A 115343-nucleotide genomic window follows, 5' to 3' on the forward strand; every position below is an offset into this window, starting at 1 on the left:
CAATGGACAACTTAAGCCGTTTCTACTTACAACTGGCTACCGATGCCAATAAGCTACAGGCCTTTAATCTTAGCGAGGATAACCGCCGAACCATGTTACAACAGGCTGGCGTTAAGGATATTGATAACATCCTTAACATGGATAAAGAAAGCCTGCGCCAGATGCTGGCTAAAAAGCTGATAGAGCAGACTGGTGACTGGCAGGGGCTGGATAAGACCTCTGACAACGACGACAACAAAAACAATATCGGCCGTATTGGCCGCGCTGTAACCCACTGAGGTCTGCGTGTGCCGGTTATTGTGCTTTCTGGTTTTGCTCGCATCGGTATTAATGCCCGCTGCAGGCGCTCAGAGTCCGGACAATAATCCGGCACCGGGCTCAGCCTCTCAGCAATCTGTAGGTGGAAACTGGTTTGCTGAGCGTACCGAACAATTGGCCCGTAACCAGCCCGAAGATGCCCTGACCCTGGCACAGCAGGCACTGGCGTTTTTTGCCGATAACCCCGACCCTCAGGCCCATGGCCGGGTACTGAATGCCTCGGCCTATGCGCTGTACTTTATGGGCCGTTATGGCGAGTCCATGCAGCATGCCCGTGACGCTGAGCTGCTGGCCGAACAACATCAATTATCTGAAGTCCGTGCCCGAGGGCTAATGTTACAGGGCAATGTATTACAGAGTATCGGCGAATACCCCCGCGCTATTACTAAGTACCAGCAGGCTGCAGGATATTACCGTGAGGCCGGTAATCAGCTGTATGAAGGCTATTGTTATAATAATATGGCCAATACTTATAAGAATGCAGGTCAGTTGCAAACCGCTCTGGAGTATTATCAGCAATATCGCCTGCTTTCAGCCGAACAAGACAATCTGGCCAGCGCAGAAAAAGGCACCGGAGAGGTGTTCCTCGAACTGGGTGATGTCGAGAAAGCCACCCGTTATTTTAAAAATGCACTGACCCTTTACCGCGAGGATCGGGATAACCTCGGAGTGGCAATGGCCAGTAATGCACTGGGAGAAGCGCTGCTTGCCAAAGAGGATATTACCGGGGCCATCGCTTTGTTTGACAGGGCTATTGAACTGTCGGTTCAGAATAACCTTCAGTACACTTTATTCAGTTCTCTTGTTCTGAAGTCTTCCGCCTTAAGCAGACAGGGCGAGATGGAGCAGGCTCTGGAATTGCTTTTACAGGCCCGTCAAACCGCACAGGATATGGGCAGCAAAGCAAACCTAAGCAAAGTCGAATACCACCTGGCTGATATCTACGAAAAAAATAACCAGTTACAACCTGCCATAAATGCGCTTAAATCGGCACAACAACTACAGCAAGAATATTTAAGTGCGCGCAGCGCCACCCAGCTCAGCGTGATGCAGGCGCTGTTTGACAGCGAAACCAAAGCCGCGCAGATAGAGCAACTGGAGCAGCAAAATCAGCTGTTACAGCTGGAGCAGAAGGTCAGCCATCAGAATACCCAGAATGCCCGGCTGATGGCGGCCATGTTATTTGGCGCTCTGGGGCTGATTACTCTGTGGGCGGTACATATTTTTCGTGAGCGGCAACGCTTAAGTCGTCTCGCTGAAGAGCTAAAACAAGCACGGCAGCAGGCCGAATCGGCGGCTCAGACCAAGGCCGCTTTTCTGGCCAATATGAGCCATGAGATCCGCACCCCCATTAATGCAGTAATGGGTCTGAGCCGACTGGCTCTGGATACTGGCTCTGTGCAGGAGAAAAAAGATCACCTGAATAAAATACTGGATGCTGGCAATACCCTGCTGAGACTGGTGGACGATATTCTCGATTTCTCCCGTATTGAAGCGGGAAAACTGCATATTGACCACATTGCTATGGAACCAAAAAGGGTCCTGCAGTCGGCGATAAATATGAATGCGGTGCAGGCCCACGATAAGGGCTTGTCCCTGATTAACGACATCGATACCGCCATGCCAGCGAGGATGATGGGGGATCCATGGCGAACCCAGCAGATACTGGTGAACCTGATCAGCAATGCAGTGAAATTTACCAGCCAGGGCCACATCACGGTTTCCGCTCGCAAAAGCAATCAATCAGGCGATTCCCGCCCTATGGTACTGTTCAGTGTTTCTGATACCGGCATTGGTATGAGTAAAGAGCAACAACAAAGACTGTTTCAGTCTTTTACTCAGGGCGATGATTCCATCACCCGACAATACGGCGGTACCGGACTGGGACTGGCAATCAGCAAACAACTCTGCGAATTAATGGGTGGAGAGATATGGGTTCACAGTGAAGTCGGCAAAGGCTCTACCTTCAGCTTTACTTTGCCCCTGAATCAGCCATTGGATGACTCCGCCACAGCTCCCCAGCCTGAGCGCGCTATTACACCGGCCCCCCCGGATTTTAGCGGCTATGCACTGTTACTGGTGGACGATAACAGTATCAACTGTGAAGTCGCCAAAGGCATGTTGAGTAAAACCGGTATTGTGGTGGACGTGGCCACCAACGGCTTACAGGCATTAGAAAAGCTGCAACAACAGCCCTATGATCTGATCCTGATGGATATCCAGATGCCAGGCTTAGATGGCCTCAGCGCTACACAGCGTATCCGCGGCGAATTAAAACTGGAAACCCCTGTTATCGCCATGACCGCCCATGCCATGGCATCAGACAAAAACAAGAGCCTGCAGGCAGGCATGGACGATCATCTGGCCAAGCCCATTGAGCCGGCTGAGCTGTATGCTGTGATGCAACGACACCTGCCAGCACAGACTTCCAACAGAGATAACCCTCTTCTTACTGAACATCCGAACCAGCAGGAGCTCACGGCATCAGGCACCGATGTGCAATCAGATGAGATGCTTCTGGCAATACTGGAAGATATAAAGGTACTGAATACCGAAAAAGCGTTGCAAAGACTGGCCGGCAATACGGCCTTATATATAAAACTTATCCGCTCTTTCTGTCGCGATCAGCGCCATACTTCCGCCAGAATAAAAAGGATGCTGGCAGGGGATGATCAGAAGGGACTGTTTCGTGCTATTCACTCACTGAAATCCAGTTTTGCCTATATTGGCGCTTTTGAACAATCCCAGTCATGTATGGTCCTCGAAGACAAGCTGCAGCAGCAACAACATTGTGGTGATAGCATTGCTACACTTTGCCGGCAACTGGATGCCTTACTTGAGGCGCTCGGACCTTTTTGCTCTGAAACGGGCAGCCAAAAGGGGCGATTAAAGCAGGCGGATCTGAGCAACGAGTTAGTGGCAATTATCCCCATGCTGGAACAATCGGATCTCAGCGCACAAGAGCGCTTAGCTGCGCTGCAAACAGATTTCGATGACAGCACATTAACGGAACAGTTTGATCAGTTGATGCGGTTCACCCATGAGGTGGAGTTCGAGAAGGCAGCCAGATTGGCACGCAGAATTCTGTCCCGATTACAGCCCGGTGAACAAACGGCCGATAACCAGGCTGACAACAACCATAACGATAAGCCCCAATGAGCGAGCGTCAGCAAATACTGATTATTGATGATGAGACAGATAATCTGCGGATCTTAAGTGATATTCTCAGAGAGCAGGCGGATATTATTCTGGCCAAAAGTGGTCAGCAGGGGATCCGTAAGGCAGCAGAGCTGAAACCGGACCTGATTCTGCTGGATGTGGTGATGCAGGGCATGGACGGCTTTGAAGTCATGACCACTCTGAAACATAACGCCGAAACCAGTGATATTCCGGTCATCTTTATTACCTCACTAGGTGAAACCCATCACGAAGAAAAAGGTTTCAGGCTCGGTGCCTGTGACTATATCCAGAAGCCATTTCATACCACTATTGTACTGGCGCGCACCAAATTACACCTTGAGTTGCGTCGTCAACGCACCATGCTGGAACAACTGGCTAATATTGATCCACTGACCGGTATCGCCAACCGCCGGCGCTACGAAGAAGTGCTGAAACGTGAATGGCGTGTCGCCATGCGTAAACAGAGCCCTGTTTCGCTGATCCTGGTGGATATCGATAATTTTAAGCACTACAACGATCATTTTGGCCACGCCGCTGGCGACAAAGTGTTGAAAAAAGTCGCCTGCGCCTTCAGAGACCGCTTACAACGGCCGAGGGATCTGGTGGCCCGTTTTGGTGGCGAGGAGTTTATTATTCTGTTACCGGATAATGATCGCCAGGGCTGTATAGAGGTGATGGAACGTTGCCGGCAGGCGATTGAACAGATGCCACTGGATGATCTTAATAATCCGGATATTCGTCATATTACCGTCAGCATTGGCGGCTACACCTGTCGTCCGGATACCGATAGCAAGCCCCAGGAAGCGATAAAAATGGCCGATGACATGTTGTATATGGCTAAGCATCAGGGAAAAAACCGCATCCTCTGGTTTTGTGATAGTGAAGGTATCAGTGAAAGCCCTCCGGCCACTTTATAGGCTCAACGTGTCTGGGGTAAAGGCGTGCTGGCCTTTGCCAGAATAATTTCAACGGCGCCGGTATCCAATAAGGTGGTGATGGCCTGGTTTAATGGTCCGAGCAATTCATGCCAGTTTCTGTGCAATTGAATATGCAATGTGGCTCTGTCGTGTACTGGGCCCTTTTCCACCGCACCGGGGTAACGAGCCAGCCAGTAATCCAGTGCTCTTTCATTCACAATCGCCACATCAGCTCTGCCAAGAGCGATAAAGTCCAGCACTGCCTGCTCATTTTTTAAATCGATGCGTTCGGAAAAGTTTTCTGAGCCAATATAGCCATAGCCTCTTACCAGAGCGACCCGCTTATCCCGTAAAACGGCTAAATCATCAATGCTGAATGTCTTTTTGGGAGGAAAGACAAACATATCCTGAGTATAAAAAAGCGGATAACTGAACAACTGCATCTGTTGTTGTTGCGGCTCCTTATACCATGCAGGATTCACGCAACAGGCCATGGCAATTTTGCCCTGCTCGAACATGCGTTGGTTTCGGCTTGCAGGCATCGGCACAAATCGATAGCGGATCCCGGCCTCCTCCAGCACTGCCTTAAACAAGTCTATGTAGATGCCGCGGTACTCACCTTTTTCTTTATACGCCAGAGGTGGTTTATCGTTGTCATAAATGGGCAAAATTAAAGGCTCATTGGTATCCGTTTGTGCCTGTAGTGCCATCACCGGCAACATCAATAATAATATCAGCCTGTTGAATGGAATCTTCATCCTTTTCCCTTTATTGCCCCTGTTCGAAATGCTTTGCTCAGAAATCCGGGCACCGGACAACTGAGGCAGAAAACCTGCCCAATTATCATACCAGCCGATGGCCAATAACAGCTACAAATTGTACTCATCGCACAGGCAGGAGTCCTGTCGTGCCTTGCATAGACTTATCGGCGTGAGCTATGAGAGCATACTCTTCTATAACATCAACCGCGGATAAGCATGCGACGTTTTCTGTTGATCAGTATTATGGCCGGTTTTTTCACTGCACCTCAGGCCAACGAACTTGAACGTATCACTGTTACGGCTCAACGCCAGAGTCTGAGTATGGCAGAAAACCCTCTGAGTATCGCCATGGTCGGGGCACAAGAGCTGGATCTGATGAATGCGGTACATATTAATCAGGCATTGGATCGTGTACAGGGAACCTGGATCAGCCGCGGTAATGGTCAGGAGCATCTGACCGCCATACGCTCGCCGGTACTCACCGGCGCCGGCGGCTGCGGCGCTTTTCTTATCGCTGAAGACGGTATTCCGACACGGGCCAGTGGCTTCTGCAATGCAAACCAGCTGTTTGAGATCAACTCCGAACAGGCAGGAAGCATTGAGGTCATAAGAGGGCCGGGCAGCAGCTGGTATGGCAGTAACGCTGTGCACGGCATTATCAACGTTATCTCGCCGATGCCTGCAGAAACTGACCATCAACTTAGCCTTGAGGCGGGCCCGGACAGCTTTCTGCGCGGTAAATTCCGGCTCAGTTCAGATAACCTGCTGGTGTATGGCAATGCCAGCCATGATGGCGGATATCAGCAGGATTCCGGCTATGAGCAGCAAAAACTCAACCTTGTTCATACCAGTCATTTACAAAGCTGGGACGTCATTACCCGCATGGCGCTCAGCAATCTGAACCAGAACACTGCAGGCTATGTGCAGGGCAAAAATGCCTATAAAGACGACAGCCTGCGGCGCACTAATCCGAATCCCGAAGCCTATCGCAATGCAAAATCAGCACGGCTGCACAGCCAGTTCAGCCAGCAGTGGGGGCAACACCGGCTGAGCCTGACGCCTTATTTCCGGTTTCAGGACATGGATTTTCTGCAACATTATCTGCCATGGCAGGCCATTGAAGAAAACAACCAGATTGGCGCCGGTGTGCAAACCTTGTACGCATGGGAGCAACAGGATTGGCGCTTCCAGGCCGGTCTGGATGCGGAGTGGACCCGGGGAGAACTGACCGAAACGCAGCCTGAGCCATTTTCGCCAGCTATTCCACAGGGCAAACATTATGACTATCAGGTACTGGCCCGCAATCTGTCACCTTTTATGAACCTGCGCTGGCAGGCGAGCACGAATCTGAGCCTGTCGGCCGGGCTTCGCTATGACTGGCAGCAATACGACTACCAGACCCGTTTGCCGGCCGGTTCTGCCTGCGCAGATGAAGTGAGTCTTTGCCGCTTTATTCGCCCGGCTAATAGCAAGGTCAGTTATCCTCACTGGTCACCCTCATTGGGTATGGTTTATCAGCTGTCACCTACGCAGCAGCTCTATTCTCAGGTCAGTCTGGGGTACCGGGCTCCCCAGGCCACTGAACTGTTCAGACTGCAACAGGGGCAGACACTGGCACAGCTGGATGCCGAGCAACTAAGCAGTATAGAACTGGGGTGGCGCGGAGATTATCAGAACTGGTTTTACGATCTGACTCTGTATCAGATGTACAAACGCAATTTTATTTTCCAGGATACCGAGAGGCGCAATGTCAGCAATGGTGAAACCCGCCACAAAGGCATAGAGCTGGCGCTGAGATACCAGTTTAACCCTCAATGGTCATGGCAGTTCAGCGGCAGCTGGGCCAGCCACCGCTACGCCAATAGCCTTTCTCTGACCAGTACAGATATTAAAGGTAATGACATCGACACTGCCCCAACTGTCATGCTTAACAGCCGCCTGCGCTGGCAACCTTCACAAAATACAGACCTGGAACTGGAATGGGTGAAGATGGGCCGTTATTATCTGGATCCACAAAACAGCGCTGAATATTCCGGTCATGATCTGGTGCATCTGCGCGCCAGTCAGCTCGTTGATGACTGGAAAATCAGTGCCAGTTTACTCAATATACTGGATACAGATTATGCAGAACGGGCGGATCTTGGCTTTGGCCAGTATCGCTACTTTGTCGGCCACCCCCGCTCCCTGTACATCACGTTAAGCCGTCAGTGGTGATAGTCAATTATTTAAGCGGGTTGGTCCAGTTGATCAAGACAAAGGCTGTTGCGCCCTGATGCCTTAGCCTGATACATGGCTTTGTCAGCGCGGCCCAGCCACTCAAAGCCTGTTTCATTGCCCTGATATTCTGCCACCCCTAATGAAATGGTAACGTTTTTGTGACTGATTTGTGCACCGGCAATTTCTTTGCGTAACTCTTCGGCCAGTTTGGCTGCTTCATTCAGTTTGGTATTGATGGCCATAATCACAAACTCTTCTCCACCAAACCTGAATACCTTGTCCGTGCGACGGATCCTTCGACGGATAATACTGGTCACTTCGATCAGGATCTTATCGCCTTCTTCATGACCATATTCATCGTTAAAAGCTTTAAAGTTATCCAGATCAAGCAGGATCAGGGACATCGACACTGGCACCCGGCGATACTGAGCCACCGCTTCAAGCAGGCACTCTTCCAGGGCCCGGCGGTTTCCGGCACCGGTCAGGGCGTCAGTGGTTGCCAGTTGAATCAGTTGTTGCTGCTGTTGGCGCATTCTCAGGGCAAATACAAAGGTGAAACCCACAGTGGCGCTGATGGTCAGATAAAAGCTGGCCAGGCGCACCAGATCTATCTCCGCGAAGACCATGGGAAATATCACCAGCAGTGTTACCACCACATAACCCAATGCCAGCCAGGGACGTAACAAAAAGAAAACCGCCAGAACGGCGGGATAAGCCCAGAAAACCTGTTCGCTGCCGCGCAACTCCACGGTGCCGAGCAGTGCCAGGGCAGACACCAATGCCAGCACATGGCTCATCAGGTTGGTCTTTCGTCTGACTCTGACGAAGAAAAAGATGGTCAGCATTGCCACCACGGCAAAGGCATCCAGCAGGGCGATAAGCCAGTCTCCCTGCAACAGACGCATTACCATAAAAGGGCTGATACTCAATGCCCCAAGCAGGCTGATGGTCATCACCACCCACTCCTCTGCCGTGCGAATCTGCTGCTGCATCAAATATTCCTTGTCATTAAAGTCCCCTGGTGGTTGCAGAGGATTTCACTACCAACTCAATAAAATCCATCGGCGGGCAAGGCCTGGACCAATAAAACCCCTGCCCTTTCTCGCATCCAAGGAGCCTGAGTTGTTCCGCTACCTCTTCTGTTTCCACCCCTTCTGCGACAATTTCAAGGTTAAGGCTGTGTGCCATCTGGATAATTGCCCGGACTATGGCTTCGTCCTGTTTACTTTGATTTATCTTACTGACAAAACTGCGGTCTACCTTGAGCATATTAACATCGAAACGTTGCAGATAACCGAGGTTGCAATAACCTGTACCAAAATCATCAATCGCCAATATCACACCCTGTTCTCTTAACCCCTGCAGGCACATCTGCAGACTGTGCTGAACATCCAGCAATAGAGATTCTGTCAGCTCCAGAACCAGAAATTCGCCCGATAAGCCAGTCTGACTTAAAACCTGTTTAACCTGCAGTTCAAAATCACCGCGGCGCAACTGAATGGCTGAAACATTAACAGAAACACTCAGGTTCTTGTAACCAAGCTCATGCCAACGTTTACATTGCGACACTGCTGATTCCAGCACCCAAAGCCCCAGCTCCACAATCAATCCGGCCCGCTCTGCCAACGGGATAAACTCAACCGGAGATATCCATCCCCGCTGCGGATGCTGCCAGCGCACGAGCGCTTCGGCACCCACTATGTTGCCTGTTTTAAGTTCCACTTTCGGTTGATAATGCAGACATAGCTGATCACCTGACAGGGCCTGCCGCAGATCCTGGGTCAACTGCAATACCTCCTGCTCTGACTGATTCATATCCTGATTGTAAAAGCAGTAATTATTGCGACCTTTATCCTTACAGCTATACATGGCTGCATCGGCCTTCTGGCATAGCTCATCAAAGCTCAGCCCATCGTTGGGCCCTAGGGCAATACCTATAGAGCCACTGACGACCAGCTCGTTGCCATTGATATAAAAGGGCCTGGAAATTCCCCGTAAAATACGCTGAGCCAGTTGGTGAATCTGAGTGTCATCCACAAAGTTCTGACTGAGAATGACAAACTCATCGCCACCAAAACGGCAGATGGTATCGGAGTCCCGGAGAACAGATTGAAGCCGCTGCGCCATTTTCTTTAAGAATTCATCGCCGATGGCGTGGCCCAGCGAATCATTGATGGCTTTGAAGTGATCAAGATCAAGGAAAATTAAGGCAAATTTACTGTTTTCCCGCTGAGCCAGTGCCATCGACTGTTCGAACAACTCCTTTGCTAATCTGCGATTCGGCAAATCGGTCAGGGGATCATGATTATACAGCCGGCTTATCTCATCTTTGGACTCCATCACCCGCAGATTCTCTCTTGAGAGCTTCTCTAACAGGTTGCGCAAATCTCTGGACAACAACCAAACGCTGAATGTAACCATCACCAGAATGGCACAGGTCAGAAAAGCGCTGCTAAGATCACGCGCCGGCACTTCATTGGTATAAAGCCCGGCTTCATTTATATAGCCCAGCAGCATCACTGTGCCCAACATATACAAAAGCAACAGCACCAGCAGCCCGTAGCTGGCGATCACCGCTGAGAAAATAAGGATTGCCGGAAACACCAGTAAGGCCTCGTCATTGAGTCCGCCATAGACCCACATAAAATAACTGGTGGTGATAGTTAGTGAGGTTAAAAACAGCGCTGCACCTACCTGCAGCCGCCCATATTTAGCAACGTAATAGCAAAGACCCAGAATCAACGCCAGCACGGTCAATATCAGCGCGGTTTGCCAGCTACCCAGCAGTAATCTCTGAATCACTACAATAAGCAAACAAAACTCACTGGCGATTAATATCTGCCGCAATTTATCCAGTTTGAACGCCAGAGCCTGATCAGCAGACAAGGGTTTCAACGGACGGGAAGCCATCTCAGAAGATTTCTCAGACAATAGGACAGCCTGGCTGACAACAGTCAGAAAAGTGTAGACCCACCACTTAATGCGGTCAAAGTTATCAATCCTATATTGCGGGTAAAGATGACTAACCGTTCTGGTTTGGCTTCAGCCTGACATCAGGCTAACAGACTGATACTGGTTTAGTTTGGCTTCAACGGAGTGTTGGGTAACTTCAGATTTTGCCGTGCGTTCAGCAGCTTGCTGTACTAACTCTTCCAGACGCTCCTGCAACAACTCCAGCTTTTCTGATTGCTCAGCAGTGGTATTATCAAGGGCCTGCAGGGCTTCAATTTCCTGCTGCATCTCCTCGATTTCCTTCTTGTCCAGCCCGACTCTGTTGGCCAGCAACTGCTCTCTGACCTGTTCTAAAAAGGGCTTATCACTCGCGGGGTTATTTTGCTCAGAGCGGTCTGTTTTTGCACTCTGATCGGCATTATTTTGCCGCTCCAGCTTACTCTGTTGTGATTCACTGAGGCTATTGTTCAACAACATTGAACCAAAGGCTGTGCGGGCGTCCTGATTACTGACTTGCATAGGATTCTCCTGTGTTTTCCACTCTCCTCTCAACTCCTCCCTGCTTTTTAATCCGAGCAATTCTTATACCAACAACATCTGACAATGCTTCTGGCCGGACCGTTCTGTTTCTGACTCACAGACCGACATCAGTCAGACAGACGCACTCTGCCTTCTGGCCAGCTCACCGCGCCTTTTATCGACTGAAACCGGCAACCAGTCATTCAGTTCTCTTTCAATCAGTCTCACCAGTGCACTGATATGTTCATTATCGGCGTTCAGGGCCGGGATATACTCATAACGCTGGCCTCCGGCCTCAAGAAAATAATCGCGGTTCTCGACACCGATCTCTTCGATGGTTTCCAGACAATCGGCGGAAAAGCCCGGACAAACCACCTGAACCGACTTCACACCCTCTGCGGGAAGGGCCTTTAAAGTGGCATCGGTATAAGGTTTCAGCCACTCTTCCCGACCAAAACGGGACTGAAAACTGGTCAGATATTGCTCCTGATTCAGGTCCAGTTTTTCGGCTATCAGACGGGATGTTTTAAAACACTGGCAATGATAAGGATCACCGTTGTGCAGATAGCGCTCAGGAATTCCATGATAGGAAAATACCAGTTTATCGGCCCGGCCATGAGCCTGCCAGTGAGCCTGGATCTTATTCGCCAGGGCCTGAATATAATTGTCATCATCACAATACTGTGTCACGAAGCGAAGCTGTGGCATCCAGCGTTTTTTCTGCAGATACTGACTCAACTTGTCGAAGGTAGAGGCCGTGGTAGAGGCACAGTACTGAGGATAGAGAGGCAGTACCACCAGTTTGCGCACGCCACCTTGCAGCATTTTTTCCACTGTCGTATCTATCGAGGGGTTGCCATAGCGCATGGCAAATTCCACCTGCACTGATTCACCCCATTTTTGTTGCAGGGCCGCACGAATACCATCGGCCTGATCACTGGTATGAAACAAAAGCGGCGAACCGCGCTCTGTCCAGACGGTTTTATAGGCTGCGGCAGAGCGTGCCGGGCGGATATTCAGGATCACCAGATTAAGAATAAACCACCACAGCAAACGGGGTACTTCCACGACCCTGGGATCCCACAGGAACTCCTTCAGGTAACGTTTCAGCGCCTTTTTGGTGGGCGCATCCGGGGTACCCAGATTGGTTACCAGAACCCCGACTTTATCGGCCTGAGCATGGCTGAATCCTTCACTATTGCGGTATTTCATTCACTCACCGTTTTTCAACTCAATTAAAATCACTATCCTTTACTCTGTGGTGGCAGGTGGTGTTGTTATGATTGTGAGCCCTCCTCGGCATGGACGCTGTGGCGGAGCGTCAATGGGTGAACTAAGACCAAAGCGCAGCTTCGCAGCTCAGTGAACGACATGTCATGGAAGACATGGCTGGACTCATAGCGAAGCAGGATAGCACAGCATATGAGGATTCACCGCGTGCTCACAATCATGGCAACAGCGCCTGACCAGGCACCAATCAGGGCGTATAATAGGTTTCTGCTCCCGGCCCTACCGGCATCCCTAACAGAAACACCCATACGTAGAAGAGTAGCGTCCAGCCGACAAAAAAGATCATCGAGTAGGGCAACATAGTCGCAACCAGCGTGCCAATCCCCAGATTTTTCTTGTACTGGCTGGCCACGGCCAGAATCAGACCGAAGTAACTCATCATCGGCGTAATCAGATTGGTAACCGAGTCACCAATACGGTATGCCGCCTGAATCACCTCAGGCGCAAAGCCAACCAGCATCAGCATTGGCACAAAAATCGGCGCCGTCACAGCCCACTGTGCCGAGGCACTGCCCAGTGACAGATTGACCATGGCGCACATCAGAATAAACAGCACGAACACTTCGGGGCCATCTAACCCCAGAGCCTGCAACATGGCCGCGCCTTTTACCGCCAATACGGTGCCAAGGTTAGTCCACTTAAAAAAGGCCACAAACTGGGCGGCAAAGAACACCAGCACAATATACATACCCAGGGTGCTCATGCCTTTTGACATGGCATTGATCACATCCTTGTCATTTTTCATCACCCCAACGGTCTTACCATAGACAAAACCGGGAATGGCAAAACTGATAAAGATAAAAGCCACAATACCCCGTAAAAAGGGTGAACCGGCCACCTCACCGGTCTCAGGGTGACGCAAAATCCCCCATTCTGGCACTATAGTCAGCGCCAGTAATCCGCATACCAGGGCAAAAGCCAGACCAGCGAGTTTCAGGCCCCGCTTTTCCTCAGGCCCAAGTGCTTCCATTTTCTGTTCCGCCAACTCGATAGTGGCCTCTTCAGGATCATATTTTCCCAGTCTCGGCTCGACAATTTTCTCGGTTACAAAGGCGCCTAACCCCGCAATCAAAAAGGTGCTGATGATCATAAAGTACCAGTTCACTTCCGGGCCGACGATATACTCCGGATCAATCATATGCGCCGCCGCTTCGGTAATACCGGATAACAGCGGATCCACCGTGCCCAGTAACAAATTAGCGCTGTAGCCACCGGACACCCCGGCAAAGGCAGCCGCCAGCCCCGCTAATGGGTGGCGACCCAGCGAATGGAAAATCATTGCCGCCAGCGGGATCAGCACCACATAGCCGAGTTCCGATGCGGTATTAGACAAAATCCCGGCAAACACCACCGTCACCGTCACCATCCGCTGCGAGGCATTCATCACCAATCCGCGCATGGCCGCCGATAACAGCCCCGAATGCTCGGCTATGGAGACACCTAACAGGGCCACCAGCACCGTACCTAAGGGGGCGAAGCCGGTAAAGTTGGTGACCAGACCGGTAACAATACGGGCCAGACCTTCGGCACTGAGTAACGACACCACATAGATCACACCGTCCGGGGCTCTACCGGCGGCGTCTTCGGGCCTGGGATCGATAACGCTGACATCAAAGTAACCCAGCACACCACTGAGCAGTACGATAAACGCAGCGAAACAGGCAAACAGGGTAATCGGATGGGGAAGCAGATTACCGGCCCACTCAACCGTGGCCAGAAAGCGATTAAACCAGCCACTGTTCGAGGCTTGTGAGACATTATTATCGGTATTCTCCGTCTGCACAATTTTGCTCCTTGAATGCATAACAATACACAAAACGCGATAGTTTACCCCATTCGCCACCAGAACGGCACTGCGGTCACATCAGGCTATATTGTGTAAATTCGTTAAAGACATGAATTTATTAGTAATGCATAGGATTGCAAAGACTGTTGTAGGCTGGCAATTGCCTGTATAAATAGCGCCTGTTTATCTCTACCAGAACCCACTGATTTAAAGCTGAAAACTAAGATAAAAACGTGACTGAATCCAAAGCACAACAAAAAGGGCTGTGGGGCTTAAGTAAGCCCTTACTGATGGAACAAGCCCTGCAATTCAGCGTTCCTCTTATCGACACCCTGTTTCTGAGTATCATCAGCGACAGTGCTGCCGGGGCAGCGGGTGCACTGACACCGGTGTTGTTTCTGTGCGGCAATCTATTGTGGGTGATTGTTTTTGCCGGTGCCAGCATTGCCAATCAGCGCCTCGGTGCCGGCATGCAGGAAAAAGCCGTGGCCACTATCTGGATCTTTTCTGGCTGGTCTTTATTACTAAGCGCTATTCTGGCATTGCTTTTGTTCTGGAGCATAGAGGGCATTATTGCGCTGATGGGGCTGGATGGCGAACTGGCCTATTTTACCGGGCAATATCTGCATGTGACCTTTGCCCTGATAATGATCTGGAGTGCCAAAGCTATCTGCCAGTCAATACTGAATATGTTTGGTTTGCCCGGCTGGAATCTGCTTGCCAACCTGATTTACTTTATTGCCAATATCCTCGGCAATACCATTGTTGTATTCCAGCTGTTCGGGCTGCCCGAATACGGTATTACCGGTGTCGCCTGGGCCAGTGTCATTGCCTCGTTAAGCGGTGTGCTTATCAGCATGTTGGCGATTGGCTACCATGTACCACTGCGCAGCAGCTGGTTGTCGCTGAAGCGGAACTTTCGTTCTGTAAGCCAGAACCTGATGCGTATCGGCGCGCCGGGTACCATCGAGCCCATCTCCTTCGATCTTAACCTGCTGGTGCTTAACAGCCTGGCCGCCAAGCTCGGTACTCTGGCCCTGACCGCGAAAATTTATATCTTTAATACCTTTATGTTGGGGGTAATCATCTCTGTGGCGCTGACCACGGCCACCCAGATCCTGGTTACACAAAAAGTGGGCGCCGGTAAGCTGGCTCAGGCTGACCAGCAACTCAGACGCAGTCTCAGGGCGGCATTATGGGGGACTGCTGTGGTGGCAGCCGTACTGACTGCCTTTCACCATCCCATTATCAGCCTGTACACTCAGGAGCAGCAACTGCTCGCCGGGGCAGGATGGTGGTTTCTGCTCACCGCCCTATCAGAACCGGGCCGCACCATCAATATTATGGTGGGCTTTAACCTCAGGGCCACAGGTGACGGCTGGTATATTTCCGTAGCCGGCCCGCTGTTTACCTGGCTGGTGGCCCTGCCCATGGCCTATGTGATGACCTTCTGGCTGGACTGGGGCTTAAGCGGATTGTTGCTTGGCGCCCTGCTGGATGAATGTGGTCGCGCCCTGTTGTTCTGGCGTCGCTGGCAGCAACAGCGCTGGCATCATTCCCATATTCAGGCCAGAGAGGCGGCGCGTTCAGAGCACCACCTGTAACGATGGATAAGGTTGTACAGTGTCAGACCATACACTAAGCTCAGACACTGTTGTTCGGACAGCTATTGCCAGAAATAAAATTGGTGATAGCATGCAGCCGCAAATCTGTTGTCTGTGCGTTGATGTTACACGCCTGGACAGAACAGACCAGATATCTTTGGAGGATTCAAGTCTATGTCACGCGTATTAATTATTGGTGCCGGTGGTGTCAGTTCCGTAACGGTAAAAAAGTGTGCTCGCTTACCCGAGCTTTTTGATGAGATCTATCTTGCCAGTCGCACCCTGTCAAAATGCGAGGCATTGCAGCAGGAAGTGGGAGCCGATCGCCTTAAAGGTGTATTTGCCGTAGACGCCGACGATGCCGGTCAGGTCATTGAGCTGATCAAAAAAGTCGAGCCGGATCTGGTCATCAATCTGGCCCTGCCGTATCAGGATCTGCCCATTATGGATGCCTGTCTGGCCACGGGTGTAGATTATCTGGATACGGCCAATTACGAGCCCAAAGATGTGGCCAAGTTTGAATATTCCTGGCAGTGGGCCTATCAGGATAAATTTAAAGATGCCGGTTTGATGGCACTGCTGGGCAGCGGTTTCGATCCCGGCGTCACCAATGTATTTACCGCCTATGCAGCCAAACACTATTTTGATGAAATCCACTACCTGGATATCGTCGATTGTAATGGCGGCGATCACGGCAAGGCCTTTGCCACCAACTTTAACCCGGAAATCAATATCCGCGAGATCACCCAGCGCGGACGTTACTGGGAAGATGGCCAGTGGAAAGAGACCGACCCCTTATCGGTACGTGAAGATCTGGATTACCAGAATATCGGTGTACGTGCTTCTTACCTGATGTTCCATGAAGAACTGGAATCACTGGTGAAAAACTTCCCCAGTCTGAAGCGGGCGCGCTTCTGGATGACCTTTGGTGAGGCTTACCTGACTCATTTGCGGGTACTGGAAGGTATCGGCATGACCAGCATTGAGCCGATAGATTTTCAGGGTCAGCAAATTGTGCCGCTGGAGTTCCTTAAGGCCGTATTGCCCAACCCCGGCTCACTGTCTGAGGGCTATCAGGGCATGACCTGTATCGGTACCTACATTACCGGTATCAAAGATGGCAAAGAGAAGACCATCTTCATCTACAACAACTGTGATCACGCCAAGTGCCACGAAGAAGTGGGTGCCCAGGCGGTATCCTACACCACAGGTGTACCGGCCATGATCGGCGCGGCAATGATGCTCAACGGCACCTGGAAAAAGCCCGGCGTCTACAATATGGAAGAGTTTGACCCGGATCCATTTATGGATATGCTCAATCAGCACGGCCTGCCCTGGCAGGTACTGGAATGTGAACAGAGCCCGTTTAAGAAATAATTATGGGAACCACAGAGCCACAGAGAACACGGAGGTTTTAAGGGTGAAATCCCCTAACTTCTCTGTGCCCTCTGTGGTGAACTTTCTTTTTCGTGCTTTTCGTGTGGTTCGTGGTAAAAAGCTTTCAACCACGAAAAACACTAAAATCACGAACAAATCACTATCTCTCACTGAGGCGCAGAGCTTGAGGGTTGTAGGGTCGAATTTATTCGACAAATATCCCAGAGCAGTCCAATAAATTGGACCCTACATGGTATTGCTCTTCTCTGTGGACTCCGTGTCTCTATGGTTAATGTGCTTTTTTCGTGTGCTTAGTGGTTAATTAATAAAGGATGGCAAGCTTGAACGATCCGATGATAAATCCTGATATTCCCTCTCCCTGCTATGTATTGGAAGAGGCGCGCCTGGAGGCCAACCTGCAACTGATGCAAAAGGTGCAGGAGCAGGCCGGTGTCAGCATTATTCTGGCCCTGAAAGGCTTTTCCATGTGGTCGGCCTTTCCATTGGTAGGGCAGTATCTGCAGGGCTGTACGGCCAGCTCAGTATGGGAAGCCAAGCTTGCCAAATTTGAGATGGGTAAAGAAGTGCATGCTTACTCACCGGCCTATAAACAGGCCGATATAGATGAGCTGGTCAGGCTGGTCAATCACATCTCTTTTAACAGTCTGACGCAATGGCAGCGCTACCGCGAACAGGTGAGCGAGGCCGGCATATCCATGGGGCTGCGGATTAACCCTGAACATCGCGAGGCCGACACTGAACTCTACGACCCCAGCGCACCGGGTTCACGCTTAGGCGTGCGCAGCAGTGAGCTGGAGGGCGTGGATTTAAGCGGCATCGAGGGTTTTCATGTGCATAATCTGTGTGAATGCGACTCTTTTGCCGCCGAGCGCACCCTGCAGGCGGTGGAAAAGCGCTTCGGTCAGTATCTGCACCAGCTTAAATGGCTGAACTTAGGCGGCGGCCATCTGATGACCCGAAAAGGTTACGATGTGGATCATCTGATCCGTACCCTGAAAACCTTCAGGGAAAAATACGATCTGGAGCTTATTCTGGAGCCTGGCTCGGCAGTGGCCTGGCAAACCGGTCCATTGGTGGCCGAGGTGGTGGATATTGTCAATAATGACGGCCCCATTGCCATTCTGGATATCTCTGCCACCGCCCATATGCCGGATGTGCTGGAGATGCCCTACCGCCCCGCTATACGCAACGCCGGGCTGGCCGGGGAAAAGGCCTTTGACTATAAACTCGGCGGCAACTCCTGTCTGGCCGGTGATGTGATTGATATCTACAGTTTCGATCACCAGCTGCAGGTGGGCGAGCGGGTTATTTTTGAAGATATGATCCACTACACCATGGTCAAAACCAGCTTCTTTAACGGCGTTGAGCACCCTTCTATCGGTATTCTGCACAAAGACGGTAAGTTCGAGCTGGTGCGTAAGTTTGAATATGAGGATTTTCGCAACAAGCTGTCCTGAGTCATTATCTCTTTATCAATGCCCTATCTACTATGGCCCGGGCATCGACAGAGGCTGGCAAAGTACCGTACTGATGGAAGCTTTGCTGGGACAGACGGGCCTGAATAAAGGCCTCGGCAATCCAGTCCTCACCATAGCAGAGCAGGGTTGCCGCCTGCCAGGTCAGGGCCAGTTGCTCCATCAACTGGCGGGCACGGCTTTGTAAATCAGTTTGGTCAGCGAAGTCTCTGAGCAGGTTATCCAGATACTGGTCAAACACAGAATGTTTTCCCCGAGCCTGTTCGAATTCCGCAAACAGGGCCTTTAAGGTATCGGGCTCCTTATTCAGCACCCGCACTAAATCCAGACACTGCACATTGCCCGAGCCCTCCCAGATGGAATTCACCGGTGCCTCGCGATATAGACGACTGCAGACATTTTCATTCACATAGCCCACGCCGCCGATACACTCCATGGCTTCAAAGCTGTGTTGCACTGCCCGTTTACAGATCCAGTACTTGCCAATCGAGGTGGCGCTGCGGATCAGCGCCGCCTGTCCGGTGTCCTGCTTATTATCCAGCGCATGGGCGATACGCATGGAAATAGCCAGTGCCGCTTCAGCTTCAAGGGCCAGATCCGCCAGTACATTTAACATCAATGGCTGCTGGTGCAAGGGCTTGCCAAACACCTCCCGTCCAGCGGTATGCCAGATGGCTTCTCTTGCCCCCTGGCCCATCAGGGCTGCTGAGCCAATCATGCAGTCATAGCGGGTCAGGGCCACCATCTCGATGATGGTACGCACACCCCGCCCCTCCTCGTTTAACAGCCAGCCATAAGCGCCACGAAATTCGATTTCTGAACTGGCGTTAGACTGATTACCCAGTTTGTTCTTAAGGCGCTGAATATGCAGCGGATTCTTGCTGCCATCCGGACGCCAGCGCGGCACTAAAAAACAGGACAACTTTTCGCCGGTTTTGGCCAGCACCAGAAAGGCGTCACACATTGGCGCACTGCAAAACCATTTGTGTCCGGTCAGGCTGTATAGCTGGCCCGGCCCGGCTTTGTCCACTGGTATTGCCGTTGTGGTATTGGCGCGTACATCGGAGCCGCCCTGTTTTTCGGTCATAGCCATGCCGATAGTGACCCCATTTTTCTCAAACCAGGGTTTGTTATCGCCGTCGTAAATACAGGATGTGATCAGCGGCAACCAGACTTCAGCCACATCCGCTTGTTGGGCGATGGCCGGTACACTGGCAAAAGTCATGGTCAGCGGGCAGCCTGAACCGGGATCGGCCTGATTATGCAGATAAGCCATGGCCGCGCGAACCACATGGGCACCGCCTTTGCTGTCTGCCCAGGGCAGGCTGGTATGCCCCGCTTCAATTGCATGGGACATAAGCCGATGATATGCGGGGTGATAGATCACCTGATCAATGCGATGACCGAACCTGTCATGGGAGTGAAATTCAGGTAACTGTTTGTTGGCGTCGAAGCCCGCTGCCAATAAGTCATGACCCACACGTTGTCCGAATTGAAGCAGCCGCTCTGTGCCCCAATCACCACCAAAACGCGTCACCCAGTATTGCAGCACAGTATCGCTGCCAAAAGCATTGAAGTTTTCCAGCGGTAATGGCTGATTAAACACCTGATGCGTGTCTGCCTGGTTGTGATTATCCTGGCTCATGCTGTTACTCCTGTGCCCTCTGCAAGCCTTGTTGCAGATCCAGTGCCAACGGCCCTTTGGGTCGCTCTATCATGCGATAAAGTTCCTGTTCATTGTCCATAACAATAATAGTCGGGGTGTAGAGCAAATTATATTGCTGTGCCAGTCCTGCCGGGTCTTTTTTATCCAGCCCCACGGCCACCAGTTGTAGTTGTCTGAGTCTGACACCCGAGGCATCGGCTAGTTTTAAAAATCGTGGTACTTCACGCTCACTGTCATGGCACCAGGTACCAAAAAGTATCAGTACCGATTTCCCCTTGAGGGCCTGCATAGCCTGCAGCTCTTTATTATCCGGCGAATAGACATTATGACTCCCAGTGAAGGTGCTAGCCTCCGCATCATCGTGGGTTAGCAAAATACCAGAGCCATCATTAGTTTGTTCAAGACTAAATCATTTGGAGGCTAGCATGAACAAACATAGCATGATTTTTATTGGTTTAGATACGCACAAAGACTTCCACGAAGTTGCGTATTGTGAGGATGGTTTTGGCGTGGAGCCGATGCATTACGGGCGGATCCCTCGAGTAAAGCCAGCCTCACCAAACTGCTTAAACAATTGCAGTCCAGGTACCCAAATGCCACTTTGCATGTGGTCTATGAGGCCGGTCCTTGTGGCTACTGGATTTACCGTCATATCACCAGCTTGGGTCATTGCTGTTATGTGGTGGCGCCATCACTTATCCCCAAAAAGCCCGGAGAGCGGGTCAAGACGGACCGCCGGGACGCGTTGAAGCTGGTGAAGCTGCTCAAGTCACAGGATCTTACCCCGATTTATGTTCCCGAGCCGGAAGATGAAGCCATACGGGATTTATCCAGAGCACGGGAGTGTGCCATGAAGGATTTAAAGGACGCCAAGTACCAGCTTAAAGCCCTGTTACTGCGCAACAATATTCACTATGCAGGCACGGCCAATTGGTCACTCAAGCATCTTCGCTGGCTGACCGAGCTGGTGTTACCTCACCCCGCCCAGCAGATTGCCTTGCAGGAATACATCCAGACCATTAATGAACGCATTGCCCGTCTGGAGCGTCTTGATAATGAATTGACTCACCATGTTCACCGCTGGCGCTACTATCCGGTAGTGAAGGCCATTCAGGCGATGCGAGGAGTAAGATTACTGGTCGCGGTAGGCGTGGTGGCAGAGCTGGGTGATCTGACCCGCTTTGCCCACCCCAGACAACTGATGGCGTATCTGGGACTGGTGCTCAGCGAACACTCATCGGGTGGTAAGCGCCATCTGGGTGCTATCACCAAATGCGGTAATAGCAGAGCCAGGCGATTACTGATTGAGGGCGCTCACAGCTACCGTTATCCGGCCAACATCGGCACAGATATGCAGCTTCGTCAGGAGGGGTTACCCAAAGCCATTGTGGATATCGCCTGGAAAGCCCAGTTACGGCTATGTCGTCGCTATCAGCGCATGAGCAAGAAAGGCAAACATTACAACCTGATAGTGACAGCAATTGCACGGGAGATGGCCGCCTATATCTGGGCAATTGCCAAACAAGTGGTCCTGACCCCGGTCAATCCTAAACTGAGACTCAGTCGGGTACCGGCATGACACACCCTGTTTTGAGCTATTGCACTGTGAAGAGGCCGCGGAAGTGGCGCAACCTACGACGGCGTTAGGATGGCAATAAGACAAGCGCTTATTGACCCACGAACATAGAGTGATGAGAAGGTGCCACGGCGGAAAAAGTAAGGTCAGCTCTGCTTATTCATCGAATAAGTAACCTACGGATACCAGCATGACAACCGACGACATTACTGCCTCATCCGGTGTGATAGCTCAATTTAATTGAGAGAAACAGAACAAACTACGGGCCGAGAGAATGCCAGGGAGGAGTTCGTTTAAACTTGACACTGGGAGTCATACCAACGCCGGTATTGCTGCTCAAAGGCGGGATACTGTGAGAATAATTGTTGCGGCTGAAGCTCGCCGGAAACAATCGATGGCGATGATTTTTGTGCTGATACACAGGCGCTCAGCAACGCTGAGACGAGCAATAGTGTGACAAGGTGGCGCATAATCTGGATGTCCCCGGATTTCAGAGTCCAGGGGACATTATGTTCTAACAACCCTCTGATACCAATCGGTATAAACAGTATCTGTCCATCAGGTAGATCTGATTTGTAATGAATAAGGGAGCCCGCGGCTCCCTTATTCATTCTGACCGGCGTTACTCAGGGCTGCTATTCTACGCTGGCGCGCATTACGCCGCCTTTATACAAACCCAGATAAAGTTGTTGCTGGTGCATGGTCATACTGTACACCCCCCCAAACAGGTCCTTGTCAGGGTGCTCAAAGCTCTGCCAGTTCTGTCCGCCGTCTTCACTGACTTCCAGAATCAGTGGCTGCGGCTCATCGAAATTCTTATTCCAGCCCGCCGTGTACAGTACGTCTTTGTCAGCAGGGTCCAATACTAAACCGAAGTAAAACCGGGATTCATCATTGGTATTCAGTGCCTGCCAGGTTTCGCCGTTGTCACTGGTTTTAATAATGCCTCCCTCGCCGGACACAAACAGGATATGGTGCAAATCCGGGTCAAAAACGATGCTTTTTACAGTACTGGGCACCGGCAATAATTCATCAATACCGGGAAATTCCTCAACAGCCATATTATCCGTGCGATAGTGCTTCAGCAGCGGATTCTCTATAGCACCCTGACCTCCATACCAGATATCAATACCGTTGCTGTTTACAGCCAGGGCCGACATACCTGTGGCAAAGGCATTCCAGCTGCCCGCCAGCAACTGCCAGTTACGGCCAAAATCCTCAGATACCGCCAATACGTTATAGCCCACAGCATAGAGCTTACCCTGATGATATTGCATCCTTCGGATCGGCTCCCGGCGATCGGCATTATCCTGTGTGCTGCCACCAAAATCGTGCTCCAGCACCTGCCAGCTCTGACCACTGTCCACCGTCTCAGCCAGATAATAGTCATCTCTGAATGCATAACTGACTAACAATTGTGTGTTACTGATCACAGCCAGATCCAGAATCTCCCACTCCTGATCTGTGAGCCGCTGCCACTGTTCATCTGGCTGAAGCTGGTAAAGCCCCTGATCGGTACCGGCAAACAGCCGCTCCTGTTCAGTGACAAGGCGGTGAATAATATGCCCATCCAGTCCTGCTGACGTAAATTCAGGTTCTGGCTCCGGCTCTGGTGCCGGGGTTTCTATTTCAGTACTGCTATTGCAGGCTACCAATAGCAGTACAGTGATAAATACTATAAAGGTTTTTTTTATCAACATAGTACACTCCGTTATTCTGTCTGCAGCGCAAGTGATTAATGATCAAAAGCATCAACTGAGAATATTGTTCTCAATCAGACTGATTTTCCTGCACGGATTTGTGTCGATTTGTTAACTTTTGTCCAGCGGCATTTTGTCTTCAATTTTCTTCAGCGCGACGGCATTGATACAGTAACGTAAACCTGTTGGTGGCGGACCGTCGGGGAATACATGACCAAGATGGGCATCACAGACATTACACAAAGCCTCAATGCGCTGCATTCCATGAGAATCATCCAGATGATAGGCCACAGCATTAACCCGTGCTGGCTGGGTAAACGACGGCCAGCCACTGCCACTGGCAAACTTCTCGCTGGCGTCAAACAACAGTGAGTCACAACAGATGCAGGCGTAACGCCCCGGCTCTATGGCTTCGCAGAGCCCGGAGCTGAAGGGCCGTTCTGTACCTTTGAGACGTGTCACCTGAAACTGCTGTTCACTGAGTTCCTGTCGCCACTGCTGCTCAGGCTTTTCAACCCGTCGCGGCGGTGCCGGGTTGCCTTTAGCGGCAAAAGCCATCACCGCTTTGAAGTCAAGCATAATCACCTCTCTTGTGTTATCTCAATAATCCATACGCACTGGTATTACAACAGTTTAGCCGTGCCAACCCCCGAACGTCTGAGAAAGTGATCCAGCAAGCGTTCTTTGTAACAGTCAACTGGCAGCATAACAAATAAGGATGGCACCGGGCTGATCCTGGCAAATTCCGGCTGCAATGTAGACAATGCCTCAAAGCCAGACTCGACATATAGCTCGCCCCAACTGTTAAGGCTGACTATCCGCACGCTTTTTACTTCAGATTTCGGTCTGCGACTGTCAAAATTGACCACCGCCATCACCTTCATCAGCCTGGCTGGCGCCAGCAAGGCCTCACGACTCAATGCTGAGACTCTTACCGAAGGAAATACCTGCTGGCAATGAGACACCAGCAAGCTCAAATCCTCTTCAGTCACGGGCTCAGTGTGATAATCGAGGTAAATCCGGGTTTTGTTATCCAGAATCCGGTTCCACACGCCCCATACCACCAGGTCAACGGGATTGTCACCGGATTTCAGCAACACCGTTTCCAGCGCTTGTGTATCACAATTAATCTGATTGCCGCTGTACAGCGACCATTCCCGCTCCCTGTTCGCCAGCGGTCGGGCCTTTATTGTCACTACCGCCCGATAAAGCTCATCATCAAAAGCGCTGCGCAAATACTCAATCTTGTTGGGCTTTTTACTGTAATAGGTGTCCAGCTTACGACCAATGACAGTCATATCCTTATCGCTGACCGATTGCTGCGCCAGGCTGATGGCCGATGAGATGCGCCGGTAACAAAGAATCAGAAAGCCATGGATCTGTCTGCTGAGCAGAGAAAACTCCCTGAAACTCCAGTGTTTGATATTGTCCAGCCGTGCGACTTTGTCCTGACTCCAGCCCCACTGCTGCACATAGCCAGCCATTATCCGGCGCTTGAAATTGTCTTGCGAGGCGGGAACCTTACGGCTGAGTTCGCAGCCGCATTTGATATACAGGCAGGTTTGTAACAACTCCACTATCTGCGGTTCATCCGCAGACTGATAATGTTCCACCAGTTCATCGAACATCAACCCATAGGGATCCACATGTTCAAGTTCCCCGGGCGCTCTCACCCCACTATGGACCTTTTTCTTGAGCAGATTACACAGCGGCTGTTTGTTATTGATGTTTTCAAGAAACACTTCCAGCTTGGCCATTTTCAACACTGACTTAAAGGGCGAGTCCATGGCCTTACTGATTTGCCAGATTGCTGCACCAAACAGTTCACCGGGATCCATTTTCTGCAGGTTACCCAGATCCATGAACAACCTGGGATCCGGGGGCTGACCCGGCTGCAGGGATTCCATCAGTTCCTGATATTGTCCGTCCGTTACTTTATCGGGCATCAGCCACCAAAAAGGCAATTTGCCGGCCACCACCACATTGGTGGTATAAAATTCCGCCTTGAGGAAAACCGCCTGGGCTGATCCTGAGCTCTCCCCGTCGGCTTCACCGAAATCGTTGTGACGCACTTTTTCAATATCCGAGAGGAAAAAATGCACCTCCAGACCTTGCTCTTCCGCCCATTGCTCTATTTTTTCCAGCTTTTGCTGCAATAATGCCCGTTGCTGTTCGGCAAAAGTCTTTGCTTTTACGCAAACCCAATAGTCAAAATCTGACCCCGAAGACTGAGCAATGGTGCCGATGCTGCCCATCAATACCAGAGATTCAATACAACGGCTTTGCGGCCAGACTGCCCGTATTTTTTCCGGACTGGCTTTAGCCTCACCAAACACCTCTGCCAGCGCTTCACTGACCTGCTTTCTTAAAGAATAATGATTCAGCCCGAAGGGCACATCCCCCTGCTCAATATAGCCGGGGAAATCGGGATGATTGATATGCAATAAAAAGGGAATAACATGAAAGAGTGGTCGTTTGTCAGCGGGCATCAGTTCAAGGGCCCGCTCATTTCTGGCCTTGTTATAGCGCAATACCCGCAACAGGCGTATTGCCAGATTTTGTTGAATCTTTATCTTTTGTGCGGTCATAACCTATCGTGTTGCATAACGGGTGCCTGCTATCGCTAAGAATGGCTGAATAATAAATAAAATTCAGGCTGTTGTTTCAAATAAATGGCGTATCTCAGGTATTTGCCGTCCTATTCAGGCTGGATTAAGTCACACAAGGTATTCTGAACACTCTTTATACTCTCAGGAAGTGATCATGAAACAAAGTATTATTGCGCTCACCCTCTCTGCATTAATCCTCGGAGGCTGTGCTTCCAATGCCACCAATACACAAAAAGGTGCAGGTATCGGGGCGGTAGCCGGAGCTCTGCTGGGCAAAGGAACCGGAGATCATGACAAAAGCCGCTATGTATGGGGGGCAGCCGTGGGTGCCCTGGCCGGTGCGGCTATTGGTAACTACATGGATAAACAGGAGCAGGAGTTTCGTGAAGAACTGGCTGACAGTGGTGTTTCTGTACACAGAGAAGGTAACGAACTAAGGCTGCAACTGCCAGGCCAGATCACTTTTGCCACCGGCAGTGCCACTATTTCCTCCCAGTTCCACGGAGTTCTTGATGATGTCGCCAATGTCCTGAATAAGTATGAAAAAACCACCTTGATGATCGAAGGCCACACCGATGATACCGGTAATGCACAAAGCAATCAGGTATTATCCGAGGCCCGCGCCAATGCGGTGCGTAACTATCTCACCGCCCGCAACGTCGATCCGCGCCGAGTTACTACTGTGGGCATGGGCCAGTTTCAGCCCGCCGTACCCAATACCAGTGATCAGAACCGTCAGCAAAACCGTCGTGTAGAGCTGCGTATTGTGCCCAATAAGGCCTGATATTTTTATCAGCAGACTTCCCGCTTTACCGCGGGAAGTCATCGCCTTGCCATCCTGCTTTTCTGCTGCTGACTTTATCCAGCAAATAGGCCACCGACTGAAACGCGATACCACTATGCTCCCGCAAACCTATTTCACAGCTGCGACTATTGGAGATGCCCTGGCTGCAGCCCGGCGGTATCTGTGTGTTTAAATCCTTTAACGCGCTGGCGTTAAGCTCAGGTGTGTAAAAGCCCTTATCACCGGCAAAACCGCAGCAATAGATATCTTCGGGCACCACGACCTGCTGCGCACAGGCCCGGGTCAGGGCAAGCAGGTGCTGTGCACTCTGAAGCCGTCTGCTGCTACAGGTAATATGCAGTGTGACAGGCTCCTGCTGAGGATTGATATCCAGCCTGGGTAACACAAACTGGTATAAAAATTCGGCAGTTTCATACAATCTCAGTGCACGCCCTTCTTGTTTGGACTGAGACTGTTTCAGTTGTAGTGCACAAGGTGAGGCATCTATCAATACAGGCAAATCCTCATCCTGAGCCAGCTTTGCCAGAACAGCGAGACTCTGAGCCGTTTTGTCACCGGCGATGGTCTTAAAGCCCTTACTGTCCCAGGGCGTACCACAACAAAGCTGGTTAATATTATCCGGCACCAGCAGACGAAAGCCGGCTTTTGCCAGCACTGAAGCCAGAACCTGCTGTAATGAGCGCTGATCCTCTGCCTGGGTATCCGTGGCAAACATGCGATTGGTACAGGAAGGAAAATATACCACTGCAGCACCCGTTGATGCCGCTTTACTGGTCTCCGCCTCTGACTGACGTGCCGCAACAGGCCACGCCGGATACCATCTGGGGATCGCTCCGCCGGAGATGTTGTTCAGCCCCTTAAACACCGCCCCGGTATTGTTATCGCCGAGCAGATTACGACTTAAGCCTACTGATTGCAGTGCAAAACGAGCCAGCACCGCCGTGCCGGCAAAATGCTCCGCTGCCTGCCTTGCCAGCCATTGCCCTTTGGGCTTTTGTGCCCGCAACTGCTTAATAAAATCGCCGGTGTTGATGCCCACCGGGCAGCGCTGGGCACAAAGCCCCGTGGCGGCACAAGTGTCGACACCAAGGTACTGATAGTCCTGCTGCAATTGCTGTTTTTGCGCCGGGCTGAATTGCCCCCCCTGCATCTGTCGCCAAAGCGCAATCCGCTGTCTGGGCGTCAGGGTCAGATCTTTAGAGGGGCACACCGGCTCACAGAAGCCACACTCGATACATTTATCCAGTTCAGGATCCAGCGCCGGAATAGGTTTGAGATGGCGTATATGGGCTTTTTTATCGCTGTTGAGGATCACACCGGGATTAAGAATGCCATCGGGGTCAAACAGGGCCTTAATCTGCTCCATCAGACCATAGGCATCCTCGCCCCATTCCATTTTTACGAAGGGCGCCATATTGCGCCCGGTACCATGTTCCGCCTTCAGCGAGCCGCCAAAATCTGCTGTCACCAGCTCACTCAGCGCCTGCATAAAACCATCATAACGGCGGATTTCATCTTCGCTGTTAAAAGCCTGAGTGAACACAAAATGCAGATTACCTTCCAGAGCATGGCCGAAAATAATCGCCTCGTTATAGCCATGAGCCTGAAATAACTGATGCAGTGCCGCTACGCCCTGCGCCAGCCTTGCCACAGGGAAGGCCACATCTTCGATGATCACAGTGGTACCCGATGCCCGCACCGCACCTACCGCCGGGAAAGTACCCTTGCGGATGGCCCATAACTGTTGATTGCGGACCTTATCCTCACTGAAATCGACACTGGCAATCAACTCGCCGCTGTATGGCCTGATGACCTCATTCACCTGCTGCAGATGAGCATGCAGGGCCTGCTCATCCTCGCCGGTGACTTCAATCAGCAGCGCCGCAGAGCGTTCTTCCAGCGCTGCCACCCCCGCCGGCATGGCCGGTTTATCGGCAACACTTTTTAGCGCTCTGGCGTCCATCAGCTCAACAGCCGTCACCGGAGTATCCCGCAGGCGGGTCACCAGTTCGCAGCACTGTTTTATGTCCTTAAAAATAAACAGCCCCGTTGCCCTGTGACCTTCATCAATCACGGTGTGGTAGGTGATGTCGGCGATAAACCCCAGGGTGCCTTCGGAGCCGATCATCAGATGTTTAAGCATATCCAGCGGCTGCTCAAAATCCAGCAGTGCATTAATGCCATAGCCTGTGGTGTTTTTGAGGCGATACTTATGGCGTATTTTCTCTGCCAGTGCCTGATCCTGTCTGACCTGCTCATGTAACACCCGCAGACCATCAAGTAACGGGCCGTGGCTGTTCTCAAAGGCTGTTACACTCTTTACATCTGCGGTATCCAGGACTGTGCCATCTGCCATCACCAGGGTCATATCGCACAGGGTGTGATAGCTATTCTGCTTCACACCGCAGCACATTCCCGAGGCATTGTTGGCAGCAATACCGCCAACCTTGCAACTGTCGATAGAAGCGGGATCCGGGCCTATTTTACGCCCCCAGGGCTGTAACATGCGGTTGGCCTGGGCGCCGATCACCCCGGGCTGAAGACGTATTTTCGTACCCTGCTCCAGCACCTCTGCACCGCGCCAGTGTTCAGACAGCGTCACCAGCACCGAATCCGTGACCGCCTGCCCGCATAAACTGGTTCCTGCAGCCCGAAAGGTCACCGGCACCAGATGGTCACTGGCTAGCTTTAATAACTGGCTGAGCTGAATGAGATTATCAATCCTGACCACCAGCTTCGGGGTCAGCCGATAAAAACTGGCATCGCCACTGAATGCCAGTCTGCGGGCCAGGTCGCGGATAAGATTATCTGCAGGCAGAAACGCTTTCAGTGCGTTATAAAATGCTGCCGGAAGTGCTTCTGTCAGATTCGCTTCAGCCTGTGACTGCATCAATACTCAACCTGTGAAGAAATACCCGAAATCCATCAAGTATGTTGTTAAAAATTCTTAATACCATAGAATGAATGGAATAGTTTATTTTTCCAACCATTGAATCATGTCGACTTTTATTAAAATCAATGCCATGCGCGATAACCTCTCATCCAGTGAACAGGCTCTGGCAGACTATGTACTGGCGCAACCACAAAGTATCCGCAACCTGTCTTCGCAAAAACTGGCGCAACAGGTGGGTGTCAGCCAGTCCAGTGTGGTCAAGTTCACTCAGAAACTGGGGTACAAGGGTTATCCGGACTTTAAATTCGCCATTAATGACAGCCTGCGTACCCAACAGGACAAGTCTCACCCGCCATTGCATGGCCAGATTTCTCTGGACGACCCCTTTGAGGCAGTCGGCGAAAAACTGCTCGCCAGTAAAGTCTCGGTACTGACCAATACCAGGGCGGTTAACGAACAAGGCGCCTACGAGAAAGCCGAAACCCTGCTGCAAAAAGCCAATCGCATACTGATCTGCGGCGTCGGCGGTTCGGCTCTGGTGGCCCGGGATTTTTCTTTTAAACTGCAAAAGCTCGGTATGGCAGCAGTGGCCGAGAGTGACAACCATATTCAGCTCGCCAATGTCGCCAACTATGGTCCCAAAGATTTGCTGTTTGTGATCAGTGAATCCGGCGAAACCCGCGAAGAAGTAGCGGTCACTGAGCTGGCCAAAGCCAATCACTGCACCATCATCAGCCTTACCGGCTATGGTCACAACAGCATATCCAAACTGGCTAATGCCAGGCTCTATACGGTTTCCGAAGAAGACTCAGCCCGCCTTTCTTCGATTCTCGCCCGCACCGCCCAGGAGTTTGTTATCGACACCCTGTTTATTCTGCTGACCCAGGCCTCAGGCCGGGGCCGTAAGATGCTCGAAGCCTCCAATAAGGCGGTACAACACTACCGGCATAAAAACCGCTGACAAGTTATCAGTCTGCAGCTTGCAGACCTCAGCAAAAGCAAATTTTCACCGTCTGTCATGCCCGAGTGTTGTTATCGGGCATCCAGCGTCTTTTTCGAAAACCGAAATTAACCACAGAGGCACAGAGTACACAGAGGTATAAAGGGTTTAATCATTTTTACTTCTCCTCGTCTCTGCGGTGAAATGACCTTCTGTTCGTGTCTTTCGTGCCTTTCGTGGTTAAAAAGCCTTCACCACCAAAAACACTAAAAGCACGAACAAAACATGGTCCTGCAGCCCGCGATGCAGCGAAGCGGAATCCGGGGATACCTCGCCTTACACCAACCCGTATTCCTCTGCGTCTTTGCGCCTCTGCGAGATCGATATTAACCTCAGGGATACAGCAAATAGGGCTGTCTGGCCTTAACAAAGGCCTCCAGGTCCGCTTGCCAGCTGGCGCGGATCTGCGCTTCTGTTTCGCCCGCCACCATGGCTTTTCTGAGCTTATCTGTGCCGGCGAGCTTATCGAAGAAGCTCTGACTGGTAAAAAAGGGCTGTTGCTGACGGGCAAATGCCTGATACCAGGCCAGCAGATAACTCAGATTTAATCCCTGAGCAGGCTTGTCGCGCAAATCCATGCCCTTTATTTGGGTGTCCTCAAACTTTGGATGGGTCGACGCGCCAGGTATGGAGCGCGGCGTAAAGGAAAAGGCTTCCCCCTCGGTCAGATAAATGCTGTCATGGCCTATAACCTGAAACGGAAAGTCAGTACCCCGGCCAATACTGACCACTGTCGGCTCAAAAAAGCCCAGCGACGGATAATGACGCACAGCGGTATAGTTAGGTAAATTGGGGCTGGGTTTAACCGGCAACTTGTAAGTCATATCCCGTTGATAACCTGCTACGGGGATAACCTTCAGGTCCAGAAACCTGTCGGTTTCCAGCCAGCTCTCACCCACAATCATCTGCGCCAGTTCACCCACTGTCATTCCATGAACCAAGGGTATCGGATGCATCCCCACAAAAGACGCAAACTCAGGCTCCAAAACCGGCCCGTCAACATAGTCGCCGTTGGGGTTGGGGCGATCCAGCACTACAAAAGGAATCCCTGCTTCGGCGGCTGCTTCCATCATATAGTGCATGGAACTGATATAAGTATAAAAGCGCACCCCAACGTCCTGAATGTCGAAAACAACCACGTCCAGATCCGCCATAGCCTCTGGCTCAGGTTTGCGGGTCTTGCCATAGATTGAGTAGAGCTCGATACCCGTCTTGCTGTCTTTGCCACTATCAACTTTGGCACCGGCATCATGGTCACCGCGAAAACCGTGCTCAGGGGCGAAAATACGCTGCACCTTAACCTGATTCGCCAGCAACAGATCCACCAGATGCTGTTCACCTACTCTGGAAGTCTGATTGACCACCAGTCCCACTCGTTTATCTTTAAGCAGCGGCAACCAGGCTTCGGTCTGGGCGGCCCCGGTTTGTAACTTCGGTGTCCCGGTATTACTGTCCGTACAGCCCAGCAATATGGTGCTGATCATCAGCAACAACCCACTTGCCAGATGCGGCATGCGCAACAGCTTCATTTTGCATCTCCTTTGGCTTGCTCAACAGCCCGGCGCAAAAAGCCCTGTTGCTGATCCAACAACGCCTGACCGGCTTGCTGGTCAAGACCGGTCAACACATGCAGTATCGCCAGCTTGGCCTTATAGCCTGTATTGCTCAGGGCGTCGCGGGCGGTCTGATGATCACAGTCAGTGGCCTGCATCACAATACGAATAGCGCGGGCATAGAGTTTCTGATTGCTGGCATTAACATCCACCATCAGATTCTCATAACTCTTGCCACTGCGGATCATACTGGCCGTGGTGAGCATATTCAGGATCATTTTTTGTGCCGAGCCGGATTTCATCCGCGTGGAGCCGGTCAGGGCCTCCGGTCCCACCAGCGCACAGATACCGATATCGGCCGCTTGGGTGACGGCAGATTCAGGATTACAGGTCACGCTAATAGCCGGTGCACCTCTGCTGCGGGCATACTCCAGCGCCGATACCACATAAGGGGTGCGGCCACTGGCAGCAATCCCCACCAGTACATCATCGGCACCAAAATCTATCTCCTGCAAATCCTTTATGGCCAGCGCCGGATCATCCTCAGCACCTTCCACCGCCTTGTACATGGCACCTTCACCGCCAGCGATAATGCCTATCACCTGCTGGTCGGACACACTGAATGTGGGTGGACACTCCACGGCATCCAGTACACCAAGACGGCCGCTGGTTCCGGCTCCGATATAGACTAATCGCCCGCCTTTGGCGAAGGCCTCAACAATCTTGTCCACGGCCGCCGCGATCATCGGAATGGCAACAGCTACCGCCTGCGCCACCTTTTGGTCTTCGGCATTAATCTTCTGCAATATGGCTTCGGTGTTAAGTAAATCAATATCCAGGGTGTCGGGGTTACGGCCCTCTGACACCATAGTATCTAACTGTTGCAACAACACTGATTCTGTTTGGATACAGTCATTGCCTTTCTCACTCATAATTCAGACTCTCCTGTCAAAAGAGCGGATGAAGAAGGCTGCATCAGGCTCTCGGCCAGAATGCAGGCCCCATCCAGAGAATTTCCTCTGGCTGGAATAATACGTGCGCGCAATGGCTCACTTAAGTGTCTGGCACTGATTTGGGCCAGTCCTCCGGTAAGGACTACGGGCAGATGCTCACCAGTGGCACTGATTAGTCGTTCAACCGCCTGCATATGGCTTTCAAACAGGGCTTTTGCCTGCTGACAACGCTCCAGGCGTTCAATAATACCTGGCACCAGGCCGGCAAACTGCGTCGCAGTAGCATGACGTAACCAGTACAGAATCGCAGAGCGGTTATTACCAAGCTGACTGCACAACCATTTTCCAACCTCTGACTCAGGTTGTCCCAGGGTATCCAGTTCCCACAGCATGGCATTGATAGCATTGACGCCAAGCCTGGCACCACCACCTTCATCACCCACCAGCAGTCCCCATCCACCGATCATGGTTTCATTACCCTGCTCGTCCAGCAGCATGGCCACTGAACCGGTACCCAATGCCACTACGGCCACCGGCTCCCCGCCATTGGCCCCGTAGGCTGAAGTACGGGCATCGGTCATCACTTCAAGACGGGCAAAATAAGACTCCATCGCCTCATGGGCCTGATTGGCCAGACTCCTTTCTCCGGCACCGGCGAGACCACATACCACACAGAGCTGTTCCAGTTCACAATCGGCCCTGAATGCCAGCTCCCTGGCCAGCTCTAAAATAACCGCCACCGAGCGGGTCAGCCCCAGTGATAAAGAGGATGCGGCGGCCCGTCCCTCCCAGCTTTTTCCGCTGGCTAAATGCACCAGCCTGGCAGTGGTTTTGCTGCCACCGCCATCGACCCCGAGAATATAATCCGATTTCATGACTCCGCTCCCTGAGATCCGACAACAGCCGAATCTGCGTTATTATTACCCGCCAGACAAACCGCGAAGGCGACCGCTGTGCCAATGCACAACTGCCAGGTAAAACCCAGTTCAAACTGCATATCTTGTGGCAACAGCAAGCCCAGAATATAGGGCTGCAGGCCTAAGGTGACAAAAAAGCCACTTAACAATGCCAGTAACACAGAACGGGCGCTGCCCCTGCGGGTAAAGAGCACGGTAAAATACACTCCCAGCAGGCCACTGTACGAGAACACCATTACGCTCAGGGCAAAGGCCAGCAAGGGCATATCAGAATACTGCTGCCAGTAAAAACACAATATTGCCATACCCGCCAGTGCCGCAGCGGCCACCACCATACCCATCTGCCCGGCCCAGACATAGTGACCTTCCTGATGCTGGGGTTTGAGCTTTTGCATCATCGGCCGGTACAAGTCCTGAACCAGTACAGATGACATGGCATTAAGGCCGGAGTTGAGGGTCGACAGCGCCGCGGCAATTACACCTACCGTTACCAGCCCACGCACCCCAACAGGTATTTCATTGAGCACGTAGTACATAAAGATAGTGACCTGCTCGCCCTCAAAGGTAGGTACCACAGACTGACCGTCGGCCGACATCATCAGATCCGGGCGCTGATAATAGATGTACAGCAACAGGCCGATGATAATAAACAGTGCCATTACCGGAATCACCAGCACCACTGACCAAATCAGTGCCGAGGCGCCCTTCTTGGCATCCTTGCAGCTGAGCATACGCTGGGTCATATCCTGGTCCATGCCAAAGGCGGCAATATTCAGCAATACAAATCCACTGATGGCAGACCAGAAGGTAAACACCCCTGATGAGGTAAAATCCAGTCTGAAGTCGAGCAGTGTCAATTTCGATAGCTCGCGATCATGGGGCTCACGCAGAGCCTGAATAATTTCACCAAAATCCGCCGGTATAGCCGCATACAAAAAGTAGATCACAAACAACGCCGCACCCACATACACAGTACACTGGATCACATCGCTGACAATGACCGAGCGAATCCCGCCAACGAATGAGTACGCCAGCCCCACCAGCGTCAGAATCAGCACCGAGGTAATAACACTGGAGGCCTGAATATCGGCAAACAGGATCATGGAAACCGCTATCGCGGCCAGATACAGCCTGGCACCGCTGGCAAATACCCGCCCGAACAGATACATCAGTCCGGCCTGTCGTTTGGCGGAAGCACCAAAGCGTTGCTCCAGCATTTCATACACCGTGGTCACCCGGGCCTGATAAAACTTCGGCATCAGGTAGGCGGCAACAAACAAGGCACCAATAAAGGCACCAATATTGGTGGCCAGATAACTGAAGTCATTGCGATAGCCCTGATCCGGCCCTCCCAGAAAGGTCGCCGCAGATTGCGCCGTGGCCAGTACGGAAATTGCCACCATCCATACCGGCATGCTGTTACCGGCAAGAAAATAATCGGCGGTGGTCGCGGCTTTTTTACGACTGTAATACCAGCCAGTACCGGCCATCACCAGAAAATAAGCGATGAACACCAGCCAGTCCTGCCAGGCAAATTGGCTTTGCATAAATACCTCTTAGCCTGCAACTTTCACTTTATCAGCGATTAAGCGTTGCTGTAATTTTTTATATTGATAGAATCCTATTCTAATGAATAATTAATTCCTTTTACCAGAAAAAGTTTTATTTTGTTGCTTGCTGTGGCCTTACAGAGGTCGACAATGATTTATGAAAACACATTAATATTATGATTACTAAGGGCTTTTATGTTTAAAGACAGGTGGAGAAAGACTAATGCACTGGTTGCAGCCATGGGGTTAATGTTGCTTACCGCCTGCTCCGGGACCGGAAAAACTATGACAGAAACCGAAGAAAACACACTGCGCCGGGCCATTGCACAGAAAATTGTTATCGATCTGCGCTATTTCTGCCAGCAGCAGCCCGCCGAACCTCCCTGCAAAAAGCCGATGACCACTTTGCCCCCCCAACTGGCGGAGCTGATCAGCAGCACCGGCATAGGTGGCGTCATACTGTTTGCCGATAATCTCACCGACACTGAGCAGATGATTCGTCTTAATCATGACTTACAGCAGGCCGCATTAAATGGCGTGGCGGGCGAACCGCTGCTGCTCACCATTGATCAGGAAGGCGGCAGAGTAGTGCGCATTCCCCGCCACCTTGGTACATCCTTCGGCGGTAATATGGCCATCGGTGCAACCTTCCCTGAGCACGGCCTGTACTTTGCCCAAAAGAGCGGCGAGGTACTGGGCAGAGAACTGGCAGCACTGGGTTTTAATGTCAATCATGCGCCCACAGTCGATGTGAATGTGAATCCTGATAACCCGGTCATCAACGTACGCTCATTTGGCGAAAAGCCGCAACAGGTTGCCGAGCTGGGACTGGCTCAGCTGATGGCGATGCAAAACCAGGGTGTGGCAGGCACCCTCAAACACTTTCCCGGTCATGGCGATACTGCAGTAGACAGCCATACCGGCCTGCCCAGGGTTGAACACGATCGCCAGACCATAGAGCAGGTAGACCTGCTGCCCTTTCGTTACGCCATAGAGCAGGGCGCGGTGGATATGATCATGACCGCCCATATTCAGTATCCGCATCTGGACAGCAGTGAAATTGAAAATGCCAGCGGTGAGAAGATGCTCAGACCCGCGACCCTGTCACGGGCCATACTCACGGATCTGCTGCGCAGGGATATGGGCTTTGAGGGTGTCATCATTACCGATGCGATGGACATGGCCGGTATCGCCGCTTTTTTTGACCCCACTCAGGCGACCATCGAGACCTTCAGAGCCGGCACCGATCTGGTGCTGATGCCGGTCAGGCTGCATACCCCAGCGGAGCTCAGACAACTGCCCAGGCTGATTGACCGTGTTGTACAGGCTGTAAAAGAGGGCGAACTGGATAAACATGAGATCCTCGTCTCTGCTGCAAGGGTAAAGGCCCTTAAACAGAAATATATCAGCACCGGGTCTTTGTCTGTACAGCAGCAGGTTGCTCAGGCAAAAGGCATATTGCGCCACCCTGACCATCTGGCGGTGGAGCAGGCATTATCTGATGCGGCGCTGACTCAGGTGGGCGAAGCTGATATCAGTCTGCCTCTTAAAGCTGAGAAGCTGCACCTTCTGATGCCGGATCGCAGTAAATGCCTGGCCATGCAACAGGCGCTGGAAAGACATCTCAGCGATCTCAGTATCACCTGTACCAGCATGCAAACCTATCTGCCAGAGCAGGATAACCAGCAGATGGAGGATGCCGATATTCTGTTGGTCGCCAGTATCACGCCGGCGCAAAGTGCCGTGGAGCGCGGCGGTATGGAAGATATGCAACTGGTGCAGGCTGAAGCGCTGGCCCATCAGGACCAGCAGGCCTTAATCCCACAGCAGATTGCCGGGGCCAAAGCTGCCGGTAAACAAGTTATTTTTGTCAGTCTGCGCACCCCATATGAAATCAGTCAGCTTGCCCCTGAGGCCGATTTGGTGCTCGCGACCTATGGTTACAATACCCATGTGGTACCGGGCACCGAAGCCAGCCCTCAGGTGCATGGTCCGGCCTTTGAGTCTCTGGCCAGATTTTTGGCGGGCAAAATCAGCGCCACCGGCCAGCTGCCGGTAAGCCTCTCTGGCACAACCGATTAAACACAGAGGGCACAGAGAACACAGAGGTATTACCGGTTTAATGCCCTCCACTTCTCTGTGCTCTCTGTGACTCTGTGGTGAATTATTCTTTTCGTGTTGTTAGTGGTAAAAAGCCTTCAACCACGAAAAACACTAAAATCACGAACTTATAATTGCCTCTCGCAGAGACGCTGAGGCGCGGGGGTTCTATAGCGCCCATCCCGCATTTCTCTGCGGCTTTGCGCCTTGCGAGATCGGATTTAAACACAGGAAAAGCATCGCACCGCGGAGATGCAGAGAACACGGACTCAGACAAGTTTTCAGCTTCCAGTTTTCAGAAACTGAAAGCTGCGACTCTGAGCGAGATCCATGCTCTGATCACTATAAGACTCAGCCGACCTAAACAGATCCTGATTTTCATCAGGATGACGGTGCTGTGTTTTCTTCGTGCTCTTCGCGTCCTTCGTGGTTAAAAGCCTTCAACCAGCAAGAACACTAAAATAACCAAAGGCATGATTCCGTAGCCTGTGATGCAGCGAAGCGGAATCCGGGAGGCACCCATATCGATCTCGCTGAGGCGCAAAGACGCGGGGAATACAAGCCGTAAAACCTCTGTGGCCTCCGTGTCTCTGTGGTGAATATTGCTTTTCTGGTTGATGGGGTGAGTTTCCCTGCTCTCACACGGGCGGAGAGCTGGTTTACCGGACGCATAAAAAAAGCCGGTCAGATGACCGGCTTACTAGCAGCTCCAGTGAGAGGGCAATCTACTGGAAAGTACCACTTATCGTCCTCAAATGAACAATAAATAGCCACTAGAACTAAATCATAATAGATTATTCCCGCTATTGCAAAAACAGAAAGATAAAGTATTCATTGTCGGTTTATGATAATTTATTCCATCCTGGATACCTATATAATCCTACTTTTCTGAGGAGTTTGTCGTGTTAGTCGCATCTGCTTCATCCTTAACACCTTATGCACTGCGCCAGCAAATACGCCAGGGCAAGTTTAAGGGCAATACCTCAGGCCAGGCAGCCGGTTTTGTGCAGTGTAATCTGGCCATCATCCCCGCCGATTATGCCAATGAGTTTCTGCGTTTTTGTCAGGCCAATCCCAAGCCCTGCCCATTGATTGGTATGGCGGCCAGCCCTGGGGATTATCTTATCAGTGATGCCGGAGAAGACGTGGATATCCGCACCGATGTGCCCGCCTATCAGCTGTTTGAGCATGGCGAACCCACAGCAAAAGTACCGGATCTGCTGGAGGTATGGCGCGATGATCTGGTGACCTTTATGCTGGGTTGTTCCTTTTCCTTTGAAGAAGCACTTTTGGCCGACGGGCTGGAGATCCGTAATATCACCGAGGGAGTCAATGTGCCCATGTACCGCACCAACCTGCCTTGTACCCCGGCCGGACGTTTCAGCGGGAATATGGTGGTGAGTATGCGCCCGATGCCGGCTGCCGCGGCTATCCGCGCCATCCAGATATGCAGCAGATTTCCGGCGGTGCACGGCGCACCTGTGCATCTGGGTGATCCGGCACTGATTGGAATTAAAGATATCAGCAAGCCGGATTTCGGCGATGCGGTCACCATCAGGGACGGCGAACTGCCGGTGTTCTGGGCCTGCGGAGTAACTCCTCAACTGGCGATAAGACAGGCGAAACCACCCTTTTGCATTACTCATAGTCCCGGCTGTATGCTGGTAACAGATATTCCCAACAGTAAATTATCGGTACTTTAAGAGGCTGATTATGTTATTAAACTGCGACCTGGGCGAAAGCTTTGGTAACTGGAAGATGGGCCTGGACGATCAGGTCATGGCCTATATCGATCAGGCTAATATCGCCTGTGGTTTTCATGCCGGCGACCCTGATGTGATGCAACATACCCTGGCACTGGCCAAGGTGTACAATATTGAAATAGGTGCTCATCCGGCTTACCCCGATTTACAGGGCTTCGGGCGGCGCTCCATGGCTCACAGCCATGATGAGGTTGTTAACCTGCTGCATTATCAGATTGGTGCCCTGTCGGGCATGGCGGCGGTGCAGGAGCAGCAAATCAGCTATGTGAAACCCCACGGCGCGCTGTATAACGATATGATGGCCAAAGAGGCGGTCTTCGATGCCGTGCTGGATGCCATCGCCCGTTACCCGCAGTCACTGAAGCTGATGCTACTGGCCACCAGTGAAGCGCAAAACTACAAAGAAAAAGCCGAAAAAGCCGGCGTCAGCCTGCTCTTCGAAGCCTTTGCCGATCGCCGCTACCTTGATGATGGTCGCCTCAGCCCCCGCAGTCTGCCCGATGCGGTGCTGGATTCAGAACAAACCCTGGAACAGGTCAGCTTACTGGCCAGTGAAGGGGTTGTGATCACCTCCAGCGGCGCAAAGCTCAGTCTTAACGCCGATACCCTTTGTGTGCATGGTGATAACCCGCATGCGGTGGCCATGGTAAAACAAATCCGGGATCTGTTGCCACGATGACAAACTTCCCTCGTATAGACATCGCCGGTGAAGGCGCCCTGATCCTCTATCTGGACAGTCAGGCCAGCCCTCAGTTGGCCGCCACTATCGCTGCATTGCTGCCACAAATCAAAACGGCGCTCGGTGAAACACTGGTAGATCTTATTCCCTCATACAATTCTGTATTGGTGCAGTATCAGCCACTTTTGACCGACCATTTTGCGGTTCGCAGCCAGTTGCAACAGATCCTCAGCCGACAACTCAGTCAGCAAGACGGTCACGACAGTGGCAAACTGGTGAAACTGCCGGTCTGGTACAGCCAGGAATCCGGGCCGGATCTGGCGATGCTGGCAGAAAATGCCGGGCTGAGCACAGAGCAGGTGATTGAACTGCATCAGCAAAGCCAATATCGGGTTTACGCCATTGGTTTTGCACCCGGCTTTGCTTACTTAGGCGAAGTGGACGGACGTATCGCCGCACCCAGGCTGGCCACCCCGCGCAAAAAAGTGCCAACAGGAGCAGTTGCTATCGCCGATCGCCAGACCGCGGTGTATCCGGCCCCCTCACCTGGCGGCTGGAACCTGATTGGTCTGTGCCCACAACTAATGTTCGACAAGTCGGCGCAACCGCCGATGCCGGTGGAGGTCGGCGATAAAGTGCAGTTTTATGCTATTGATAAAGCCGAGTTTCTGCGTCTCGGTGGCAAGCTGGGGGCGTTTGAATGAATGAATTTGTGATTGAAAACCCCGGTTTGTTGTCGCTTCTGACTGATTGCGGCCGCTTCGGTCAGGCTCATTTGGGCCTGACCACCGGCGGCCCCATGGATCCCTTTGCCTTTAATCTGGCCAATGCACTGGTGGGCAATAGTTCCAACACAACTCTTATTGAAACCACCTTAGGCGGCCTGAGTCTGAAAACCGGCGGCGATTGCCTGATCGCCGTCACCGGAGCCGTCACCGACCTGAAAATTGACAATAAAACCGCCCCTTTGTGGCAGAGTCACAAGGTTAAACGGGATCAGACTATTGAACTGGGCCAGCCACAGCAGGGCCTGCGCAACTATATTGCGGTCAGTGGTGGTTTCGGGGTGGATCCAGAGTTTGGCAGTACCAGCACGGTACTGCGCGAAGGTATTGGCGGTTTAGGTGGCACCAGGCTACAACAGGGAGACAAGCTGGCAGTGGGTCAATCTGCTGCGTCCACCCGTTGCCGCTCGCTGCCTGAATCCGCCATTCCCGACTATGGGACGATGCGCCCCCTGAGACTGGTAACAGGTTATCAGTTCACAGATTTCCCCTTAAGCAGCCGCCAGCGTTTTTTTACCAGCGAGTACAACATCAGCGCCCAGGCCGATCGTATGGGCTACAGGTTATCCGGTCCGGCGATTTCGTCAGGTTCGCGCAGCATGTTATCTGAAGGCATTGCCTTAGGCGCCGTGCAGGTGCCTGCTGACGGACAACCTATTGTGCTGTTAAATGATCGCCAGACCATAGGCGGCTACCCCAAACTGGGCTCGGTACTCTCTTCAGACTGCGCCCTGCTCGCACAATGGGCGCCGGGCACAAAAATATCCTTTGAACCCGTCAGTATCGAACAGGCCCACAATCTGCTGCATTTACACCACGCCAGGCTGGTGCGAATTTTACAACAACTGGAACACCGGCATGAGTAAGCTGCAGGCCTTAAGTGAGAAAATCGAGGCGCTACTGGTGCAGCGTAATCTGCGCGGTATGCAGCCTCTGCGTCAGCATCTGACGCCCGGCTACCTGCTGCGCAGTGCACAGTTACTTGCCAATAATTCCGGCACGGTGATTATCGGCACCGGCTTTCCCGTCACCCATACCTTCGAAACTGACGGCCCGGTTGGGGCCATTGCCTTGTATCAGGCGCTGGAGCCACTCGGTTTTACACCTTATATCGCCTGCGGTAATCCGCTGTTTGCGGCAATCGAAAAAGATTTCCGTGCCATCAGGCTTCAAGTCAATGCCCTGAAACAGGCGCGCAGGGAAACCAGTGAATTATTAGCAACGCTTAAACCCAGCCTGGTGATCTCTATTGAGCGACCGGGGCTGGCTGAAAATGGCCGTTACCACAATATGCGTGGTGAAGATATCAGTGAACGCTGCGCCTGTTTCGATTACTTTGTTATCGACGCCCCCTGCCCCACTATTGGCATCGGTGATGGCGGCAATGAAATTGGTATGGGTAAAATCTTTAGTGCCCTGCAGGAACTGGATATCGTACCGGCGCGTACAGAGTGCGACGAGCTGATTCTGGCCGATGTGTCCAACTGGGCGGCTTACGGCATTCTTGCGCTGCTGGGGCAACTCAAACAGAGAGATCTGCTCAGTGCCATCAGGCCACTGGATATTCTGAAATACCTGTCAGACAAAGGCAGTGTGGATGGTGTCACCCGTGAAAATACCCTGACCGAAGACAGCCTGTGCTTTAGCGCCGGGGAAGACCTGATACGCCAGATACTGGCCATTCAGACACAAACGGATTAAACATAAAATCAGAAAAGGATGCTTATGTTCACTCGTACCATATTTTCATTATTCAGTATAACTGTCCTGCTACTGTGCTCATATTCATCGAATGCAACAGATAGCAGCCAACAGGACAAGCCCGGAAAAGTTATCATTGGCTATATTTTTAGTCCGGATGCGCCACTTGATACCGACCTTATTGCGGCGGAGAAGCTGACTCATATTAATTATGCGTTCTCGAGGATTGAAGAGGGCAAACTGACTGAGGGCTTTGAGTCTGATGAGCAGAATTACCGGCAATTGCAACGTTTGAAGGCCCGCAATCCCGACCTTAAAATTCTCTCTTCTGTGGGCGGATGGACCTGGTCTGATACCTTCTCCGACCTGGCGGCCGAGCAGGAATCCGTTCAGCGTTTTGTCCAAAGTGCCGTCGAATTTGTCCGTCGTCATCAGCTTGATGGTCTGGACATTGATTGGGAATATCCCGGTCTGCCCGGTGCCGGAAACCCTTTTCGTGCAGAAGATGGTCAGAACTTCACGTTTTTGTTGGCTCAATTACGCCAGGCGCTGGATAAATTAGAGCAGAAAATGAATCGTCCGCTGTTGTTAACCATCGCCAGTGGTGGCTTCGGAAAATATGTGGAAAAGGCCAAACTGCAGGACTGGCACAAGTACCTCGACTACATCAATATCATGGCCTATGACTACAACTTTCCCGCCGACGGCGCCATTACCGGACATCACGCCGGTTTGTATAGTCATCCTATGGACAGCTCCCGCAACTCAGCTGACAATGCGGTACAACAACACCTTAGTGTCGGCGTACCGGCCGCTAAACTGGTGCTGGGAGTTCCCTTCTATGGCCGCATCTGGATGCAGGTCAACAACGACAACCACGGCATGTTTCAGCCCGGCAACGCCAGCACCCTTGAACTGGGCGGCGGAAGTTACAAAAACCTGCGCAGCCAGCTGACAGAAAAACAAGGATTCGTGCGCCACTGGGATGATGTTGCCAAAGCACCATGGCTTTGGCATAAGGGAAAGAAGATACTGATTAGTTACGAAGACCCGGAGTCATTACGCCACAAAAGCCAGTATATTTTACAGCAAAACCTGGCGGGCGTGATGTTCTGGCAATACCACTCGGACTACCAGAATACGCTTTTGGACAGCCTCTACCAGCATCTGCGCCGCCCGGCAACAGTCAGGGCGAAAACCTCAGACTGACCCCGGTTAACGAGCGAAATACTTTTCCGATATCTGTTGATGCAAAGACCGACTGCCGGTATCCAGCCATTGCTGGTAGGCATGCAGATACTCCGGGGACAGACGATGCACCCGCAACACCTTGTTGATATCACCAATCACCTGCTCCCCCCATTTATTGCGACTACAGGCAATATAACTCGGTGTTGCCTGCGGCATACCCTCAATGGGCAGAAACGCTATTTGCTGTGAGATTGTGCCTAATCTCTGCTGATACACCAGCTCCACCGGGAAGCCAAAGGTATAATCGATGCGTTTGAGATCGAGCATTTTCAGCAAATCAGAAAAGACATTGGCACCGGAGCGCCGGAGCAAGTGTTCGGTCTTCTGATGCTTCGCCAGCTCACTGTCTACGGGCCCCTTATATAAGCGCCCATCTGCCACACCACCTATAAGTTCCGGGTTTTTCATCAACGAGGACAGATCAACGCCCTGCTCTGTCATGTAGGGGCTGAATATTTCGCGATCTGCGGCGCGGATAATCAGACCATTAGGTAACACGACACCCCGTGGCTCTGAATACAGAATATAACGCTGCCGCTGTGGTGACTTATACAGCCCCACAATACAAACATTATGCTCCTGCATCAGCTTAATGATGCGCTCATAGCCAGCAGTCTGAACATTATGTTGATATTGAGGTAAGCGCCGGGCCAGAAATTGCCGGGTCAGATCATTATAGCCCTGGTCTTTCATTGGCCCTTTTACAAAAGTACCAGGCGGAAAGTCCGGCCTCAGCCAGAGGATCTCGCTGGCTGTTGCCATAAAACTGAATACCAACAGCATTACAATGAAGGCTTTCACAATAGATTTTTCCGTGACTCGAATCTCACTGGCCTATACGGACAGCATAGCTTTTGACGATAGAACAATCACCTAAACCGATGATTATTTTGTGAAATATCACAAAAGATCTGCATAAATACACTGCAGTGAGGACGCATAATACTAATCTGCCTCAGATTGGTTAATTATTCGACTCTTTAGTGAAAAACACGAACTCCCCGAGGTAGTGAATTTTTAACCCTTTGTTTTTAATGAAATATTTTATTGGCTCAGGTTTTGCTGTTTTTGATTAGAAGACACAACACCGATTATCACAACAGCCAAGGAATCAACTATGTACACCGATGAAGATCTCAACCAGGCCAGCGCACAGGGCGTGCTGACCGAACAGTCCGTCAATCACTTTCGTCAGTTTATCAACCAGCAACGACATCAGTTGCGTCAGGATCAGGAAAATTTCCGGCTCATCGCCGGTTTTAACGATATTTTTGTGGTGATTGCCTGCGCCCTGGTACTGTCCTCAGCAGGCTGGCTGACTCAGTATACCGGTCATTTCGCAGGTGCCCTGGCTTTCTCAGCGCTGTCATGGGGTCTGGCCGAAGTTTTCGTACGCCGCCGCAAAATGGCATTACCTGCTATCGGATTGCTGCTGAGCTTTTTAGGTGGATTAATCGCCACCCCTTTGCTTTTCGCCGACAATCCACAACCGGAAGTCTTTGCATTGTCCGGATTGCTTGCCGCTGTGGGTGGCTGGTTGCACTGGCGGAGATTCCGCGTGCCGGTTACCGTCGCCGCAGCCTTTGCCGCCACCATGTTGGCGGTAGTGGGACTACTGATGAGCCAGTTCCTGTTTCTGCATAACTGGGTTCAGGAAATGGTCTTTACTGGCGGTTTACTGGCCTTTGGCCTGGCCATGTATTGGGATGCATCAGACCAGGCGCGGATTACCCGCCGCTCTGATGTGGCATTCTGGCTGCATCTGTTGGCGGCCCCCATGCTGGTGCATCCACTGTTCTCAGCAATGGGTATCCTTGAAGGCGTGGCAGATTTGAATAATATGTTGATTGTAATGGCGGTGTACGGACTTCTGGCACTGGTTTCCATCACCGTCGATCGCCGGGCCTTAATGGTGTCGGCTCTGGGTTATGTGCTTTATGCCCTTTCAGAGCTGTTCGATACCTTTGGCATGGTGCAGTTAAATTTTGCCCTCACCGGTATCTGTCTGGGTAGCGCTTTGTTGTTGCTCTCAGCCTTCTGGCATCAGGTACGGGAACTGGTAATGAAGGCGGTCCCAAAACCCGTTCATGCCTATTTGCCAACGCTGCATTAAACCAGTACAAAAAGCCGCTTAAAGCGGCTTTTTGCCGTTCAATAGTAATGCTGCTTAAGAAATTCCATTACCTCTTCTTCATCCACCAGTTTCAGGCCCCTCTGCGAAAAGGCATCCAGATGCTCCCTGGCAGGAAAGCTAAAATACTGGCCGCCCTGTGGCTGTGGCTCTGATACCAGTACCTGGCCCTGTTCAATGCGCTGCACCGCACTGACTAACAGTTCACAACCTGCCGGATAAAGCTGTAACACGTGCCACAGGTACGACTTATCAGGCTCCACTGTAAGGCGACTGGTGGAAATGATGCCACCGGTATCGATACGACCATCTTCGATAACGTGGCAGGTGGTGCCAATCTCTTTTTCCCCTTTCAACATGGCCCAGAATGTGGCCATCACCCCGCGAAAATCGGGCAGCAGACCGGAATGAAGATTAATCACGCCATATTCAGGTATCGCTATCAAAGGGTCTTTGAGAATGCCGCCATAGCGGATACTTAAGATCAGATCCGGCTTCAGAGCCCTGATCTGGCTAAGACCTTGCTCTGAATTAATCTGATTCATCACTGCCACTGGCTGATTCAACATCGAATCAAACTGGGAAAAGGAGCAGTATTTACCGGGCCGCTGTGGCGGGGCTGGTAAATGAGGGAAAATCAGCTGATTACACAGCGACAGCTCAAAAAACCTCAGTCGTTTCAGCTCAGGCAACGCACCGGGCTTACCCACCTGTGAAGATAAAAACACCCTCAGATTATGTCTCTGAAGGCGCGGCAACAATAGATTCAGGGCCAGATTACTGGCCAGATCCCGGTTTGCCAGAATAAGGATATTCACAACACAGTATCCCTGATTAAAATGATCAGGCGATACTATAACGCAATAACAGGGTGCAAATCAGATGCCGCGACCCCGTATCAGCCGCACGGCAATGACGATCAGGGCCAGCACCAGCAAAATATGGATAAAACCGCCCATGGTATAGGATGACACCAACCCCAGCGCCCACAGAATAATCAGTACCACAATCACTGTTTCTAACATAGGTTTCTACCTGCTAACTGTATAAGGGCATTTACTATGCAGCATTGCGACCTGGCTGTATGTACGCTGGACAACACAACAAACAAATACAGTGCCATAGGTGCGCTGGCGCACAGATCTGTGGTTCTGACAGGCTTAAGCTGATAGCCCAGTTAACCAAACATGTGAGGATCGGATCATGATACTACGCCAGGCATTCTGTGCTCTGTTGCTGACGCTGCCACTGATAGCCGTGACAGCCTGCGACAATATGACAGAAACAAAGACCCAACCGCAAAAGATCGACGATAACAGCCTGAGCCAGGCGGTTTCCGAGGTTTTAGAACGTGACGCCCTGTCTGCCCGAAGTAATATTAAGGTGACTTCTCTGGATGGCAAGGTAAGCCTTACGGGAACAGTGGCCTCAGCAGAGGACAAAACCCACGCCACCGGGCTGGTTAAAAAAGTCAATGGTGTCAAAACTGTAAACAATGATCTGGAAATAACCACTCCGGCCGACTCTCAATAACCTTATCCAAAGGAATTTTTATTATGAAAACACGTAATATCTACGCGGTATTTTTTCTTAGCCTGTTCAGCCTGACACTGTTGGGTTGTGGCGCAACCGAAACCAGTGAAAGTACCGGTGAATATGTTGATGACACCGTCATTACCACTAAAGTAAAGGCAGCCATTTTCAACAACGACGCCCTTGAATCCGCCGAAATTAATGTTGAAACCTTCAAAGGCGAAGTACAGCTGAGCGGTTTCGTCAGTTCAACAGCCAACATGAATACCGCGGTGCGCCTGGCCCGCAACGTTACCGGCGTGAAATCGGTAAAAAATAAGATGCAGGTAAAATAATGGCGGAAGTCTGGGCGTGTTGATCTTTATGTGCGGCAGCGTACAGAGTGAGCCCTAAGCTCCGCTATACTGATAGACTCTTTGCAAACAGGAATACCCATCACATTGGATGATGGGTATAAGGAAAAGGTTATGCCCAAACTGGCATCACAGCAATGCGTTGACCCCAAGCTGCATAAGCCAACGGAAAATCAGTTACTCAAAGCCCTCGATGCAGATGTGCAGGAGCGGCTTTTTCCGCATCTGGAGCTGGTTAAAATGCCACTTGGCAAAGCACTGTACGAGTCTGGCGATGTACTGCGCCATGTCTATTTTCCCACCGATTGTATCGTGTCACTGCTTTATGTGATGGAAAATGGCGAGTCAGCCGAGATATCCGTGGTCGGACACGACGGCATGATTGGCGTCGCCCTGATAATGGGCGGTGAGAGCACCACCAGCCGCGCCATAGTGCAAAGTTCCGGTTTTGCCTATCGTTTAGCTGGCCAGCGCATGAAGGCCGAGTTTAGCCGCCATGGGGATATGCTGCATTTAATGCTGCGCTACTCACAGGCACTGATCACCCAAATGGCCCAGACCGCAGTGTGTAACCGCCACCACAGTATCGACCAGCAGCTTTGTCGCTGGCTGTTGCTGTCGCTGGATCGCCTTAAAGACAACCACCTGGTAATGACTCAGGAACTGATTGCTAATATGCTGGGGGTGCGCCGCGAAGGTGTAACGGAAGCGGCGGGCCGTCTTAACAGACAAGGTGTGATTGACTACAGCCGTGGCCATATTATTGTCAAAGACAGGGCCAGACTGGAACAGCTGAGCTGTGAATGCTACCAGGTAGTCAAAGCCGAAACAGATCGTCTGTTGCCGCTGTCACGTCATCAGCCCCATTCCGTGTCATAGCGCACAGAAACAGGTAGCTGGCGGCGTTATATTGACCTATCAAGGCTGCACAGCACCTGCCTTGTCTATCAAAGCAATCAAATCAGTGCAAAAGGCTTTTTCTATGTCTGCTCAAACGGCGTCAGTGATTACCAATCATTTGCTGCAATTATTAAGTCCGGACGAGCGCCACATCCTGCTACAACATTGTAAGGTGGTAACACTGCAATTCGCCGATGTTCTTTGTGAACCAAACCAGCCCTACCGCTATCTGTATTTTCCCCTTAGTGGTTTTATCTCTCTGGTCACCAGGCTGGAAGGTCATAAACCGCTGGAAATGGGCTTAATCGGCAATGAAGGTATGCTCGGCGTGACCCTGGCACTGGGTGTCAGCACCGCGCCGATGCAGGCGGTGGTGCAGGGCAAAGGTACTGCCTGGCGCATTAGTATTGCCGATTTAAAGCAATGTTTACTGCACTGCCCGCAATTGCAACGTGTGTTACAACAATATCTGTTTGTACAATTAACTCAGCTGGCCCAGAGTGCAGCCTGTGCTCACTTTCATGAACTCTCCCCGCGTCTGGCGCGCTGGTTACTGATGAGCGACGATCGCGCGCACAGCGACCAGTTTTACCTTACCCACCAGTTTCTGGCGGGTATGCTCGGCGTGCGTCGCAGCGGTATAACCGTTGCTGCGGGTATTATGCAACAGCAAAAACTTATCTGTTACAGCAGGGGCGTGGTGAGCATTCTGGATCGCAAGGCGTTACAGGCTATTACCTGTGAATGCTATCAGGCAGGATTGGACGACTACAGGAATATACTCGGAGAGCCACAAGCTGACACTCAGATAATCAGCGCACAAGGTCAGTCATAAGCCAGGAATCGAAACCTGCTGTACAGGCAGATCCCGGGTCAGGGAAATGCATCGGATAAGTCCTGCGAATTACCATCTAAATATTAAAGGTTGTGATGCAATTCAGTGAGGTTGTTAATTAGGGCGCCCGGCTAGTGGGATTAGCTGCGTGACATCAGTGAAAAATATGGTGCGGATAAATTTTCATCGGATGATACTATATGTGCGTTAGCGCACAGAGCGTATTCGTTGCTTACCTAATACTGACAATCTCTTTGCACACAGATAAGGATAAAGTTATGCCTAAATTGGCATCACAGCAGTGCATAGATCCCAAACAGCATCAGCCAACGGAAAATCAGTTACTGAAAACCCTCTCTTCAGAAGTAAAGGAGAGGCTTTTTCCATATCTGGAACTGGTCGAGATGCCACTGGGCAAAGTACTGCATGAGTCAGGCGAAGTATTGCGTTATGTCTATTATCCCACCGATTGTATCGTGTCACTGCTCTATGTGATGGAAAATGGCGCATCAGCGGAAATATCCGTGGTCGGCCACGATGGTATGATTGGTATCGCCCTGATTATGGGCGGCGAGAGCACCACCAGCCGCGCCATAATACAAAGTGCCGGTTTTGCCTATCGGTTACCTGGTCAGCGAATAAAGGATGAATTCAACCGCCACGGAGAGTTGCTGCATTTAATGTTGCGCTATTCACAGGCGTTGATCACTCAAATGGCACAGACCGCAGTCTGTAACCGCCATCACAGTATCGATCAGCAACTCTGTCGCTGGTTATTGCTGTCTTTGGACAGGCTAAAAGATAATCATCTGGTGATGACTCAGGAACTGATTGCCAATATGCTGGGGGTGCGCCGCGAAGGGGTAACCGAAGCCGCAGGCCGGTTGCATAAACAAGGCGTGATTGACTACAGCCGAGGCCATATTATTGTCACCGACAGGGAGAAACTGGAGCGGTTGAGTTGCGAATGCTATGGCGTGGTCAAGTCCGAAACGGATCGTCTGCTGCCAGCATCACGACACAGGACTGAATCCGTGGTGTAGCACACCGGTGCACAAAAAACCGGTTTTAGCGGTGTTGAGTTACCAGAAATAAGCCCGCAGAGCTAAAAACCGAAACGCCACTCAAACCAATGTACGAAGAATGTAAGCAGTAAACACCGTGCGAAGCCAGGCTGCAAAGGCTGTCAGAGGTTTGCGCGTGGTGGTGTTTTTGGAGCCAGTGTGATTGGAAGGGGTATTATCCTGGTGATATAACCACCAGCCAAGCAACGCACCGCTGAGGGTTGCCACCACCAGCGCCGTCGGAGAGCTGAGCCTGTTGTGCACCGCGTTGGCGACGACACGGGTTTGTGCGCCTAACTGCCGGCGTTGTTGCGGTAACTGTTGCGCCAGTTGAGCAATTTCTCGATTGAGTTGTCGGGGCTGCATATCATCTGGCCTCTTTGGCCAGTTCTGAACCTGCCAGACGCAGGCTCTGCATAGTTGCCGGGAAACGCAACAGGCTGCTGTAATAGCGGCAGCGACGCAGCACAAACCACAAGCCCGACAGATTAACCACCATCGCCAGCCCCAGAGCCTGACCTGCCGACAACAGGCTATGCTGTGCCAGTATGATGATTTGTGCCAGTGCACCAAACCATAACGTCAGGGCCAGTAAACCTGCGATCAGACCAAATACCAGTAACGCGACCATGCTGTTTGCTACCCGCTGACCTTCGAGCGTCAGCAGTTGCAGTTGATCACAGGCCAGCGCTCTGACTTGCTGCCACCATGCAACCAATTCAGCCGTTACCTCTGGCGGTACTGAAGAAACACCCGCTGATGCGGGTGTTGTAATAGAATCATTTGGCATTATGCCCACCGCTGCGATGGCTTAACCACCAGCTAAACAGCATACCTCCAGCCACTGCTACCCCAAGCGACATCAACGGATGGCTGCGTACCTGATCGCGGGTGCCTTCGGTTAACTGCTGCTGCAGATGCTGCAACTGTACGCCTTTTTTCGAAATGGCCTCGGCGGCGTGATTCACACCACTTGCCATTTTATCCACCGTGTTGTGAGCACTGGCGGTCACCTGTTTGATGGCCGGTGAACCCGCTTCCGCGGCACTGTCGATAGCACGATGTATACGGCCCGAAGCGGAGTCCACTCCACTGTTGAATTCATTTTTGGCCGCATTGGTTTCTGTTGGCTTTTCCATAATAACTCCGATTGTATGCAACAGCGGCAAGATTGCCGCTGTCTTGGCTATAGAATGCCGGGTTTGGTCGGCCAGGTCGGTGCGCCAGCACGCTTAGCGCTTATCCGCTAACTCAACGGCGTTGGCAATAATTACTTCCACCCGCCGGTTCTGCTCCCGACCATCGGCTGTTGAATTGCTGGCCAATGGTGTGTTTTCACCCATGCCGGTAACAGCCAGACGACTGTCTGCTATGCCCTGCGCCAGCAAAAACGTCTTCACCGTCTCCGCACGGCGCTGCGACAGCAGCATATTAGAAGCATCACTGCCAACATCGTCAGTATGGCCTTCAATCTGGGCGGTGCGCTCTGGGTAAGCCATTAAGAACTTGGCCAGTTTTTGCAAATGGTTACTGCTGCTGACTTTCAGATTAGCCTTACCGGTATCGAATAACACATCGCCCAGCGTCACCACTAAACCTCTGTCGGTGGGTTTAGCATTAAGTTCATCCAGTTGGGTGCGTAATTCGGCGGCGGCAGCATCAGAGCTATCAGCCTGCTGACGTGCAGAGCGGGCCTCAGAAAGCGCGTTTTGCTCACGGTTTTCGGCCAACATCGCCTGTCGTTTAGCCAGTGCTGAATCAATACGGGCATCACTGGCCTCTGCCTGAGCACTGCTGGCCTGAGACCGTGCCTGCTCAGCATCACTGCGGGCATCGCTGGCATCCGCCCGGGCTCGCTTCGCTTCCAGAGTGCGGGCGTTCAGCCTGACATCATCACGTTGCTGACTCAGCGCTTCCCGTTGAGACTCCAGCAGACGCGTTTGTGCCTGAGCCCCGGCCATCGCCACCTTACGCTCTGCCATCACCACCCGGTGATGGGCCAGTTCAGTATTTCTTTCCGGCTGTTCTGCCAGGATCACGGCCTGCTCGGCTTCTTTTATTGCCAGCGGCGCCAATACCGCCAGTTGACTGTCGCTTTGCAGCTGTGTGAGCTGCTGACGTACATCAGCAGCGCCATCGGGCATCTTCGGAGCACTGGCACAAGCGGTCACAAAAACAGCAGCAAAGCTGATACTCAGCAATGTTCTGCCAAAAGGTAATATGCGGTTCATGGTTTTACTCCTGACAAGTTACGTTGCACTTCCTGCTGTAATACATCAATGCTTTGTTGCATATCCTGATTAATGGCCTGGGCTTTTATCAGGTCGGCACGAGCCTGTGCCAGTTCGGCGCTGGCCTGTGATTGCAGAGCCAGTCGCTGAGCCTGAAGCATATCCTTTGCAGTCACCGCATTGCGGGCGGCGGCCAGCTCTGAGCGGGCGGCATTGAGTTCAGTACTGGTGTAACGAATAGTCTGGGCCCTTTCGGCGTTACCTATGGCGCGCTCGGCGGCGTCAAGTTCAGCAGATGGGGTTTTAAGAGGGGTCGCGCAGCCAGTCGCTAATACTGCAGCAATGGTCAGCATCAAGCCTGGTTTCAGCAGCCGCTTGCGGATTAAAGCGGATACCATTGATACCTGGGCGGCAATGAGTGTTTTCATTAGAAACTCCTGATAGTCGGGGGCTGCAGAAACCTGCGCCCTGACTTACTATGCCCCAACGGTAAAACGCTGTCGGTACGCTGGCGCGCATAGCACTGGCATGATTCAGGCGTTAATACTACTTGTTGTCTGAAAAAGTGAGCCCCGTCGTTTAGCCCTGTACATAGCGGCGTCGGCATGCCTGATCAGCGCTTGTGCGCTGTCACCATCGGCAGGAAAGAGTGCCACACCAATGCTGGCTGACAAAGACACACTGCCGCTCTTTATCTGGTAGGGTTGCGCCAACAGGTGCGTCACCTTGGCTGCAAACTGATTCACATCATCATTGCTCTTAATGTTGTTGAGCAGTAACAGAAACTCATCACCGCCGTGGCGGCTGATAGCGTCGCTTTCACGAATGGCCGAGCGCAGGCGAGCGCCGACCAGTTGCAGCACCTCATCACCAGCGGCATGGCCGAACTGATCATTCACGGGTTTAAAGTTATCCAGATCGACAAACAACAGGGCAAACAGACTGTGTTGCCGTTTGGCGATACTGATAGCCTGCTGAATGCGATCCAGCATAATGCTGCGGTTGAGGGTTTGGGTAAGTGCATCACACTGACTGTCCTGCATCAATTGCTGCAGCTCTGTCCGGGCCTGTTGCAGTGCCAGCAACAGACGCTTATTTTCCTGCTGCAATTGTTCCTTTTGCAGGCTCCAGATATCGCGCTGTAACATCACATCACAGTTCACTCCATCACGCTGTGCCTGCTGACCATTGTGACCGTTCTGACGATTGGCCCGCAGTTTTAGCATGGTGCTGCGCAGTTGAAACGGGTTAGAATCCTGAGGATCTTTCATAACAGGGCTCCTGTATTGAGACTATTAAGATATCCTGATATTGCTGCGACAAATGTGCGATATCACACATTAACGCAGGAAAATAACAGCCTGTTGACCAGTTTGCTCGCCTGCTATGCAAGGTTGCATTGATCAAGAAAGGTTTTAACCTGTTTGTCAGCCAGATGGCGGTCGATGTGATAGCGCTGTTGTACCAGACTACTCAGTTGTTGCTGATCACCGTCGCTTTTCAGTATTTCGGCTTCGCTGAGCTTACCCCACTGACTTTTGGCAGCTTTTACCTGGGTCGGCCATTTCACTTTGCCTCCGGGTGGCGGCCCGGCCTGCTCCGGCCTTAAACTGGCTTCGGGTTTTATTGGCGTAGCTTCCATTTTATCGTCCATATCGGCCTTGTTCGCTTTGTCGAGTTTCACACCGCGATTATGTTTACTGTACTTGTTCATAAAAGACCTCCTTATAGGTTCCTTCAGTACAGGATTGCACTGACCGGTAGAACAAAGTCTGAACGATGGTCAAATCTGAGTCGGTGCGCCAACGCGCATAAGGGCAGGTTAATGCAGAATGGTTTGTACTGTTATTGTCGCAATATAGAGGTCAACCTGAAGCCGGGCACGACTGAGCCTGAGGTAACATCAGGGTTTACAGGATCCATCTTTATCCGGATTGCAGGCCATTCAAACCTGCAGCTCCAGGCAGATCGCAACAAAGCATACAGGCGACAATTGAACAAATTTGCTTTAACCTTCGCGCTATCGATCTTTGTTCACAAGGCATGACTATGATGTTTCGCACGCTTATCGGCACCACCCTATTCCTTCTTATCAGCCTGAACTGCCACGCAGGCAGCTCACAAAGCCGCGCGGCTCATGCCCTTACCCTAAATGAGGCCAATAAACTGGTTAGCCTGCCATTACATTGCGTTGAAACACCCTACCCCTATAAAACCGGTGTGGTACTGGGCAGCGCTGAAGATTTACAGGAACCCTCTGTACATCACCCAATCTTTTACGGCTGCTTTGACTGGCACAGTGCTGCACATGGTTACTGGTCGCTGGTAACCTTACTGCGTCAGTTCCCGGATTTAGAGGGGGAGGACGAGGTCAAAGCCCTACTTAAGCGTAATTTAACCGCCGACAAAGTAGCCGGTGAAGTGGCCTTTTTCAGCAAAGACATCAATGCCTCATTCGAACGCACTTATGGCTGGGCCTGGTTGCTGAAGCTCTCTGATGAGCTGCACGCCTGGCAGGATCCCATGGCACAACAACTGGCCACAAACCTGCAGCCGCTGGCCGATCTTATCGTTAAGCGCTATCTGGATTTCCTTCCGCGGCTGCTCTACCCCATTCGTGTTGGCGAGCACACTAATATCGCCTTCGGTTTAAGTTTTGCCTATGACTACGCCGTGAATCGCCAACACACTGAGTTACAACAGCTCATTACTGAACGTGCAAAAAGCTATTTTTTACAGGATAAAAACTGCCCCATAAGCTGGGAGCCCAGTGGCTACGATTTTATCTCGCCCTGTCTGGAAGAAGTGGGCCTGATGCAGCGCATTCTGCCCGAAGATCAGTTCCTGCCCTGGTTAGAGAGTTTTATGCCGCAACTGGCCGACCCGGACTATCAGTTAGCAGTAGGGAGCGTCAGCGACCGCACCGATGGCAAGCTGGTGCATCTGGATGGTTTAAATTTCAGCCGTGCATGGAATCTCTATGCCCTGGCAGGGCAGTATCCGAAGTATCACCATTTAAACGCGCTGGCGGATAAACATATGGCCCATTCCTACCCCAACCTCATAGGCGACAGCTATGAAGGCAGCCACTGGTTAGGCAGCTTTGCTATTCATGCCTTAAACAGCGCCAGATAATAGCGCTGTTTAAGGCAGCGCTGACCGCCAACGGGCCCCGAACCAGTTGGCTAAAGATCAGATCGTTTTAACTGCACCTGCAATGCCTCAACATGAGCGTGATAGTCGTCTGGCCGTGATTTTTTAAACTTCTCCAGATTTATCAGCTTCCATTTCACCGATGGATAATGCGAAAAGTCGTATATCGACCATTTCGGCTCCAGCCGGTTCACACTTAGCAGAAACTCCTTATCTGTATCATTCAGGCTTTCATTGACGAGCCGAATAAGCTGACTTCTGGCCGCCTCCATGTCCTCATAGGTAAAGGGCCGATCTGACATGCCGTTAAACTGATTATCAAAAGCCACGCGTTGATCAATATGGTTTGGGCTGAGCATTTCATGGGTTGGCCGATTGCTACAGATAAGGGCATAGATAACCCCTTCTTTTATCTCAGTTGAATAGCTGTGCTCTTGAAGCAGTAAGTGAACATCGAACAGGTCTCTGGGGTGCTGCCTGTCCAATGCCGCACAAATCTTACCCCCGTATAGCTGGGATAAGGGAACAACCTGTATATCGCAGAATGCATCAAAGTACTCCTGTGCAGCATCACACAATGGTTGCACTGGGGCCGTGCCTCCAAGCACGCCCCGGCCAATCATATTGACTTCTATTTTGACCAGCACATCGCCATCCTCAACCATGAGTTTGCACACGTCCGTTTTGTGCGTGATCCTAATCGTTGGCCTCAAAGCAGTGATGTTGGCCTGTATTCTGGCAAGGGCATCATTGATTGCGCTGATGCTTTCGTCCCTGTCCTGAATGGGTATATAGGTCAAGTCGATATCCACGGATAACCTTGGCATATCCAGCACAAATAAATTGATGGCTGTACCGCCGTGTAGTGCGAAGCACTTTTCCTTCGCCACTTCGGGAATCACGTTTAGTAGCAGATTCACCTGCCGTAGATATTGTTCTCTCATGTATGTGCTTCGAGCGTCTTGGGTACAGTGATCTGATATTTAGGGATATAGACGCCATCAGGCTCTATCTGGCGTTTACCTTTGCCTAAATCGATGGAATCCAGGTTGAGATAGTTAACCCAACTGTGTCCGGCTTTTTCAGCCATGTACAGAAACAAGCGTTTCACTTTCACAGAGGTACAGGCTTCCAGTAGCGTCTGTACAGACTTGGGGCGTAAGTTGTTTAACCCTTCCATCAGTTCAAACACTTCCAGTAATGGCTGGCTTTCCGGTGCCAGATACAAGCACTCCATTACCGCTCTGGCAGGACTTGATAGCTTTATCTGAAAGTCCTTGTAGCTGTATTCCGTCAGACCCAGCTCTGCTGGTAAAAAGGAAGATGACTGATACTCCACTTTAAGTTTCCAATCATGTTTTTTAAACCATGATGGAAGCTGTTCAGCTTGGAAGCCAAACAGCTGACAGCGCTGCATTGATAAGTCCAGATAATGTGACTTACCCAACAGCGACAACGCTGTTTTTGCCCCCGGATGTATGGAGAGACCTAGCTGGGTTTGCAGGGTATAGATACCCCCTAGCGCATCAACGGCATCGCCGCTTCTGACCAATGCGCCTCTTTCAAGCTGGGTAAACCAGTTGCTTTTACGATAGCGCTTTTGCAGCTCAGGGCTATAGCCTTGCTCTGTCAGCCACGCAGAGGTCAGCACAACGCCACGTGGCGTTATTGACATCAACTGGTTTATTTTACTTTTACTTTCGGTACTCATAGTATCAATTTAGTACCATTTTTAAACTTCGACAACTGAATAGTTTATAATTTTCATAAAAACGGTACTTACAGTACCCATATAAAAACAATTATAAACCAAATGTGTTGTTAAGAGTTCGGCTTATTTATTGGATGATTACAGAGATGAGCAACCTTAGGTTCTTCACTGCCGGGTGAGATATGGCGGCGCTGCACCGAAATGCCCGGCCCGCTGACACGGACTGATCGCTTCTACCGGTAAGGACTGACCACCGTGCTGGGAGAACTGACCATTAATAGCCAACTTTAGTAAGAAAGTGCCTGGTCTCATTTCACCGCCAGACTAGCCAGACACGCAGGATTACTTTGTCAGATCCAGGCTGCTGACAAAGCGTTTATGGGGTGTGTAAATTTTGGCGGGATGGCCTGTTTGGGCGATAAGGCCAATGGACCTCAATACTCCAACATCACTGTGCACGTTCTTATAATTTCTTCCCAACAGCGAAGCCAATTGTTTGATGGTTATGCCCTGTTCGTATTTGGCCAGGGTGCGCAATAGTTGATATCGCTTAACGGATAAAGCACTAAGCAGAGTCTCCAGGTTCTCATAGGGTTGGGGCTGCATCTGAACTCCAAAAAATCTAGGGGGACACGATAACCTAGTATACGGTCAAATCACTCAGTCAGTGGACTTATGTGCACAATCCTGCACGGGCCTTTCAACTTTATCCTTGGCAACAGCCATCTGATAGAACTCCTTTGGCATAGTCATCGTCACGGGACCGCATTGAGTCAGTAGACCCAGGTAGCTTTGGTGTTTCAGGATAAGCCTGCCTACTTGATGCCCAGGTAAATCCGGGTTACCTATATGAGTTGTGGCCACACGAACACACTCATCCCAGTAATCATCTTCGTCGGCACAGAGTGATTCTTCATACCATGCTAGCCGCTTTTCGGCAATATCATTTCCATGCTTCATACCTATCAACGGGAAATATACCCAGATCATAATAAACAGGGGCACACAGAAAATTACAATCAGGGCAAAGTACGAAACCACAAAGGCCCACAGGGATTGTTCTGCATTAAAAAACCACCTTATTGTGTCAAACGTCCTTGGGTAACTTCTCCGAATCTCAGCCAGTGTACGGAGCGTCCCAAAGGACTTCTTCTTGAAAAGTGATTTCCTGGGCTTATTTTCTGCTGTCGCAGCCATCCACATCCTGGCAATAACATAAATTGTGAGCAACATGATGGACATACTTCCCAAGCCAAGCTTCGTCCACCAATGTACAGTGGTGACGCCGAATTCCCGACTGGCTGCGTAAGTCCACATCAACGCATCCTCCCACTCAATGGGAAAGAAACCATACTCAAAGCCGAATCTATTGATATACCCCTGATAGAACGCCAATCCGTAGATGTACAGTGCATTGGTGGCCAGGCCAGAGCCCAAAGCAACCAGTAAAATCTTTTTGAGAATTTCTCTTAAAGTGTTGGGCATCGTATCCATATTTGCCATACATATTTTTCTTGTATCGGTTGGCATAACACAAGCCGCGCACAGGAATGCAGACAAGGTTATCCAAAGGGGATGAAATACTGGTGCCGTGCGGCATCAGCAACCACTTTCATTATCGGAATATCAGTTTTGGTTCTTCTTCTCTTTACGGGCTTTGATTTTGAGCACTGCACTGGTGTCGTTGCGGGACAGGCATTCTTTGTCGTGGCCGTTTTTGAAGGTGAGTTCTACCGGCTGGTTTTGCTGCTTGGCGCGCTGGGCGATGGCCATTTTGGTGGGCAGATCTTCATCACCGACAAAGCCCAGCACCTGCCAGTTCTGGCCTTCCAGCTGGATAAAGGTTTTCTCTTCGGTTGGATACAACATCTGCACCTTCGCATCCGGGCATTTGACGTTGGCTTGGGCGAAGGTTGGTAACAGAAATACCATTACTGCTGCCAAGATTAAAATTAACTTTTTCATCATATGTTCCGTTTAATATATCCTGTCCAATTACTTAATTTGGATCTGACCCTTTTTATTACACTTATGCTTTCTAGAAACCCCAATATAAACCCCTATATCACACAAAAAATAGACATCCTTTTTAGCAAGATAACTCCTAAACTCACCTTTCCACTGTAGTTCAGACCAAGGTATATAAAGATTTTTCAACCAAAAATTAAAAATAGTTGGTTTTATGTAAATACCTTTCTCATTAGAATGCACATACATCCCATTAATATAGTTTTTCGATTTCCCCTCATCCCAATAGTAAAAAATTTCAGTCTCACCACCTACAGCCTTTTCATCACTATTGTCATGATAGTGGCGCTTCAACTTTTTCAGAATCGGATCTTTCGACTCGGAAAAATATGTTTTAACTATGATAAAAACAATCAAGGAAAGAACAAAAATTAAAAACAATGACTCTACCACAATTCTTTCCTCCACGTTTCCATCCCGTTTCCTTCAGTAAGGGAAAGGCCATTTGCACCGTGACCATATCCAAATTCAAGTATTGGAAATCTTCCATATTCGAGAGAAGGTACACTTGATCCTCGAACCCCCGGATATTCATTTATCATCTTCACTTTTGGAAGTGTTGCTGAACCTGAGTATTTCCCATATTTTCCAGAGACAGAAGTACCAAACCCTTTCAAATCATCCACGGTGTTATTCAAACCTACTGAGATACGGATGAAGCTAATCCCCCCACTACCCGGTAGTTGCCCCCCAACTTCTGGAGTAATTATGTTGACAACATCCCCATTTGTTCCTAGAGCGAACGTATTTGAACCTCCAGCAGTTCCTCCTCTTCTACCATAAGAAGCACCGAAGGTAATACCAATGAACGCACCTTCCCAGTTCTTAAATCCGTCGTATATCTGAAATAGCTGATCCCTAACATCGCCATCCAACACTCTATTCCAAAAGTATCCCGCAAATGAATCTTCGTCTGATTTTGGAAAAGACGGTAGGTGGGAACCTATATTGCCCAAAGCAGATTCAACAAAACTTGAAAACCCTTCCACGAAAGAGCCAAATGAATTATTGTCTACTTGACTGACAGTTGCTTGCCCCATCAGATCCATGGTTTTTCCACTTTTCATTGTCGCAGAGGCTGCATTAATCTGCGCTCCATTACCTAATTTGCTATTAACGAAATCAGCAACATGACTCTTAAAATCACTGTGCTTACTGTTAAGAGATTTCGTGCTTGTGTCTCCAGAACTAGAGTCCGTAACTTCAACATCTACACACTTCTTGAGGCGCGTACCAGTCTCAGCCGAACAGTAACCACTGGGATCAGTCCCAGCTAACGGGTTATTCATAATATACGAGTAAGGGTTAATACTCTGGCTGTTGCCGGGGCTTTGAATTACGGGGTCCACAGACAGGAACCGTCCGACCTTGTAATCGTACACCCGACCGTTCATATGAATGAGTTCGGCTTCATCCAGGTGTTCGTGACCGGTAAAGCCACGTCGGCTTTCACTGTCTGGCAGGCGGACCAGGCTTTGTTCACTCCAGTCACCGCCCCTCGGTGCGCCAAAGGCGTCGAAGTGCCGTCTGGCGACCACCTGGCCGTTATGGTCGGTGAGCGTGGTGGCACTGCCGAGTCGGTCTCTGTGGGTAAAGCGAATGGATTTATCTGTATCACTGAGTTTGATAATGGCCACATCGCTGATATAGACGGCCTGGGTGGTGCTGCCACCCTGGCTTTCCACCTCATAGTGTTTATCAATATACCAGGTGGTGGTAGTGGTGCCGCCTGTGGTTCTGACCTGTTTAACCCTTGAGAGGTCAGCGCCGTAGCTGAGGCTCACCGAGCCGTTTTTATTGATTTGCACCGGCTTATTAAACACATTGTAGGCAATTCCCGTACTGCCATTTCTGGTGGTCAGGTTGCCTTTTTGGTCATAGCCGAAGCTGACGCTGCCGCCGCCTTTTAAGGCAATACTTTTGATTTTGTTATTGCCGGTATTGTACTGATAAGCACTTGTGCTGTTGGTGGAGTAATCGGATTTATATCTGATATTGCCCACTGCATCATAGCCATAGTCCACATCGAAGCTGATACCTGTGCCGGTGGTGCTGGCATGGGTTAAGCGCTGCAGCTCATCGTAGGTGAAGCTTTCAGTGCGGTTCAGTTCACTTATCAGGCTTTGCTGCTCTTTCAGGTTACCGTAGCTGTCATAATGGCTGTAGTTCAGGTACTGGATTAATCCACCGCTATCGACCTGGCTGTAGAGCATCTGCCCGGTTTTGGCGCTGTACTGGTTAGTACTTTCAACCTGGCCGCTGTTATCGCCTATCAGGGCATGGGTGATATTGCCCCAGTGGTCCTGAGCAGTAATCTGGCGGTAGCTGTAACCACTTTGGGCGTTGTATTCACGGCTCAGGTAACCCGTGCTGTTGTATTCGTAACCTAATGTCAGGTTATTGGGGTACACCAGGGCTTTAGGTTTACCGCTGTTACCATCGTACTGAGTTTGGGTGGTATAGCTCTGGCCATCAATGGTTACTCTGGTGTGAGTAATACGTGCCGCATAGTCATACTGGTAGGTCTTGCTGGAGCCGTTTTCACTTTCACTACACAGCAGGCCGTCACGGCAACCGCTTTGCGCACTGTCCCAGGTAAAGGTTGCGGTGCTGCCATCGGCGATGCGCTGTGTAACCCGGCCGGCCTGGTCCATGTCGTAGAAAATGGACTTCGTGTTGGCATCCAGTTCTTTTTCCAGCTCGCCAAAGTCATTGTAGGTAAAGTCGGTTCGCCCCTGATTGGGGTCGATGACCCAGCGTTTTCTGCCCAGCGCATCGTAGTTAGCCGTAATACTATTGTTATTGGCATCCTTTATCAGAATCGGATTGCCGCCGGCATCATACAGATACTGGGTGGTGCCGTTTAAGGCATCCACGGTTTCGATTAGTTGCTCCAGGCTGTTATAGGTGCGGCTCATGGTGAGATAAGCCCCATCCTGCGGCTGGGTGTTGATGGTAGTTTCCAGTCCGCTATAGCTGTAGGTGGTGGTTAAGTCACTGTGGGTGCCGGTGGTGACTTTTTTACCGGTGCGCCCCAGCACATCGAATTCACTGTAACGGGTTTCGCCTTTACCACTGGCGCTATAAGGCTGACTTTCTGAGGTTTTCAGGCCACGGGCATTAAATGCCACATCCTGTTTTACCCAACTGCCGTCAAAGCCCTGGGTGCGGCTGTGTACGGTGCGCCCGAGCAGGTCTTTGTGCTCCTCACTCTCGGGGCTGCCCGCCTGGCGGCTGACCACTTTCATAATGGCGTGGTTGCCACTGGCATTCTGGTAGCCAAGGTACTGCGCCGGTTGGCCGGTCACATTGATTTCAACCGGCCGTGCCAGTGCATCATAGGTGGTTTGCGTGACCACGCTACTGGCATCGGTTTGCTCAACCGGCTGGCCGGTGGCCGGGTCGGTTTTCTGGTAGCTGTGCAGGGTTTTGCCCGCACTGGCCTTGACCGAGGTCTGGTACGGGAAGTAGCCATCATTGGCGGTGGTTTGCCCGTTATTACTGTAGTAAATATCGGTCACACGGTTTTGTGTGGCGGCGCTCATGGCGCTGCCAGTAAAGACTGTGCCGGTGCGGGTGATTTTATTAGGCAGGCCGTAATCGTTATAGATATAGGCGGTGTTCAGGCTGCTGCCATCGCCACTGACCGTCTGGCTTTGTGGTTTGCGATGGGTGGTATTCCACACCACATCGGTGACCACTACCTGTTGGTTGTTGGTGCCACTGGCCGGGGCCGGGCCGGTTTTATGGGTCACTGCATCTTTGGTGACCGTGCGCTGCTTCCAACGTCGTGGCCAGCTTTCATTGGCGTCAGGGTAGTCGGTAACCGTTTCCACTATCTGGTTAAGCGTATCATCATCCACTTCGCGGGAGCTTTCCAGCACATTACCAAACTGGTCAATATCATTGACGGTATTAGTGACGGTGGAATATTCCGCAAAGGTGTTGATGTCATACTGTTTGGTCACCGACTGGTAGTTATAAATATGGTACAAGCCGTTGCGGAAATAGCTGGGATTATCGCGCCAGTCGTTAATTTGCGTTCTAAACGGCGTGGACTGACCCTGTTTATATACCCGCTGTGCAGCAATCTGACTGGTATAGGGGAATTTAACCTCAAACTCGGTTTCGGTGCTAATGTTGTTGGCATTATCCAGCACCGTGATGCCGGTAAAGCCCCTGAAGCCGCGCCCTTTAAAGTTATAGGTGGCATCGGTATAGCGGTACTCAAGGCTGTTCAGCCCGCCCACTCCGTTGCTTTGTTCAAACTTAGAGACCGCATACATGCTGGAGGCAAAATTAAAGTGCTGGTTGTCCACCACTTCCCGCAGCATCTGATAGTAGTTGGCTATTTGCCCGGTAGTCAGAGGCAGGTATTGCCAGCGACTCAGCTTACCGGCACCGTCCTGCACCTGTTCGAGTAAATCAATGGCTTTGTAATCTGCACTGCCGGGGCTGGCCTTGTCGGTCGCGCCTAAATTGTGACTGACGTAGACCTTATTTTTGGTTAAGCCCTGCATCGGCGAGCCGGATGTGGGGGTCACAGAGCAATCGGTTGTATATTCACAGCCGTAGGCAAAAACCAGATCCGGCAGTCCTTTACCAAAACCGTCACTCATAAAAGCATTATTGGCCGCACCGATAATATCCGTATCTTTAAGTTGAGCCTGGATACTGCCATCTGCTTGTTCTACAAACTGTAACGCCTGGTAGCGATAAATATTTGTATCCCAAATAGAGCTCATGGAGATACGAGTGCCATCCTGGCCAAAGTAAGAGCCATAATGCGCACTGCCACAGCGGGTTGTTTCCTCTGCAGTTCCTCCACTACCAATGGGATAATGTCGGAAGGTAAAACAACCGCTGGCAAGGATCTGCTGGTCATCCGGGAACAGCAGCTCATCAACGCCGTCACCATTAATATCCGCAACTTTGAATGACTCGGAAAACTTGGGTATCACCTCATAGATAGGCTCCTGAGGCGTTGAAATCGGCGTTTGTACTACCCGGGTTGGTAGCTTGGCTGCCGGGCCCAAATCAATGGGATCGGTAAACTCTCCATTGCCTTTATTCAGCTTGACCATGAAATACCCGTTTTCATCGGCTATTTGCTGTTCGTACCGATCATAGTCGGCAGCAACGTCATCAGCGTCGGCAGTATCACTTCCCATCACTATTGGAGGGGGATTTGGTATAAAACCGCCACCTCCGTCATCACCATCAGATAACCCTTGCGCCATCCAGCCCAACCAGTCGGGCAAACCGTCACCATTTACATCAAGCAACATAGAAAAGTCACCGAACTGGCCAAAACCGCCGAAGCTCAGTTCTTTTTCCACAAACGTGACCGATGAGCCGTCAGCCTGAGTAAGCAATAAGCGCTTCAGGGTAGCGGAACTCTCATGGGGATCCTGGCGGGTCACGGCCAGATCCGGCAGACCATTACCGTCCATATCGCCCAGATATTGCAGTATCTCATCCGGGCCAATATCCACCATCTCCTGCTCTGATGGATAAGGGTTTAATGGGTTTGTACTGTGAAGATATAGACTAACCCTGCCGGAGATAGTCACTCCGCTGCCATTTTTTATTTTGGTTCCCACGACCAGGTCCGGCCAGCCATCGCCGTTATAATCTGAAGCATTGACCAGATTATCTTCTCTGAACATGTCTGATTGCAGAGTAACGTTCGTACTGACCTGAGTTACAACGTGAGAGGGGTAGTCCGTCAAACCTATTTTCAGAAATCCATTCTCAACCCACCAGATGTCAGTCCGGCCATCTAAATCAAAATCGGCGTTCACACAGATGGGGCGACCAAGAAAATAGCTTTGTTCACACGAATTGGTTTGATAGTCATTGATGCCGTTTTGACCCCCTTCGGCGTTGACAAAATAACTGCCCCAATCTCTTACACCATCACCATTGATGTCCCCTGCTGCTGCCAGGGTTGTGATATCCGGAACTATTTGACCATCGGTTGGAATAAGCTCATTTCCCTGAGCCGTTTTGAGTTCCTCTAGAGTAAACGTTGTGTCAGTGTCTGACCAATCAAAGTCTGTTGACTGTCGACAAATGTTGGCGCCCTGATATCCGCATTCGGTAATGCTTTTCAGTAACGAGCGCTCACTGGCAACGCTGGGCTGGTAGGCGAGGCTGTAATCCCTGACCTTACTACCGGCATACCAGGTTGAAATGGTTTTGAGGCGACGGGTTTGGCGGGTTTTACCTCCGGCCAGGTACTGTGAGCGCTTATCCGGGCGTGATTCGTAAGCAAAGCGAACCTCCCGATCACCTGCGCCACTGGCATCACCTGTATAGTTGATTTGTTCAAGTAACACTTCCCCGGAACTAACACTGTCGTAACTATAATCAATCCGGTTGCCGCTGAAGTCCATCTCCTTGTCCAATAACCAGCTCATGGGAAAGAGCTTGCCCTCGGCTCTAATTTTGGCACTTTGGCCGTAATATTGGATATGATTATTGGGCAGATGGACCTCAAAATAAGCAGCGAGGCTGTTGATACTTCCGCCTCGTTGGATAACCCTGACCATGCTATCCAGTTCAGTACGATATTCGGTGCCATTGTTGCCATATACACCGCTAATAGCTTTAAGCCTTTGCCCATCCAGGCAAAGTTTATCTGTACTTAAATCATATTGAATATCACTGTAGAAACCATCCTGTGCCAGTGTTGAGGGACAACGGGAAATACTGCCGCCAGCTGACAGGCTGAAGCCCACTCCGGCAATGCCATTACCGCTACGACTGCTGTAACTGAGCGCCACATTCGGTTGCATGCCGGCACGGCCTGGTGGCAGTGTAATGGGGATCTGATAACCTGCGGCCCCACCGTCAGCGCTGCCGGAGGCAGGTGTGGCGCCGCTGAAATTGCTGGCTGGAGCTGTAGGCGCAGAAAGGTTCGCATCCGCCACTTCTCCATTGGGCTTCGCCCAATCCGGGTTATCGGCATCAAAGGTAAAAGTCGCTTCAACCATATCACTATCAGCCATGCCGTCTGACTTAGCTATTGCATAGACTGTGCTGGTAGTGCCTATTTCAATAGGATCCTGATAAAGCTCACCCAAAGACGATGCGTTAAGCGAGTAGTAAATTTGGGCATCCGGAGTGCTGGTATGTAATGAAACCGTCTGGACTTCTGCATATTGACCGCCATCTGGGGTGAACACCGGAGCCTGCACTTGTTCAGCCTGAGAAAATAAGACTGAAACTTGGCAGTCGTCTGTAACGGGCCCAATTGTATAAACATTTTCATCAAGACTGCCAGCACACCCCTCTGCGCTTTCAACTATGTATCCTACCCCCGGCAAAAGTGCGAAGGACGCCGTTTGCCCTTGTTCTACTTGTTGGCTGGCAGGTTCAATATTTCCCTCTCCTGATATAGAAGTAGTAACCATGTAGAGTCCGGTAATACTGAATGGCTGGCTGCTCGTAACCAGACTTGGGCCCATATTTGCCTTATAAGCTCGGGCCTTAACTACAGAGTTTGTTTTCAATTCAAAAGGATCAACGTACTCCGTTGAACTGACTGTCGGAGTTGTACCATCTGTTGTGTAGTACAGTGTTGCCCCTTCCGTTGAAGTGCTCAATGTAACAGTAGCTGAACCAACAAACTCACCGCCATTGGGGTTAACTGATGGTTGATGGGGTCTAATCGTATATTCTTCAGTTGCAATAGAGCTTGATGTTAACCCTGACTTGAAAGCCTTTGCCTTTAGGGTCGTATTCGTTGTTATAACAATCGGTGCTGTATATTGACTGCTGCTGGTTGTAGGATTTGCGCCGTTGGTAGTGAAATAAATATTTGCACCCGCAGTGGCGGATGATATTTCAATAGTTTTACTGCCAGTATAAGTGCCTGATGTTGGGTTTATAATTGGTTTACCGACTCTTGATAGAGCACTGAATGATGCAGACACTGAACAAATGGAGGTAATATTACCCGTAGTATAAGTACCACCCGAAAGTGTACCGCCGCATCCCGTCACATTACTGATCTGATATCCACTGCTGGCACTGACTGTGTAGCTGCCTGTATCACCATAATGAATAAGGCGGCTGGAGGGAGAAATACTCCCCCCGGCACCAGAAGTAGCCTTAATAGTAAAAGGAATATCAACATCACTACTTAACTGCGACCAGGCACAATTACCCGGCAAGCAAACTTTTACCTGCAACTGATATTTCCCTGGTGAAAGGCTAGGAAAAGTATGACTGCGGCTAGTACCTTTTGAGACCGCATTGCTATAAGTTCCACTGCTTCTCTTGTAACGAACAGCGTAACTGGTTGCCCCCGATACCGCCGACCAACTGACTGAAATAGCTCCGCCGGTATCATTGACACTTGCGACACTGGCAGAAGGTGCGCCCGGCTTTGCCACAACCTGTACCCCGGAAGACGTAGGGCTATAATCACCACACCCCAGAGTATTACAGGCCTGAACCTTATAATAATAGGTACCTGTGGGTTTGTTGCGTGTGCTTGAACGGCTTGTTCCCTGAGCGATCACACCACTTTGTTCACCGGTCAACTTGTAAGAAGTCGCCCCACCAGTACCTGTACCCCAACTGACAGAGTAATTGGTATTGGCAAAGGCTTTGCCTGGCACAGAAGGCGCACCCGGAGGTGAAGGGGCCTTTAATGTGACGGTTCTCGTTCGCGTACTACCACAACCTACATTTTCAGGGTTGCAGGCACGCACCTCATAGGTATAAGTTCCTTTACCTCCTGAAGAGGGAGATACCATTGCACTGAAATTACTTTGAGAAGCGTTGGGTTGGGTAACGGTTTTAACGACTGTTCTCGCTCCGCCCGGTGCAACCTCAGTGATCCGGTATTCACCATTAGGTACAATACCGCCCGCCTTTTGCCACTGAAGTGTGGCGCTGCCGTTTAAGTAAACAGAAATTGGGGAAACCGTCAGATTTTGTACCGGGCCAGGGCTGGTATAGACATACACCCTTTTATAAGGGCTCAATGAACTACATTCATGATAACTACATATTTTGTATTTATAGTAGCGGAAGCCATAGGTACTGTGAGTTCGGGTTGTAGTATATCCTTGCCCCAATCCTCCAAACACCTTTGAATAACCTGAACTGGGACTCGTACTTTCATACAACTCCGGCCATTCAGGTTGGTTTGAACCTGAATGCGGCAACGACATCTGTATGGTATAAGCTTTGTTGACTGGTTGATAACTTCCACCAGGTAAGGAAGGTGGATCATTCGGAGTGATCGGAGGTTGATAACAATTATCGGTTACCTCTTCTCCCTCTGGTAAGGACTGCAGCGGAGGGCAATCAGGCTGAATAATACCGCCTTCGATAACCCGCGGGATCTCTTCACTGAGACAGATTTTTTCAAATTTCCGGGTAAGGGGAGAATAGGCAAGATCTTTACAGCTGTTATCTATCAATTCTCCTTCTACAATAAGATTGCCATCCTGATCCAGCGGCTCTCCATCCTCACTGAAACCGCCGTTCGCATTATACACTCTGACCACCTGTACCGGCTCATCAACACTGCTGCCTTCAATATGCACGACGGAATATCTATCCGGATCCCAGTCATAGGAAGCTTGCTTTGGCGTGGGTGAATCGGTTGGTTGAGCCAGAAGCGTGCCAACTGGCTGCCCTAGCCAAAGGCTATGAGGCTCCAACGCTTGAGCTGACAGCAACAGAATATCCTCAATACCGTTACCATCATAGTCATTGATATAGGGGATCCTGATAGCAGAAGAGGGCTCAAGAGTTTGTACAAGCTCCACACCTGACAAGCCCGCGTTACCGGAAGTAAACTGATACAGATAGAAGGACTCTCGCTGCACTCCGGTAACCAACACGCTATCAATGCCATCGCCATCATGATCGACGCTTAATAATCCCCTTGTCTGATCAGGATTAAAATCAGCCGGTACATCCATGGATAAGGATATAAGATTTTCACTGACTCCTTGATCGGAGCCCAAAGCAATTTTTACGTTAGGATCCTGGGGACTTAATTGCGCGATATCGTCAAAACCATCGCCGTTAAAATCACCTGCGACAATTTTCCCGGCTTCGGCCAACGATAAAAGTTGCGGCAAGACTGAGACATCCGCAAATCGGAAAGTATCTCCTTCCCAACGCCCCAGCACAAGAAATGAGTCGTTATCAGCCGTGCGGCTATGAGAGATCAAATCGGGTAATCCATCACCATTGAAATCACCAAAAATTTCATAGTGACTCTCGACGGTCCGTTCCTCAAAAAGGATTTCCGGTGTCTGAGACTGGGCAAAAGGAGTGTAGGAGATAAACAGCAAAAATAACGCTGAAGCAACGAAAGTCCATTTCATAATAAAAATCCATTTATTACTTTTTAATTTCAGTACCTATACAAATACCCAATAGGTATAAGCGATAGTTATTATTCAAAGTAGCAGTACTTTCGGCGTATGTAAAATAAAAATCCTCTATTCAATAGTCTCAGATAAATAAACTCTCCTTTCACTATATGAATATGATATGCAAATGCCAGAAACCTCAGTTTCGTGCTGACATTGTCATATATACTTATCCTCTCTGCTACATTTGTGTACCAGTTAATATTAAATAAATCAGTGTCTTATATAACCATCCTCTTCTCGTTTCAGAGTTAGGAGTATTGCAAGAGACAAGGTCTTTTGATCAATGAGCTACTTACACCACTTATCATGCAGACGAATGGCGCCATTAAAAGAGTGCGCGGGGATAGGCTGGACCAGCACCTCACCTTTGTTGGAAGTCATGCGGTGAATATACTCCCCCTCACCGGTGGCAATGCCCACATGGGTGATCACACCTTCAGCCCAGTTGCCGTAGGTGTTTTGCAGAAACACCAAATCGCCGGGTTCAAGGGCATCAATATCATCAATGCGCTGACCAAACTCCTCACTGGCCAGTGAATCGGCATGTTCAGGTAGAAGTTTGTCGCCATCACCCAGCAGGTGCCTGTCCCAGGGCTGTTGCGTTTCAAGAGTCGCAAACTGTTCACCGCAGGCCTTTTTCAGTACTTCACGGGTCCAGTTCATACATTGTTCGGCCTGACCCACCCGGTAAGTCTGATTCTGCCATTTAAGACTGTGCTGATAGATTTGCTGGCCTGGCTGGTCCGCCATGGTGATAGCTGGCAGCAATAACAGAATAAGCCCAAGGCTAAATATTAAAGGTTTGGCGTATAACATCAGTGGCATTCCTCAGAATCAACGAGTCAGGCCACTATGCGCAGGAATATATTGAAGTAAAAATGAATATCCATCGTCTGATACGATGATATGGGTTGCAGTCAGAGGCTGTGCTTAACCACACTGACTGCTTTCAGTATGCAGGGATGACACCCGAATCTGCAGTTTGCGGTGTGCATGCAACACCGATTTAATTTCTTTGAGCAAGGAATGGCCCTCTTCAGTCAGCACCGGATCACGACGGCTGCGGTCAAACAGGTTCAGACCGGTTTTATCTTCCAGCTTATGGATCAGGCCGCTTACTGATGACTGTGCCTTACCTAACCGTCGCGCTGCACCGGAAAAACTGCCTGTTTCCACGGCCGCCATAAAAGCTTCCAACTGTTCGATTGACAAGGCCATAGCACTTCCCTAATAAAGTGAGTAAGAATAATTAGTAAATTATAACAGGAATATTGGAATATTTTATTACAATATGTATCTGCGCAAAAGCGCTATCAGATGGTTGGTGCACAATTGAAGTTAAACTGCAGAGATTAAAGCGCTTATTCAGGCATCACAGGGGCTGTCTCGGGTAAAAAGATATGCAGCCAGAGATCATCGCCGCTGCCGTTGTCATTGATGGCATATTCGAATGCCGCCTTTGGGTAGCGAATATTTCTGCCACTGACACTGGTATCGTAGCTGCCCCATTTTTGCAGGTCCCACTGACCATAAGGGTCATGCACAGTATAGTATTCACCATCATAGTCGGTGACCACAAGGATATGCCCGGGCGGCGTAAACCAGCCATGCACTATGGTGGGCTGGCCGCTGCGGGCCTGCTCCTGCAACTGCGCAATGGTGCCCCGGGTTAGTGCCAGATCGCGTAAATTGCTACCCGCTTCTTTTGCCAGGGTATTAAAACCTTCAGCCAGATCAGCCACCTGCTGCAGTAAACCAAAACGCTGATACAGGTAATCCGGTGTGCGCTTACCGAGTTGCTCAGGATCGGTCAGACCAAAGTAGTCACTGACCATGGCCAGTGATGTGATGTTGCAGGTCGAATCTGGCTTTTGCTGGTTGTCACGCTGGGAATAGTAGGGTACCTCAGCCTGGCTGAGGGGCGCCAGCAACATAAATGCAATAATAACAGCTCGTAACATACTAAAACTCAGGTTGGGTAATCCGGTGATTAACGCGCCTTGCATCTCCAATCTGCAACAGCGGATCCAGATGCAGCAGACTCATGGCCTTGTCGGGTGCAAGGGATAACATGATTTCAACCTGTTCGGGATTTTGCCGCCAGAGATCCACACTCAGCAGGTAAGACTGCACTGTGCCATCGGCATAGTGAAGCTGCAGCGGCGCCGGCATGGGTATGCTGCCTTTGTTGCGCAGCGTTACGCGCAGTTGCGGCTGTTCCACGGCTTTAGTCTTTGCACCGAGTCTGGCATAGGTCTGATCGTCCATCAGCGAGTGGCGATCCAGCAACCCCGGATTTCGCTGTTCATAAGTCTGTCCGAGGTCACCGTTACGGATTCGGGTCAGGCTGGGCGCTGAAGGATAGTGTTGCAGGTAAGCGAGTTTCTGATCCCGGTTCCAGTCCTGTGGCAATATCACCTGCGCGCGCTCAAGTTCGATATCCACATAACCGCGATGCATAAACCAGCCACGCCAGAACCAGTCCAGTTGCTCGCCGCTTTGCTGATTCACGAAGCGGACAAAATCACTGAATCCGGCGTTCCTGCCACGCCATATATGAAAAAAATCCGCCACAATAGTATCGAACTGCGCTCTGCCAAGCAGTGTCTCACGCAGGATATTCAGTGCCACCGCCGGTACGTGGTAGTGAGAATCCAGCTTGCTGTTCACCTCCTCGGCAAAGGTCACAGGGGGTAAATAGTCCGTTGCGGTCATTACCGCCCCCACCCTGGCCGGTTCGCCGTAGAAGCTCTGAAAGTTCTCACTCCAACGCTGCTCCAGCCAGAAGGCCAGATAGCTGGTGATACCCTCATCGAAAAAGCCCTCGGCCCGCTCATCTGTATTTACCGTCATCGGCATCCAGGCGTGGGCTATTTCATGCAATATGCCACCTATCACATCATATTTCTGCGTGCGGCTGTACTGTGGGGCAGGACCTGTAATGTCAGCATCCGGGCCGCGAAAGCCCACCAGTTTCAGACCCGGGTATTCCATCCCCAGCCCGGCAATATTGACCAGATGAATACTCTTTGCTGCCGGCTGGCCGAGCCATTCAGACAATTGATCAATGGCGAACACACCCGCTTCGAGAGCGTATTTATGCCACAACCAGCGTCCGTTATCGGGGTATGCCGCAGTGATCAGTATATCCCCCTGGCTGTGCGTCACCTTGCGGGCCTGCCAGATGACATCCCTGGCCACTACAAAGGTAAAGTCACGTAATTGCTCACCCTTAAATCGCCAGGGTTGCTGATTATTAACCGGCCAGGGCTGGCCCGGCCCCAGCAGTGTGGCAGGAGTATCTGCGCTAACCTGCTGGTATTGTTTAAACACAGATTCAGGCAGATTCTGCCCGGCGCTTTGCCAGTCACCACTGCCCAGCAACAGATACTGAGGCGACGCATCAATGGTCACAGAAAAATCCGCCATCTCCAGGCTGAACTCGGCATTTTTAACAAAAGGCCGTAAATTCCATCCTTGCGGGCCGTAACGCAACGCTCTGGGGTACCACTGAGCGAAGGCCAGCAGGCGATTCTCTCCATTAATTTGCTCATAACCACTGCGTGGCACCAGGGGATGAGAGCGGGAAACCAGCTTAAGATCCCAGGCAAAATGCAGCTGTACCTGCTGCCCCGGCTTCAGGGGCGTATCCAGCGTCACCGCCACCAGCGTATCCTGCCACCCTGTTTTCAATGGCTGCCTTGCTGAGTCGGTCACCCGTAAGCGTGTTGTACCGCCGGCTTCACTTGCCCCGGCCTGATACTTTTCTCTGGCCAGACTACCTTGAGCAAAACGCTGCTGCGGTAGCTCAAACCAGAGTGTTTTCAGGGTATCCGGTGACTGATTGCGATAATTCAGTACGGCAGTGGCTGTCAGACTGGCCTTGTCTGTATTCACCCTGGCATCAATCTTATAGCTAAGCTGTTGTTGCCAGTAAGACGTTGACGGCGTGCCCGTTGGGGAGCTAATTTCAGTCAGTGGCAACTCAAGGGGAGCAAAAGGCTCATCCGTTTCAGCCTGCGCAGATGCGGCTATCAGCAACATCGCCGATACCCTGTAAAACCGGCGCATAAGGTCAGAATACCTCACAGTCATCCAACTCATACCCTTGCTGGCAGGACCATTCGGTCATGGCCGCTGCGATAGCATCAAATAGCGACGCCGCCCACTGTCGTCCCTGCTCCATAGAGCCTGCTTTTTCAACAATATCGATGGCGCGGCTGACTTCCAAAATCGACACCGTCGCACCGTATTCAGCAGCTCGTTCGATCAGCGGGTGCCAGGCCGCAGAGGAGCCCTCTTCGTCTGAGTGGCCACCACGGACCCTGGCACCGCGATTCCCCAGCCCTGCCTGAGCATAAAAAGGGGCAATATGCTGCTGAATCAGCGCTTCCCAGTCACGGTTGCGCTCATTGGTGCCGGTCACCAGCATTTGCGCACCGGGCAGCGGGTTTTGCTGATTAGCAATATGGGCGTCAGCAGTCAGCAGGATGGTCTGCACATGCTTGTTACCCTTGTGTACCCCGGCAATAAAATGTTCAAAGCCCTGATAGCCATTAAGATCCTCGCCATACATCTGAATGCTGGGCGTCAGCACAAAAAAGCCTTTGTCGGTCAGCCGCCGTGCCATTTCCTGCTGGGTAATCTGGTTCCACAGTTTGCCGATACTGCGGCCTTTGACGGTGGCACCGGGCATCATTTTACCGGGCTGGGTATACTGCTGGGGCAAAATCGCAATGGGGCGACGGGTGTCGATGCGGATAGCCGCCACATCGGCGTGGGTCCAGTTTTCGCCGGTATAGTTAAAGCGTACCTGATACAACCCTTCACCGGCCTCAAAAGTATAATCTTTTCCATCGTCGATGATCTGCGCGGTGACCCGCTTATCAGGCTCCGGCACCTGCTGGCAGGACGCCAGCAACACTACAAGCATCAACAGGCACGCACGTAACAGCATCGATTTCCCCTTTTTATTTAGAGCGGGTGCGATTATTGGCCAGATGCAGCAGCATTACACTGAGCACAATGGCCACCGCCCCTAACCACAGAACATGGATAACGCCAAAGTGGCTGACCACAGCCGCTGCCACCGGCGGGCCTATTACCAGCCCCACTTTGAAGGCGGTCACACAAAAGACGATCAGGCGGCCACTCTTGTCGGCGTCGCTGAAAATGCCCATCATAATGGGAATAATAAAGCTCCAGAAAATCTGATACACCACTGTGGCCAGTGCATAGATCAGCCAGATATGGGGTTGTGCCATCAGGTACAGCGCCAGCAAACAGCCAAGCTGCAACACCGCCGTCAGCCACAGGGAAAAATTACGCCCCATCATGGCCACGAATTTCGCCGCCAGCACCGAACCACAGGCGCTGATGGCAAAGCCCCAGCCTAGAATTGCACCCACTTCTGCCACACTTAAACCGGCGGCCACGCCGATACGCTCAAGATAGGCCCAGACTGTACCCTGAGCGAAGTAGTAGGCCACCACCCCCAGAAATACAAACAATACAGGCAGGTAAATCCGGCCAAAGGGCGGCAGACTCTGAGTTTTTTTGTTTTCATCAGCAGGGCTGCTGATACTGACCAATATCAGTGCCAGCAGCAGAAACAGATTGAAAAACTGAAACAGGCCCTGATAGCCCCAGACACTGGTGATATGAGGCAACACCCAGAATCCCACGGTGCCAAACACCACCTGCACCGTCACCATGGCACCGAAGGCCTTATCGGGATTGGTTCTGTCGCCCAGCGCTGCCAGGGCAATGGAATAGCCGATGCCACAGCCTATCCCGGCCAGAAAGCGAACCAGCAACAGTGCCGGAAATAAGCTGGTAAACAGGGTCAGCAGATTCATACCAATAAACAGCAACAGGCTTATCTGCATCCAGCGCTGCCAGTGGCAGCGCCTGACCCAGAAAAATGCCGACATGCTGGAAAGCAGAATACCGGCCACATCGGCGGCAGTCAGAAAACCCACCTGTTGTTGGCTAAATGCGCCGCTGTCACTAAAGGCCCCCACCACCAATGGCATCAGGATGGTGACGGCCGCCCCCATCATGGCAACCATTAATATACCGGCGTAAGCCACCCGCGACATGGCTGGTGTTATGGAGTCTGACATGCTCTGTGACAACAAGCTGTTTTCCTTATCTGGATAGGGGTTACCATGCCAGTGGCCTCTGACTCTTACCCTCAAAAGTCACTGGCATGGTGCTCCAGGCGCAGGCCTGAGCCTGCGCCGGTCTGATTAATAGTAAGTGTAAGAGAAGTTCACACCAACGGTACGGGGGCGCACAAAAATGGTCCGCCAGCCCTGCCCTAAGTCAGTCTGACCTGAGGTTTCTGCCCGCTTGTCGGTCAGGTTATTCACCCATAGCGACACTTTCCAGTCATCCCGGCCATAGCTGACGCTGGCATTGTAAAGGGTGTATGACTTGCGGGTATAGACATCCGCATCCGGAAAGTCCTGGCGATCACTGGGGGTTTCCCCCACATAACGACCATCAAGATTAGCGGTCATATAACCATTTTCCAGCTCTGTTTCATAACTGACACCAAAGTTATGCCGCCATTCGGGTGCACCACCAAGCTGCCCCCCTTTTTCCCAGGTGCGGCACTGCAGGTCAGCGTCCGGTGCGCTGGCCACAGGCTCAAAGATACAGGCCTCACCGGTCTCTGCCCACTCAGCATCCACCGTGGCAGTGGCATAACGCAGGGTAATATCATCAGTCAGACGGTATCTGGAGCTGAATTCAAAACCTTGTGTCTCGGCCGATGGGCCATTGGTGGTGCCATTAAGGGGAAATACGCCATCAAGAATCTGTGAGAAGTACGTCTGCACATTGTTCCACTCAATCCGATAGATATTGGCCTGCATATACAAATCATGGTCAAGCAAAAAGCCCTTGATGCCCAGTTCATAGTTATCCGTTGAGTCCGGCTCGTAATTCTGCGCCTCATCAGAAACCTCCAGTGTCGCCTCATCACCGTTCTGGTCGGTTATGGTTATATTTTTAAAGCCATTGGTGCCGCCGCGACGAAAACCCTGAGAGAAAGTGGCATAGGCCAGCAAATCATCGGTCATCTGATAGGCAGCATTAAACTTAAAGAAAGACTCGCCATTTTCCTTGTTGCGCGACGTAGAACGGCTGTTGGTCAGACCGGTATAATCCACAATCAGGGGGTCATTCTGGTCATCATAATTAAAGATACGGGCACCAAAAGTCAGATCCAGCTTGTCGGTGACCGCATAGGTCAGCTCACCGAACAAAGCCGTTTCCTGATATTGGTTGTGGAAATTCTCATGATAACCCTCGTCCACTGAGCCCGGGCGGGTGTCGCCATACCAGGCCTGACGGTCAAAACCATAGAAATCTGCGGTAGCCTGATCGAAGCCGGGATAAAATTCAGAGAAGATCAGGCGACGTTCCGTATCCGTATGGTAAAGCCCTACAATCCAGCTTAAGGGGCCATCGCCTGTAGAGGTCAGACGGGTTTCATGGTTCAGGCCTTTGTAGGTATTGTCATAAGTAATGTAAGCCGACTCATTGGTGTCATTCAGGGCCAGGCCCGGGATCCAGCCATAGTAAACCAGGCCGTAGCCCAGGTAGTCTGCCTGACCTTCGCGGCTGTCTTTAAAGTATGAGGTGCTGCTGTGCAGGGTGGCAAAATCCAGCTCCCAGTTAAAATCGATGGAGTCCAGGGTCAGCTCGCGATCTGAAAACTCTTCGTAAGTGGCCACTATGGTATGGTCGTTAACCTGGAACGGCGTATTGTAACGGCTGTATTTGTTGTCACAGGCGTCGCCTTCCAGTCCTTCCTGCTCACAGGCGTAGTCCACTGTTACCCGGCTGGCACCACTGGTGCCGTGGGCCAGTTGATCCTGCTGCACATGGGACAGCGTCACGCTGAACTCGTCAGTTGGCTGCCACAACAAGGCGATCTTACCGCCAGTGGTTTCTTCCCAGTCATCATCCTCGTACAGCTCTTTATTTGGATTGGGGTTGGGAATACGTTTTTGCTCATCGGTAAAATAGGTGGGGCTGGTAATACGATCTGTGTAACCGGCATCATCCAGATGTGCAATAGAGGCTCTGATCGCCACGGTATCGCTCAGCGGGACATTAAATACCACATCCGTATCATGACTCAGGCCACCATCCTTAACCTGATAGATGCTGGTATTAGCGTCAAAACTGAACTCCACCAGATCCGGCTGATTGGTAATATAACGGATAGTACCACCCAGGCTGCCACCACCGTATAAGGTGCCCTGAGGGCCGAGCAGCTTTTCAACCCGGTTAACATCTTTAATCCGATAGCCGATGTTTGGCAGCGGCGTATCGTCGAGATAATAGGCCACCGTTGTGCGGGTAAACTGTTCAAGGTTATTGGCATTGACCGGAGAGACGTTCAGGCCGCGAACCGTTACCGACTCCGCCAGACGATTGCTGTTCCCCGGCGAGCTGATTTCCACAGAATCGGCGATCAGCGCTTTAATATCGGTGATGTTTTTACGCCGCAGTTCGGCTGCCCCCACCGCCGTAATGTTCATCGGGATCTCATTGGCGGTTGCCATACGGCCACTACCGGACACCTGGATGATTTCGATATCCTGCTCTTTGAGTTTGTTTTCCCGCTCTTCGCTTTCGTTATTTTCCTGCGCAAAAGCGGTGCCTGACAGCAATATTCCTGAGATCATCAGGGCCAGGGGTGTTTTTCTGTGTGTCTGCATGGTCTTTTCCTCAACAACAATGTTGGTTTAATAATAAATTCACCTGATACTTCTTTTTTTATGGCAAATTATTCGTTAATGAGTTGTTACCATGCAGGATTATCAATTATGATGGTTAAAGAAAGTTATTTACCATAGGTTGGAACGATACATAGATGGAACTCTCACTGGAACAACTGCAGGCATTTATCGCCACCGTCGAGACTGGCAGCTTTTCTGCTGCCGCCCGCCGGCTGGGTAAAGCCCAGTCATCTATAAGTGGTCTGATCAGTAATCTGGAAATTGATGCCGGATTTTCACTCTTTGATCGCTCCTCTAAGATCCCAAAGCTCACGCCCGAGGGACTGGCGCTGATGAACGATGTGAAATCTGTTCTGAAAAGCCACCGCAACCTGCGCCACCGCATCGATAACATCATGGACAGCGTCGAAAGCGAAATCAGCCTGGCCTATGACAATATGGCCATCCCTGACGGCGTAATGCTGGGGCTGGCGTCAGAATTTGAACAACAGTTTCCGCTTACCTCTCTGATGCTGCTGGAAGCCACCCATAAACGGGCCTATCAGCTTATCGAACAGAATAAGGTTAATCTGGCGGTGGTGATCAGTCAGGATGATTATCCGGAGCAGTTTGCCTTTCGTGGCATTTGCCATGTGCACTATTGCACTGTGGCCGGTGCCAAACATCCGCTGGCTAAACTGGACAAAGTGGCGCCGCAGGACCTGGCTCAGTACCGGCATCTGCGCATTACCGACACCCAGACCGGATTCCGTCGCTTTGATTCTGATCTGACCAGTAATATCTGGTACTCCAATTCTCCTACCACCATGATGGAAATGCTGCGCCAGGGCCTGGGCTGGGCAGAAATGCCGCTGCATGCTGTAGAGTCTCAGCTACTCAATGGCAGCATAGTGCGCCTGCCAACCAGTCATCAGGAAGTGACCTTTCCGCACTGTGTGGATTTGATCTGGCAAACAGAAGGCGCCATGGGTCAGTGCCTGCAATGGTTGCTGGAGCGTATTACCAAAAAAGCCAAGGCGCTCAATCAGCGCCCGGCATTGTAACTCCGGCTCCTGGTAGCCCGGATAGCGCGAAGAGGAATCCGGGGACAGTATTGTTATTTTTACCGCAGAGTCGCGGAAAACGCAGAGGTTTCGCTCTTTATTTTATTCTGTCTCCACGTTCTATGCTGTGGATTGGTATGGAGTGCCCAATCAGCGCCCGACATTGCTGGGTTTTGTGAACTTTTCGTACTAATTTGAAGACTTCGAAGGTAGTGTTGCCGTGATTCGGAACCCTCCACAGCAAGGGCGCTGTGGAGGAGCGTCCAGGGGTGACCTGAAACCGATGCGCAGCTTCGCAGTTCAGAGAACGACATGTCATGGATGACATGGCTGGGCTCTTAGCGAAGCAGGACGGCGCAGCGTAATAGGATTCACCGCGTGTTCCGAATCTCAGTAACACTACCTGATTATGACTTTCACCAATGATCTATTGGAAAAGAATATGTCTGCATTTACTCAAACACATGCAGCCAGAGATCATCTCCGGTGCCATTGTCATTAATGGCATATTCAAACGCCGCTTTAGGATAGCGCTGATCTTTACCGGACACGGAGGTGTCATAACTGCCCCATTTCTGCAGATTCCACTTACCGTAGGGATCCTGCACTGTGTAGTACTCACCATCAAAGTCTGTGACCACCATGATATGACCGGGGTTGGTAAACCAGCCGTGCACAACAACAGGAATTCCCTGGGTTACCAGATCTCTTAACTGCGTGATCGTGCCGCTGGTATAGCCAGTGTCCCGCACCGATGCCCCTGCTTCCTGCGCCAGGGTATTAAATCCCCAGGCCAGAGATGGCACATCCTGTAACAGGCCAAAACGCTCATATAAATAATCCGGCGTGCGTTTACCCAGCACCTGCGGATCGGTCAGCCCGAAGTAATCACTTACCATCGCCAGTGAGGTTACACTGCAAGTGGCATGTGGCTGGTAGCTGTTTTCCAGTTGACTGTAAAAAGGTACAGATTGCTGCGGCGGCTCGGGGTCACTGCCCGCCGGGCTGTCAGCCATAAAGGGCAGCATCTCATTGCTGGTATCGTGACAGGCCACATCGCTGTCAAAACTCTGCTGCTGCCAGTCCAGCGCCTGCCAGTCCTGCCATACAGCCTGCGGTACTGAACCACCGGGCACCCGCCAGATACTGGCGTTAGGGCCTGAAGCATCGATAAAGGCGCTGATCTCGCTGGCGGTAATATCATCGTACTCTGTCGAGACAATATGCCAGATAGGCTTGGTTGCGCCTAACTGGCGATACTCACAGTTGCCTGCCTCAATCCAGGTTTTAGGGTCAGCCATATAGGCATCCCCCCATACCTCCACATAGGTTTGCGGCATATGAAAATCCACATACTGATCAATAATACCCACATTCATGCCCTGATCTATGGGGTTACTCCAGGTGGTGGCGCCAATTTTAAAATCGCTGTCGGCATGACCATCATTAATGGCATCGGTACGTGCCACTTCAAAGGCCTGGAACAGACTGTGCAACGCGGTACTGGTGTTATTAAATTCCACTTCCACATCCAGCACAAAGCCCACATAGCCGTATTGGGCCGCAAAATAAAGCGCGTCAGCCTGCGCCGTTTCACTGCCCGGGTAGTTATAGGACCAGGCCCAGGGCTCGATACCCCGTGAACGGTAAATATCCGTAGTCTGAGTTGAGCAGGCATCCGTAAACAGACTGCAATTGTTGGTGCCATCGGCGATTTTAATAAACACCCTTTTAGCTCCCATGCCGGCAAGCTCATCGGCTAGCTGAGTGTGGGTTTTATTAAGTCCCTGCTCATCGATATACCACAGCCAGGCACCGAGGCGGTTTACCGGCTCACTACCCTCTTGCATGGCTTCCTGTACACTTAAATAAAAGGAAGCACTCCATCTGTTGGTCAGGCAGGCACTACCACCAGAAAGGCTCTGACAGGCAGCGACTTCTTCGCTGTCGAAATTACCATACACATTATTCGGTCCATTGCTGACCTGTTCAAAACAGTGGCCTCCGTAAGTGGGCGAACGCACTGTATCAACGGGACAATCGCCGCTGCCGCGTAAATTATTAGTGAAAGACTCTGACCAGCGCATCAGATCGATACTCTGCCCTTCGACAGTGACTGTATAGGTATTGGTGCAGGCCGAGCCACCACCATACTGATTGCACTTATCCACCATCTCCAGAGTAAAAGGCCCATAGGCATCGGTGCCATCGGCACAAAAGCCCATCTGTGCATTAAAATTGCTGCCATCCGGACACAATGCCAGTGCCTTGGCACTAAGCAGTAAGGTGGCCAGCAGACTTAAATATCGTGTTTGCATTTGTCTGTTCCTGTTGTGAATGTATTGGATTAAAACGAGGTAAAACCCCGTTATCACAGGCTACAGAGCAACCTCGTTAACATTAAATTAACAACCATAGTGTATGGCGATATATTCAGTGTGGCAGGCAGATACCAGAGGTTTAGGCGATAGGTAAGCAGTAATACCAGTTGAGCCAAATAATTGGTATAAAAATACCGGGCAGCGAACTGCCCGGTGAACTGACCCAGGGAAACCACTCCCCGGCACGGGAAAGTGTTAGCTTGTGCTAAAAGTGGGGGCTGGCAGTTTCGGGTGTAACTGGTTCAGTAGCCTTGCCAGAGTGAAAATTTCCTGCTCTTTATAAGGATGGCCGACGATCTGCAATGAACTGGGAACGCCGTTGGCACAGATCCCATTGGGCATAGACAACACCGGGCACTGGCCTAGCGTATTAAAGGGGTAGGTCATAAACCAGCCCTTGTTGGCATCCACAGACTGACCACCAATGCTTATCTGATCGCAGCTGTAGTCAAACTCTGCCGGCACATTGGCAGTGGCAAGCGTCGGGCACAGCAGCAGATCATAATCTTTGAATACCGATGCCAGCGCATCCCACATCCTGCAAACATGCAGATTGGCCTCGAAGATATCCTCAACACTGAGCCCGGCCACCTTATCCAGATACCAGCGCAGGTAAGAAGTCATTTTCGGGCGGTTTTGTGCAGTATCCAGGTTTTTTCTTAAAAACATCCCCATCAGAGCCCGCTGATGTACCTTTGCGGTTTGTATTACCTGCTCATCCCAGTCAAGCTCTACCATCTCCACTGCCACACCAGCGCGCTCCAGCAGTCTGGCGCTTTGCATCAGGTTGGCACGGATGTCATCTTCCACAGCATAAAAACCCAGATCCGGTGACACCGCTACTCTCAGCGAGGTCAGTGGCCGGTTATCGGGCAGCGAATCCGGTACAAAAGAATGGGAGTCTCCCCAGTGGGACCCCCTGATAAAGGGGTAGAGGTATTCCAGATCGGCCAGTTCCCGGGTCAGCAGACCGTGATGGCAATAGGGATCGATATTAAAAGGCGCAATCTCAGCGACCTTGCCATGGGGTGGTTTGTAACCAAACAGACCACAAAAAGCCGCAGGAATACGCAGCGATCCGCCAATATCGGTGCCATTGGCAAAACTTGCCATGCCCGAGGCCACCGCGATTGCCGACCCGCCTGATGAACCCCGCAGGTGATGGCCGTATTCCAGGGATTGCGACTGACTCCCCAAATATCTGACCAGGTCACCGCGGCAGTGGAACATTCGGGCGTGGTGGTGCGGCCGTGAACAATGGCACCATTATCCATCAGCGCCTGAGGCACAGGATCGGTAGTGGTAGCAACTGCATCAGCCAGACAATAACTGCCATTGGTGGTGATCTGACCCTTTATATAGGTCTCATCCTTGATCGCTGCCGCCAGCCCGCTCAGCGGCTGGTAGTCACCGCGCTGATAAAGCTGCTCTGCTGCCTTGGCCTGCGCCAGTGCCTGTTCAGGAAACTGAAAAGCAAAGGCGTTTACCGATGGATTAACGTCGCGGATACGCTGCTGGTAGCTGCGCATCAGCTCCAGCGGAGAAAGCTGCTTTTCCCGCATGCTGTTCAGCAGTTCGGTAACACTGAGCTGATAAGGCTGCACACTTTCCCCCGTAAGTAAGTTGAAGTCCTATTGTTAACGGCTGAAACCGATAAATTAAATTAATTACCATCGCTTCAACCTATCAAACATGAAGTCTGGCTGATAAATCCATCGGAAAGTCAGTTTTACGAAGATCAGCCAAACAGCCCCATCTGCTGGCTGACCAGCGTATCAAAATTCTCCCCCACAAAAGGCAATATGCCCTCAGCCACGGGGCGGATCTGGCGCTCAATATAGTGTTCATAGTCCAGTGGCGCATTCTGATATTCCAGCGGCTGCGGGCCATTGAGCGTGATCACATAGTGGATCCAGCCCTTGTGCTGATAGCGAAGCGGCTTGCCCAGCGCCTTATTCTGCTCATCCGCCAGTCGCGCTGCGCGCACATGAGGGGGAATATTCTTAACATAAGAAGTAAGGGGCTTACGTAGTCTTTTGCGATAAACCAGTTGTTCGTCAAGCTCACCGGCTTTTACCTGTTCAATCAGTTGCCGGATAAAGGCCAGTACATCCTTATCGGCAAACACCATTTCATACAGGCGGGTCTGAAAATGTCTGGCCAGCGCCGTCCAGTCAGAGCGTACTGACTCCAGGCCTTTAAAGACCAGTTTATCGCCCTTATCGGTGGCTTTAAGGCCTGCGTAGCGTTTTTTACTGCCCTGTTCAGAGCCCCGGATGGTGGGCATCACAAAACGTTTGAAGTGACTCTCAAATTCAATTTCCAGAAAACACTCCAGCTCCAGCTCATCGCGCAGCTTTTGCTGCCAGCGCTGATTGATCATTTGCTCGAGTTTTCTGCCCTGTTCGGCGGCCTGTTCGTCCGTTACCTCATCACCGAGCCAGACAAAGGTGGAGTCGGTGTCGCCATAAATGACCTGATGGCCCTGCTCTTCTATCCAGCGTGCGGTGGTCTGCATAATGTCGTGGCCACGCAGGGTAATAGAGCTGGCCAGACGGGTATCATAAAAGCGACAGCCACCTGAGCCCAGTACGCCGTAGAAAGAATTCATCAGTATTTTAATGGCCTGTGAGCGGGCCGCATCCTGCTGTTGTTTGGCTTCGTCCCGCTGCGCCCACAGACTGGCAATAATATCCGGCAGAAAATGTCGGCTGCGGTGAAATACTGCGTCGCGAAAACCGGGTATGGCCTTTTCGGGCTCCAGTAACCCTTCTGTTAACCCCATGGGATCGATCTTAAACGTGCGGATAATCGAGGGGTACAGGCTTTTAAAATCCAGCACCAGCACCTGTTTATACAAACCCGGGCGCGATTCCATCACATAGCCACCGGGACTGGCCAGGCCGCCATCTGCAGGAAGGTTTGGGGCAATATAACCGGCACGATGCAATCGGGGCAGGTACAGATTGGTAAAGGCGGCCACCGAACCGCCGCTGCGATCCAGCTCCAGGCCAGTGAGGCGGCTGCGCAGAGTCAGAAAATCCAACAATCGGGTATGGCTGAAGATCTCCTCCACCAGCACACAGTCCTGCAGATTATATTCTGCCAGTTTGACCTTATTGTGCTGAAAATCATGTTCTATTGCGGCCAGACGATTGTCCACATCTTCTGTGGCCTTGCCTTTGCCTAGCAATTCCTGACTGACATGCTCGAGACTAAAGCTGTCAAACTGATAGGTGGCGGTCTTCAGACCATCAATGCCGTCTATCACCACTCTTCCCGGCACCGTCACAAAACCCTGATTGGTCTCACGACCATCACGCCAGCTTACAGCGCTGTTGCCCCGCCCTAACAACAGGGGCAGTCCGAGACGACCAGCCCTTTCTATCAGTAACTTAAAATCAAAATTCACCAGGTTCCAGCCGATAAAGAGATCCGGATCATATTGCTGCACCTGTGTTATCAGAGCCTGCAACAGCGCTTTTTCATCGGCCACCCAATAGATCCAATCCGGCCCGGACTCCGGCTCCCCGATCATGATCACCGCCCGGTGATCCTGTGCTGACAAGCCCACAGAATAGAGCTGCCCCCGGCCGCTGCATTCAATATCCAGCGACAAAGAACGGAAGGTTGGTTGATAGTCGGCCCGTTTCACCCTGGCCTGCTCCACCAGAACATAACCGGATTGCTGTCTGATGTTGCCGCTGAAACACAGGCTGCCACAGACAAAGCGCTCCATCAGATAACGATTGGCAAGGCGAATATCATCTTCATAGCAGACTATCCCCCGCCCTTTGAGCAGATCCCTTACCTGATACGCCTGAGCCGGACTGGCAAAATACAACGCAGTGACGGGTTGTTGGTCGAAAGTCCTCAGTTCCAGCTCCCGAAGCTGGTGTTCAATCCCCTGTGCAGACAGGATCCTGGCTGCCTGAGGGCTGTCCGTTTGCTGAATAAAGAAGCAACTTTCCTGCGGCTCAGTGATCAGTTTTACCGGGCCATCGACCGTGTTCAGCCATAACACCAGACAGCTTTTGCCATCGGTTTCAACAATCTGACGGGTAAGAACAAAGCCCTGTTGCAGCATAGAAAAAGAATAAGCCTGAAGTAAAAGCTAAAGATATCAGTTTTACGGCGCCGGGGCCTGTGTGATGAAAGCTGAAAGAAGTGTTATTCTATATTCTAAAAAAGAATATATGAAAATGGAATTGAATATTTACGCAATAAGAAACCTGCCATTCCATTATCAGCCGGGCAGCAATGAATAAACTACTGTTTTTATTGCATAAATCAAGCTGCCATCGGATTTTACAAAACCTTAACATTTCAGCTTCTGTGCTAGCGTTAGTTCCAGGCCAGTCAGGGAAAAGCCTTCCCTGCACAGCCATCGACAAACGGACCGATGGAACTGGTGATTCCAAATGCACAACCAATAAAAAGGTATCCAATGAGATTCTATCAAACACTTATCAGCAGCACGTTATGCGCAGTCTTTTCTGTTTCTGTCTCTGCAGCCAAACCAGACCATGCCGGCGGTGGAAACGGCGGTGGCGGCGATGATGGCGGTGGCAGTGGCAGTTATGAATACAGCCTGGCATGTGGCAATACCGGAAACAATGTTGCCACCTCGCAGGCCACCTTACTGATTGGCGGGGCTGAAGCCGGAGCCAACGGTGAAGTAGCAGCAACCCAATGGCTAGTAAACCATGCTCAGGGCGGCGATTACCTGGTGATCCGGACCGGTGGAACAGGCGCTCAGGCGGCCTGGATGTGCGACACCTTTGGCAATGATTTAGGCTCGGCGGCAGAGATTTCCATCGATGACAGCGCGGCAGCCAATGATCCCGATGTAGCGGCAATTATCAGCGACGCTGAAATCATCTTTATCGCTGGCGGTGATCAGAATCAGTACGAAGATAACTGGAAAGGTACCCTGGTGGAAGATGCGCTGAATCAGCATATTGCCACAGACCAGGCACCGATTGCCGGTACCAGTGCCGGGTTGGCAATTCTGGGGCAGTCTTACTATGCCCCGGCAAACCTTGGCGTACTGTCGCGGGAAATCCTGGATGACCCTTATCATGCCAATACCGATGATATTAACCATGGCGACTTTCTGTTGCATCCACAACTGGCCGGTGTCATCACCGACACCCATCTGGACAGAGTATCGGGTAAAGGCCGTAAAACAGAAACCCGCCATGGCCGCACTTTTGGACTTCTGGCCCGTGCCGTTAGCGACACCAGCAGCCTCAACGCCAGGGCCATTGGTGTAGAAGAAGGCACACTGGTGGCGCTGAACAGTGCAGGCGTTGCCAGTGTTTACGGTGAGGGCGCCGCCTACTTTATGCAGCCTAACAACTATCCGGAACAGATTCAGTCCGGTCAGCCACTTATCTGGGATAACGGCGGCCAGGCCGTGAGCGTGTATCGCATACAGGGCTCTGTGTCCGGCAATGGCAGCTTTGATTTGCAGAACTGGAATGGTTCCGGCGGTGACTGGAATGACTGGTTTACCAGTTCAGGTTATGACGGCTTTAACTGTCAGACCGGCTGTTAAAAACCTCATGACAACCTAAAGCAGGCCATCACTGGCCTGCTTTTTTTAATCCGGTTGATACATATCTGGCAAGGCAAAACTGACCTCGGCAACACCACTGAAGCCACAATCCAGTTCAAACAAACAGCCCGCTGTGGGCATAGCCTTGCGCTGTGCAGCACTTAAAGGCAGGCTGGCGCTGGTTACAAACAAGCGGCTGAGATTTTCTCCGCCAAAGGCCAGACTGGTAATATAGGGTACCGGCATGGCGATGCGCCGTTCCAGTTTACCCTGAACATCAAAACGACAAATGCCACCACCGCCCCACTGGGCCACCCACAACCCACCCTCGGAATCTATGGTCATACCATCAGGAAAGCCCATATTCCCGCTGAAGCGAATAAAGGGCTGCTTATCCGACAAATTGCCCTTGTCGTCCAGACAAAAACGGAAAATCACCCGGCTGGAGGAACAGCTGTGATACAAGCAGTCACCGCTTTTATTCACAGCTGGGCCATTGCTGACCACATAGCCGCTATCGACACATTCGGCTATTCCCGGCTCTGACATGCGGTACAGATTCCCCGAAGATTGCCGCTCCTGATCATGCATCGATCCAAACCATAACCGCCCCTGGCGATCCAGCTTGGCGTCATTTAAGCGGTTACCTGAAGGTTCATGCTGCAACGAGAACAACCTTTTGCGGGTAAAGGTTGAGGGATGGAGCAGTTCGACACTGCGATGAAAACCCGCCAGCAGCCAGTCCCCGTCAGTCGGTAATACCCAGCACAATGGCTCGTCCACAGTCTGAAAATGGTGAGTCCCGGTGGGTAAATCAAGCCAGTGCAGCTGTTGGCCTTTGATATCGACCCAATAAAGCCGGTCAGAGTCCTGGTGCCAGCTCGGGCCTTCACCAAGCAAAGCGGCTGTACCCCAGCTTGTTACTTTGGTAGGTTCAATATTCAGCATATCTGCCACGGATTGCCAGCTACATCAGTACAGACAGAATACCGGCACAAAGCGCCACCAGCAAAATCATATAGCGTACATAATAGGCGTTGATGCGTTTGCCCAGATACCATGACATCCACCAGCCCAGCAGCAAGGCGGGAACAGACTGCAGAAACAACAACAGGTCGCCCTGCCCGGCGATCCCTGTCAGCCACAACAGACAAATACCAAACAGATTGATATACAGAAAGAACACACTGAGGTTGGCTTTGATTTCACTGTGCTCTGCATCCTGATAAAGCAGCCCCATAGGGGCGCCACCCGCAGAAGTCGTGGTACCCATAAACCCTGACAATGCACCGGCAATCAGGTTGGTACGCCGGTTAATGGCAGGCCGTACTCCCAGAAACGACAATAGCACTGCCAGTATAATCAATATCCCGAACAACAGCGGATAATGTTCGGTATCTAACCACCACATCAGCCCGCCAGCGGCGGACACGCCAATGGTTCCGCCCACAATAGCAAAAGCAGTTAATCGGGTGTCGATTGCTTCGCGGTTGGTAACGGAAATAAGAAAAGTGAGCAACAGCGCATTCAGAATCATCGGTGCCGGCACATATTCCGGAGCGATCAGGAACAGTAGCGGCGCACAGAATAACCCCAGGCCGAAGCCCAGTAACCCCTGAAGACAGGCGCCGCACAACAGCACCAGATTAATAAGCAGCAAATCTGACAATCAGCGCCCCGATAATCCTGAGAAATAAAATATATAATTTATTATTATATTATAAATTACAATGATAAATATCCACTTCTGAGCGCTGCAGGCATCAGAAATTCGGGCCACGCTGCCGGACAGGTTAAACCCAACCGCCATCGACAATAATGCTCTGCGCCGTCAGCATGCTGCTGTCATCGGCGGCAAGGAACAGCGCTGTATTGACAATATCATCCGGCACCAGGGTCTTCTTGATACACTGATGATGATGGATATCTTTAACCGTATCGGCATCCAGCCATCGCGTAAGCTGACGCTCTGTCATCACCCATCCCGGGATCAGACTGTTAACCCTGATATGATCTTCCCCGTGGCGTCCGGCCAGAGTGCGGGTCAGCCCCTCAATAGCGGCCTTGGCTGTTGTGTAAGCTGGCATACAACCTTGCTTGAGCCGCCAGCTTATTGAGCCAAGATTAATGATACTGCCGCCACCAAGGCGCTTCATCTGCGGGATAACAGCCTGCGCGGCAAAAAAACAAGGGCGCAGGTTAACCGCCATACGGTCGTCCCAGTACTCAACGCTGAGGGTTTCCAGATCATGACGGGTATCATCGGCGGCATTATTAATCAGTACACCGATATCGCCCTGCTGTTGCTGGATTTTCTCTATACAACTGACCAGGCTGGCAATGTTGCGGATATCACAGGGGATGAAAGTCGGGGTATGAGCTACCTTTCCGGCCAGTTTCTCGCACAGACTCTGACTCGGAGGTTCGGCAATATCCACAAAGGAAACCTGTGCACCCTGCTGACTGAAACGCTCAACCATATAAGCACCGATACCGGTGCCGCCGCCGGTAATAAAAACCCGCTTATCCTTAAGACTCGGATAACGGGCAACGGATTCTGAAATTTGCAACATATCGCTTCCGACAACCAGAAATAGACCAATCAGCTTTTACGCTGGATTTCCTGTTCGATAAAACTCATTGCCTCATCAATCAGATAGGTCATCATATTTTTAGCCCGCTCAGGCTGACGATTGCGTATGGCCGTATAAATCTTTCCGTGATCCTCTGCCACGCTCATATCATTGCCCTTGGCCGGCGTAGTGTGCTGAATACTCACGTCCAGTGCAGTGCTGATAAACTCGCGCAACTGAAAGAAAAAGCGGTTGCCGCTCGCATATAGAATGCTGGTATGAAAACGCAAATCAGCATCATGCATGCTGGCCTGGGGATCTTCTGCCGCGGTTTTCATATCATTCAGGGCGTATTCTATCTGATCGATATCTTCATCTTTGCCAAACTCTGCAGCCAGCGCCGCGGCCTGAGGCTCAATGGCCAGGCGCATTTGCAGAAACTCGCGCAACACATGCAAAGACGGGCTGCTACTCAGTAACCACTTTAGCACACTGGTATCATATAAATTCCAGTTCGACGGCTCCTCCACCCTGATTCCCTGGCGGGGTCTGGATGAAATAAGCCCCTTGGCGGCCAGCATTTTGACTGCCTCGCGGATTGCCGTGCGGCTGATACCATATTCGTCACATAGCTTCGCCTCAGTAGGTAGCCCTGACTCAATGGTATATTCACCGGAAACGATAGCGCGACCGAGTTCGTTAGTGACCCGTTGAGAAAGGTTGAGGTTTTCAATTCGTGCCATGATAAGTTCCTGGGGCCTGTTTATCTTTCATATTCGTCTTTGTTGAGAGCAAAAAGTGCTTCAATCAAGACGCGAGCGGTGTGGTTTAGTCATCTAAACGAGCCGCGATTAACGGTAGAGTGAAGCATTTTTAGCCTCACCCCCTAGAGCTGGGGTCATTTTTCCACCCAGCGGCGTTATATGAAATACGTCCCCGTATTTCACCGCAAGCGGCCAGCAAAGCTGTTCAAATGGCTTCCCGACCCATTTGTAAGTCGCTTATTCAGGCCCGCTAAACTTCACTCCTTCTGCCTTGCTGGATGAAAAAATGACCTCCAGCAGAGGCGAATATGAAAGGTAAACAGGCCCTTAGGTATCTTATTATACTAACATAACTTTTTAATATGTCTTTAGCCCTGTTTTATGCTAAATCACCCGGTTATGTGAACACTCAAAACGCCTTTTGATGGCATAACGGGCCTGACCCTATACATCACTTTTTTAACTCTGCTTTAACATTAGCCTTTTCTATTTCACATTTATATTATAATATTTTATTTGTTGATTATCATGCATTGAGCCGTCACTGGCTCAGGCTATGGAACAGGATATCTTATGGTTGAATTAAGTACCCTCGACTGGCTGGTGCTGGCCGGCTTCTTTGTATTGCTGCTGGCGGTGGTGTATTTCTCCATCCGTCAGAAAGAAGAAGATACAGCCGATTACTTTCTGGCCGGGCGAAATGCCGGCTGGCTGGTCATTGGCGCGTCCATTTTCGCTTCCAATATCGGCTCTGAGCATCTGGTGGGCCTCTCGGGCGCTGGTGCCCAGTCAGGTATGGCCATGGCACACTGGGAGCTGCAATCCTGGATCATTCTGCTGCTCGGCTGGGTCTTTGTGCCTTTTTACTGGAGCAGCAAAGTCTACACCATGCCGGAATTTCTGGAGCGGCGCTATAATCCGGCATCCCGTACCTTCTTATCGGTGATTTCATTAGTCAGCTATGTGCTGACCAAGGTGGCTGTCACCGTTTATGCCGGTGGTATCGCCTTTAAAACCATTCTCGGCATCGAAAGCATCTGGGGCATAGATTTCTTCTGGATTTCCGCCCTGGGGCTGGTGATAGTGACCGGTATCTACACCGTACTGGGTGGCATGAAAGCCATTATGTGGACCTCCGTATTGCAGACACCTGTGCTGATCATCGGCTCAGTGGTGATCCTGGTCGTGGGATTAGATAAAGTTGGCGGCTGGGCCGAAGTCGAACGACTGAATGACGCTAACATGCACCTTATTCGCTCTGCCTCCGATGCAGAATTTCCCTGGCCTGGGATTATTTTTGGCTCATTTATTATTGGTTTCTGGTATTGGTGTACCGATCAATACATCGTACAAAGGGTGCTGTCGGCGAAAAACATTAAAGCCGCACGCCGCGGTACCATGTTCGCAGGCTACCTCAAACTGTTGCCGGTATTTATCTTTCTGGTACCCGGAATGATCGCCTATGCCCTTCAGGCTAAGGGGATCATCAGCTACGACAGTGCCGATCAGGCCTTCCCCACACTGGTCTCTGAATTATTGCCTGCAGGCGTCAAAGGGCTGGTGATTGGTGGTCTGGTGGCGGCGCTGATGAGTTCACTGGCCTCCCTGTTTAACTCTTCGGCGACCCTGTTTACCATCGATTTCTACAAGAAGTTCAAACCCGAGTCCAGTGAGAAACATCTGCTTAAAGTCGGGCGCATGGCTACCATCGTCATCGTATTGCTGGGTATCCTGTGGATCCCGGTGATGAGCCTGATAGCCGATGTACTTTACGAATATCTGCAAAGCGTACAGTCACTTATCGCCCCAGGTATTGCCGCCGTGTTCCTGCTCGGACTGATCAGCAAGCGCATCACCCCCAGTGCCGGCTTTATCGGCCTGGTGTCAGGCTTTGTGCTGGGCATGGTCAGACTGGTGCTGTTGCCATTTAAGGAGGATCTGCAAGGCAGCGCCTTCGCCTGGATCACCAATATGAACTGGCTGTATTACTGCATTCTGTTGTTTGTGGTGGTCACCGCCATCATGATACTGGTGAGTATGGTGACCCAGAGAGCCAGTGATGAAAAACTCAAAGGGCTGACCTTCTCCAGTCTGGGCAAGGAGAATATGCAGGCAATGATTAAAGATCTGGATAAGTGGGACTATATCCATACCGTCGGTATTCTGGGGATTACCGCGTTGATCTATATCCGCTTCTGGTAGAAGGTTCTGGCAATATCAAAGAGCTCCGGACAGGGATAGTCCGGAATAAAGGCACGAACGAAAAGACTTTCTTACCGCGGAGTCGCCAGGGATGCAGAGGAAAGAAGGGGGTCAACATCTCCACATCCTCTGCGTCTATGCGTTGAAATGACCCTCTGTTCGTATCCTTAGTGTTTTTCGTGGTCAATAATCATCAACCACGAAAAACACTAAAAGCACGAACAAGGCAGGGTCCTGTAGCCCGTGATGCAGCGTAGCGGAATCCGGGGCCCCTCCTTACCCGTATGCCGCTTCGCTTTATACGGGCTACGATACCTTCAAATCTCTGTGCTCTCCGTGGCTCTGTGGTAAATCTCTGTTCCCCTCAGTCGCCCCGTTCCTGTTCAAACACCGGAAAACCGTTGGCGTCCCAGTGCAGCACTCTGGCCCTGGCATGACGATTAGGATCCGTCAGCGGTGACCCTTTAAGCTCAAGGTAATCTCTGCTGTGATAGATCATCAGATCTGTCCTGCCATCTTCAGCCAGCACAAAACTATTGTGTCCGGGGCCATAGCGGTCCAGCCGTTCATTAGTGCTGAATACCGGCTGCGGTGATTTGTTCCAGCTCGTCGGATCGAGTAAATCCGCATCCTCGTCAGCCCAGAGCAACCCCATCGTGTAGCGGTGGTCGGTGGCACTGGCAGAGTAGGTCATAAACACCCGGCCATGGCGGATAATGACAGCGGCGCCCTCATTCACCTTATAACCACGGGTTTCCCAGTCCAGCGTCGGCTCGGCAATGGCGACAACAGGCTCCTTGATACTGGTAGGGCTGTCCATTTCAGCAATCCACAAAGCGGAGTTGTAGCTGGCGGCCTTGTCCTGCTGAGCCCAGACCATATAGGCCTTACCCCGATGCTCGAAACGGGTAGCATCAAGGGCAAAACTATCCAGATGGCTTGTTACCTGCCCTTCTTCCTGCCAGTTGTCGGTAGCAGGGTCAGCATCAGGGTTCGACAGCGCGTACATACGAATAGAGAAGGGCTTTTCCACATCGCCGGCGGCAAAATACACATACCAGACATCGTCGATACGATGCAGCTCCGGCGCCCAGATATTTGCACTCATAGGACCAGCGTCCTTCTTTTTCCAGATAACGGTAGGCTCAGCCAGTTTAAGATCATTGATGCGGCAACTGCTGCGGATCTCAATCTGATCGAATCCCGGCGAAGAGCCAATAAACTGATAACAGCCGCTGGCCGGATCGCGGTATATCCAGGGGTCGGCTCTTTGCAGTACGATAGGGTTGTCGATATTAAGGGGCTGATTCTCAACCGCCATACCCGATGACGTAACAGCGATCATCAGACTGGCGAGCAGCCCTCCTGAACGGGTAATACAACGCATAATAAACTCCTGATGCTAGGTTTTGGCTTATTGTTAATATTGTATTATATATGTTAATATCGAACTGACAACAATCACCCTTATCAGCCCGGAGAAACCTGATGTTCAAACACGCACTGTATCTGACAATGGCTCTGTTTTTGGGGCTCAGTGCCCACGCTCAGAGCAAGCCGCTGGAAGTTCATGATCCTGTATTGACCAAAGAAGGAGATACTTACTATGTATTCAGTACCGGGCCGGGTATTACCTTTTATTCCTCAAAGGATATGAAAAACTGGACACTGGCAGGAAGAGTATTTGAACATGAGCCGAGCTGGGCCAGACGGGTGGCGCCCGGCTTTAACGGCCATCTGTGGGCACCGGATATTTATCAGAAGAATGGTAAATTTTATCTGTATTACTCCGTATCGGCCTTTGGTAAAAACACCTCAGCCATGGGCGTTGCAGTCAACACAACTCTGAACCCGGAGTCTGAGGACTACAGATGGGTAGATCAGGGCATTGTTCTGCAATCTGTACCTAATCGTGATCACTGGAATGCCATCGACCCGGCCATTATCGAAGACGAAAATGGCACCGCCTGGATGAGTTTTGGCTCCTTCTGGGAAGGATTGAAGCTGGTAAAAATGGATGACGATCTGGTTCGTCTGTCTGAGCCACAGGAATGGTACAGTATTGCCAAGCGCCCCGGTAACCCGCAGACGGCAGACGCAGACCCTGGTGAAGGCGCCATCGAAGCCCCCTATATTTTTAAGAAAAATGACTACTACTACCTGTTTGTTTCCTTCGACAAATGCTGCCGCGGTATGGACAGCGACTATAAGATCATGGTCGGGCGCAGTAAATCCGTTACCGGTCCCTACTTAGACAAAGAGGGCAAAGACATGCGCGAAGGGGGCGGCAGTCTGGTGCTGGAAGGAAATAAAGACTGGGTGGCCCTGGGCCATAACGCCGCTTACAGCATCGACGGCCAGGATTATCTGGTGTTTCATGCCTATGAAAGCGCAGATAATGGCGTGCAAAAGCTGAAAATCCTGCCCATTGAGTGGCAAAACGACTGGCCAGTGGTTGACCCACAGGATCTTAACCGCTACCACGCAAAAGTGGGGTCAGAGTAAACTTTTTCCGGGCTCTGCACCTGATGCGGATTTAGCCGGCCTTCCCATCCTGGCCGGCAGCATGCGTCTGCCGGTTTTCGTTTCCATTTGTTGTTTAAATGCGTTGCTGCCAATTGCCGTACCTCTGTTGATCGCCTCTCTGATTTGTTTCAGCAAAATGGGACCTATCTGATTAGAAAATAAGGTACGGTAGCATGCCAATCGTTGTCCTTTTGATGAACCTAGTGCCAGATAGACTTGATGTGGTGTACAAAGTGTCGATTGTTTTCCTAGAGCATTAATCTGATAGCTGGACCATGGATATTCTGCGGGAGTATCTACTATCATTGCCCGCACCGGGTTGAGCTCAATATAGCGATACAGATTTAACAGGTAGATTTCGGTTTGTACCAGACATGATTTATACCGGCCTTCCCAAAGTGTTCCTGTACGCTGGTGACGATGATTAAAGTAGCGTACATATTTGCGCCCAAGGCACTGCATCATCTTGGCAACCGCCAACTCATCTGCCGGAGTACAAAGCAGATGCACATGATTAGTCATTAACACCCAGGCGTGAATTTGCACATCGTGTTCCTGAGAATAATCCTTTAACCAACCGATGTAGGCCCGATAATCCTGCTGATCGGCAAAACACTGCTGGCGATTATTGCCTCGCTGGATAACATGCTCTGGAACACCTGCGGGACATACTCTTGGTAGCCTGGCCATAACTTTCACTCCCTTGAAACTCACTCCTCCAGATTATAGTAGGTAAAAGAAGCTTTGAGAGTCGCAGGCAGAAGCCTTGCTGAACACTCAGGCAAGGCTGAAAAGTTTACTCTGACCCCACTTTTTCGGTAAGCAGGCGGATGCCGTAGATGCCACCGGCGATGGAGTCTTTGGCGGCGACAAAGCGCAGGCTGTGGCCATGTTGGTCGGCGCGCTTAAGGATTTCCTCGCTCAGCACATAGTCCTGTTCGTAGAATCCGTCCTGCTGGGGCGCAGACAGCTCCACCTCAGCCAGCAACAGGCCATTCATCATGATCCTGAACCTTCTGCCGCTATCTCCGGCAAAGTAGCGCAGGCGTAAGATCCGGCCCTGGTGCTCATGATCTCTGAGTTTATATCCAAACCAGCCGCTGGCATCCCGCCAGTGCTGGCCCTGATTAACGCCTGCGCCGGTCTGCTCGCCGGCAAAGTCATGCTCTGCCTCCGGTTGTTGCTCACCGGGGTTGATCTGATCCACAGTGCGCGCCTGTAACTGCTGTTGCTGACGGGCGATATCCTGCGCCTGCTGACGTTGCTGGCGGTAGTCCTTTTCGCTGAATTGCGGCCAGTACAGCTGATAGCGGCTGTCATGCAAACGGAAAAAGGGGATCAGTTGTACCTGCTCTGAGGCGATCCCCTCCCCCTTTGCCAGGCTCTGGCTGGCGGAAAAAGCCAGTTTGGTGCCGGGCAGGCGCGCTATGCTGGTCAGAAAGCCTTGTGCATCACCCAGTATCATGGGTACCGCCTCTGGCGGACACACCGGCCCATCGGCAATATGACCCATACGGCTGTTATCGGCAATAAACTCGAGCTTTTCGTTCTCAAAGGGGCTCATCTTGCTCGCTAACACTACCGGCCCGTAGAGCACCGAGTAGTAATCACTGCCATCGGGAAGTTGTTCAAGCCTTGGCGCGGTAGCCAGACTAAAGCGGATCGTATCCCCCGCCTGCCAGCGGCGTGTAATGCTGAGATACCCCTGGCGCTGTTGCTCTGCCGCAACCGGCTCGCCGTTGATCTTAAGCTGCAAAGCGGCGTCTTTAGCCCAATGGGGCCGACGAATACTGATACGAAGGGCCTTATCCGTGCCCGACTGAATATTCAGTTGCACGTCTTCTTCATCGGGAAAACGGGTTTCAAGGGCCAGTTGCAGCCCCTGTTGCTGCCAGTTCAGCCGTGAAGGGATAAACAGGTTGACCAACAGTTCATTGTCATCATGTGCGTAGATCAACTCGGCGTATTTACTGTGATTTTCAATCCCCGAGCCCACGCAACACCACATGGAATCATGCACACTGGAATACTTGCGGTAATGACCCGGGCGCATCGGCGTGAAATACACCAGCCCGCCATGCTGCGGATGCTGAGAGGAGAGAATATGGTTGTACATGGCCCGTTCATAATAATCCAGGTAGCGACTGTAACCACTGTCCAGAAACAGCAATTTGCTCAGCTTCTGCATATTGTAGGTATTGCAGGTCTCCGGTCCTTCCACATCGCTGATCATGTCACTGAAATCATCACTGGCATGGAAGTGTTCGCGCACACTGTTACCGCCGATACTGACTGAGCGCTCGCCCGTCACCACATTCCAGAAGTATTCCGCCGCCTGATACCAGCTTTTCTCACCACTTTGCCGGCCAACCTTAAGAAAACCGATGATCTTGGGGATCTGGGTGTTGGCATGCAGGCCATCAAGACGATCCTGATTGTCCAGCAGCGGTTCGAGGATCTGTTGATGAGAAAACTGCCTGGCCAGTTGCAGATAACCCTGCTGTGGGAACAGCCTGTGCATATCCGCCAGCACGTCATTCATGCCGCCATGTTCGGTGATCAGCAGTTGCTGGATCTGCGCATCGGTTAACCCGGACACCAGTTCCTGCAGCCACTGGCCCAGCTCATTGAGCATCAGCCCGGCCAGTTCGATGTCGGCAATCACATAGGCGTCATGCAGGCCCGCAAAGACCTTATGCAGATTGTAAAACGGCACCCAGCGCTGGTTAAGACTAAAGAGATCAGCGTCAATGTTACCGGCACGGATCTGCTGCCACATCGCCCCGCCATCGGGAATGCCGCCCAGATAACCCTTGCCCTGTTTAAGCTGAGCCTGGCGCATCACGCCCAGCATCTGCTCTAAGCGTTGCTTTAAGCGTTTATCGCCACTGGCGGCATAGCCTAAGCTCAGGGCACTGAGGTAGTGGCCACCGATATGGCCGTCGAGGCCGCTGCTTTCCCAGTTTCCGTAGGCAGGTGAATCGGTCTCAATACCCGCCTCATTTAAATAGGGAGCGAGTAATCGCTCAGGCTTCAGCTCCAGCAGATAGTCAATGTTTTTGAGCTGAGCATGCAAAAATGGCCCGCCTTCGAGCTGCACCTGTGACAAAGCAAAGGGCTCAACAGCCTGTACTTTGTATCCCACAAGCAAACAAAGCAGAACCAGGGCGCGCCACATGCTTCAGGCCTGTCCGGGCTTACCGAACACCGGCAACCCGTCCTTGTCCCAGTTGAGGATCTTGGTAAAGGTATGGCGGTTCGGGTCCCACAGGGGGTCACCCTCAATTTCGGTATAATTACGGGCATGATACACCAGCACATCTTCACCCTCTTCACTCTGGGTAAAGCTGTTATGACCGGGGCCGAACATCTTCATTTCGGCATTGGTCTGAAACACAGGCTTTGGCAGCTTGGTCCAGCTGGCAGGGTCCATCAGATCCGCATTTTCGTCGGCATAGAGCAGCCCCACACAATAATTTTCATCGGTGGCGCTGGCTGAGTAACTGATAAACACTCTGCCATGGCCTTTAATCACCGCCGGGCCTTCATTCACCCAGAATCCCCGGGTTTCCCAGTCCAGTTCAGGTTTGGTCAGCATCACGGGTTCGTCTTTTAAGGTCAGCGGGTCGCTCATCCTGGCAATATAGAGATTGGAGTTACCACGGATGCCGGGCCCTTTCTGCGCCCACAGATAATATAGCTCGCCCTGATGTTCAAAGGTGGTGGCATCCAGACAAAATGAATCGATGCCGGTATCGATCTGCCCTTCAAAGGTCCAGTCTGCGGTGACCGGATTATCGGCATCGCAACGTATGGCGTACATACGGTGCTGAAACAGTTCGTCTTTTATTTCACGGCTCGGGGCGGCAGCAAAGTAAACATACCAGGCACCCTGATTGAAGTGGATCTCCGGCGCCCAGATCAGATCTGAGTAAGAGCCCTGGTCAGGCTTGAGCCAGACCATGCGGGTGTCGGCCTGAGCCAGCCCGGCCAGGGTTTTTGCCCGGCGCAATTCAATACCATCATACTCAGGTACTGAAGCGGTGAAATAATAATAGCCATCGCTGTGTTTATAAATAAAAGGGTCAGCACGCTGTGGAATCAGCGGAATATGGGTATTAAGCATGATTAAACTCCTGTCACCATTTTCACGGTTTCTGTGTCGTCTGGCGCGGGGGGCACAGTGCGGCTCACTTCCAGCTCAGACAACAAACGTTGGTATTCCAGATCGGTAATGCGGTAACGCTTCATCAGTGCCCCCACCAGGTAATGAAACAGACCGGGGATAATGGTCAGCATCAGCGCGATACCCATCAGCGACTTATCGCTTTGCACCTGATCCGGCACGTAATCGAAGAAGGCCAGCAACAGGCCGACCATGCCACCGGCCAGACCCATTCCCGCTTTCTGGCAAAATGAAATGCCACCAAATGACAAGCCTGCTACCCGCTTGCCGGTTTTGCTCTGGCCATAATCCACCGCCTCGGCGATAGCGGACCAGAAGATAGGCGCATGCAGATCCACCACAAATGACACCAGAAAGAACATTACAAAAGCCAGCCACAGATCGCCCGGGTCAACCAGCACAAACATCAACACACTGAGCACACCTACCGCCATCTGACTGAAACGGAACAGTTTGACCTTGCAGTACTTTTTGGTGATCCAGGTCGAAGCCACCATCGCCAGTATGGCGGCGCCCACACCGGTGGAGAGAAACATGGATTGCACGGTACCGTCTCCGCCGAGGTAATACTTGGCGTAATACAGCGCCACCGAGCCGCGCACCACATAGCCGATGGTGCCCAGCACGCATACCCCACACAGCACCAGCCACTGGTCGTTTTTCAGCAACAGACTGAATTGTTCTTTAAGGGGCTTTTTATCCACCTGATGCTCAAGACGTTCAGTGGTGGCAAAGAAGCAAAATAAAAACAGCGCCACCGCCATCACCGACATCAGGCCCATAGCCACCTGATAGCCCAGTGCCTTGTCGCCCTGCCAGTAATCGGCGCTGGCGAGCATAGGTACAATAATGGTGACCAGAAAGGCTGCCACTTTGGCGAAGAACAGGCGGTAGCCGTTAGCCGACAATCGCTCTTTGGGGTCATCGGTGAGCACACCAATAAGGGAAATATAGGGAATGGTGACCGCCGTAAACATCAGCGTCACAAAAATATAGGTAGAATAGGCCCAGGCCAGCTTAAGATTATAATCGGCATCCGGCGTACTGAAAGTCAGAAACACCGACAGCCCGAAGGGCACGGAAAGAAACAGAAAATACGGCCGGTAGCGGCCCCAGCGACTTTTGTATTTGTCGGTGATCAGCCCCATCAACGGATCGGTCACCGCATCCATTACCCGCACCAGAAGAAACATCAGCGCCATATCGGTAGGTTTGAGACCAAAGATGTCAGTGTAGAAAAAGGTGATGATCAGCATCATCGACGAGATCACCACATTTACGGCCATATCGCCGGCACCAAAGCCGACTTTTTCAAAGGTCGATAATTTATAGCTTGTCATACACGGGATTCCACTCAGACAGTTGTGCGGGTTAACAAAAAGTTAAGATAGTGCAGCCACTATACCTCAGGTTGCCACCCAGCGAATGCATCAGGCTATGACGCCGCCAGGGGATTTGTTAATAAACCAACCGCATCAGGTTAATGACTATAGATATTATTATCATACTATTAAAATAACAACCGTTTTATCCCGGTTTCTGCAGATGATATCAGCACGGCGTAATCAGACTGCACGGGCTCCGGCTATAACAGCGACAAACGACTCCGGTTTCACTCCAGTTCAAATCTGAAGAGTCAATCGGCTCTGGCAGACTGATAACAATTTGCATAGCTATATGGCTAAAAGTAAAAAGCCCCGCACAGGTTTTTAAAACCAGAATGCAGGGCTTGCTCAGATACAACAGGTGCAACTGTCTGCACCTTTAATCAACTTACAACATTCAGAAGGAGTACCGCACTCCCAGGCCAAAGCTGCGGCTGATCAACCAGTTGCCAAAGGTATGCAACTCACTGTTGCCATAGCGACTCTGGTACATTTCTCCGGTGAGGTTAGTGGCATCAAATGACACCGTCAGCTGCTCGGAAACATTGTAGTTTAACTGGAAGTCCAGCGACTGCTGTTCGTCACGATAGACTCCTAACGGGTTGGCGAAAGACGCCGCCTCGTTGTTGTTAAGGAAATCTGAGCGCCATACATAGGCCAGACGGGCATCAAACTCTTCACGGTCATAGACCAGTGTCAGGTTATAAGAACGGTCAGAAACACCAAACACATCTGTGGTGTCAGTACCGATAATCTCGCCGCGGTTATCCAGTTCAGGAATGGTCTGCTCCGAATCCAGGTAGGTATAGGCCGCCTGAATACCCAGGCCATCCAGGGCTCCTGGCAGATTTTCAGGGAAATAGTTGATACCAAACTCAATCCCTCTGAGTTCACCATCGGAAGCATTATCAGGTTGAGACAGGATAAAGGTATCCGTGTTGTAACCTTCGATATCACGGGTAATCTGATTGCGGAAAGGAATCACCAGTCCTTCAATATCACGCTGGAACACCGTCAGATAAGTGGCACTGGATTCACCGAAGTACCATTCCAGAGACAAATCCAGATTGGCTGAGGTGGTTGGCATCAGATCCACATTACCACCATTCGCCGTGCCATAACCGATACCGGTAATATCATCGTTATACATAATGGTCGGATTCAAATCGCCAAAATTGGGCATACGCAGCGTCTCACCGTAGGCAAAACGCAACAGCCAGTCATCATTCAGATGATAACGCAGCGCCAATGCCGGTAAGAACTCATTGGTAGTGGTAGAGCCCTGTGTTCTGGTCTGATCAACCTGGTCCACAAACTCGGTATCGGTTTTTACCCGCACATAGCGCGCACCGACCTGACCATCAAGGACCTTACCAGCAATCTCGGTTTCAAAATCTGCGGTAAAATACACCGCTGTGTTCAGTTCTTCGACATTGAACTCTTCAAGTAGCGGATCCGTTGAATCCAGACCATACAGGCCAAGGAATTGTTCACGATTCCGCATCAGGTAAGGGCCGCTCGCCACTGCCCAGCTGCGTGTCACATCCGCTTCGCCATCAAGGAAATCCTCATTGATATGAGCGATCCCGTCACCCACATAGGTAGAAAACTGACAATTGGCCGGATCACCTGTGGTGTTCACCGCATCACAACCGGCGGCGTTTTGCTCTCGCATATATTCGGTGGAGTCACGATCGTCATAGCGCACGCCAAAATTCAGCTTCTGGAAAAATCCGGACTCGGTCAGATACTCACCGTCAGCAGTGAAAGTAACGGCAGATCCTTCATTGCGCTCACCGCTGTCGTACATCTCCGCCATCGAAGTCTGAGTCAGATCGGTGAGATCACTTTCATCCACATCCGGTGTCGCAGGATTGTCAGCAAAGACGATGCTGGGATTGTTACTGAAATCTGCCGTCACCTGATGGCGCACCGCATTAGAACGCATGGCGATAAAAGAAGATTCAAACTCACTTTTCTGATATACCAGTTCTGATTTCAGGCTCAGGGCATCGCTCAGTTCCCAGTCACCACCCAAGGCATACATGTAAGAATCTGTCTTACCGGTTGAGTAGTCACCGCTGCCGAAGGTGAAAGGATTTCGCACCGTACGGTTTTTAATTACATTGGTACCTTCATACAGCTCAAAAGTATCGGCAATGTTGCCTAATTCACCCAGAGAGCCCCACCAGTCCACAAAGGCAAAATTGAGCGAGTTAAAACCTTCATTACGAAAACCGTTATACATGGCTTCGAAGGTATATTCAGAACGGCTGTTGGGCGAGTACTGTAAGGCAAGATTAGCCGCCGGGCGCTCACGTTTGCCGGTAAAATCAGACATAAACATGGCGTCACGTGACAGATAGTATTCTGTAGCCTCACCGTTGATATCAATAGTAGAGCCGGCCGCGGTGGGCAGACCACGATCCAGCCCCGGTGTCCAGATAGGACTTTCTGCAACACGGCCATCATCATTGAAAATCCGTTCCAGAGGCACCCAGCCAGCCGGCGGGTTCTCGGTCATAAACACAACCTGGGCCCCTGGTGTGACCGATTGGCTGCGATACTGGGTTTCAGCATAAGACACATTCAGCAAGGCACCGAATTCTGCTCCGCCATCCAGCTGCCAGCGATTGCTGGCCAGAGCACTGATAACAGGATTAGTCTTTTCGGCTTCTTCCAGATAGATTCCCTTGGCAGAAACAGAGAAACGCTCACCGTCAAAATCAAAGGGGCGGAAGGTATGTACATCAATCTGACCCGCAATGCCGTTTTCAAACTGGCTTGCTGATCGGTTCTTGATCACATCGATTTGCGAAACCAGCGTCGACGGGATATCGGCTAATGCCAGTGCCCTGCCTGAGGCAGTAAAGATAGTACGGCCATTTACCGTGGTGCTGACATCCGTCAGACCCCTGATAGTGACCACATTGGTCTCGCCATCGGCACGATCGGTGACCTGTACCCCGGCTACCCGCTGCAATGACTCAACTACATTGTTATCCGGCAGCTTACCGATATCTTCTGCAACAATTGAATCGATCACCTCTTTACTAAAGCGTTTAACATTGAGCGCTTTGCTGAGACTGGCTCTTATACCTGATACTTCTATCACCTCAATAGGCTGAGCCGATGAAGCATCGTCGGAAGTATTGGTTTCCTGTGCACTCAGGGTGCCAGTAGCGAGTGCCAGTACTACGGCACTGGCTATGTGTGTGGGTTTAAACATGTGCTACATTCTCCGGTTTATATTTTCAGTATCCCTGACTTTGCCGAGCCAGGCCATTGGACGTGCTTGCTTTTTTCACATCTGTGCAGGTGTCGGTGCGCAACAAGATGTAAAAACAATGTTATCTAATCATCATATTATTGTATTATAATTATTCTCGCAAGTAGAAAAAGTGAAAACATTTTTTGCTGCGATTCTTCTTCGATCTTCTAAGCTGATAAGAGAATGGTCAGCTGGCAGCCCTGCGACAGGCTAGTAATAAGGATAAAGCGGACATTTCAAGCCGATGCAGAAAGATTAGCTTAACAGCGTCTTTACAACCGAATGGACTTCCGGCATGATTTTATATAATACAATATTATTTAAATGCTGTGTTTGAATAGACCTGTTCAGCATCCGATAGCCAAAAAGGTGAAACCATGAAAAAGTCCTTGCTGGTGGCACTCACTGCCACCTTATCGTTCAGCCAGCCAGCTCTGGCCAAGAACCCCCTGTTCGAGCACGTATTTACTGCGGACCCGGCAGCACTGGTCCACGACGATACTGTCTACCTTTATACGGGCCACGATGAAGCACCCAATAATGATGTGTTTTTCGAAATGCACGACTGGCTGGTGTTCTCTTCCAAAGATATGAAGAACTGGACAGAGCATGGGCCGATCATGAAAGCGACCGATTTTAAGTGGGCCAAGGGCGAGGCCTGGGCATCCCATATGGTAGAAAAAGACGGTAAGTTCTACTTCTATACTACGGTCAGGCATGATGACACCAAGCCCGGGTTTGCCGTTGGGGTAGCGGTATCAGACTCGCCCACAGGCCCCTTTAAAGATGCCATCGGTGAGGCCCTGATTACCAATGATATGACCTCTCAGACCGACAATGACTGGGATGATATCGATCCGGCTATCTATATTGAAGAGAATGGCGATGCCTACATTTTCTTTGGCAATCTGGTACCCAAATACGCCAAACTCAAAGACAATATGATTGAGCTGGATGGCCCCATTAAGGTGATAGACATTCCTGACTTCACCGAAGCCCTGTGGGTTCATAAGAAGGGCAAGTATTACTACCTTTCCTACGCCTGCGAATTCCCCGAGAAGATCTGCTATGCCATGAGCGAGAGTATTCATGGCCCCTGGGAGTACCAGGGAATTCTGAACGAAATTGCCGGAAACTCGGAAACCAATCACCAGTCGATTATCGAGTTTAAAGGAAAGTCTTACTTTATCTATCACACTGGTGCCATACCGGCCCGTAAAGGCGAGCCCAGCGGCGGTCGTTTTCGCCGCTCGGTAGCAATAGACCGGCTTTATTACAACGAAGACGGTACCCTCAAGCGGGTGATTATGACCACTGAAGGTGTCCAGTAAAACACCAGTATCTGAATCAGATACTGACGCTGTGTTCAGATAATCCCGGGCCGACGCCCTGTCGGCCCACTTCAACCTCTCCTGTCCTTCCCTCTGCTTAAAAGTCTGCTGTCAGTTATCTCAAAACCATTAACAAGGTATTTACACCTTTAAATCTTCTGCTATTCTACTATTGTATTACAATATTATATCAATTGGTTAACATTGCCCTTTGGGCACCTCACCGCACAGGAGAACAACATGAAACATCCGAACGGACTGGCACCTCGTGCCCGTCGCCCACTCACTGCAATACTGCTGATGTCGGCATTTGGCTATAGTCAGTTTGCCAGCGCCGGCCTGATGAATACCGATTTCAGCGATGGTTTCAGCGGCTGGCAGGCAGAAGTCACCAGCTATAACCTGGATACCGCCACAGACACCACCTTAAGTGGCGATATTTTTGCTGATTTCAGCGAGAACTTTAGCCTCAGCGGTGACGAGGTCAGTCTGAGTACCACCGCATCGGGTAATCAGGAGTTCTGGAACATTGTCATGTTTCAGGATTTTGTCGTAGACACTGTGGATGCCGGTCAGTCCCTGACGCTGTCACTGGATATCAGCAGCCAGCTTACTGATGAGCTGTTTGATTTTTCCTTCGCGCAGCTACGCAATCTGCAAACCAATGACGTCCTCGACCTCTCATCTGGTGGCAGCTTCGATATCAGCACCTGGGCGGGTGTAAATGCCAGCCTCGAATTCGGTGTTCAGGACGGTGACTTTAATCTCGGTGACTCCCTGAGTTTCAGTGGCCTGTCCATTATGCAAAGCAGCACCATTCCGGAACCCGCAACCCTGTTGTTGTTTGGCCTGGGTGCATTGGCGCTGACACGCAAGCGTAACTAAACACCCTAATCATCTTAAATCAGGAGCGCTAGTTAAGCGGTATAGGGCCCCTTTGCAGACAGGAGGATGAACCATGCACGGTTCGATCTGTAAATTAACTCAGAAATATAGCTTACCCGGGCTTGCCCGGATGCTGGCCATAGCCAGCCTTGGATTTTGTGGCAACGCCTTTGCCGGCTGGCAAACCGTTGAATCCGCTACTGTAGAGCAGGAAAACCGCGTCTATGTCCGCGGTCAGGGCTACTATACCGACAACAGCATCCACAGTGGTGATGAGCCCCTTGAGGGCGAGGCCTATCGGGTGGTCATTACCCAGTCCACCCATACAGTTACGAATGCTTCAGGTACCAATGAGCAGGGACACCCCTACTTTGAGGTGGCCGATCTCAGTGAAATCATCAGAGTCTGGTTTGCCAATGGTCGCGGCAGCTTTGGTTACAGCGCCGAGCTGCAACAAGAGACTTCCGGCAGTATGCCAGAGCTCAGCGAACCCCCGGTTTACAATAACGCCACCGTCCATGACCCTTCTGTGGTTCAGGATGAAAACGGCACCTTTTATGTGTTCGGCTCGCATCTGGCTGTGGCCAGGAGCGAAGACCTGATGAGCTGGGAGCTGATCGCCACCGATGTCACCGATGACAACCCGCTGTTTGATACCTATGCCACTGAAGCGGCCGAGGGCATCGCCTGGAGTGGCGGCACTATTGGTTCATGGGCCGCCGATGTGATTCGCCTGGCCGATGGCAAATACTATTTTTACTACAATCACTGCGCCTCACCGGACACCGGATTATGCGATGCCTCCCGTTCCTATCTGGGAGTGGCGGTATCTGATGATGTCGAAGGACCCTATCAGGACCGGGGTCTGATTCTGCGCTCCGGTCATGTGGGTGACGAAAACCCCGGTATCGACGGTAATCCTTACAATGGCAATATTCACCCCAATGCCATCGACCCCGACGTGTTCTTCGATAAGGAAGGGCGCCTGTGGATGGTGTATGGCTCATACTCCGGTGGTATCTGGATTATGGAGATGGATCCGCAATCGGGCTTCCCCCTCGAAGGTCAGGGCTATGGCACCAAGCTGATGGGTGGATACTATAGCGCCATCGAAGGCCCCTATATGCTCTACAGCCCGGAGTCTGACTACTATTATCTGTTCACCTCCTTTGGTGGCTACGAGCAGAATGACGGCTACAACATGCGTATTGCCCGCTCCCGTAATCCCGACGGCCCCTTTGTGGACGCTCAGGGTCTGGATATGATTGGCGCCTCCGGCGGCTGGGGCAGTATTGAACCCTATGGCGTCAAGCTGATGGGTGGCCACTTGTTTAAAGCCCGGCCTGGCGATCCCGGCACCGATCATGGTTATATGGCGCCCGGGCATAACTCTGCCTACTATGACGAACAAAGCGGCCGCCATTTTGTGATCTTCCACACCCGCTTCCCTGAGGGCGGCGAAGGTCATCAGATCCGTGTTCACGAGCTCTTTGTAAACGCCGATGGCTGGCTGGTCGCCTCGCCGCATCGCTATGCGCCCATAGAAGGTGAGAATGTCGTCAGCGAAAACGATGCCCTGGGTGTGTACCAGTTTATTAACCATGAAAAAGACATAAACCGCGAAGCCAAAGTGTCTTCTTATCTGGCCCTGGAAGCAGAAGGTCAGATTGGTGGCGATTTCAGTGGCAGCTATGTGCTGGGCCATGACAACGAGCTTGTCCTGAATATTGATGGCCTCGGCAGCTTCGATGGTGTGCTGCTGTGGCAATGGAACGACAACATTCAGCAACTGGTGCCCAGTTTCAGTGCCATAGACACAGACGGGCAGTCAGTCTGGGGCAGTCGTCTGCCACCCGCTGATACACAAGAAACTTTAAGCAATATCGGCAGCAGCCTGACACTGCCCGAGGCCAGTATCAGCGACCTGGAACTGCCGACACTCGGCAGCCGCGGAGCCAGCATTACCTGGCAATCTGACAATACTGATGTGATCAGCACAGATGGTCGCGTCACCCGCCCCAATACCGGCGAGCCCGATGCTACCGTGACCTTGAGTGCAACGGTTGAGCTGGATGGCCAGTTGCTGACAAAGGAGTTCACCGTTACCGTTGAAGCCAGAAAGCCCTTTAACCGTATCGCCCGCTATAGCTTCGAGCAGGATCTGAGCGATAATGCAGGTTATCAGGCCGATGGCAGTGTTACCGGTACCACACCGGACACCACCGACGGGCAGATTGACTACGCATCCGGCCAGTTTGGCGATGCGCTGTGGCTGAACGGCAGCAGCGGTGTGCGCTTACCCGACGGACTGATCGACAACAACGCCTATACCGTGTCACTGTGGCTGAATCCCACTCAGCTTACCCAGTTCACACCGGCCTTTTTCGGTGCCGCTACACCGGAAAACTGGTTGTCACTGGTGCCCTGGAGCTGGGACGGCAATACCATGCTGTGGAGCGGCAGCCAGGTCTGGTACGACGCAACAACAGGTGAGCAAATCCCTGCCGACAGCTGGAGCCATGTAGCCTTCGCAGTAGACAACGGCAATATCCGTGTCTACATCGATGGTGAGCAGAAGTTCAGTGGCAATAACTTTGCCGACCTGTTCAGTGGCCAGTCTGCAGTGTTCACATTAGGTGTTAATTACTGGGATATTCCCTTTAATGGCTTGATTGACGAGCTGAGTCTGTATGAAGGTGCGCTCAGTGCAGAAGAAATCCGCGCCCTGGATATAGACCGCCTACCCACAGACCAATTGCTGCAATCGGCGGTAAGTTTACTGGATCTGGGCGAGCTGGACTCTGTTCGCCAGGATCTGAGTCTGCCGCAAACCGGTGCTTATGCCTCGGTGATTGAGTGGCAGTCTTCCAATCCGGCTGTACTCAGTGCCAGCGGCGAAGTAAACCGCCCTGCCTCTCATGAGCAGGATGCCATCGTTACCCTCACTGCCACGCTGACTCTGGATGGTTTCCAGGCCAGCCGTGAGTTTCAGGTAACAGTGCGTTCACTGGCACCACCGGCACCGGTGGCAGAGTTTAACTTTGATGTTAATGATCTGAGTGAAGCGGGCGGTAACTTTGCTCCCGGTCAGAGCACCGGCCCGAGGCTGGATCAAGCCGGTGGCAACCTCAGTTTTACACCTGGCGTAACCGGCTCTGCATTACAACTGGATGGCAACTCAGGCGTGAAGCTGCCGGATAACCTTATTATCGGCAGCCAGTATAGCTTTGCCCTGTGGCTGAACCCCAGTCAGCTGACGCAATTTACCCCGGCCTTGTTCGCTGCCGCCTCACCGGACAGCTGGGTCAGCCTGGTGCCCAATGGGGTGCCGGCCGTTAATGGCGATACCATGTTGTGGTCAGGTACCAACTGGTACGACGCGGGAATGGGTACACAGATCCCTGTGGGCAGTTGGTCGCATATTGCCGTGGTGGCGAATAACGGCGCCCTGCAGATATTCCTCAACGGCCAACAGGTATTCAGCGGCAACGGCTTCCCCGATGTATTTGCCTCACCTGGCAATGAGTTCGGTCTGGGTGTCAACTTCTGGGATACCCCCTACCAGGGACTGCTGGATGAAGTACGCTTCTACGCAGAAGCCATCACCGCCGATGAAGTGCAGCAGCTTTATCTGAGCAGCCAGCCTTAGACCGGCGGTTGTGTTAAACAGATTGCCGGCCTCATGGCCGGCATTTTTTTAAGGAAACCGGTGGTGGCGTTGTGATTTTTGGTAAGTCGCTACCCATCCTGTAGCACTTACAGGCACTATCACTGGTTTACTGAACCTAGTTATCAGATTGTTGGCCAGGGTTTACAGATGTCACGGGCGCCAAGCCTTGTGGCTGAAAATGGCCTGACAAAGTAATTCGACACAGGAGAGCACTATGCAACGTTTCAGGTTTCCCCTTTTGATCATTGGCATGCTCGGTGCCACGGCGATCAATGCTGCGCCCCATGAAGTGCAGATAGACATCCATGCCGGCCAGACTGGCGCAGTGATCAACAAAGATATCTATGGTCAGTTTGCCGAACATCTGGGCCGCGGTATTTATGAAGGTGTATGGGTAGGAAAAGATTCTGAGATTGCCAATACCAATGGCTTTCGCAACGACGTTCTGAATGCCCTGCGTGATATTCAGGTACCTCTGGTACGCTGGCCCGGCGGCTGTTTTGCCGATGAGTATCACTGGCGTGATGGCATCGGCCCGCGCGACGAGCGGCCCGTTAAAGTGAATACCCACTGGGGCGGCGTGGAAGAAACTAATGCCTTCGGTACCCATGAGTTCTTCGAGTTTGTTGAGTTACTCGGTGCTGATGCTTATGTGAACGGCAATTTGGGCAGTGGCAGCGTGCGCGAGATGGCAGAGTGGATGGAGTACATGACCTCCGATAAAAACTCCACCCTGGCCAATGAGCGGCGTGAAAACGGTCGTGACGAACCTTTCGACATCGCTTATTTCGGCATCGGTAACGAATCCTGGGGGTGTGGCGGCCATATGCGCCCGCAGTACTATGTGGACTTGTACCGCCAATATGCCACCTTCCTTAAAACCCCGCCCGGCAAACGCCCTAAACTGGTGGGCAGCGGTGGTCACACCGATGACACCGAATGGACCGATGTACTCAGCGCCAATATTGACCGGGATATGGACGGCATCAGCTACCATTTCTACACCCTGCCCACCAGCGACTGGCAGAAAAAAGGCGCGGCTCTGGGCTTTGATGAAAGCATGTGGCTGGCCACCATGGAGCGCACCTACAGGATGGATGAGTACATCCGCGCCAATGTCGCAGTATTGGATGAAAACGACCCTGACGGCGAGCTGGGCCTGTATGTGGATGAATGGGGTACCTGGTACGACGCCGAACCTGGCCGCGAGCCCGGCTTTTTGTACCAGCAGAACAGCCTGCGTGATGCGGTCGTCACTGCGGTCAACTTTAATATCTTCCACGAGCATGCAAAGCGGGTGCATATGACCAATATTGCCCAGATGGTCAACGTGCTGCAGGCCATGATCCTCACCGACAAAGAGAAGATGGTACTCACGCCCACTTACCATGTGTACGGCATGTATAAGGTGTTTCAGGATGCCACGGCGATTGAATTTGAGATCCAGACCGACAACTACGGCGAGGGCGACAAATCGGTACCCGCAGTGACCGCCTCGGTGGCCAAAGGTAAGGATGGCAAACTGTATCTGGCGCTGGTCAATCTGGACCCCAAAGAATCCGCTTCCATTGAGCTGAACCTCAGCGGAGCCAGCGCCACTCAGGCTGTGGGCCAGATCCTCACAGCTGAAAAAATGGACGCCCACAACAGCTTTACACAGCCTGAGGTGGTCAAACCCAAAGCCTTTAGCGCCAAACTCAGTAACCTGAGTTTACCGGCTAAGTCTGTAGTAGTAGCAGAGCTTAAATAGCGCCGGGCTGTAATAAGAGTCTGATAAAAAGGGAGCTGCGGCTCCTTTTTTTGGTAAGCAAAATCTCTCGGAACAACTTTTAGGGCCGTGATTCAGTCAACTGAAAGCCGGGATTGCCTCAAAAATAGAACAGCTGACCGCGGAGGGCCACCGGATGGTTGCACAAACCACCGGTACAGCAGAGACACTAGACGGCGTTACCTGTAACAATACTTACTTCCAGGTCATCCGAATCGAACAAGGCAAAATCAAAGAGGTAAAGGAATACTTTGATACCGCAATGGTCGACTCGGTGTTTGGGATAACATAATTATCCCAAACCAATTGTTCAGAGCGTGCCGTTAATCAGAACCTCTTCCAGCTTTTTATGTAGTCTCTCTCCGGCATTGCCGTTGGTGAAAAACACCATGCCGATGTCGCCTTGCCCGTAAACGCTAAATCCGGACTGAAAGTCACCATTGTTGCCACCGTGAAAAAATCGCGCACCGTATGCTGATGCACCCAGCCCGACTCCCAGTCCCCAGGCTACAAGGTGGTTTTCTGTATAGTCGTAGCTATCCGGCGGCACCTGCGACTGCGGTGTCAGCATACTCAACAAAGAGTGCGGCGACAGGTAGTGACCAGAAAACAAACCGGCCAGAAAGCTGGCGTAAGCACGTGCATTAGTATGCAATCTGCCGGCAACACCGATTTTATCCGGCGTATCATCCGGATACGACATCGGCCATTCTGTTCCTGTTGGCTTGCCGTCTTTATGACCAGACACCTTGTGCACAGCAAGACTCGGCTCCCATGTCCAGTAAAATGGTAAAGCCTGCATAGGCTGAGTATGCTCAAGCAGCTTTTCTTCAAAGCTGACCTCTGAGGTTTGGGTTAATCTCATCATTACCCTTGCCAGATAGTGATAGGCCTCCCCCGAATAGGAAAACTCTCCCGGCGGCTTCTTCTGATACATGGTTCCACGCTGCAGATTCAATGCCTCTGGAGCCGGGTCAAACCAGCGCCAGTTAGGAAAGCCCGTGGTATGTGACAATACCATTCTGGCGGTTACACTGTGGTATCGGGTATCCCGTGCTTCGAGTTCCGCAAAGGGAAGATATTGATACAGCGGCTTATCCAGATCAATCAGCCCCTGTTCGGCGAACCGCAGCACCGAATAAGCAAACACGGGTTTGCTCAACGATGCCGCTTCGAATATGGATTGATCATTGACCGGCTCGCCGGTTTCAGTATTGCTAACACCAGTGGCATAACTAAAAATCACCTGCCGGTCACTGATAAGAGCAAAAGAAATGGCGGGCACATCCTCTGCACTCACCTGCTCATTCAGGATACGGGTGAGTACCGGTAAACTTATGCTTTTACCATTCAGTGAATGGATGGTTATTGGTTCAGCAAAGACGCCGGAAGATGTGAGTAGCAGCGACACAATCAGTAAAACTCTGGCCATTATTCTTGTCATTTTAATAAGCTTGAACCTGATTGGTCGCAGAAAAAGCAGAAAAGGTTTACAGCTTCAGAAATTTGCTGCTAAAAAGACTCTTTTTGCTGTCGGCCTGGCTGGTTATTAATCCCTTCGGCAACAGTGAAGGGATAAAAAGTTCGGTGTTTAGTCAGGCGTCAATACTGGTTATGACAAGCGTTGACGAGATGGCACTGAACAAACGGCTTCGACAAAGAGCACATAGATGACTGTACATCCGGTAAATTTCCTGCAGATTGGATTGCTGACACTGACCTTATTTGGCCTGGTGCTCATCTGGCGGCAGCGTGAATACCGGATGCTACAGGTACTGCTCGGGCTGGTAACGGTATCCATGTTGTTTAACCTGTTCGAAGAAGTCGGTAACTTTCGTCAATATTATCTGGTCACACCGATTTTCCTGCTTGGTGTGGGGCCTGCCATTTACCTGACCATTCGCCAGTTAACCGGTACCGGCCCTACACTGGCGTCGGCCGGGCACTTTCTGCCCATGTTGATGGCCCTGCCATTTACCCAGTATACGCAGTGGGTGATTGCCGCCGGGACTTTGTCCAGAGTGCTATATGCGCTACTGTCGGTGCGCCTGATTTTACGCTTTCATCAGCAATTGCAGGCCCGGCGATCAGACGCAGAAGATCTGTCGCTCAACTGGCTGGCCTGGCTGATTGGTGCCTTTACCCTGCTCGGCCTGCTGGATTTACTGCGCCTTAATCTGCAGCCTTATATCAGCATGCAAACCAACTTACTCGGGCAAACTGCGGGAACCACCATAACCCTGCTGTTGTTCGCAATTCTGATTTACCAGGCGGTGCAATACATTAGTCAGGTGCAGTTTCTGCACAGCGAGCCGCCAGTTGAACTCGCCCCTGAATCCGCCTCATCCGCTGACACCGAAGCGTACCAGGTTATTTTTCAATCCCTTGGCGAGCAGTTAGCCTCCCAGCACTGGTACCGCCAGCCGCGCCTGAGCCTGTCACAACTCAGCCAGCTCAGTGGCCTGCAGACCCGGGATATCTCGCGGGCAGTGAATATCTGCACCGGGCTTAACTTTAATGATTACATTAACGGCCTGCGCATAGAGGAAGTCAGGCAGGCCATCGCCGCAAATCCGCAACAGAACCTGCTGACCCTGGCCCTGCAAGCGGGCTTCAATGCCAAGTCCAGCTTTAACACGGCGTTTAAAAAACATCTGGGTATAACCCCAAGCCAGTATAAAACCTCACTCAAATCCTGATCCTGAACGGTCAGAATCAGGATCCTGCACGCATTACCCCACCGCTCCTGACAAACTTATCCGGAACAACTAAC

General features: G+C 51.3%; 85 protein-coding genes and 2 pseudogenes. 33 read left to right on the forward strand and 54 right to left on the reverse strand.

Annotated elements, in window-relative coordinates:
• Nucleotides 1-2 precede the first annotated feature (2 nt).
• The 3 genes from AT746_RS16400 to AT746_RS16410 are packed head-to-tail and all read left to right on the forward strand — an operon-like array spanning nt 3 to nt 4415.
• The gene (locus AT746_RS16400; protein ID WP_062482510.1) at nt 3-278 is read left to right on the forward strand and encodes a hypothetical protein; all 276 of its coding nucleotides are present in this window, start codon (nt 3-5) and stop codon (nt 276-278) included.
• 52 nt (nt 279-330) lie between these two features.
• Nucleotides 331-3477, forward strand: a complete 3147-nt coding sequence (locus AT746_RS16405) for an ATP-binding protein (RefSeq protein WP_062482514.1) — start codon at nt 331-333, stop codon at nt 3475-3477.
• The gene (locus AT746_RS16410) at nt 3474-4415 is read left to right on the forward strand and encodes a diguanylate cyclase (RefSeq protein ID WP_062482519.1); all 942 of its coding nucleotides are present in this window, start codon (nt 3474-3476) and stop codon (nt 4413-4415) included. The genes AT746_RS16405 and AT746_RS16410 overlap by 4 nt, the downstream gene beginning before the upstream one ends.
• 2 nt (nt 4416-4417) lie before the next feature.
• On the opposite strand, the gene AT746_RS16415 is transcribed toward AT746_RS16410, so the two are convergent.
• Nucleotides 4418-5173 carry a substrate-binding periplasmic protein gene (locus tag AT746_RS16415; protein ID WP_062482522.1) on the reverse strand — a complete coding sequence of 252 codons (756 nt, stop codon included), beginning with the start codon at nt 5171-5173 and terminating at the stop codon, nt 4418-4420.
• 219 nt (nt 5174-5392) lie between these two features.
• Here AT746_RS16415 and AT746_RS16420 point away from each other — a divergent pair, with 219 nt between their 5' ends.
• Nucleotides 5393-7390 carry a TonB-dependent receptor gene (locus AT746_RS16420; RefSeq protein WP_062482526.1) on the forward strand — a complete coding sequence of 666 codons (1998 nt, stop codon included), beginning with the start codon at nt 5393-5395 and terminating at the stop codon, nt 7388-7390.
• Between the two features lie 11 nt (nt 7391-7401).
• Here the strand turns inward: AT746_RS16420 and AT746_RS16425 are convergent, their stop codons facing one another.
• The 5 genes from AT746_RS16425 to AT746_RS16445 form a co-directional block, all read right to left on the reverse strand.
• The gene (locus AT746_RS16425) at nt 7402-8385 is read right to left on the reverse strand and encodes a sensor domain-containing diguanylate cyclase (RefSeq protein WP_062482529.1); all 984 of its coding nucleotides are present in this window, start codon (nt 8383-8385) and stop codon (nt 7402-7404) included.
• Nucleotides 8386-8401: 16 nt separating this feature from the next.
• Complete coding sequence (locus AT746_RS16430) at nt 8402-10324, reverse strand: putative bifunctional diguanylate cyclase/phosphodiesterase (RefSeq protein WP_156413720.1); 1923 nt, start codon at nt 10322-10324, stop codon at nt 8402-8404.
• A gap of 111 nt (nt 10325-10435) precedes the next feature.
• The gene (locus tag AT746_RS16435) at nt 10436-10864 is read right to left on the reverse strand and encodes a hypothetical protein (protein WP_062482535.1); all 429 of its coding nucleotides are present in this window, start codon (nt 10862-10864) and stop codon (nt 10436-10438) included.
• 132 nt (nt 10865-10996) lie between these two features.
• Nucleotides 10997-12076, reverse strand: a complete 1080-nt coding sequence (gene hemH, locus AT746_RS16440) for a ferrochelatase (protein WP_062482538.1) — start codon at nt 12074-12076, stop codon at nt 10997-10999.
• A 265-nt stretch (nt 12077-12341) separates the two neighbouring features.
• Nucleotides 12342-13958 (reverse strand): AbgT family transporter, encoded by a 1617-nt coding sequence (locus AT746_RS16445; protein WP_062482541.1) that lies wholly within the window; start codon nt 13956-13958, stop codon nt 12342-12344.
• Between the two features lie 215 nt (nt 13959-14173).
• On the opposite strand from AT746_RS16445, the gene AT746_RS16450 reads away from it, so the two are divergent.
• The 3 genes from AT746_RS16450 (at nt 14174) to nspC (ending at nt 18399) form a co-directional block, all read left to right on the forward strand.
• A complete protein-coding gene (locus AT746_RS16450) occupies nt 14174-15544 on the forward strand; it encodes an MATE family efflux transporter (RefSeq protein WP_062482543.1) in 1371 nt (456 codons plus the stop codon).
• Between the two features lie 174 nt (nt 15545-15718).
• Entirely contained in the window at nt 15719-16921 is a 1203-nt protein-coding gene (locus AT746_RS16455) for a saccharopine dehydrogenase family protein (RefSeq protein ID WP_062482548.1), read from the forward strand.
• Between the two features lie 341 nt (nt 16922-17262).
• Entirely contained in the window at nt 17263-18399 is a 1137-nt protein-coding gene (nspC, locus tag AT746_RS16460) for a carboxynorspermidine decarboxylase (RefSeq protein WP_156413721.1), read from the forward strand.
• Nucleotides 18400-18403: 4 nt separating this feature from the next.
• Here nspC and AT746_RS16465 read toward each other — a convergent pair whose 3' ends face one another.
• Entirely contained in the window at nt 18404-20062 is a 1659-nt protein-coding gene (locus AT746_RS16465; protein WP_062482554.1) for an acyl-CoA dehydrogenase family protein, read from the reverse strand.
• Between the two features lie 4 nt (nt 20063-20066).
• Nucleotides 20067-20372, reverse strand: a complete 306-nt coding sequence (locus tag AT746_RS16470; RefSeq protein WP_156413722.1) for a TlpA family protein disulfide reductase — start codon at nt 20370-20372, stop codon at nt 20067-20069.
• Nucleotides 20373-20508: 136 nt separating this feature from the next.
• On the opposite strand from AT746_RS16470, the pseudogene AT746_RS16475 reads away from it, so the two are divergent.
• Nucleotides 20509-21662: pseudogene (locus AT746_RS16475) on the forward strand (IS110 family transposase).
• A gap of 632 nt (nt 21663-22294) precedes the next feature.
• Here the strand turns inward: AT746_RS16475 and AT746_RS16485 are convergent.
• The 3 genes from AT746_RS16485 to AT746_RS16495 all read right to left on the reverse strand — a co-directional run bounded on the left by AT746_RS16485 (nt 22295) and on the right by AT746_RS16495 (nt 25947).
• Complete coding sequence (locus tag AT746_RS16485) at nt 22295-23359, reverse strand: WD40/YVTN/BNR-like repeat-containing protein (RefSeq protein WP_062482565.1); 1065 nt, start codon at nt 23357-23359, stop codon at nt 22295-22297.
• Nucleotides 23360-23470: 111 nt separating this feature from the next.
• The gene (gene msrB, locus AT746_RS16490) at nt 23471-23938 is read right to left on the reverse strand and encodes a peptide-methionine (R)-S-oxide reductase MsrB (RefSeq protein ID WP_062482568.1); all 468 of its coding nucleotides are present in this window, start codon (nt 23936-23938) and stop codon (nt 23471-23473) included.
• A gap of 44 nt (nt 23939-23982) precedes the next feature.
• A complete protein-coding gene (locus AT746_RS16495) occupies nt 23983-25947 on the reverse strand; it encodes a class I adenylate cyclase (protein ID WP_062482571.1) in 1965 nt (654 codons plus the stop codon).
• A gap of 175 nt (nt 25948-26122) precedes the next feature.
• Here AT746_RS16495 and AT746_RS16500 point away from each other — a divergent pair, with 175 nt between their 5' ends.
• On the forward strand, nt 26123-26752 hold the full coding sequence (locus AT746_RS16500; protein ID WP_062482574.1) for an OmpA family protein: 630 nt from the start codon (nt 26123-26125) through the stop codon (nt 26750-26752).
• A 25-nt stretch (nt 26753-26777) separates the two neighbouring features.
• On the opposite strand, the gene AT746_RS16505 is transcribed toward AT746_RS16500, so the two are convergent.
• On the reverse strand, nt 26778-29663 hold the full coding sequence (locus AT746_RS16505) for an FAD-binding and (Fe-S)-binding domain-containing protein (RefSeq protein WP_062482577.1): 2886 nt from the start codon (nt 29661-29663) through the stop codon (nt 26778-26780).
• Between the two features lie 106 nt (nt 29664-29769).
• On the opposite strand from AT746_RS16505, the gene AT746_RS16510 reads away from it, so the two are divergent.
• Nucleotides 29770-30627: an SIS domain-containing protein gene (locus AT746_RS16510; protein ID WP_062482581.1), complete on the forward strand. Its 858-nt coding sequence runs from the start codon at nt 29770-29772 to the stop codon at nt 30625-30627.
• A gap of 371 nt (nt 30628-30998) precedes the next feature.
• On the opposite strand, the gene AT746_RS16515 is transcribed toward AT746_RS16510, so the two are convergent.
• The 4 genes from AT746_RS16515 to AT746_RS16530 are packed head-to-tail and all read right to left on the reverse strand — an operon-like array spanning nt 30999 to nt 35636.
• Nucleotides 30999-32195 carry an exo-beta-N-acetylmuramidase NamZ domain-containing protein gene (locus tag AT746_RS16515; protein ID WP_420480296.1) on the reverse strand — a complete coding sequence of 399 codons (1197 nt, stop codon included), beginning with the start codon at nt 32193-32195 and terminating at the stop codon, nt 30999-31001.
• The gene (murQ, locus tag AT746_RS16520; protein WP_062482584.1) at nt 32192-33151 is read right to left on the reverse strand and encodes an N-acetylmuramic acid 6-phosphate etherase; all 960 of its coding nucleotides are present in this window, start codon (nt 33149-33151) and stop codon (nt 32192-32194) included. The genes AT746_RS16515 and murQ overlap by 4 nt, the downstream gene beginning before the upstream one ends.
• On the reverse strand, nt 33148-34047 hold the full coding sequence (locus AT746_RS16525) for a BadF/BadG/BcrA/BcrD ATPase family protein (RefSeq protein WP_062482588.1): 900 nt from the start codon (nt 34045-34047) through the stop codon (nt 33148-33150). Before AT746_RS16525 ends, murQ begins: the two co-directional genes overlap by 4 nt.
• A complete protein-coding gene (locus AT746_RS16530; RefSeq protein ID WP_062482591.1) occupies nt 34044-35636 on the reverse strand; it encodes a sodium:solute symporter in 1593 nt (530 codons plus the stop codon). The genes AT746_RS16525 and AT746_RS16530 overlap by 4 nt, the downstream gene beginning before the upstream one ends.
• 288 nt (nt 35637-35924) lie before the next feature.
• Between AT746_RS16530 and AT746_RS16535 the strand changes: the two genes are divergently transcribed.
• The 7 genes from AT746_RS16535 (at nt 35925) to AT746_RS16565 (ending at nt 43876) form a co-directional block, all read left to right on the forward strand.
• A complete protein-coding gene (locus tag AT746_RS16535) occupies nt 35925-37721 on the forward strand; it encodes a glycoside hydrolase family 3 protein (protein WP_231730958.1) in 1797 nt (598 codons plus the stop codon).
• A 920-nt stretch (nt 37722-38641) separates the two neighbouring features.
• Nucleotides 38642-39442: a putative hydro-lyase gene (locus AT746_RS16540; protein ID WP_062482595.1), complete on the forward strand. Its 801-nt coding sequence runs from the start codon at nt 38642-38644 to the stop codon at nt 39440-39442.
• 10 nt (nt 39443-39452) lie between these two features.
• Nucleotides 39453-40181 (forward strand): 5-oxoprolinase subunit PxpA, encoded by a 729-nt coding sequence (locus AT746_RS16545; RefSeq protein WP_062482598.1) that lies wholly within the window; start codon nt 39453-39455, stop codon nt 40179-40181.
• Entirely contained in the window at nt 40178-40885 is a 708-nt protein-coding gene (pxpB, locus tag AT746_RS16550; protein ID WP_062482602.1) for a 5-oxoprolinase subunit PxpB, read from the forward strand. The genes AT746_RS16545 and pxpB overlap by 4 nt, the downstream gene beginning before the upstream one ends.
• Nucleotides 40882-41832: a biotin-dependent carboxyltransferase family protein gene (locus tag AT746_RS16555; protein ID WP_062482605.1), complete on the forward strand. Its 951-nt coding sequence runs from the start codon at nt 40882-40884 to the stop codon at nt 41830-41832. Before pxpB ends, AT746_RS16555 begins: the two co-directional genes overlap by 4 nt.
• Nucleotides 41825-42667, forward strand: coding sequence for a DUF4392 domain-containing protein (locus tag AT746_RS16560; protein WP_062482608.1), 843 nt, complete (start codon nt 41825-41827; stop codon nt 42665-42667). The genes AT746_RS16555 and AT746_RS16560 overlap by 8 nt, the downstream gene beginning before the upstream one ends.
• A 24-nt stretch (nt 42668-42691) precedes the next feature.
• Complete coding sequence (locus AT746_RS16565) at nt 42692-43876, forward strand: glycoside hydrolase family 18 protein (RefSeq protein ID WP_062482611.1); 1185 nt, start codon at nt 42692-42694, stop codon at nt 43874-43876.
• A gap of 6 nt (nt 43877-43882) precedes the next feature.
• Here AT746_RS16565 and AT746_RS16570 read toward each other — a convergent pair whose 3' ends face one another.
• Nucleotides 43883-44719 carry a TIGR02285 family protein gene (locus AT746_RS16570; RefSeq protein ID WP_062482616.1) on the reverse strand — a complete coding sequence of 279 codons (837 nt, stop codon included), beginning with the start codon at nt 44717-44719 and terminating at the stop codon, nt 43883-43885.
• Between the two features lie 316 nt (nt 44720-45035).
• Between AT746_RS16570 and AT746_RS16575 the strand changes: the two genes are divergently transcribed.
• Nucleotides 45036-46031, forward strand: a complete 996-nt coding sequence (locus AT746_RS16575) for a hypothetical protein (protein WP_062482621.1) — start codon at nt 45036-45038, stop codon at nt 46029-46031.
• A gap of 38 nt (nt 46032-46069) precedes the next feature.
• On the opposite strand, the gene AT746_RS16580 is transcribed toward AT746_RS16575, so the two are convergent.
• Together AT746_RS16580 and AT746_RS19860 are read right to left on the reverse strand one after the other, a co-directional pair.
• On the reverse strand, nt 46070-46867 hold the full coding sequence (locus AT746_RS16580; protein WP_062482624.1) for a formyl transferase: 798 nt from the start codon (nt 46865-46867) through the stop codon (nt 46070-46072).
• 60 nt (nt 46868-46927) lie between these two features.
• Nucleotides 46928-47074 carry a lmo0937 family membrane protein gene (locus AT746_RS19860; RefSeq protein ID WP_156413723.1) on the reverse strand — a complete coding sequence of 49 codons (147 nt, stop codon included), beginning with the start codon at nt 47072-47074 and terminating at the stop codon, nt 46928-46930.
• Nucleotides 47075-47252: 178 nt separating this feature from the next.
• Between AT746_RS19860 and AT746_RS16585 the strand changes: the two genes are divergently transcribed.
• From AT746_RS16585 to AT746_RS16605, 5 genes are all read left to right on the forward strand, one after another.
• On the forward strand, nt 47253-47582 hold the full coding sequence (locus AT746_RS16585) for a BON domain-containing protein (RefSeq protein ID WP_062482627.1): 330 nt from the start codon (nt 47253-47255) through the stop codon (nt 47580-47582).
• Between the two features lie 23 nt (nt 47583-47605).
• Nucleotides 47606-47917 (forward strand): BON domain-containing protein, encoded by a 312-nt coding sequence (locus AT746_RS16590; RefSeq protein WP_062482630.1) that lies wholly within the window; start codon nt 47606-47608, stop codon nt 47915-47917.
• A 132-nt stretch (nt 47918-48049) separates the two neighbouring features.
• Complete coding sequence (locus AT746_RS16595; protein ID WP_062482634.1) at nt 48050-48814, forward strand: Crp/Fnr family transcriptional regulator; 765 nt, start codon at nt 48050-48052, stop codon at nt 48812-48814.
• 103 nt (nt 48815-48917) lie between these two features.
• The gene (locus AT746_RS16600) at nt 48918-49670 is read left to right on the forward strand and encodes a Crp/Fnr family transcriptional regulator (protein WP_062484327.1); all 753 of its coding nucleotides are present in this window, start codon (nt 48918-48920) and stop codon (nt 49668-49670) included.
• Nucleotides 49671-49948: 278 nt separating this feature from the next.
• Nucleotides 49949-50713 carry a Crp/Fnr family transcriptional regulator gene (locus AT746_RS16605; protein ID WP_062482643.1) on the forward strand — a complete coding sequence of 255 codons (765 nt, stop codon included), beginning with the start codon at nt 49949-49951 and terminating at the stop codon, nt 50711-50713.
• A gap of 81 nt (nt 50714-50794) precedes the next feature.
• On the opposite strand, the gene AT746_RS16610 is transcribed toward AT746_RS16605, so the two are convergent.
• The 7 genes from AT746_RS16610 to AT746_RS16640 all read right to left on the reverse strand — a co-directional run bounded on the left by AT746_RS16610 (nt 50795) and on the right by AT746_RS16640 (nt 54679).
• Complete coding sequence (locus AT746_RS16610) at nt 50795-51100, reverse strand: hypothetical protein (RefSeq protein WP_062482645.1); 306 nt, start codon at nt 51098-51100, stop codon at nt 50795-50797.
• A gap of 1 nt (nt 51101) precedes the next feature.
• Complete coding sequence (locus AT746_RS16615) at nt 51102-51524, reverse strand: hypothetical protein (protein WP_062482649.1); 423 nt, start codon at nt 51522-51524, stop codon at nt 51102-51104.
• Nucleotides 51514-51873, reverse strand: coding sequence for a hypothetical protein (locus tag AT746_RS19935; protein WP_197414279.1), 360 nt, complete (start codon nt 51871-51873; stop codon nt 51514-51516). Before AT746_RS19935 ends, AT746_RS16615 begins: the two co-directional genes overlap by 11 nt.
• 93 nt (nt 51874-51966) lie before the next feature.
• On the reverse strand, nt 51967-52965 hold the full coding sequence (locus AT746_RS16625; RefSeq protein WP_062482652.1) for an OmpA family protein: 999 nt from the start codon (nt 52963-52965) through the stop codon (nt 51967-51969).
• Nucleotides 52962-53393, reverse strand: a complete 432-nt coding sequence (locus tag AT746_RS16630; protein ID WP_062482655.1) for a DUF4398 domain-containing protein — start codon at nt 53391-53393, stop codon at nt 52962-52964. Before AT746_RS16630 ends, AT746_RS16625 begins: the two co-directional genes overlap by 4 nt.
• Before the next feature lie 105 nt (nt 53394-53498).
• The gene (locus AT746_RS16635; RefSeq protein WP_062482658.1) at nt 53499-54236 is read right to left on the reverse strand and encodes a GGDEF domain-containing protein; all 738 of its coding nucleotides are present in this window, start codon (nt 54234-54236) and stop codon (nt 53499-53501) included.
• A gap of 113 nt (nt 54237-54349) precedes the next feature.
• Nucleotides 54350-54679: a hypothetical protein gene (locus AT746_RS16640; RefSeq protein ID WP_197414280.1), complete on the reverse strand. Its 330-nt coding sequence runs from the start codon at nt 54677-54679 to the stop codon at nt 54350-54352.
• A gap of 335 nt (nt 54680-55014) precedes the next feature.
• On the opposite strand from AT746_RS16640, the gene AT746_RS16650 reads away from it, so the two are divergent.
• Nucleotides 55015-56100: a DUF2891 domain-containing protein gene (locus tag AT746_RS16650; RefSeq protein ID WP_062482664.1), complete on the forward strand. Its 1086-nt coding sequence runs from the start codon at nt 55015-55017 to the stop codon at nt 56098-56100.
• 50 nt (nt 56101-56150) lie between these two features.
• Here the strand turns inward: AT746_RS16650 and AT746_RS16655 are convergent, their stop codons facing one another.
• The 14 genes from AT746_RS16655 to AT746_RS16720 form a co-directional block, all read right to left on the reverse strand.
• Nucleotides 56151-57062: a nucleotidyl transferase AbiEii/AbiGii toxin family protein gene (locus AT746_RS16655; RefSeq protein ID WP_062482666.1), complete on the reverse strand. Its 912-nt coding sequence runs from the start codon at nt 57060-57062 to the stop codon at nt 56151-56153.
• A complete protein-coding gene (locus AT746_RS16660) occupies nt 57059-57829 on the reverse strand; it encodes a type IV toxin-antitoxin system AbiEi family antitoxin (RefSeq protein ID WP_062482669.1) in 771 nt (256 codons plus the stop codon). The genes AT746_RS16655 and AT746_RS16660 overlap by 4 nt, the downstream gene beginning before the upstream one ends.
• A 342-nt stretch (nt 57830-58171) precedes the next feature.
• Entirely contained in the window at nt 58172-58435 is a 264-nt protein-coding gene (locus AT746_RS16665) for a hypothetical protein (RefSeq protein WP_062482672.1), read from the reverse strand.
• A 54-nt stretch (nt 58436-58489) separates the two neighbouring features.
• Nucleotides 58490-59332 (reverse strand): hypothetical protein, encoded by an 843-nt coding sequence (locus AT746_RS16670; RefSeq protein WP_062482681.1) that lies wholly within the window; start codon nt 59330-59332, stop codon nt 58490-58492.
• Nucleotides 59333-59455: 123 nt separating this feature from the next.
• Nucleotides 59456-59698, reverse strand: coding sequence for a hypothetical protein (locus tag AT746_RS16675; protein WP_156413724.1), 243 nt, complete (start codon nt 59696-59698; stop codon nt 59456-59458).
• Between the two features lie 126 nt (nt 59699-59824).
• Entirely contained in the window at nt 59825-60250 is a 426-nt protein-coding gene (locus AT746_RS16680; RefSeq protein ID WP_062482686.1) for a hypothetical protein, read from the reverse strand.
• Nucleotides 60244-70215, reverse strand: coding sequence for a chitobiase/beta-hexosaminidase C-terminal domain-containing protein (locus AT746_RS16685; protein WP_062482687.1), 9972 nt, complete (start codon nt 70213-70215; stop codon nt 60244-60246). The genes AT746_RS16680 and AT746_RS16685 overlap by 7 nt, the downstream gene beginning before the upstream one ends.
• Before the next feature lie 339 nt (nt 70216-70554).
• Complete coding sequence (locus tag AT746_RS16690; RefSeq protein WP_197414281.1) at nt 70555-71082, reverse strand: NlpC/P60 family protein; 528 nt, start codon at nt 71080-71082, stop codon at nt 70555-70557.
• 114 nt (nt 71083-71196) lie between these two features.
• Nucleotides 71197-71484, reverse strand: a complete 288-nt coding sequence (locus AT746_RS16695; protein WP_062482690.1) for a LysR family transcriptional regulator — start codon at nt 71482-71484, stop codon at nt 71197-71199.
• A 143-nt stretch (nt 71485-71627) separates the two neighbouring features.
• The gene (locus AT746_RS16700) at nt 71628-72227 is read right to left on the reverse strand and encodes a C39 family peptidase (protein ID WP_062482692.1); all 600 of its coding nucleotides are present in this window, start codon (nt 72225-72227) and stop codon (nt 71628-71630) included.
• 1 nt (nt 72228) lies between these two features.
• The gene (locus AT746_RS16705; RefSeq protein WP_156413726.1) at nt 72229-74337 is read right to left on the reverse strand and encodes a M1 family aminopeptidase; all 2109 of its coding nucleotides are present in this window, start codon (nt 74335-74337) and stop codon (nt 72229-72231) included.
• A 4-nt stretch (nt 74338-74341) separates the two neighbouring features.
• Nucleotides 74342-75223, reverse strand: a complete 882-nt coding sequence (locus AT746_RS16710; protein WP_062482698.1) for a hypothetical protein — start codon at nt 75221-75223, stop codon at nt 74342-74344.
• A gap of 13 nt (nt 75224-75236) precedes the next feature.
• Nucleotides 75237-76406, reverse strand: coding sequence for an MFS transporter (locus tag AT746_RS16715; RefSeq protein ID WP_156413727.1), 1170 nt, complete (start codon nt 76404-76406; stop codon nt 75237-75239).
• Between the two features lie 111 nt (nt 76407-76517).
• Nucleotides 76518-79004 carry a TonB-dependent receptor gene (locus AT746_RS16720; RefSeq protein WP_062482704.1) on the reverse strand — a complete coding sequence of 829 codons (2487 nt, stop codon included), beginning with the start codon at nt 79002-79004 and terminating at the stop codon, nt 76518-76520.
• 155 nt (nt 79005-79159) lie between these two features.
• On the opposite strand from AT746_RS16720, the gene AT746_RS16725 reads away from it, so the two are divergent.
• Nucleotides 79160-80068 carry a LysR family transcriptional regulator gene (locus tag AT746_RS16725; RefSeq protein ID WP_062482707.1) on the forward strand — a complete coding sequence of 303 codons (909 nt, stop codon included), beginning with the start codon at nt 79160-79162 and terminating at the stop codon, nt 80066-80068.
• Nucleotides 80069-80520: 452 nt separating this feature from the next.
• Here the strand turns inward: AT746_RS16725 and AT746_RS16730 are convergent, their stop codons facing one another.
• The 3 genes and pseudogenes from AT746_RS16730 to AT746_RS16745 form a co-directional block, all read right to left on the reverse strand.
• Nucleotides 80521-82386, reverse strand: a complete 1866-nt coding sequence (locus AT746_RS16730) for a C39 family peptidase (RefSeq protein WP_062482710.1) — start codon at nt 82384-82386, stop codon at nt 80521-80523.
• 258 nt (nt 82387-82644) lie between these two features.
• Nucleotides 82645-84011: pseudogene (locus tag AT746_RS19700) on the reverse strand (amidase).
• Nucleotides 84012-84187: 176 nt separating this feature from the next.
• On the reverse strand, nt 84188-86536 hold the full coding sequence (locus AT746_RS16745; RefSeq protein ID WP_062482719.1) for a DNA polymerase II: 2349 nt from the start codon (nt 86534-86536) through the stop codon (nt 84188-84190).
• Nucleotides 86537-86896: 360 nt separating this feature from the next.
• On the opposite strand from AT746_RS16745, the gene AT746_RS16750 reads away from it, so the two are divergent.
• Nucleotides 86897-88009: a cyanophycinase gene (locus tag AT746_RS16750; RefSeq protein WP_062482721.1), complete on the forward strand. Its 1113-nt coding sequence runs from the start codon at nt 86897-86899 to the stop codon at nt 88007-88009.
• 45 nt (nt 88010-88054) lie between these two features.
• Here AT746_RS16750 and AT746_RS16755 read toward each other — a convergent pair whose 3' ends face one another.
• From AT746_RS16755 to AT746_RS16770, 4 genes are all read right to left on the reverse strand, one after another.
• Nucleotides 88055-88957 carry an SMP-30/gluconolactonase/LRE family protein gene (locus AT746_RS16755; protein ID WP_156413729.1) on the reverse strand — a complete coding sequence of 301 codons (903 nt, stop codon included), beginning with the start codon at nt 88955-88957 and terminating at the stop codon, nt 88055-88057.
• Nucleotides 88958-88976: 19 nt separating this feature from the next.
• The gene (locus AT746_RS16760) at nt 88977-89678 is read right to left on the reverse strand and encodes a sulfite exporter TauE/SafE family protein (protein WP_062482725.1); all 702 of its coding nucleotides are present in this window, start codon (nt 89676-89678) and stop codon (nt 88977-88979) included.
• Nucleotides 89679-89802: 124 nt separating this feature from the next.
• A complete protein-coding gene (locus tag AT746_RS16765) occupies nt 89803-90582 on the reverse strand; it encodes an SDR family NAD(P)-dependent oxidoreductase (protein ID WP_197414283.1) in 780 nt (259 codons plus the stop codon).
• Between the two features lie 29 nt (nt 90583-90611).
• Nucleotides 90612-91325 carry a FadR/GntR family transcriptional regulator gene (locus tag AT746_RS16770; protein WP_062482727.1) on the reverse strand — a complete coding sequence of 238 codons (714 nt, stop codon included), beginning with the start codon at nt 91323-91325 and terminating at the stop codon, nt 90612-90614.
• 594 nt (nt 91326-91919) lie between these two features.
• On the opposite strand from AT746_RS16770, the gene AT746_RS16775 reads away from it, so the two are divergent.
• On the forward strand, nt 91920-93548 hold the full coding sequence (locus AT746_RS16775; RefSeq protein ID WP_062482729.1) for a sodium:solute symporter: 1629 nt from the start codon (nt 91920-91922) through the stop codon (nt 93546-93548).
• 364 nt (nt 93549-93912) lie between these two features.
• On the opposite strand, the gene AT746_RS16780 is transcribed toward AT746_RS16775, so the two are convergent.
• A complete protein-coding gene (locus AT746_RS16780; RefSeq protein ID WP_062484342.1) occupies nt 93913-94893 on the reverse strand; it encodes a family 43 glycosylhydrolase in 981 nt (326 codons plus the stop codon).
• A gap of 143 nt (nt 94894-95036) precedes the next feature.
• Here AT746_RS16780 and AT746_RS16785 point away from each other — a divergent pair, with 143 nt between their 5' ends.
• A complete protein-coding gene (locus AT746_RS16785) occupies nt 95037-96053 on the forward strand; it encodes an arabinan endo-1,5-alpha-L-arabinosidase (protein WP_062482732.1) in 1017 nt (338 codons plus the stop codon).
• On the opposite strand, the gene AT746_RS16790 is transcribed toward AT746_RS16785, so the two are convergent.
• The 5 genes from AT746_RS16790 to AT746_RS16810 all read right to left on the reverse strand — a co-directional run bounded on the left by AT746_RS16790 (nt 96045) and on the right by AT746_RS16810 (nt 104874).
• On the reverse strand, nt 96045-96764 hold the full coding sequence (locus AT746_RS16790; RefSeq protein WP_062482734.1) for a transposase: 720 nt from the start codon (nt 96762-96764) through the stop codon (nt 96045-96047). The genes AT746_RS16785 and AT746_RS16790 overlap by 9 nt on opposite strands.
• A 106-nt stretch (nt 96765-96870) precedes the next feature.
• Nucleotides 96871-99252, reverse strand: a complete 2382-nt coding sequence (locus AT746_RS16795; protein WP_062482737.1) for a beta-L-arabinofuranosidase domain-containing protein — start codon at nt 99250-99252, stop codon at nt 96871-96873.
• Between the two features lie 3 nt (nt 99253-99255).
• Nucleotides 99256-100200 (reverse strand): family 43 glycosylhydrolase, encoded by a 945-nt coding sequence (locus AT746_RS16800; RefSeq protein WP_062482740.1) that lies wholly within the window; start codon nt 100198-100200, stop codon nt 99256-99258.
• 2 nt (nt 100201-100202) lie between these two features.
• Entirely contained in the window at nt 100203-101600 is a 1398-nt protein-coding gene (locus AT746_RS16805; RefSeq protein WP_062482743.1) for an MFS transporter, read from the reverse strand.
• A gap of 442 nt (nt 101601-102042) precedes the next feature.
• Nucleotides 102043-104874, reverse strand: coding sequence for a TonB-dependent receptor (locus AT746_RS16810; RefSeq protein WP_062482747.1), 2832 nt, complete (start codon nt 104872-104874; stop codon nt 102043-102045).
• 419 nt (nt 104875-105293) lie between these two features.
• On the opposite strand from AT746_RS16810, the gene AT746_RS16815 reads away from it, so the two are divergent.
• From AT746_RS16815 to AT746_RS16830, 4 genes are all read left to right on the forward strand, one after another.
• The gene (locus AT746_RS16815; RefSeq protein ID WP_062482749.1) at nt 105294-106247 is read left to right on the forward strand and encodes a glycoside hydrolase family 43 protein; all 954 of its coding nucleotides are present in this window, start codon (nt 105294-105296) and stop codon (nt 106245-106247) included.
• Between the two features lie 240 nt (nt 106248-106487).
• Nucleotides 106488-107132 carry a PEP-CTERM sorting domain-containing protein gene (locus AT746_RS16820; protein WP_062482752.1) on the forward strand — a complete coding sequence of 215 codons (645 nt, stop codon included), beginning with the start codon at nt 106488-106490 and terminating at the stop codon, nt 107130-107132.
• A 73-nt stretch (nt 107133-107205) separates the two neighbouring features.
• Nucleotides 107206-110781, forward strand: coding sequence for a LamG-like jellyroll fold domain-containing protein (locus AT746_RS16825; protein ID WP_062482755.1), 3576 nt, complete (start codon nt 107206-107208; stop codon nt 110779-110781).
• A gap of 235 nt (nt 110782-111016) precedes the next feature.
• Nucleotides 111017-112552, forward strand: a complete 1536-nt coding sequence (locus tag AT746_RS16830) for an alpha-N-arabinofuranosidase (RefSeq protein ID WP_062482758.1) — start codon at nt 111017-111019, stop codon at nt 112550-112552.
• 328 nt (nt 112553-112880) lie between these two features.
• Here the strand turns inward: AT746_RS16830 and AT746_RS16835 are convergent, their stop codons facing one another.
• A complete protein-coding gene (locus AT746_RS16835) occupies nt 112881-114014 on the reverse strand; it encodes a serine hydrolase domain-containing protein (protein WP_082633318.1) in 1134 nt (377 codons plus the stop codon).
• Between the two features lie 226 nt (nt 114015-114240).
• Between AT746_RS16835 and AT746_RS16845 the strand changes: the two genes are divergently transcribed.
• On the forward strand, nt 114241-115269 hold the full coding sequence (locus AT746_RS16845; RefSeq protein ID WP_062482768.1) for an AraC family transcriptional regulator: 1029 nt from the start codon (nt 114241-114243) through the stop codon (nt 115267-115269).
• Nucleotides 115270-115343 lie beyond the last annotated feature (74 nt).

This window comes from Lacimicrobium alkaliphilum (assembly GCF_001466725.1).
GTDB lineage: Bacteria > Pseudomonadota > Gammaproteobacteria > Enterobacterales > Alteromonadaceae > Lacimicrobium > Lacimicrobium alkaliphilum_B.

Coding starts and splice junctions, on each gene's coding strand:
- AT746_RS16400 (WP_062482510.1), top strand. CDS start 3: ATGGACAACTTAAGCCGTTTCTACTTACAACTGGCTACCGATGCCAAT.
- AT746_RS16405 (WP_062482514.1), top strand. CDS start 331: ATGCCCGCTGCAGGCGCTCAGAGTCCGGACAATAATCCGGCACCGGGC.
- AT746_RS16410 (WP_062482519.1), top strand. CDS start 3,474: ATGAGCGAGCGTCAGCAAATACTGATTATTGATGATGAGACAGATAAT.
- AT746_RS16415 (WP_062482522.1), bottom strand. CDS start 5,173: ATGAAGATTCCATTCAACAGGCTGATATTATTATTGATGTTGCCGGTG.
- AT746_RS16420 (WP_062482526.1), top strand. CDS start 5,393: ATGCGACGTTTTCTGTTGATCAGTATTATGGCCGGTTTTTTCACTGCA.
- AT746_RS16425 (WP_062482529.1), bottom strand. CDS start 8,385: ATGCAGCAGCAGATTCGCACGGCAGAGGAGTGGGTGGTGATGACCATC.
- AT746_RS16435 (WP_062482535.1), bottom strand. CDS start 10,864: ATGCAAGTCAGTAATCAGGACGCCCGCACAGCCTTTGGTTCAATGTTG.
- hemH (WP_062482538.1), bottom strand. CDS start 12,076: ATGAAATACCGCAATAGTGAAGGATTCAGCCATGCTCAGGCCGATAAA.
- AT746_RS16445 (WP_062482541.1), bottom strand. CDS start 13,958: ATGCATTCAAGGAGCAAAATTGTGCAGACGGAGAATACCGATAATAAT.
- AT746_RS16455 (WP_062482548.1), top strand. CDS start 15,719: ATGTCACGCGTATTAATTATTGGTGCCGGTGGTGTCAGTTCCGTAACG.
- AT746_RS16465 (WP_062482554.1), bottom strand. CDS start 20,062: ATGAGCCAGGATAATCACAACCAGGCAGACACGCATCAGGTGTTTAAT.
- AT746_RS16470 (WP_156413722.1), bottom strand. CDS start 20,372: ATGCAGGCCCTCAAGGGGAAATCGGTACTGATACTTTTTGGTACCTGG.
- AT746_RS16485 (WP_062482565.1), bottom strand. CDS start 23,359: ATGTTGATAAAAAAAACCTTTATAGTATTTATCACTGTACTGCTATTG.
- msrB (WP_062482568.1), bottom strand. CDS start 23,938: ATGCTTGACTTCAAAGCGGTGATGGCTTTTGCCGCTAAAGGCAACCCG.
- AT746_RS16495 (WP_062482571.1), bottom strand. CDS start 25,947: ATGACCGCACAAAAGATAAAGATTCAACAAAATCTGGCAATACGCCTG.
- AT746_RS16500 (WP_062482574.1), top strand. CDS start 26,123: ATGAAACAAAGTATTATTGCGCTCACCCTCTCTGCATTAATCCTCGGA.
- AT746_RS16505 (WP_062482577.1), bottom strand. CDS start 29,663: ATGCAGTCACAGGCTGAAGCGAATCTGACAGAAGCACTTCCGGCAGCA.
- AT746_RS16510 (WP_062482581.1), top strand. CDS start 29,770: ATGTCGACTTTTATTAAAATCAATGCCATGCGCGATAACCTCTCATCC.
- AT746_RS16515 (WP_420480296.1), bottom strand. CDS start 32,195: ATGAAGCTGTTGCGCATGCCGCATCTGGCAAGTGGGTTGTTGCTGATG.
- murQ (WP_062482584.1), bottom strand. CDS start 33,151: ATGAGTGAGAAAGGCAATGACTGTATCCAAACAGAATCAGTGTTGTTG.
- AT746_RS16525 (WP_062482588.1), bottom strand. CDS start 34,047: ATGAAATCGGATTATATTCTCGGGGTCGATGGCGGTGGCAGCAAAACC.
- AT746_RS16530 (WP_062482591.1), bottom strand. CDS start 35,636: ATGCAAAGCCAATTTGCCTGGCAGGACTGGCTGGTGTTCATCGCTTAT.
- AT746_RS16535 (WP_231730958.1), top strand. CDS start 35,925: ATGACAGAAACCGAAGAAAACACACTGCGCCGGGCCATTGCACAGAAA.
- AT746_RS16545 (WP_062482598.1), top strand. CDS start 39,453: ATGTTATTAAACTGCGACCTGGGCGAAAGCTTTGGTAACTGGAAGATG.
- pxpB (WP_062482602.1), top strand. CDS start 40,178: ATGACAAACTTCCCTCGTATAGACATCGCCGGTGAAGGCGCCCTGATC.
- AT746_RS16555 (WP_062482605.1), top strand. CDS start 40,882: ATGAATGAATTTGTGATTGAAAACCCCGGTTTGTTGTCGCTTCTGACT.
- AT746_RS16560 (WP_062482608.1), top strand. CDS start 41,825: ATGAGTAAGCTGCAGGCCTTAAGTGAGAAAATCGAGGCGCTACTGGTG.
- AT746_RS16565 (WP_062482611.1), top strand. CDS start 42,692: ATGTTCACTCGTACCATATTTTCATTATTCAGTATAACTGTCCTGCTA.
- AT746_RS16575 (WP_062482621.1), top strand. CDS start 45,036: ATGTACACCGATGAAGATCTCAACCAGGCCAGCGCACAGGGCGTGCTG.
- AT746_RS19860 (WP_156413723.1), bottom strand. CDS start 47,074: ATGTTAGAAACAGTGATTGTGGTACTGATTATTCTGTGGGCGCTGGGG.
- AT746_RS16585 (WP_062482627.1), top strand. CDS start 47,253: ATGATACTACGCCAGGCATTCTGTGCTCTGTTGCTGACGCTGCCACTG.
- AT746_RS16590 (WP_062482630.1), top strand. CDS start 47,606: ATGAAAACACGTAATATCTACGCGGTATTTTTTCTTAGCCTGTTCAGC.
- AT746_RS16595 (WP_062482634.1), top strand. CDS start 48,050: ATGCCCAAACTGGCATCACAGCAATGCGTTGACCCCAAGCTGCATAAG.
- AT746_RS16600 (WP_062484327.1), top strand. CDS start 48,918: ATGTCTGCTCAAACGGCGTCAGTGATTACCAATCATTTGCTGCAATTA.
- AT746_RS16605 (WP_062482643.1), top strand. CDS start 49,949: ATGCCTAAATTGGCATCACAGCAGTGCATAGATCCCAAACAGCATCAG.
- AT746_RS16610 (WP_062482645.1), bottom strand. CDS start 51,100: ATGCAGCCCCGACAACTCAATCGAGAAATTGCTCAACTGGCGCAACAG.
- AT746_RS16615 (WP_062482649.1), bottom strand. CDS start 51,524: ATGCCAAATGATTCTATTACAACACCCGCATCAGCGGGTGTTTCTTCA.
- AT746_RS19935 (WP_197414279.1), bottom strand. CDS start 51,873: ATGGAAAAGCCAACAGAAACCAATGCGGCCAAAAATGAATTCAACAGT.
- AT746_RS16625 (WP_062482652.1), bottom strand. CDS start 52,965: ATGAACCGCATATTACCTTTTGGCAGAACATTGCTGAGTATCAGCTTT.
- AT746_RS16630 (WP_062482655.1), bottom strand. CDS start 53,393: ATGAAAACACTCATTGCCGCCCAGGTATCAATGGTATCCGCTTTAATC.
- AT746_RS16635 (WP_062482658.1), bottom strand. CDS start 54,236: ATGAAAGATCCTCAGGATTCTAACCCGTTTCAACTGCGCAGCACCATG.
- AT746_RS16640 (WP_197414280.1), bottom strand. CDS start 54,679: ATGAACAAGTACAGTAAACATAATCGCGGTGTGAAACTCGACAAAGCG.
- AT746_RS16650 (WP_062482664.1), top strand. CDS start 55,015: ATGATGTTTCGCACGCTTATCGGCACCACCCTATTCCTTCTTATCAGC.
- AT746_RS16655 (WP_062482666.1), bottom strand. CDS start 57,062: ATGAGAGAACAATATCTACGGCAGGTGAATCTGCTACTAAACGTGATT.
- AT746_RS16660 (WP_062482669.1), bottom strand. CDS start 57,829: ATGAGTACCGAAAGTAAAAGTAAAATAAACCAGTTGATGTCAATAACG.
- AT746_RS16665 (WP_062482672.1), bottom strand. CDS start 58,435: ATGCAGCCCCAACCCTATGAGAACCTGGAGACTCTGCTTAGTGCTTTA.
- AT746_RS16670 (WP_062482681.1), bottom strand. CDS start 59,332: ATGGCAAATATGGATACGATGCCCAACACTTTAAGAGAAATTCTCAAA.
- AT746_RS16675 (WP_156413724.1), bottom strand. CDS start 59,698: ATGTTGTATCCAACCGAAGAGAAAACCTTTATCCAGCTGGAAGGCCAG.
- AT746_RS16685 (WP_062482687.1), bottom strand. CDS start 70,215: ATGAAATGGACTTTCGTTGCTTCAGCGTTATTTTTGCTGTTTATCTCC.
- AT746_RS16690 (WP_197414281.1), bottom strand. CDS start 71,082: ATGTTATACGCCAAACCTTTAATATTTAGCCTTGGGCTTATTCTGTTA.
- AT746_RS16695 (WP_062482690.1), bottom strand. CDS start 71,484: ATGGCCTTGTCAATCGAACAGTTGGAAGCTTTTATGGCGGCCGTGGAA.
- AT746_RS16700 (WP_062482692.1), bottom strand. CDS start 72,227: ATGTTACGAGCTGTTATTATTGCATTTATGTTGCTGGCGCCCCTCAGC.
- AT746_RS16705 (WP_156413726.1), bottom strand. CDS start 74,337: ATGCGCCGGTTTTACAGGGTATCGGCGATGTTGCTGATAGCCGCATCT.
- AT746_RS16710 (WP_062482698.1), bottom strand. CDS start 75,223: ATGCTGTTACGTGCGTGCCTGTTGATGCTTGTAGTGTTGCTGGCGTCC.
- AT746_RS16720 (WP_062482704.1), bottom strand. CDS start 79,004: ATGCAGACACACAGAAAAACACCCCTGGCCCTGATGATCTCAGGAATA.
- AT746_RS16725 (WP_062482707.1), top strand. CDS start 79,160: ATGGAACTCTCACTGGAACAACTGCAGGCATTTATCGCCACCGTCGAG.
- AT746_RS16730 (WP_062482710.1), bottom strand. CDS start 82,386: ATGCAAACACGATATTTAAGTCTGCTGGCCACCTTACTGCTTAGTGCC.
- AT746_RS16745 (WP_062482719.1), bottom strand. CDS start 86,536: ATGCTGCAACAGGGCTTTGTTCTTACCCGTCAGATTGTTGAAACCGAT.
- AT746_RS16750 (WP_062482721.1), top strand. CDS start 86,897: ATGAGATTCTATCAAACACTTATCAGCAGCACGTTATGCGCAGTCTTT.
- AT746_RS16755 (WP_156413729.1), bottom strand. CDS start 88,957: ATGCTGAATATTGAACCTACCAAAGTAACAAGCTGGGGTACAGCCGCT.
- AT746_RS16765 (WP_197414283.1), bottom strand. CDS start 90,582: ATGTTGCAAATTTCAGAATCCGTTGCCCGTTATCCGAGTCTTAAGGAT.
- AT746_RS16770 (WP_062482727.1), bottom strand. CDS start 91,325: ATGGCACGAATTGAAAACCTCAACCTTTCTCAACGGGTCACTAACGAA.
- AT746_RS16775 (WP_062482729.1), top strand. CDS start 91,920: ATGGTTGAATTAAGTACCCTCGACTGGCTGGTGCTGGCCGGCTTCTTT.
- AT746_RS16780 (WP_062484342.1), bottom strand. CDS start 94,893: ATGATCGCTGTTACGTCATCGGGTATGGCGGTTGAGAATCAGCCCCTT.
- AT746_RS16785 (WP_062482732.1), top strand. CDS start 95,037: ATGTTCAAACACGCACTGTATCTGACAATGGCTCTGTTTTTGGGGCTC.
- AT746_RS16790 (WP_062482734.1), bottom strand. CDS start 96,764: ATGGCCAGGCTACCAAGAGTATGTCCCGCAGGTGTTCCAGAGCATGTT.
- AT746_RS16795 (WP_062482737.1), bottom strand. CDS start 99,252: ATGTGGCGCGCCCTGGTTCTGCTTTGTTTGCTTGTGGGATACAAAGTA.
- AT746_RS16800 (WP_062482740.1), bottom strand. CDS start 100,200: ATGCTTAATACCCATATTCCGCTGATTCCACAGCGTGCTGACCCTTTT.
- AT746_RS16805 (WP_062482743.1), bottom strand. CDS start 101,600: ATGACAAGCTATAAATTATCGACCTTTGAAAAAGTCGGCTTTGGTGCC.
- AT746_RS16810 (WP_062482747.1), bottom strand. CDS start 104,874: ATGTTTAAACCCACACACATAGCCAGTGCCGTAGTACTGGCACTCGCT.
- AT746_RS16815 (WP_062482749.1), top strand. CDS start 105,294: ATGAAAAAGTCCTTGCTGGTGGCACTCACTGCCACCTTATCGTTCAGC.
- AT746_RS16820 (WP_062482752.1), top strand. CDS start 106,488: ATGAAACATCCGAACGGACTGGCACCTCGTGCCCGTCGCCCACTCACT.
- AT746_RS16825 (WP_062482755.1), top strand. CDS start 107,206: ATGCACGGTTCGATCTGTAAATTAACTCAGAAATATAGCTTACCCGGG.
- AT746_RS16830 (WP_062482758.1), top strand. CDS start 111,017: ATGCAACGTTTCAGGTTTCCCCTTTTGATCATTGGCATGCTCGGTGCC.
- AT746_RS16835 (WP_082633318.1), bottom strand. CDS start 114,014: ATGACAAGAATAATGGCCAGAGTTTTACTGATTGTGTCGCTGCTACTC.
- AT746_RS16845 (WP_062482768.1), top strand. CDS start 114,241: ATGACTGTACATCCGGTAAATTTCCTGCAGATTGGATTGCTGACACTG.